Annotated in this window: 103 protein-coding genes, 5 tRNA genes, 1 other RNA gene, 1 pseudogene and 1 riboswitch (1 of these 111 running past the window's edge); of the genes and pseudogenes, 79 read left to right on the top strand and 31 right to left on the bottom strand. The window is 68.6% G+C overall.

Annotated features, from left to right (window positions below; all coding sequences use genetic code 11):
- Positions 1-224, bottom strand: a pseudogene (locus tag BCL67_RS09975) (IS110 family transposase); the annotation flags it as partial.
- Positions 225-455: 231 nt separating this feature from the next.
- Between BCL67_RS09975 and BCL67_RS09980 the strand changes: the two are divergent.
- A complete protein-coding gene (locus tag BCL67_RS09980) occupies positions 456-1,823 on the top strand; it encodes a CapA family protein (RefSeq protein WP_181255971.1) in 1,368 nt (455 codons plus the stop codon).
- Positions 1,824-1,984: 161 nt separating this feature from the next.
- On the opposite strand, the gene lexA is transcribed toward BCL67_RS09980, so the two are convergent.
- Positions 1,985-2,716: a transcriptional repressor LexA gene (gene lexA / locus BCL67_RS09985; protein WP_374955644.1), complete on the bottom strand. Its 732-nt coding sequence runs from the start codon at positions 2,714-2,716 to the stop codon at positions 1,985-1,987.
- A 303-nt stretch (positions 2,717-3,019) separates the two neighbouring features.
- Here lexA and BCL67_RS09990 point away from each other — a divergent pair, with 303 nt between their 5' ends.
- The 6 genes from BCL67_RS09990 (at position 3,020) to BCL67_RS10015 (ending at position 7,673) form a co-directional block, all read left to right on the top strand.
- Positions 3,020-3,385 (top strand): LysM peptidoglycan-binding domain-containing protein, encoded by a 366-nt coding sequence (locus BCL67_RS09990; RefSeq protein ID WP_106123305.1) that lies wholly within the window; start codon positions 3,020-3,022, stop codon positions 3,383-3,385.
- Between the two features lie 76 nt (positions 3,386-3,461).
- Positions 3,462-4,601 (top strand): histidinol-phosphate transaminase, encoded by a 1,140-nt coding sequence (locus BCL67_RS09995; RefSeq protein WP_106123306.1) that lies wholly within the window; start codon positions 3,462-3,464, stop codon positions 4,599-4,601.
- 38 nt (positions 4,602-4,639) lie between these two features.
- On the top strand, positions 4,640-5,257 hold the full coding sequence (hisB, locus tag BCL67_RS10000; protein WP_106123307.1) for an imidazoleglycerol-phosphate dehydratase HisB: 618 nt from the start codon (positions 4,640-4,642) through the stop codon (positions 5,255-5,257).
- Complete coding sequence (gene hisH, locus BCL67_RS10005) at positions 5,254-5,895, top strand: imidazole glycerol phosphate synthase subunit HisH (RefSeq protein WP_106123308.1); 642 nt, start codon at positions 5,254-5,256, stop codon at positions 5,893-5,895. Before hisB ends, hisH begins: the two co-directional genes overlap by 4 nt.
- Positions 5,896-6,012: 117 nt before the next feature.
- Positions 6,013-6,774: a bifunctional 1-(5-phosphoribosyl)-5-((5-phosphoribosylamino)methylideneamino)imidazole-4-carboxamide isomerase/phosphoribosylanthranilate isomerase PriA gene (gene priA, locus BCL67_RS10010; RefSeq protein ID WP_106123309.1), complete on the top strand. Its 762-nt coding sequence runs from the start codon at positions 6,013-6,015 to the stop codon at positions 6,772-6,774.
- A complete protein-coding gene (locus tag BCL67_RS10015) occupies positions 6,771-7,673 on the top strand; it encodes an SseB family protein (RefSeq protein ID WP_106123310.1) in 903 nt (300 codons plus the stop codon). Before priA ends, BCL67_RS10015 begins: the two co-directional genes overlap by 4 nt.
- Before the next feature lie 40 nt (positions 7,674-7,713).
- Here the strand turns inward: BCL67_RS10015 and BCL67_RS10020 are convergent, their stop codons facing one another.
- Positions 7,714-8,307 (bottom strand): MarR family winged helix-turn-helix transcriptional regulator, encoded by a 594-nt coding sequence (locus tag BCL67_RS10020; protein WP_258174949.1) that lies wholly within the window; start codon positions 8,305-8,307, stop codon positions 7,714-7,716.
- Positions 8,308-8,362: 55 nt separating this feature from the next.
- Entirely contained in the window at positions 8,363-9,025 is a 663-nt protein-coding gene (locus BCL67_RS10025) for a PepSY domain-containing protein (protein WP_106123311.1), read from the bottom strand.
- A gap of 141 nt (positions 9,026-9,166) precedes the next feature.
- On the opposite strand from BCL67_RS10025, the gene BCL67_RS10030 reads away from it, so the two are divergent.
- The 3 genes from BCL67_RS10030 to BCL67_RS15920 are packed head-to-tail and all read left to right on the top strand — an operon-like array spanning position 9,167 to position 10,982.
- On the top strand, positions 9,167-10,330 hold the full coding sequence (locus BCL67_RS10030; protein WP_146131131.1) for a sensor histidine kinase: 1,164 nt from the start codon (positions 9,167-9,169) through the stop codon (positions 10,328-10,330).
- Entirely contained in the window at positions 10,327-10,578 is a 252-nt protein-coding gene (locus BCL67_RS15915) for a response regulator (protein ID WP_308737997.1), read from the top strand. The genes BCL67_RS10030 and BCL67_RS15915 overlap by 4 nt, the downstream gene beginning before the upstream one ends.
- A 17-nt stretch (positions 10,579-10,595) precedes the next feature.
- Positions 10,596-10,982, top strand: a complete 387-nt coding sequence (locus tag BCL67_RS15920; RefSeq protein WP_308737998.1) for a response regulator transcription factor — start codon at positions 10,596-10,598, stop codon at positions 10,980-10,982.
- Positions 10,983-11,005: 23 nt separating this feature from the next.
- Here the strand turns inward: BCL67_RS15920 and BCL67_RS10040 are convergent, their stop codons facing one another.
- Positions 11,006-14,560 (bottom strand): FtsK/SpoIIIE domain-containing protein, encoded by a 3,555-nt coding sequence (locus BCL67_RS10040; RefSeq protein WP_181255972.1) that lies wholly within the window; start codon positions 14,558-14,560, stop codon positions 11,006-11,008.
- Between the two features lie 651 nt (positions 14,561-15,211).
- On the opposite strand from BCL67_RS10040, the gene BCL67_RS10045 reads away from it, so the two are divergent.
- From BCL67_RS10045 to smpB, 11 genes are all read left to right on the top strand, one after another.
- The gene (locus BCL67_RS10045) at positions 15,212-16,438 is read left to right on the top strand and encodes a CpaF family protein (protein WP_106123314.1); all 1,227 of its coding nucleotides are present in this window, start codon (positions 15,212-15,214) and stop codon (positions 16,436-16,438) included.
- Positions 16,435-17,295, top strand: coding sequence for a type II secretion system F family protein (locus tag BCL67_RS10050; protein ID WP_106123315.1), 861 nt, complete (start codon positions 16,435-16,437; stop codon positions 17,293-17,295). The genes BCL67_RS10045 and BCL67_RS10050 overlap by 4 nt, the downstream gene beginning before the upstream one ends.
- Entirely contained in the window at positions 17,292-18,236 is a 945-nt protein-coding gene (locus BCL67_RS10055; protein ID WP_106123316.1) for a type II secretion system F family protein, read from the top strand. Before BCL67_RS10050 ends, BCL67_RS10055 begins: the two co-directional genes overlap by 4 nt.
- Positions 18,237-18,292: 56 nt before the next feature.
- Positions 18,293-18,487 carry a hypothetical protein gene (locus BCL67_RS10060; protein ID WP_106123317.1) on the top strand — a complete coding sequence of 65 codons (195 nt, stop codon included), beginning with the start codon at positions 18,293-18,295 and terminating at the stop codon, positions 18,485-18,487.
- A 1-nt stretch (position 18,488) separates the two neighbouring features.
- The gene (locus tag BCL67_RS10065; protein ID WP_181255973.1) at positions 18,489-18,896 is read left to right on the top strand and encodes a TadE/TadG family type IV pilus assembly protein; all 408 of its coding nucleotides are present in this window, start codon (positions 18,489-18,491) and stop codon (positions 18,894-18,896) included.
- Positions 18,883-19,389 (top strand): hypothetical protein, encoded by a 507-nt coding sequence (locus tag BCL67_RS10070; protein ID WP_146131132.1) that lies wholly within the window; start codon positions 18,883-18,885, stop codon positions 19,387-19,389. Before BCL67_RS10065 ends, BCL67_RS10070 begins: the two co-directional genes overlap by 14 nt.
- Position 19,390: 1 nt before the next feature.
- Entirely contained in the window at positions 19,391-19,927 is a 537-nt protein-coding gene (locus tag BCL67_RS10075) for a pilus assembly protein TadG-related protein (RefSeq protein ID WP_181255974.1), read from the top strand.
- Between the two features lie 30 nt (positions 19,928-19,957).
- Complete coding sequence (prfB, locus tag BCL67_RS10080) at positions 19,958-21,073, top strand: peptide chain release factor 2 (protein ID WP_106123321.1); 1,116 nt, start codon at positions 19,958-19,960, stop codon at positions 21,071-21,073.
- Between the two features lie 3 nt (positions 21,074-21,076).
- Complete coding sequence (ftsE, locus tag BCL67_RS15640) at positions 21,077-23,215, top strand: cell division ATP-binding protein FtsE (RefSeq protein WP_106123322.1); 2,139 nt, start codon at positions 21,077-21,079, stop codon at positions 23,213-23,215.
- Complete coding sequence (ftsX, locus tag BCL67_RS10090; RefSeq protein ID WP_258174952.1) at positions 23,212-24,129, top strand: permease-like cell division protein FtsX; 918 nt, start codon at positions 23,212-23,214, stop codon at positions 24,127-24,129. The genes ftsE and ftsX overlap by 4 nt, the downstream gene beginning before the upstream one ends.
- A gap of 69 nt (positions 24,130-24,198) precedes the next feature.
- A complete protein-coding gene (gene smpB, locus BCL67_RS10095) occupies positions 24,199-24,702 on the top strand; it encodes an SsrA-binding protein SmpB (protein WP_106123323.1) in 504 nt (167 codons plus the stop codon).
- A 24-nt stretch (positions 24,703-24,726) separates the two neighbouring features.
- Here smpB and BCL67_RS15645 read toward each other — a convergent pair whose 3' ends face one another.
- Positions 24,727-25,116: a DUF6480 family protein gene (locus BCL67_RS15645; protein WP_219886487.1), complete on the bottom strand. Its 390-nt coding sequence runs from the start codon at positions 25,114-25,116 to the stop codon at positions 24,727-24,729.
- Between the two features lie 87 nt (positions 25,117-25,203).
- Positions 25,204-26,298 (bottom strand): aldo/keto reductase, encoded by a 1,095-nt coding sequence (locus BCL67_RS10105; RefSeq protein ID WP_106123324.1) that lies wholly within the window; start codon positions 26,296-26,298, stop codon positions 25,204-25,206.
- 112 nt (positions 26,299-26,410) lie between these two features.
- Here BCL67_RS10105 and BCL67_RS10110 point away from each other — a divergent pair, with 112 nt between their 5' ends.
- The 3 genes from BCL67_RS10110 (at position 26,411) to BCL67_RS15825 (ending at position 29,004) form a co-directional block, all read left to right on the top strand.
- Complete coding sequence (locus BCL67_RS10110) at positions 26,411-26,686, top strand: YrhK family protein (protein ID WP_106123325.1); 276 nt, start codon at positions 26,411-26,413, stop codon at positions 26,684-26,686.
- Between the two features lie 160 nt (positions 26,687-26,846).
- Positions 26,847-28,490, top strand: a complete 1,644-nt coding sequence (locus BCL67_RS10115) for a hypothetical protein (protein WP_258174953.1) — start codon at positions 26,847-26,849, stop codon at positions 28,488-28,490.
- On the top strand, positions 28,411-29,004 hold the full coding sequence (locus BCL67_RS15825; protein WP_258174955.1) for a hypothetical protein: 594 nt from the start codon (positions 28,411-28,413) through the stop codon (positions 29,002-29,004). The genes BCL67_RS10115 and BCL67_RS15825 overlap by 80 nt, the downstream gene beginning before the upstream one ends.
- 92 nt (positions 29,005-29,096) lie before the next feature.
- On the opposite strand, the gene ssrA is transcribed toward BCL67_RS15825, so the two are convergent.
- The 11 genes from ssrA to BCL67_RS10170 all read right to left on the bottom strand — a co-directional run bounded on the left by ssrA (position 29,097) and on the right by BCL67_RS10170 (position 38,379).
- Positions 29,097-29,469: a transfer-messenger RNA gene (gene ssrA / locus BCL67_RS10120) on the bottom strand.
- 66 nt (positions 29,470-29,535) lie between these two features.
- Entirely contained in the window at positions 29,536-29,952 is a 417-nt protein-coding gene (locus BCL67_RS10125; RefSeq protein WP_106123326.1) for a fluoride efflux transporter FluC, read from the bottom strand.
- A complete protein-coding gene (locus BCL67_RS10130; RefSeq protein ID WP_181255975.1) occupies positions 29,942-30,481 on the bottom strand; it encodes a fluoride efflux transporter FluC in 540 nt (179 codons plus the stop codon). Before BCL67_RS10130 ends, BCL67_RS10125 begins: the two co-directional genes overlap by 11 nt.
- A 30-nt stretch (positions 30,482-30,511) precedes the next feature.
- The gene (locus BCL67_RS10135; RefSeq protein ID WP_106123328.1) at positions 30,512-31,294 is read right to left on the bottom strand and encodes a metal-dependent transcriptional regulator; all 783 of its coding nucleotides are present in this window, start codon (positions 31,292-31,294) and stop codon (positions 30,512-30,514) included.
- A complete protein-coding gene (locus BCL67_RS10140) occupies positions 31,295-32,206 on the bottom strand; it encodes a metal ABC transporter permease (RefSeq protein ID WP_106123329.1) in 912 nt (303 codons plus the stop codon).
- Positions 32,207-32,297: 91 nt separating this feature from the next.
- Positions 32,298-33,128, bottom strand: a complete 831-nt coding sequence (locus tag BCL67_RS10145) for a metal ABC transporter ATP-binding protein (RefSeq protein WP_106123330.1) — start codon at positions 33,126-33,128, stop codon at positions 32,298-32,300.
- On the bottom strand, positions 33,125-34,117 hold the full coding sequence (locus BCL67_RS10150) for a metal ABC transporter solute-binding protein, Zn/Mn family (RefSeq protein ID WP_219886489.1): 993 nt from the start codon (positions 34,115-34,117) through the stop codon (positions 33,125-33,127). The genes BCL67_RS10145 and BCL67_RS10150 overlap by 4 nt, the downstream gene beginning before the upstream one ends.
- A gap of 167 nt (positions 34,118-34,284) precedes the next feature.
- Positions 34,285-35,097, bottom strand: coding sequence for a histidinol-phosphatase (gene hisN / locus BCL67_RS10155; RefSeq protein WP_106123331.1), 813 nt, complete (start codon positions 35,095-35,097; stop codon positions 34,285-34,287).
- A gap of 47 nt (positions 35,098-35,144) precedes the next feature.
- Positions 35,145-36,260, bottom strand: a complete 1,116-nt coding sequence (rsgA, locus tag BCL67_RS10160; protein WP_106123332.1) for a ribosome small subunit-dependent GTPase A — start codon at positions 36,258-36,260, stop codon at positions 35,145-35,147.
- On the bottom strand, positions 36,257-37,711 hold the full coding sequence (gene aroA / locus BCL67_RS10165) for a 3-phosphoshikimate 1-carboxyvinyltransferase (RefSeq protein WP_106123333.1): 1,455 nt from the start codon (positions 37,709-37,711) through the stop codon (positions 36,257-36,259). The genes rsgA and aroA overlap by 4 nt, the downstream gene beginning before the upstream one ends.
- 11 nt (positions 37,712-37,722) lie before the next feature.
- Positions 37,723-38,379 (bottom strand): DoxX family protein, encoded by a 657-nt coding sequence (locus tag BCL67_RS10170; RefSeq protein WP_106123334.1) that lies wholly within the window; start codon positions 38,377-38,379, stop codon positions 37,723-37,725.
- A gap of 189 nt (positions 38,380-38,568) precedes the next feature.
- On the opposite strand from BCL67_RS10170, the gene BCL67_RS10175 reads away from it, so the two are divergent.
- Together BCL67_RS10175 and rsrA are read left to right on the top strand one after the other, a co-directional pair.
- Positions 38,569-39,300 carry a sigma-70 family RNA polymerase sigma factor gene (locus BCL67_RS10175; protein ID WP_374955645.1) on the top strand — a complete coding sequence of 244 codons (732 nt, stop codon included), beginning with the start codon at positions 38,569-38,571 and terminating at the stop codon, positions 39,298-39,300.
- Positions 39,301-39,395: 95 nt separating this feature from the next.
- Positions 39,396-39,638 carry a mycothiol system anti-sigma-R factor gene (rsrA, locus tag BCL67_RS10180; RefSeq protein ID WP_374955646.1) on the top strand — a complete coding sequence of 81 codons (243 nt, stop codon included), beginning with the start codon at positions 39,396-39,398 and terminating at the stop codon, positions 39,636-39,638.
- Positions 39,639-39,752: 114 nt separating this feature from the next.
- Here the strand turns inward: rsrA and BCL67_RS15985 are convergent, their stop codons facing one another.
- Genes BCL67_RS15985 through BCL67_RS10190 form a run of 3 tightly spaced genes read right to left on the bottom strand, consistent with a single transcriptional unit; the run spans position 39,753 to position 44,443 of the window.
- Entirely contained in the window at positions 39,753-39,827 is a 75-nt protein-coding gene (locus tag BCL67_RS15985) for a 50S ribosomal protein bL37 (RefSeq protein WP_369699669.1), read from the bottom strand.
- Positions 39,828-39,858: 31 nt separating this feature from the next.
- Positions 39,859-40,518 carry a GDSL-type esterase/lipase family protein gene (locus tag BCL67_RS10185; RefSeq protein WP_106123337.1) on the bottom strand — a complete coding sequence of 220 codons (660 nt, stop codon included), beginning with the start codon at positions 40,516-40,518 and terminating at the stop codon, positions 39,859-39,861.
- A 4-nt stretch (positions 40,519-40,522) separates the two neighbouring features.
- Entirely contained in the window at positions 40,523-44,443 is a 3,921-nt protein-coding gene (locus tag BCL67_RS10190) for a multifunctional oxoglutarate decarboxylase/oxoglutarate dehydrogenase thiamine pyrophosphate-binding subunit/dihydrolipoyllysine-residue succinyltransferase subunit (RefSeq protein WP_106123338.1), read from the bottom strand.
- Positions 44,444-44,651: 208 nt separating this feature from the next.
- Here BCL67_RS10190 and BCL67_RS10195 point away from each other — a divergent pair, with 208 nt between their 5' ends.
- The 6 genes from BCL67_RS10195 (at position 44,652) to BCL67_RS10220 (ending at position 51,718) form a co-directional block, all read left to right on the top strand.
- Complete coding sequence (locus BCL67_RS10195) at positions 44,652-46,112, top strand: GMP reductase (RefSeq protein ID WP_106123339.1); 1,461 nt, start codon at positions 44,652-44,654, stop codon at positions 46,110-46,112.
- 108 nt (positions 46,113-46,220) lie between these two features.
- Positions 46,221-47,621 carry a hemolysin family protein gene (locus BCL67_RS10200; RefSeq protein WP_106123340.1) on the top strand — a complete coding sequence of 467 codons (1,401 nt, stop codon included), beginning with the start codon at positions 46,221-46,223 and terminating at the stop codon, positions 47,619-47,621.
- Entirely contained in the window at positions 47,618-48,697 is a 1,080-nt protein-coding gene (locus tag BCL67_RS10205; RefSeq protein ID WP_106123341.1) for a hemolysin family protein, read from the top strand. Before BCL67_RS10200 ends, BCL67_RS10205 begins: the two co-directional genes overlap by 4 nt.
- A 120-nt stretch (positions 48,698-48,817) precedes the next feature.
- Complete coding sequence (locus BCL67_RS10210) at positions 48,818-49,903, top strand: metal ABC transporter solute-binding protein, Zn/Mn family (protein WP_106123342.1); 1,086 nt, start codon at positions 48,818-48,820, stop codon at positions 49,901-49,903.
- A gap of 142 nt (positions 49,904-50,045) precedes the next feature.
- Complete coding sequence (locus tag BCL67_RS10215) at positions 50,046-50,837, top strand: metal ABC transporter ATP-binding protein (protein ID WP_106123343.1); 792 nt, start codon at positions 50,046-50,048, stop codon at positions 50,835-50,837.
- A complete protein-coding gene (locus tag BCL67_RS10220; protein ID WP_106123405.1) occupies positions 50,837-51,718 on the top strand; it encodes a metal ABC transporter permease in 882 nt (293 codons plus the stop codon). Before BCL67_RS10215 ends, BCL67_RS10220 begins: the two co-directional genes overlap by 1 nt.
- A 48-nt stretch (positions 51,719-51,766) precedes the next feature.
- Here the strand turns inward: BCL67_RS10220 and BCL67_RS10225 are convergent, their stop codons facing one another.
- The gene (locus tag BCL67_RS10225; protein ID WP_106123344.1) at positions 51,767-52,192 is read right to left on the bottom strand and encodes a Fur family transcriptional regulator; all 426 of its coding nucleotides are present in this window, start codon (positions 52,190-52,192) and stop codon (positions 51,767-51,769) included.
- Between the two features lie 38 nt (positions 52,193-52,230).
- Between BCL67_RS10225 and BCL67_RS10230 the strand changes: the two genes are divergently transcribed.
- Entirely contained in the window at positions 52,231-52,665 is a 435-nt protein-coding gene (locus BCL67_RS10230) for an HIT family protein (protein WP_106123345.1), read from the top strand.
- A gap of 48 nt (positions 52,666-52,713) precedes the next feature.
- On the opposite strand, the gene hrpA is transcribed toward BCL67_RS10230, so the two are convergent.
- A complete protein-coding gene (hrpA, locus tag BCL67_RS10235; RefSeq protein ID WP_106123346.1) occupies positions 52,714-56,943 on the bottom strand; it encodes an ATP-dependent RNA helicase HrpA in 4,230 nt (1,409 codons plus the stop codon).
- Between the two features lie 193 nt (positions 56,944-57,136).
- Between hrpA and BCL67_RS10240 the strand changes: the two genes are divergently transcribed.
- The 3 genes from BCL67_RS10240 (at position 57,137) to BCL67_RS10250 (ending at position 59,985) form a co-directional block, all read left to right on the top strand.
- A tRNA-Leu gene (locus BCL67_RS10240) sits at positions 57,137-57,220 on the top strand.
- A gap of 215 nt (positions 57,221-57,435) precedes the next feature.
- Positions 57,436-58,647, top strand: coding sequence for a sulfurtransferase (locus BCL67_RS10245; protein WP_106123347.1), 1,212 nt, complete (start codon positions 57,436-57,438; stop codon positions 58,645-58,647).
- A 96-nt stretch (positions 58,648-58,743) separates the two neighbouring features.
- Entirely contained in the window at positions 58,744-59,985 is a 1,242-nt protein-coding gene (locus BCL67_RS10250; protein WP_106123348.1) for a YeeE/YedE family protein, read from the top strand.
- A gap of 45 nt (positions 59,986-60,030) precedes the next feature.
- On the opposite strand, the gene BCL67_RS10255 is transcribed toward BCL67_RS10250, so the two are convergent.
- Positions 60,031-60,792, bottom strand: coding sequence for a lysophospholipid acyltransferase family protein (locus BCL67_RS10255; RefSeq protein ID WP_106123349.1), 762 nt, complete (start codon positions 60,790-60,792; stop codon positions 60,031-60,033).
- A gap of 71 nt (positions 60,793-60,863) precedes the next feature.
- Between BCL67_RS10255 and BCL67_RS10260 the strand changes: the two genes are divergently transcribed.
- The 4 genes from BCL67_RS10260 to BCL67_RS10275 all read left to right on the top strand — a co-directional run bounded on the left by BCL67_RS10260 (position 60,864) and on the right by BCL67_RS10275 (position 65,459).
- On the top strand, positions 60,864-61,604 hold the full coding sequence (locus tag BCL67_RS10260) for an alpha/beta hydrolase (RefSeq protein ID WP_181255976.1): 741 nt from the start codon (positions 60,864-60,866) through the stop codon (positions 61,602-61,604).
- Positions 61,601-61,966: a hypothetical protein gene (locus BCL67_RS10265; RefSeq protein ID WP_106123351.1), complete on the top strand. Its 366-nt coding sequence runs from the start codon at positions 61,601-61,603 to the stop codon at positions 61,964-61,966. The genes BCL67_RS10260 and BCL67_RS10265 overlap by 4 nt, the downstream gene beginning before the upstream one ends.
- Positions 61,967-62,062: 96 nt before the next feature.
- Positions 62,063-63,886, top strand: a complete 1,824-nt coding sequence (locus BCL67_RS10270; protein WP_106123352.1) for an AMP-dependent synthetase/ligase — start codon at positions 62,063-62,065, stop codon at positions 63,884-63,886.
- A gap of 202 nt (positions 63,887-64,088) precedes the next feature.
- Positions 64,089-65,459, top strand: coding sequence for a class II 3-deoxy-7-phosphoheptulonate synthase (locus tag BCL67_RS10275; RefSeq protein ID WP_106123353.1), 1,371 nt, complete (start codon positions 64,089-64,091; stop codon positions 65,457-65,459).
- A 22-nt stretch (positions 65,460-65,481) separates the two neighbouring features.
- On the opposite strand, the gene BCL67_RS15220 is transcribed toward BCL67_RS10275, so the two are convergent.
- Both BCL67_RS15220 and BCL67_RS10285 read right to left on the bottom strand, forming a co-directional pair.
- Positions 65,482-66,921, bottom strand: coding sequence for a protein kinase domain-containing protein (locus BCL67_RS15220; protein ID WP_258174957.1), 1,440 nt, complete (start codon positions 66,919-66,921; stop codon positions 65,482-65,484).
- Between the two features lie 55 nt (positions 66,922-66,976).
- Positions 66,977-68,065: a polyprenyl synthetase family protein gene (locus BCL67_RS10285; protein ID WP_181255977.1), complete on the bottom strand. Its 1,089-nt coding sequence runs from the start codon at positions 68,063-68,065 to the stop codon at positions 66,977-66,979.
- Positions 68,066-68,083: 18 nt separating this feature from the next.
- Between BCL67_RS10285 and dinB the strand changes: the two genes are divergently transcribed.
- From dinB to BCL67_RS10410, 25 genes are all read left to right on the top strand, one after another.
- The gene (dinB, locus tag BCL67_RS10290; RefSeq protein WP_106123355.1) at positions 68,084-69,277 is read left to right on the top strand and encodes a DNA polymerase IV; all 1,194 of its coding nucleotides are present in this window, start codon (positions 68,084-68,086) and stop codon (positions 69,275-69,277) included.
- Positions 69,278-69,419: 142 nt separating this feature from the next.
- Positions 69,420-69,827, top strand: a complete 408-nt coding sequence (locus BCL67_RS10295; RefSeq protein ID WP_106123356.1) for a DUF3040 domain-containing protein — start codon at positions 69,420-69,422, stop codon at positions 69,825-69,827.
- A 532-nt stretch (positions 69,828-70,359) separates the two neighbouring features.
- Positions 70,360-70,791, top strand: coding sequence for a division/cell wall cluster transcriptional repressor MraZ (gene mraZ, locus BCL67_RS10300; RefSeq protein WP_106123357.1), 432 nt, complete (start codon positions 70,360-70,362; stop codon positions 70,789-70,791).
- A gap of 196 nt (positions 70,792-70,987) precedes the next feature.
- Complete coding sequence (gene rsmH / locus BCL67_RS10305; protein WP_106123358.1) at positions 70,988-71,995, top strand: 16S rRNA (cytosine(1402)-N(4))-methyltransferase RsmH; 1,008 nt, start codon at positions 70,988-70,990, stop codon at positions 71,993-71,995.
- Positions 71,992-72,672 carry a hypothetical protein gene (locus BCL67_RS10310; RefSeq protein ID WP_106123359.1) on the top strand — a complete coding sequence of 227 codons (681 nt, stop codon included), beginning with the start codon at positions 71,992-71,994 and terminating at the stop codon, positions 72,670-72,672. Before rsmH ends, BCL67_RS10310 begins: the two co-directional genes overlap by 4 nt.
- A 27-nt stretch (positions 72,673-72,699) precedes the next feature.
- Positions 72,700-74,490: a peptidoglycan D,D-transpeptidase FtsI family protein gene (locus BCL67_RS10315; protein ID WP_106123360.1), complete on the top strand. Its 1,791-nt coding sequence runs from the start codon at positions 72,700-72,702 to the stop codon at positions 74,488-74,490.
- Entirely contained in the window at positions 74,487-76,259 is a 1,773-nt protein-coding gene (locus tag BCL67_RS10320; RefSeq protein WP_106123361.1) for a Mur ligase family protein, read from the top strand. The genes BCL67_RS10315 and BCL67_RS10320 overlap by 4 nt, the downstream gene beginning before the upstream one ends.
- Positions 76,256-77,752, top strand: a complete 1,497-nt coding sequence (locus tag BCL67_RS10325; protein WP_106123362.1) for a UDP-N-acetylmuramoyl-tripeptide--D-alanyl-D-alanine ligase — start codon at positions 76,256-76,258, stop codon at positions 77,750-77,752. The genes BCL67_RS10320 and BCL67_RS10325 overlap by 4 nt, the downstream gene beginning before the upstream one ends.
- The gene (mraY, locus tag BCL67_RS10330; RefSeq protein ID WP_106123363.1) at positions 77,749-78,852 is read left to right on the top strand and encodes a phospho-N-acetylmuramoyl-pentapeptide-transferase; all 1,104 of its coding nucleotides are present in this window, start codon (positions 77,749-77,751) and stop codon (positions 78,850-78,852) included. The genes BCL67_RS10325 and mraY overlap by 4 nt, the downstream gene beginning before the upstream one ends.
- Positions 78,834-80,387, top strand: coding sequence for a UDP-N-acetylmuramoyl-L-alanine--D-glutamate ligase (murD, locus tag BCL67_RS10335; RefSeq protein WP_106123364.1), 1,554 nt, complete (start codon positions 78,834-78,836; stop codon positions 80,385-80,387). The genes mraY and murD overlap by 19 nt, the downstream gene beginning before the upstream one ends.
- A gap of 42 nt (positions 80,388-80,429) precedes the next feature.
- Positions 80,430-81,926, top strand: a complete 1,497-nt coding sequence (gene ftsW / locus BCL67_RS10340; protein ID WP_106123365.1) for a putative lipid II flippase FtsW — start codon at positions 80,430-80,432, stop codon at positions 81,924-81,926.
- A gap of 55 nt (positions 81,927-81,981) precedes the next feature.
- Entirely contained in the window at positions 81,982-83,106 is a 1,125-nt protein-coding gene (gene murG, locus BCL67_RS10345; RefSeq protein ID WP_106123366.1) for an undecaprenyldiphospho-muramoylpentapeptide beta-N-acetylglucosaminyltransferase, read from the top strand.
- Between the two features lie 11 nt (positions 83,107-83,117).
- Complete coding sequence (gene murC / locus BCL67_RS10350; RefSeq protein ID WP_106123406.1) at positions 83,118-84,575, top strand: UDP-N-acetylmuramate--L-alanine ligase; 1,458 nt, start codon at positions 83,118-83,120, stop codon at positions 84,573-84,575.
- On the top strand, positions 84,572-85,441 hold the full coding sequence (locus tag BCL67_RS10355) for a cell division protein FtsQ/DivIB (RefSeq protein WP_106123367.1): 870 nt from the start codon (positions 84,572-84,574) through the stop codon (positions 85,439-85,441). Before murC ends, BCL67_RS10355 begins: the two co-directional genes overlap by 4 nt.
- 327 nt (positions 85,442-85,768) lie before the next feature.
- On the top strand, positions 85,769-87,019 hold the full coding sequence (ftsZ, locus tag BCL67_RS10360; protein ID WP_106123368.1) for a cell division protein FtsZ: 1,251 nt from the start codon (positions 85,769-85,771) through the stop codon (positions 87,017-87,019).
- Entirely contained in the window at positions 87,016-87,858 is an 843-nt protein-coding gene (locus BCL67_RS10365) for a polyphenol oxidase family protein (RefSeq protein ID WP_258174959.1), read from the top strand. The genes ftsZ and BCL67_RS10365 overlap by 4 nt, the downstream gene beginning before the upstream one ends.
- Before the next feature lie 9 nt (positions 87,859-87,867).
- A complete protein-coding gene (locus BCL67_RS10370) occupies positions 87,868-88,692 on the top strand; it encodes a YggS family pyridoxal phosphate-dependent enzyme (protein WP_106123369.1) in 825 nt (274 codons plus the stop codon).
- A gap of 48 nt (positions 88,693-88,740) precedes the next feature.
- Complete coding sequence (locus BCL67_RS10375) at positions 88,741-89,391, top strand: cell division protein SepF (protein WP_106123370.1); 651 nt, start codon at positions 88,741-88,743, stop codon at positions 89,389-89,391.
- A gap of 20 nt (positions 89,392-89,411) precedes the next feature.
- Positions 89,412-89,699 (top strand): YggT family protein, encoded by a 288-nt coding sequence (locus BCL67_RS10380; protein WP_106123371.1) that lies wholly within the window; start codon positions 89,412-89,414, stop codon positions 89,697-89,699.
- Positions 89,700-89,873: 174 nt separating this feature from the next.
- The gene (locus BCL67_RS10385; RefSeq protein ID WP_106123372.1) at positions 89,874-90,812 is read left to right on the top strand and encodes a DivIVA domain-containing protein; all 939 of its coding nucleotides are present in this window, start codon (positions 89,874-89,876) and stop codon (positions 90,810-90,812) included.
- 56 nt (positions 90,813-90,868) lie between these two features.
- Entirely contained in the window at positions 90,869-91,582 is a 714-nt protein-coding gene (locus BCL67_RS10390; RefSeq protein ID WP_106123373.1) for a signal peptidase II, read from the top strand.
- On the top strand, positions 91,579-92,529 hold the full coding sequence (locus BCL67_RS10395; protein ID WP_106123374.1) for an RluA family pseudouridine synthase: 951 nt from the start codon (positions 91,579-91,581) through the stop codon (positions 92,527-92,529). The genes BCL67_RS10390 and BCL67_RS10395 overlap by 4 nt, the downstream gene beginning before the upstream one ends.
- A gap of 2 nt (positions 92,530-92,531) precedes the next feature.
- On the top strand, positions 92,532-96,068 hold the full coding sequence (dnaE, locus tag BCL67_RS10400) for a DNA polymerase III subunit alpha (protein WP_106123375.1): 3,537 nt from the start codon (positions 92,532-92,534) through the stop codon (positions 96,066-96,068).
- Positions 96,069-96,173: 105 nt separating this feature from the next.
- Positions 96,174-96,677 (top strand): transcriptional regulator NrdR, encoded by a 504-nt coding sequence (gene nrdR / locus BCL67_RS10405; protein WP_106123376.1) that lies wholly within the window; start codon positions 96,174-96,176, stop codon positions 96,675-96,677.
- A 335-nt stretch (positions 96,678-97,012) separates the two neighbouring features.
- On the top strand, positions 97,013-100,069 hold the full coding sequence (locus BCL67_RS10410) for a helix-turn-helix transcriptional regulator (protein ID WP_106123377.1): 3,057 nt from the start codon (positions 97,013-97,015) through the stop codon (positions 100,067-100,069).
- A 113-nt stretch (positions 100,070-100,182) separates the two neighbouring features.
- On the opposite strand, the gene rpe is transcribed toward BCL67_RS10410, so the two are convergent.
- Genes rpe through BCL67_RS10435 form a run of 5 tightly spaced genes read right to left on the bottom strand, consistent with a single transcriptional unit; the run spans position 100,183 to position 105,271 of the window.
- Positions 100,183-100,836, bottom strand: coding sequence for a ribulose-phosphate 3-epimerase (gene rpe / locus BCL67_RS10415; RefSeq protein WP_106123378.1), 654 nt, complete (start codon positions 100,834-100,836; stop codon positions 100,183-100,185).
- A complete protein-coding gene (locus BCL67_RS10420; protein WP_106123379.1) occupies positions 100,833-102,551 on the bottom strand; it encodes an RsmB/NOP family class I SAM-dependent RNA methyltransferase in 1,719 nt (572 codons plus the stop codon). Before BCL67_RS10420 ends, rpe begins: the two co-directional genes overlap by 4 nt.
- A complete protein-coding gene (locus BCL67_RS10425; protein ID WP_106123380.1) occupies positions 102,548-103,753 on the bottom strand; it encodes a methionyl-tRNA formyltransferase in 1,206 nt (401 codons plus the stop codon). Before BCL67_RS10425 ends, BCL67_RS10420 begins: the two co-directional genes overlap by 4 nt.
- Positions 103,754-103,767: 14 nt before the next feature.
- A complete protein-coding gene (gene def, locus BCL67_RS10430) occupies positions 103,768-104,379 on the bottom strand; it encodes a peptide deformylase (protein WP_106123381.1) in 612 nt (203 codons plus the stop codon).
- Positions 104,380-104,392: 13 nt separating this feature from the next.
- Positions 104,393-105,271, bottom strand: coding sequence for a cytochrome (locus BCL67_RS10435; RefSeq protein ID WP_106123382.1), 879 nt, complete (start codon positions 105,269-105,271; stop codon positions 104,393-104,395).
- A 209-nt stretch (positions 105,272-105,480) separates the two neighbouring features.
- On the opposite strand from BCL67_RS10435, the gene BCL67_RS10440 reads away from it, so the two are divergent.
- The 14 genes from BCL67_RS10440 to BCL67_RS10505 form a co-directional block, all read left to right on the top strand.
- Positions 105,481-105,554: transfer RNA gene (locus BCL67_RS10440), tRNA-Gly, on the top strand.
- Between the two features lie 121 nt (positions 105,555-105,675).
- Positions 105,676-105,746 (top strand) — tRNA-Cys (locus tag BCL67_RS10445).
- Positions 105,747-105,855: 109 nt separating this feature from the next.
- Positions 105,856-105,927, top strand: a tRNA-Val gene (locus BCL67_RS10450).
- Between the two features lie 54 nt (positions 105,928-105,981).
- Positions 105,982-106,055: transfer RNA gene (locus BCL67_RS10455), tRNA-Gly, on the top strand.
- 168 nt (positions 106,056-106,223) lie between these two features.
- A riboswitch (FMN riboswitch) is annotated at positions 106,224-106,366 on the top strand.
- A 110-nt stretch (positions 106,367-106,476) separates the two neighbouring features.
- Positions 106,477-107,553, top strand: a complete 1,077-nt coding sequence (gene ribD, locus BCL67_RS10460; RefSeq protein ID WP_106123383.1) for a bifunctional diaminohydroxyphosphoribosylaminopyrimidine deaminase/5-amino-6-(5-phosphoribosylamino)uracil reductase RibD — start codon at positions 106,477-106,479, stop codon at positions 107,551-107,553.
- Positions 107,535-109,529 (top strand): 3,4-dihydroxy-2-butanone-4-phosphate synthase, encoded by a 1,995-nt coding sequence (ribB, locus tag BCL67_RS15925; protein ID WP_106123384.1) that lies wholly within the window; start codon positions 107,535-107,537, stop codon positions 109,527-109,529. Before ribD ends, ribB begins: the two co-directional genes overlap by 19 nt.
- Before the next feature lie 74 nt (positions 109,530-109,603).
- The gene (gene ribH, locus BCL67_RS10470) at positions 109,604-110,104 is read left to right on the top strand and encodes a 6,7-dimethyl-8-ribityllumazine synthase (RefSeq protein ID WP_106123385.1); all 501 of its coding nucleotides are present in this window, start codon (positions 109,604-109,606) and stop codon (positions 110,102-110,104) included.
- A 14-nt stretch (positions 110,105-110,118) separates the two neighbouring features.
- Positions 110,119-110,382 (top strand): phosphoribosyl-ATP diphosphatase, encoded by a 264-nt coding sequence (locus BCL67_RS10475; protein WP_106123386.1) that lies wholly within the window; start codon positions 110,119-110,121, stop codon positions 110,380-110,382.
- A gap of 59 nt (positions 110,383-110,441) precedes the next feature.
- Positions 110,442-111,293, top strand: a complete 852-nt coding sequence (gene hisG, locus BCL67_RS10480) for an ATP phosphoribosyltransferase (protein ID WP_106123387.1) — start codon at positions 110,442-110,444, stop codon at positions 111,291-111,293.
- A gap of 14 nt (positions 111,294-111,307) precedes the next feature.
- Entirely contained in the window at positions 111,308-112,072 is a 765-nt protein-coding gene (gene hisF, locus BCL67_RS10485) for an imidazole glycerol phosphate synthase subunit HisF (RefSeq protein ID WP_106123388.1), read from the top strand.
- 7 nt (positions 112,073-112,079) lie between these two features.
- Positions 112,080-112,493: a phosphoribosyl-AMP cyclohydrolase gene (gene hisI / locus BCL67_RS10490; protein WP_106123389.1), complete on the top strand. Its 414-nt coding sequence runs from the start codon at positions 112,080-112,082 to the stop codon at positions 112,491-112,493.
- Positions 112,486-114,111, top strand: coding sequence for an anthranilate synthase component I (trpE, locus tag BCL67_RS10495; protein ID WP_106123390.1), 1,626 nt, complete (start codon positions 112,486-112,488; stop codon positions 114,109-114,111). The genes hisI and trpE overlap by 8 nt, the downstream gene beginning before the upstream one ends.
- Positions 114,108-114,863 (top strand): Trp biosynthesis-associated membrane protein, encoded by a 756-nt coding sequence (locus tag BCL67_RS10500; RefSeq protein ID WP_106123391.1) that lies wholly within the window; start codon positions 114,108-114,110, stop codon positions 114,861-114,863. Before trpE ends, BCL67_RS10500 begins: the two co-directional genes overlap by 4 nt.
- A gap of 224 nt (positions 114,864-115,087) precedes the next feature.
- Positions 115,088-115,343: the 5' portion of an HGxxPAAW family protein gene (locus tag BCL67_RS10505; protein WP_106123392.1), read on the top strand. It continues 125 nt past the right edge of the window; 256 of the gene's 381 nt are visible here — the first part of the coding sequence; it begins with the start codon at positions 115,088-115,090; its stop codon lies off the right edge, out of view.

The raw sequence follows: 115,343 nt of genomic DNA on the forward strand, positions 1-115,343 counted from the left end.
CGGATCCCGGCATCGAGCAGTGTCCGGTAGAGGCCGAACCCGGTCGGGCCGGCCTCGTAGGCCACCGCCACCGGGCCCGGCAGGTCTTGGACCCAGGTGAGGATGTGCTCGGGTGATGGGGTCAGTCGTGATTGGAAGAGCTCTCCTGTGTCGCTGTCGATTGCTGCCGCGAAGACAGATCGTGCGTGCACATCGAGCCCAACACTCGTACGCTCGGTAAACACCGGGGCCTCCCACAAATGTCGGCAAGGCCGGGCAAGGGGCGTCTTGTCCGGTAATCCACGAATCTCTGTGAGTGGGGCCCCGGCCCGCAACCCCTCGCGGACCGCAAGGAGCTACTTCATACCGTCTAGCGCCACAGGCTGCTTCGTCATCTCGCTGCTCGCAGATCAATGCCGTCGGCAGGAGAATCAGTCAGACGCGCACTCTCAGGGTGCGCCAGGATCAACCTAGCGGTGGCCGCAGGAAGCGGACAGACCATGCCGGAGAGCAGACACGCCGGGCGCACCAGAGGTGCACGTTCCTTCTGGGTGTTCTCGGCCGTCCTCCTGCTGGCCGCCTGCGGATCAGGAGTCGGTGACGACGCTCCGGCTCAGCCGGCTTCTGGCACATTCGAGCCTGGCACCCCCGCGCCCGGCGCCGCCCAGCCCGACACCGCCCAGACCGACGCCAGTGACGAGAAGACTGACCGGGCAGACGCGGAAGAACCCCGGCCGACACAGTTCACCATCGCCGGCACCGGGAACCTGCTCATCCACGGTCCGGTCATCGACACGGCAGCGGCGCTGGCCGAGCCCGGGGATTACTCCTTCGCGCCCCTGATGGAAGGAGTCGGGGATCTCATCAGCGGCGCCGATCTCGCCCTGTGTGGGCTGGAGGTGCCGATCGCTCCGGAAGGCGTCGAGCCGAGCGGATATCCGGTGTTCGCTGCCCCGCGGGAGCTCGCCGGTGATCTCGCCTCCGTAGGCTTCGACGGCTGTTCCACTGCCAACAACCATTCCTTCGACCAGGGCACAGCCGGAGCGGAGCGCACGCTCGACGTCTTCGACGAGGCCGGCATGGGTCACGCGGGGACGGCACGCACCGAGGCGGAGGCCGACCGGCCCCAGCTCTACACGGTGGAACGCGGCGCACGAGAAGTGACCGTGGCTCACGTGGCCACCACGATGCTCCACAACCCCGACCACCGGCCGCAGGAGGATGAACTGTGGCGGGTTGCTGACGTCACCCCTCAGGAACTCACCGATCAGGCGACCCAGGCACGCGAAGACGGCGCCGACATCGTCGTCGCGTCGGTGCACTGGGGTGACGAGTATGTCGATGCGCCCACTGAAGAACAGCGCAAGTACGGGGAGCAGCTCGCCGCCGACGGCGAGATCGACGTGGTGTTCGGAAGCCACTCCCACACGCCTCAGCCGGTGGAGCACCTCGACGGCGGGCCGTCCGGCGAGGGCATGTGGGTGGTGTGGTCCATGGGCAACTTCCTCTCCAATCAGGACGAGGCCTGCTGCGTCGTCGAGACCGCAAGCGGAACCGTGGTCTACGCCACGGTGGAGGTCACAGAGCACGAGGCCCAAGTCACCGGCATGGACTGGCTGCCCGTCACCGTGGATCGCGGTCCCACGGACGAGGAGCTGCACCGGGGGATCTGGCCGCTGCGCGAGCTCGCCGAGGGCGACATTCCCGAACGTCCGGAACTCAGCGCGACGACCGTCGAAGACCGGTGGTCGCGGCTCCTGGACGTCATGACTGACCAGGACCTCCGGGAGCACCCGCCCACACCCACGGGCGAGGAGCCCACGGTGGTGCCGCGCGGGGACTAGGAGGCGGGTGAGACCGGGAGGGGTTCCTCAGGCCCGCACTCGGTGCTGACCCGTCCGTCCCCCAGAGGGTCAGCCTCCGCAGCCCTTCAGATCTGGCGGTCCAACAGATCTGGCAGTCCAACAGATCGGGCATCATTGACGCCTTGCCGAGCTCGTCCGGATCAGAGGCTGCGCAGCACCGTGACGACCTTGCCCATGATGGTGGACTCGTCGCCCAGGATCGGTTCGTACTGACGGTTCTGCGGCAGCAGCCAGACGTGTCCATCGCGGCGCTTGAGCGTCTTCACCGTGGCCTCGTCATCGAGCAGCGCGGCGACGATGTCACCGTTCTCCGCCGTGTTCTGCCGACGCACCACGACCCAGTCACCTTCGAAGATCCCGGCCTCGATCATCGAGTCACCACGGACCTGCAGCATGAACAGCTCGCCCTCGCCGGTGAGCTGCCGTGGCAGCGGCATGATGTCTTCGACCTGCTGGTCGGCCAGGATCGGTCCGCCCGCGGCGATCTGTCCCACGACGGGGATCTCCGAGATTCGACTGTCCGACTGCATGCGGTAGCCCTGCAGATCCACTACGGAGTCGCGGGCGGCAGCCTCAGCCTCCTGGGCCTGTTCGCTGAGCACCGGGGCACCCGCTGAGTCACGCAGCACCTCCATGGCGCGCGGCCGTCCGGGGACCCGCCTGAGGTAGCCGAGCTCCTGCAGACGCGCCAGCTGGTGGGTCACGGAGGACAGTGAGGCGAGACCGCAGGCGTCGCCGATCTCTCGCATGGACGGCGGATAGCTGCGCTCGGCCAGCGACTCCTGGATGACGTCGACGATCTGGCGCTGCCGATCAGTCAATCGCGGCGCTGCCGATGAGTCCTTGGTGTTCTGCGCCATTGCTGCCTCCATAGTTGTGCCGAGCATTCCGCGGTCTCGTGATGCTGCCTGCTGCCTGCTGCCTGCCGCCTGGGTGAGTCGGCGCCGGGCCGGTTCGAGGTGGGATCGGAACCGAATCTGCCCTGTGTCAGCATCCATGTCAGACCCTGCTGATGGACTGTTCACAGTGAGATTCGCTTCGAAGATCACTTCGAACTTGGCGCTCAGGTTACTCGAAATCGTAGAGAGATTCCATTGATTCTGCGGTGAGTCTGGTCAAGATTCGAAACTATGTGCTAGAAATAGTACACACGTTCGAATGAGAGGTTCTTCCCCATGAGTACTGCACAGCTTGCACTTGCACCTGTCGACTCCGCACCGGCTTCGGCAGTGCACCTCACTCGCCGCGGTCGCTTTCTCCTGCTGGGCCTTCCGGTGCTGGCAGTCCTGGCCATCGCACTCCTCGGAGCGCTGATGCTGGCCACCTCGCTGCTCAACCAGGCGCAGGCGTCATCCGGTGAGGTTCCCGGCGTGGACGCCCAGGTGGTCACCGTCGGTGCAGGGGACACCCTGTGGAGCGTGGCGGCGTCGGTGGACTCTGACGAGCACACTCAGGTGCTCATCGGTCAGATCGCTGAGCTCAACGATCTCAACGGCTCCGAGATCACGCCCGGCCAGGAGCTCTTCGTCCCGGTCGACTGAGTCGACCGAGCAGTCCCCTCCCGGCCGCAGAGCTTGGAGCCCGAGACGGCAGGTTCAGCCCGGCTAGAATGTCCCGGTGACTTCATCTCGCTCCCGGAACCTGTCCCGCCTGCCGCTGCGCGAAGAGCTCCAGGGTCAAGAGCCCTATGGAGCCCCGCAGCTGAGCGTGAAGGCGATGCTCAACGTCAACGAGACGACCTACGACGTCCCAGCAGATGTGGTCGACGCCATCGGCAAGGAAGTCCGCGCCGCAGCCGCCCAGCTCAATCGCTACCCGGACCGTGAATTCTCGGTCCTGCGCCGCAAGCTCGCCGGGTACCTGAACCGGGACCTCGCCTCCGAGGGTGAACCGGCGGTGCTGACCGCCGAGCACATCTGGGCTGCCAACGGCTCCAACGAGATCATGCAGCACATCCTGCAGGCCTTCGCCGGCCCGGGCCGTTCGGTGCTCTCCTTCCCTCCGACCTACTCCATGTACCCGCTCTACGCCCGGGGCACCTACAGCGAGTACATCGCCGGCACTCGCGCCGATGACTTCACGCAGACGCCCGAGGATGTCGCGGCGCAGATCCACGAGCACCACCCCAACGTGGTGATCCTGTGTTCCCCGAACAACCCCACCGGCACCGCACTCTCCCTGGAGACCGTGGAGGCGGCCTACGCCGCGGCCGAGGAATCCGACACCATGGTGGTGGTGGATGAGGCCTACGGCGAGTTCCGCCAGTCCGGGACAGGCTCGGCCCTGGCCCTGCTGCCCGGACGGGAGCGCCTGATCGTCTCGCGCACCATGAGCAAGGCGTTCGCGCTGGCCGGAGGCCGACTCGGCTACCTGGCCGCCGCCCCCGAGGTCACCGACGCCATGCGGCTGGTCCGGCTGCCCTATCACCTCTCCGCAGTGACCCAGGCGACCGCCGTCGCCGCCTTGGACCACTCGGCCACGCTGATGGCCAACGTGGAGCGGATCAAGGAGCAGCGCGACCGGATCGTGACCACCTTGGAGCAGCTGGGGCTGCGCCCGGCGCCCTCGGACGCGAACTTCGTGTTCTTCGGTGGACTCACCGATGAGAAGGCCGCCTGGCAGCACCTCCTGGAGGACGGCATCCTGATCCGTGACGTCGGCATCCCCGGGCACCTGCGAGTGACCGCGGGCACCGAGGAGGAGACCTCGGACTTCCTGGCCTCACTCAAGCGATTCATCACCAGGACCACCGCGTAGACTCAAGAGTTGGCGTACCCCACCACCAAGCAGGAGTTATGGGAGCAGAATTGATCTCCGGGCGCATCGCCCAGATGGAACGTGTCACCAGTGAGTCCAGCGTCAAGGTCCGGATGGACCTCGACGGGACCGGCACCTCGAACATCAGCACCGGTGTGCCCTTCTATGACCACATGCTCACCGCACTGTCCCGGCATTCGCTCATCGACCTCGACGTCGAAGCCTCCGGTGACACCCACATCGATGTGCACCACACAGTCGAGGACACCGCCATCGTCCTGGGCGAGGTGCTGCGGGTCGCGCTGGGGGACAAGCGCGGAATCCGCCGCTTCGGCAACGCCACCATCCCGCTGGACGAGGCGCTGGCCCAGGCCGTCGTGGATGTCTCCGGCCGGCCCTACCTGGTGCACTCCGGCGAGCCCGAGGGGCAGCAGTACCACCTCATCGGGGGACACTTCACCGGATCCATGACCCGGCACGTCTTCGAGGCGATCACCTACCACTCCGGGATCTGCCTGCACATGACGCTGCTCGGCGGCCGGGACCCGCACCACATCGCGGAGGCCCAGTTCAAGGCCTTCGCCCGCGCGCTGCGCGAGGCCGTGGAGTCTGACCCGCGCACCGATGAGATCCCCTCCACCAAGGGTGCCCTGTGACAGGCAAGCCCGACGTCGTCGTCCTGGACTACGGTTCCGGCAACATCCACTCCGCGGTCCGGGCGCTCGAGCGCGCCGGCGCGGACGTGACCCTGACCAAGGACACCGACGCCGTGCTCAACGCCTCCGGGCTGGTCGTGCCCGGTGTGGGGGCCTTCGCCGCCGTCATGTCGGCGCTGCGTGAGATCGACGGACCCCGCTGGATCGGACGCCGGATCGCCGGGTCGCGCCCGGTGCTGGGGATCTGCGTGGGCCACCAGGTGATGTTCGACCGCGGCGTCGAACACGGCATCCCCGCCGAGGGGCTGGGCGAGTGGCCCGGAGAGGTCACCGCGCTGCCCGAGGACGCCGTGGTCCCACACATGGGATGGAACACCGTGCGCCCGCCCGAGGACAGCGTGCTCTTCGACGGGCTCAAGGACGAACGGTTCTACTTCGTGCACTCCTACGCCGTGCAGTCCTGGGACTTCGACCAGTCCATCGAGTCGATGAACCCGCCCAAGGTCACCTGGAGCCACCACGGCACCGACTTCATCGCCGCAGTGGAGAACGGCCCGCTCTCCGCCACCCAGTTCCACCCGGAGAAGTCCGGGGACGCCGGGATGCAGCTGCTGCGCAACTGGATCCTGAGCCTCTGACCCTGAACTCCCCGCGGACCGGTGCTCCGCGCAGCCCGACCGCTTCGATGCACCTACCAGCCCGTGTCACCCCGCTGTCCAGACCCACCAGCCCTTCACCCAGCCGAAAGTAGATTCATGACTGAGCCCTCCGCGCCCACCGCCACCGTCCCCGCACTGGAGCTGCTGCCCGCCGTCGACGTGGCCGACGGCCAGGCCGTGCGACTGGTCCAGGGAGAGGCCGGGTCCGAGACCGGCTACGGCGACCCGCTGGAAGCCGCGCTGAACTGGCAGCAGCAGGGGGCCGAATGGATCCACCTGGTGGATCTCGACGCCGCCTTCGGCCGGGGCGACAACCGCGACATCATGGCCCGCGTGGTCAAGGAGCTCGGCGTGAAGATCGAGCTCTCCGGCGGAATCCGCGACGACGAGTCCCTGGACCGCGCCCTGGAGCTCGGCGCCACCCGGGTGAACCTCGGCACCGCGGCCCTGGAGGACCCGGAGTGGACCGCCCGCGCCATCGAACGCCACGGCGACGCGATCGCCGTCGGGCTGGACGTGCGCGGCGAGACCCTGGCCGCCCGCGGCTGGACCCGCGAAGGCGGGAACATCTGGGAGGTGCTGCAGCGCCTCGAAGATGCCGGCTGCCCCCGCTACGTGGTCACCGACGTCACCAAGGACGGGACCCTGCGCGGACCCAACACCGAGCTGCTCGCCCAGGTCTGTGCCAAGACCAGCAAGCCAGTGGTCGCCTCCGGCGGCATCTCCTCGCTGGAGGACGTCGCGGCACTGGCCAAGATGGTCTCCCTCGGCGTCGAGGGCGCCATCATGGGCAAGGCCCTCTACGCCGGGAAGTTCGAGTTCCCCGAGGCGCTGAAGGTGGCCGCAGCCTCCGCATGAGTCAGAACGCCGAATCCAGCAGGGACCTGCCCGGCCATATCGCGGCGCTGCTGCAGCGTGCGCCCCGGGATGCGCAGGGCCGGCCCGCGGACTCCGCCGGAGTGCCCTGGGCGGACCGCGACCTCTCCGGAGACGGCAACCCGCTGCACACCTTCGACGGCGACGACGGCCTCGCCACCGCCACGGTCAGTGCGGCCCGGGACCAGCTGCTCGCCGGGGAGCTGGACGAAGCAGGGTTCGTCGCGGCCCTGGCCGGACAGCGGCTCTTCGTCCCGGTGCTCGCCGAGCTGGCCGAGGAGGCCGACCCGGCCCCGGGCGGCGCGCCCGGTGAGCCGAGCGCCCCGGTGGGGGACAAGCAGGCGGACATCACCTTGATCAGCATCACCAGCCGCGACGGACGCCAGACCATGCCGGTGTTCACCTCCGTGGACGCGCTCACCGGCTGGCACGACAAGGCACGCCCCGTGGCGGCGGAGACCGAACGGATCATGCTCGCCGCCCTGGCCGAGGGCGCCGAACTTGCGGTCCTGGACCCCGGGGCGGAGCTGACCTTCGTGCTGCGCCGGCCCGCGGTGGAGGCCCTCGCGCAGGCCGCCCGGTGGGTGCCCTCGTATCAGGACCCCGAGCTGGCCGATGCGCTGGGCGGCATTCTGGACCTCTGCCCCGGCGTCGCACAGCTGCAGCTGCAGCCCGGCGACGGCGTCGGGACCCGGACGGCGGCCGGGCATGCGGTGCCCGGCGGCGGAAGCGGTCCGGAGCTCAGCGTCGGGGTCGTGCTGCTGCCCGGGGTCGATGAGGTCGATTCCCGGCTGGCGCTGGCCAGCGTGCAGGCCGCCCTGGGAGAGGTGCCGATGCTGCGCGAGCGCGCAGACTCGGTCCAGGTGAAGCTGGTCCGCTGAGCCGTCCCCGGGGATGCCCCGTGGCAGTCGTGAGAGTCGTTCAGGCCCGATCGGCCGCGGCGACGGTGTCCTTGATCTGCTCACAGATCTCCCGCAGCGTGTCCGCCTCGGCGTCGTCCAGGGCCGGGTGGAAGAGCTGTCGAATGTGTGTGCCGTGCAGCCGGGAGGCCTGTTCGAAGACCCGGTGCCCCTCCTCGGTGAGCTGCGCGGTCATGCCGCGCCGGTCCTCGGCGTCGGCGAAGCGATCGATCAGCCCACGCTTCTGCAGCGACTTGACCTGGTAGGAGAGTCGGGAGGGGGAGAAGACCATGCCCTCGGCCAGTTCGCCCATGCGCAGCTGGTGGTCCTCGGCCTCGGCCAGGAGCAGCATCAGGTTGTAGTCGCTCAGGCGCAGCCCGGTGCTGGAGTGCAGTCGCTTCTCCATGCGATCGCTGATGATCGCGGAGGTCTCGAAGAAGGATCGCCAGGCTCGCGCCTTGGGAGAGAAGCCGGTGAGGTCGTGACGGCCGCGCTGATCACTCATCGCGGCAGACTCGGTGGTTCCCTCGGCGATGTCGACACGGGCATCCTCGGGGGATGCCTGCGCCGCCGGCTCCGGGTGGCGCCCGGTGGTGTCACTGTGGCCCGCCGTCACGACGCCACCTCTTCTCTGCCCTAGACGACTGATGCTTCAATCAGTCCAGTCTATGTCAGCTGCCCGAGTTGACGACCTCTCCGTTCTCCACGTCCACATAGACCTCAGTGCCGTTGTCCAGCTCGAACTCCCAGGTCACCGCCCCGTTCTCGTCATCCAGATCAGCCTGTTCCGGGGTGCCGCCGCCCTCTTCGGACGCGGTGCGCAGCGCATCGGTGAACTCGACCTGCACAGCCTCGGCATTGCGCTGATCATCGGAGTCGATGTCGTCCTCCTGGGTGTTCATGATCTCGAAGCTCTCGCGGTCCACGTCGAGCTCCCACTCGGCGCCGCCGTCGAAGATCGTGAACTCGTAATAGCTGCCCTCGGTGTCGAAATCCAGGACGACGGCGTCCGGGTACTCATGCTCCACGGCGTCCACGGCCTGGTAGAGCGGGTCCTCATCGCTGGCTGCTGAATCGTCGGTCGCTGAGTCGTCGGATTCGGAGGCGTCAGCTTCCGGGGAGTCGGTGGCCTCCTCGGTGGGCCCGGCCTCGGTTGCGGCGTCGTCGGTGGTCTCCTCGGTGGGCTCCGCCTCGACGGTCTCGGTCACCGTCGCGGTGGGCTGGGCCTCGTCGTCGTCGGGGTCCAGCTCGTCGCTGGCGCAGGAGCTCAGGGCGAGCGCGGAGATGGCGGCCACGGAGAGCAGAGCCGAGGAGTTGTTCCAGCGAGAGTTCATGATCGGATCCTTCGTTCGGGGACTGCGGGGTCTTGACCTCCCATTGGTAGTCCTCCTACCTGCGTGAACCCTGGAAAGCCGGGCCAGGTCAGTGCGAGCGCGGGGGGCTGCGCGGAGAAGCCGCGTGGCTAGACTGGAAAGGTGCCTTTCACCTTTTGGCGCGGCATTCCTCTGGACCTCGCGGCTGCAGCTCTGGTCACCGTGGTCATGGTCATCGCCGCCCTGGAGTCAGGAGATCAGCCGGCTCGGCCGGTGGACGCCCCGGTGGTCGCGATCCTCATGGTCATCGGAGCCTGGACGGCCATGTCTCGTCGGGCCCCTCGGATCGCGCTGATCGGCGCCAGCGTCAGCTTCTTCGCGGCCCTGAGCGTCGGGGTGCCAGGCTTCTCTCCGGTGCTGGCCATCGGGGTGCCGGTGCTCATCGCGGCCTGGTCGGGCCATCTCTGGTGGGCGCTCGCGGTGGTGTCTCTGGTCGGTTTCACCAGCGTGCCCTACCGGCTGAGCGGGCCCGGGGCGGAGCCGTTGGGCCAGGTGGCGCTGAGCACACTCTTCGATGTCTGCCTGCTGGCCGTGCTGCTGCTGTTGGGCGAGGCGCTGCGCAGTCGACGGGCGGTCCGCCAGGAGGCTGCCCTGCGGCTGCTGCTGGCGGATCAGGAGCATCAGCGGGAGCTCACCGCGGAGCGGCTGCGCGCTGCCCGCGACCTGCACGACGTGCTGGCCCACACGGTGGCGGTGGTGGGAATCCAGGCCAGCGTCGCGGCGGAGACGATCGACAGCGACCCGGAGACCGCGAAGCAGGCCGTGGACCGGGTCCGCGCCGCCAGCCAAGAGGCCAGCGTGGACCTGCGCAGCACGATCGCGGTCCTGCGCGAGGACAGCCTCTGGTCTCCTCCGGAGGCCAGGCTCGGCGGGCACCAGCTCGCGGAGCTCGTCGACGCGGTCAGGGCCTCTGGGCTGCAGGTGTCATTCAGCGTTCATGGGGACCTCTCGACCATCCGGCCTTCGGTGGAGCTGGTGATCTACCGGATCGTGCAGGAATCTCTGACCAATGTGCTGCGCCATTCCACCGCGGAGCGCGTGGAGGTGGGACTGGACCTGCAGGCCGACGTGGTCAACGTGATGATCCGGGATCACGGGGTCCCCCGGGAATCCACCCCGGTGCGGCCCGACCGGCACGGCACGGGACTGCAGGGCATGGCCGAGCGGATCGGTGCGGCGGGTGGTCGGCTGGAGTATGGACCAGCCGGCGACGGCGAGCCCGGCTTCCGCGTCGAGGCCCGGCTCCCCACCGGAGGTCCCCGGTGACGCTGCGGATCCTGCTCGCCGATGACCAGGAGCTGGTCCGCACCGGGCTGCGCACCCTGTGCGAACGCGAGGGAGACAGCACCGTCATCGCGGAGGCGGCGGATGGACACCAGGCGGTGGCGCTGGCCCGGGCGCACCGGCCCGAGGTGGTGCTCATGGACCTGCGGTTGCCCGGAATGGACGGGATCACCGCCACCCGGCGGATCCTCGCCGAAGCTCGAGACGCGATAGCGCCAGCGGATTCCTGACCAAGGACGTGGACCCGGTGGACCTTCGCCAGGCCATCCGCACGGTCGCCTTGGGGGATGCCCTGCTGGCGCCGGAGGGGTCTCGGGCGCTGATCGAAGCCTTCATCACGCGCTCGCCGAAGGAACCCGATGCGCGGCGGCTGAAGGTGCTCACCCTCAGGGAGCGGGAGGTGCTGACGCTGGTGGGTCGAGGCCTGTCCAACATCGAGATCAGACGGCAGCTCTTCCTCAGTCCGGCCACGGTGAAGACCCATGTCAACCGGTCCATGGCTAAGCTCGGCGTCCGCGACCGGGCGCAGCTGGTGGTCATCGGCTACGAGTCGGGACTGGTCCGACCGGGGGAGGCGAGCGGGCCGGGGGAGGCGAGCGGGCCGGGGGAGACCTGGCCGAAGCGGTTCCCCTAGCAGTGGTGACGTGGCGTGGCTCATCAGGTCGATTCCTGATGCTTCCACCATTGGATGATCCGTAGGCCTTCAGGGCCGATCCAGACACCGCGACCCGGGGTGTGTCGCTGAAGCGGTGGAATCGGGAGTCCGAAGGCATCTCCCTGCGAGCGGCTCAGCGGACTGAGCAGGAAGTTCGCGCTGCTTCCGCGGACTCGATAGGACCAGGGAAGCCTGCTGAACACGTCCAGCTGAGGGGGCGCCGTTGCCAGCAGCTTGCCGCCAGACTCCAGCCATGCCTCGATGCTGCGGTGCTGGGCCGGGGTGCACCGCTCGGCGTCGTCGACGAGCAGCAGCCGGGGGGCTTCATCAGCACGGCTGCCTGATCCGCCCGCTGTGGCCAGATCCGCCAAAGTCACACACCGCCGTTGAGCGGCGACCACGCGCAGAGCATTGGTCTTCCCGGTCTGAGCGGCTCCAAGGATCAGCCCGGCCTGCCAGGAGCTGTCCTCGAGCCACGCCGGTGAGTAGGTGAACTGGTGCAGGCCGAGCGACAGCGCGGTGGAATCGGAATCGAGCACCGGCATCCCCACAGATGATGGCAGGGGGTTGACTCGGAGCATCGAGGGGCTCAGCGGTCGCCGATCGCTGTTCACTCTGGACGCGGCCTTCCGGTCCAAGACCTCTGTCACCAGGTGGACGCTCAGTCCGGGAGGGGGCTCGTCGGCGGAGACGAGGACTCCGCGGCCGGGCAGCAGGTCCGATGCACGCAGTTTCGGCCACAGGTAGCGGATCTCCTCAGACACCCCATACGGGAGATACACCTTGCAGGCGAGGCGGGAGCCGAGCTTTCCGAGGGCGAGCTCGCGGCCTCCTGCGATCACCGCGGTGTATCCGAACCCGGCGCCTTCATCGGTGAGAAGCCCGAGATCAGACTCGAGATCTCCGCCGCCGATCAGGCTGCCCGACCGTTGCCAGCGTGCGTGACCGGACATGACCAGCACCAGCGGGATGCGTTCCACGGATTGGGAGGTCCGACGTCGGGTCACCCGCTTATGGAGCTGACTGATCAGGTGCTGGGCCTCCTGCAGGTGCTCGGTGGTGACCCAGGACCCGATCCGGGGGTGGTGCCGGAACTTCTCCAGACAGTGATCACCATCCAACAGGTAGACGTGGACCTCCTTCGGGCAAGCCAGGAGCTGACGCAGCAACGACTGTAGCGCCGCGGTGCCCCCGGAGCCGGATTCACCGAGCATCGCGATGCCTGCGCCGTCATCCAGGTTCAATCGCAGGGGTCGCTGCGTCTGCCGGGCCGGGTCATCGATGAGGCCGAACCGGATCTCGGCGGTGCCCAGCGGCGCTCGAAGGATCTCCGGCAGCGGGGGACACAGCGGCGTGTGGGGTCGGCGGATGCGCGTGACCCGGAGATGCGCTTCCAACCCTTCGACCAGGGCCGGAGTGGAATCCCGCCACCCGATCGCCCGGGGTGCCCGGGCCCTTTCGGCGCGCGCCGTGAGCTTCTCCGAATGGTCCAGCAGCTGCACTGCCTGGAACGGTCGGGGTGCCTCTCCAGGGCGTCGGATGATTCCGCGTCCCGGCAGCTGCCGCGGGACACGGGCCGGCTCTGTGGTTCCCACCAGCTCGCGTGCCTCGTCTTCGCTGCGCAGACGTAGACAGATGATGGTGCCGATGTTCGCGCGGATGTCCGCTGTGACGACACCCTGGGGGCGCTGGGTGGTGAGGATCAGGTGCAGACCCAGGGATCTGCCAAGTGTCGCCAGCCGCATGAGCTCATCCATCGCTGCCGGCAACGACTGGGTGAAGATGCGGAACTCGTCGATGACCACGAGCAGGCGGGCCAGTGACTCGGTGGGGCGTGCTCTCCGAAAATCTGCATAGTCCGCGACACCGGATTCGAGGAACAGCCGTTCCCGCCGAGTGAGTTCAGATCGGAGGCCTTCCAACGTCCGATCGGACTGGGCCTGCGTGAGATCCGTGACCAGCCCCACCGTGTGTTCCAGCCGAGCCAGGTGCTGAAAGCTCGACCCGCCCTTGAAGTCGAAGAGCAGAAGGTTCAGCTCCCGGGGGTCATATCTCGCCGCCCACCCCAGGAGCATCGACTTCAACAGCTCGGACTTACCAGATCCCGTCGTTCCTGCCAGCAGGATATGAGGACCGTCTTCCACCAGGTCCAGCAGCTCGACGGCCGAGGAGCCCTGGCCAAGCAGAGTCTCCAGTCTCAGATGGGCGTCTCCGAGCATCAGCGGAGACGGCAGGGGTGCGGTGACAAGCATCGGGACACCAGTGTCGGTGCCTGACCCCGAGACGTGGCGAAGACCCAGTCGGAGGTGCTCGTGAAGGGTCTGCCGCGCCAATCCGTCGGGGACCAGTCCGGTCGCGACCCTGCGCGCAGCGCCTGACTCGATCCGGTGGAGTTCTCCGGCGTCGAGGTTCACCCGCCATCCGTCGGGCGTCGTTGGCGGTGTCTGCCATCTAGGCGGCACCGATGGTCCTGCCGAACTGTCAGCTCCAGCAGTGGAGATGACGTGCCAGCCGGCGCCGAGCGCAGCCCTGACCTGGACGGAGTCCAGCGGAACCGGACTGATCAGCACCGGTGCCGGCGTCGATGCTGAACCCGACGGCCGGGCACGCAGCGCGGTTTCCAGTCCCGACGGCGGCACCACGCTCACACGCCGATAGTCGCGCAGCTCCGTCAGGTCCATGAGATCGCGGAGCTCGCGCGCGCCTGCCCCGCCCACCGACTCGACTCCTGGTGTGAGCAGGACCTGGGGACCTGGGTCGACATGGTGTGTCAGCTGCGCAAGGATCCAGCGCAGGACGCTGAGCTGTTCCCGGGGCGGGCCCGAGAGCAGCGTATGTTCCGACCTGAGAAGCGTCCAGGCCGTGGCGGTGCGGACGAGGCGCTCTTCCAGAGCCTCGGGCTGTCCGGCGTCGCCCGGGCAGTCCAGTTCAGCTTCGATTCTCGCCTCACCCACCGTCACGACGACGCCGGCTGGCTCGCTGTGGTTGAGCGAGCTCCCCGGCCGTGCCTGGGCTCGCAGGGCCCTGGCGGCACGTCCCGGCGTGGGGAGCAGAGCCGTGCGCTGGTCGGCCCACTCGAGGGAGGCCGCGCGCACGGCTCGACGGAAGCGACGACGACGACGCCGCGCATCGATGAGCGTGAGCACAGCGAGTACTGCTGAGGCGGCGCTGAACAGCAGAAAGATCCACATGCCGGTCACGATCACCAGCACGATGCCGACCACCAGTGGAGCCAGGGATACCAGCAGCATCGTCCGGTAGCGCCCGGACGGCGGCTGTTCTGTGACCCCTACCGGGGGCAGGGGCCAGGTCCGGTGGGGACCAGGAGGAGGAGGCTCCTGGACCAGTTCCACGCGGGACCGGCCGAGGCCGACGGGGGTGTCGGCGCTCAGTGTGACAGCAGCTGCTCCTGGACGGGCAAGCTTCACCTGAGTCTTGCTGACCTGGATCGAGGCGTGTGAACGTTCCAGGAGGGGGTCATTGATCCGGATATCTGCCGTGCCTCGATGCCGAGTGCCCCGCCCCAGCACGTGGACACCGCGCGGGATCTTGACCATCCACCCAGAGTCAGGCCCCGCGCTGATGCAGAGTCGGACCGGTGGCGGGGCGGACGGGTGGGGCGAGGCTCTGAAGGTCAGAGGGTGCAGCACTATGACCATTCCGTGGTGAATGGAGGGGGAGTCGGCGGCATGGTCCGCCAGGGGTATGCGGTCCAAGACTGCGACCCAGCTCGGGACAGTCTCGGTCAAGGGCCTCACCCGGAGGGATGCCGCTGCGCTGACGGTGCGGATCCAGGATCCCAGCGCGTCATCGACTTGAGCCCCAGTGGGAGCGGCGGCACCGTCGAGGAGGATCCGGAGCTCGTGGCGGTGCACGCCTCCCGCTTCGATGCGCAGCTGATTCCAGAGGGTCTCAGGCATGGAGCCTGGCGCATGTACCAGCGTGCAGGAAAGAGCGGTAGGTGGTGCCGAGGTCACCTGTGTCCCTCCTGGTCGTCGTGGATCTGCAGAGTCTGCGACGCGTGCGCCCGCGTCGGTGCTGATCTGAGCCTAGATCTGGCGAAACGGCTGCCCGGCGACAGGTTCGTGGCTGTGGAGAACCTGTGATCATGGATTATTTTCCACAGGTTTTGAACAATCTATGGTCAGGAGCTATTCAGCTGGATATCGTGATCTCACCACACTGGAATCAGGGACGAGGCCGAGCCTGTGGATGCTTTGACGATCGTTGAAGATGAGGTGCGGGAACAGATCCGCCACCGCGGACTGGACCCTGCGGAGAACCCGCTGGGTGTTCGGGAGCTGGTCGAGGCAGCAGTCGTGGAATATGACCGCCGGTCGATGGTCACCGCTTTGCCGCTGATCGGTCCGGTGCAGCAGGCGGTCAAGCATGTCGTCGACGCCGTGGCCGGTTTCGGGGAGCTCCAGCCGTTCCTCGAGGACGAATCGGTCGAGGAGATATGGATCAATGGACCCAGCGCGATATTCGTGGCTCGCGCCGGCCGATCCGAGCTCACCTCCATCACGCTGAGTGAATCTCGCATCCGTGACCTCGTGGAAAGGATGCTCAAGAGTTCAGGGCGACGCCTTGACCTCTCCTCGCCGTTTGTCGATGCGTCGCTTCCCGATGGTTCCCGATTGCACGTGGTGATTCCCGACATCACCCGGCGCCACTGGGCGGTCAACATCCGCAAGTTCATCGCCCGCGCCCAGACGCTCGATGACCTGGTCCGTCGGGGATCCCTGAGCGCATCAGCGGCGGACTTTCTGGAGGCCTGCGTCGACAGCGGATTGAACATGCTGGTGTCCGGCGCGACCCAGTCCGGGAAGACGACACTGCTGAACTGCCTCGCTGCCGCCATCGGCCCCCGTGAGCGGGTCGTCACCGTGGAGGAGATCTTCGAGCTCCAGCTGCCGCTCCGCGATGTCGTGGGAATGCAGTGTCGACAGTCCAACCTCGAGGGGGAGGGTGAGATCCCGCTGCGCCGGCTGGTGAAGGAGGCGCTGCGGATGCGTCCTGATCGGCTGGTCGTCGGCGAGGTCCGCGAAGCCGAAAGCCTCGACATGCTCATCGCGCTGAACTCAGGTTTGCCGGGAATGGCCACCGTCCACGCCAACAGCGCCCAAGACGCCGTCACCAAGATCTGCACCCTGCCGCTGCTGGCCGGAGAGAACATCTCCAGAAGCTTCATCCTGCCGACTGTCGCCTCCTGCATCGATCTCGTCGTCCACTGCGTGCGCGAGCGTGACGGCAGCCGGCACGTCAGGCAGATCATGGCGGTCGGGAGCAGGGTCGAAGCTGACACCATTGAGACGACCCTGCTCTTCGACGCCACCGACGGTGAACTCGCGGTGACCGACTCCGCGGTCTTCGATCTGCCTAAGCTCGCACCGCAGCACCAGCGCCGTTTCGCCAGAACAGGGCTGCTCGGATGAGTCTGCTGCTTGGACTGGGAATCGGGTTCGGGCTGCTGCTGATCTACGCCTCCTTCTGGGAGCGCCCACCCCGAGCAGCGGGGCCCCGACGCGCGCGACGGGGGCGGGCCCGCAAGCTCCTCGATGAGGCTGGACACCCGAAAGTCCCGGTCACAGGGGTCCTCACCGCCATCATGATCTGCGCAGCTGCTGCGTTTCTGGTCGTCCTGGTGCTCACGGCGGCAATCCCGGTGGCCCTCTGCTTTGCCCTGTTCGCCGGCATGGTGCCGGTGTTGGCCCTGCGCTGGCAGGCGGGAAAGCGACGAGCGCTCCTGCGCAACATCTGGCCGGATGCCGTCGATCACCTGAGATCGGCGGTCAGGTCCGGGATGTCGCTGCCCGAAGGTCTGATGCAACTCGGCGTCTCTGGTCCGGAACCGCTGCGCGAACCCTTCGTGGAGTTCGGGAAGGACTATCGCGCGGGACAGACCCTGGGGGTCGCACTGGGAAGGCTGAAGCTGCGCCTGGCTGACCCCGTGGGGGATCGGATCGTGGCGGCCCTGATGATCACTCGCGAAGTGGGCGGCTCGGACCTGGGTCGCCTGCTCAGCACCTTGGCGGAGTTCCTGAGAGAGAACGCGAGGACGCGCAGCGAGCTGGAGGCGCGCCAATCGTGGACCGTCAACGCTGCGAAATTGGCGGTGGCAGCTCCCTGGATCGTGGTGCTGCTGCTCTCCCTGCAGCACGAGGCCGCCGAAGCCTACCGAGGTGCGACCGGCATGGCGGTCCTCGGCGCCGGCCTGATCGTGTCCCTCGTGTGTTATCGCCTCATGCTGCGCATCGGGGCTCTTCCTCGAGAAGTGCGGGTGCTCGCATGAACGAGGCGATCCTCGGCTGGGCGCTCATCTGTGGTCTGTTCCTGGGGTTTGGACTGGTCCTCGTCCTGCGCGCCCTTCCGATGAACAACCAACCCAGCTTCTCCGCCCGGGTGGCGCCATACCTGCGCTCCACGGACTCGCGCTTCGAACTGTCAGACCCTGGCTCGCAGCCAGCCCTTGGCCTGGGTGCCACGGCAAGGATCCTGGCCCCGGTGATCCAGCAGGCGGTACGCCAGCTTGATCGGTTCAGCCTCGACGCCGAGCAGCTTGATCAGCGGCTCGGGCAGGCGAATTCGCGGCTCAGTCCCAATGACTACCGCCTTCAGCAGCTGGGCCTCGGCGTCCTCGGTGCCCTGCTGGGAACCGTGCTGAGCCTGCTCGGGGTCTGGGCCGGCAGCGTCAACGGATTCTCGGCGACTGTCATCGTGCTTGGGCTGACAGCACTCGGTGTAGCTGGGCGCGACAATCTGCTGACCCGCCAGATCCGGCGGCGACAGGCGCGGATGCTCACGGAGTTCCCGACCATCGCAGAGATGATCGCGCTGGCGGTCAGCGCCGGGGAGAGCGCTCCGGGGGCATTCGCCCGTGTCGGCAGACTGGCGCGCGGAGAACTGGCGCACGAACTGACCCGGGTTCTGCACCAGACCCAAGCCGGGACCAGCTTCTCCACCGCCTTGAAGCAGATGTCGACTCGGGTCGGTTCTGCACCGATCTCCCGGTTCCTCGAAGGAATCATCGTCGCCATGGAACGTGGCACGCCGCTGGCCGAGGTCATGCACGCCCAGGCGCAGGACGTCCGTGAGCTCGCCCGACGCGACCTCATCGAGACGGCGGGCAGGAAAGAGATCGGGATGCTCGTGCCCCTGGTCTTCGGCGTGCTGCCGCTGACGGTGCTCTTCGCGATCTATCCGGGACTCTCGCTGCTGGAGATCGGCATCTGACCCACGCTCACCACCGACCACGCAGGATCACCGCACCATCGGACAAGGGAAACCACATGTCACACACTGAGGAACGATTCGACGAGGCGGCCCAGGCCGCAGACTGTCTGCACGAAGAGGAGCGCGGCGACGTGCCCGGCTGGGTGATGATCACCCTCATGAGTGCCGTGTTGGTGGCCGGGCTGCTCGCGATCGCGCAGCCAGCGCTGCAGGGACTGTTCAACGATGCCATCAGCCAGGTCTCACGCTGACTTGATTCCGCCCTCGGGAGTCTCACGGGTTCGTCGAGCGGCGGAGGATCGGGGCGCCGCCACGGCCGAATTCGCCATGGTCTCCGCGCTCCTGGTCCTGCTCAGCTTCGCGATCCTCCAGCTCACGCTGATGGTCCATGTGCGCAATACGCTCATCGACGCCGCCTCCACCGGAGCCCGCTTCGGGGTCCTCGAGGATCGCACCGCCAGCGACGGGGTCCAGCGCACCCAAGACCTGATCGAGTCCTCGATCTCCGCCCGGTACGCCCAGGGAGTGGGCTACGAGTACGTGCCCGAGCCGGAAGGTCAGACGCTGCGGATCACCGTCCAGGCCCAGGTCCCGGTGCTGGGCCTCTTCCCAGGAGTCGGCAGCCTCGAGGTGACGGGCAGCGCCTATGACTTCGACTGAGCGCCCCCTTCGACGCGTGGTCGGACGCCTCACCCCACGCTCGGACAGGCGACTGCGCCACTGGCTGACGCAGAGCCAGGATGAGTCCGGTTCCTCGCTCGTCGAGTTCATCATGCTCGCCGTGCTGCTCCTGATCCCCATCGTCTACTTCATTCTGGGCGTCGCCGCAGTGCAGGCCGCCGCCTACGCCAGCCTGGGCGCCTCCGACCAGGCCGCCCGGATGTATGTCCTGGGAGGGGAGGACCTCGGAGCGGGGGAACGGTCCGCACGAAGTCAGGCCGCGGCGTCGGCGGCGCTCGCTGACTTCGGGATCAGCACCGATCAGGCGCAGATCACCATGTCCTGCCCGTCGGGGGCATGTGAGGACGACGGCGACGTGGTCGCCTTCACCGTGGAGGTCCGGGTGCCGGTGCCGCTGATCCCGGACCTCGGCAGCTGGCGATCCACCCTGGTCACGGTCTCCTCCACCTCGGCCCAGGTCCAGGCAGGCTGACATGCCTACGAGACGCATCGGCCCGCCGCACTCTGCACCCCCGCCGCGACTCTCACCCCCGCCACGGCCACTGCGGCGCTCGCGGGACTCGGTCCGGGCCGCGATGCTCCGCCGACTCCATGCCCAGGACGCGGGCCAGACGAGCGTCCTGGTCCTGGGGATGCTGTTGGTGGTGCTGCTGCTCGTCGCCGTGATGGCCGGAGCCACCGCGGTGAACCTCGAGGCGCGCAAGCTGCTCTCTGCCGCCGATGGCGCCGCATCGGCCGCGGCGCAGGCGGCCGAACAAGGCGCCTCCGGCCCCACCCCGAGGGTCAGCAGCGACCAGGTGCGTGCCCAGGCGCAGAACTACCTGGCCGTCTCGGGAGCAGACGAGCGCTTCAGCGGCGTCGTCGTGTCCCGTGCCTGGGTCACCGACGCGGGGGAGACCGCGCACGTGGAGCTGGCCGCCGTCGTCGACCTGCCGGTGGTCTCAGCGATCCTTCCCGCCCGGGTTCCGATCAGCGTGGAGTCCCATGCCCGGGTGAGCCTCAACCGGTGAGGGCGCAGACGACGGTACTGTAGTCCTGTTATGGCAGAGACAGATTTCCCCACCGCACTTCGTGACCTGCGCAATACCCTGCGCCGCATCACGGAGGTCACCGACATCGAAAAGCTCAAGGCGCAGGTCGTCGAGCTCAGTGATATGGCCGTCGCGCCGGATCTCTGGGACGACCAGGCCAACGCCCAGAAGGTCACCTCCCAGCTCAGTCATCGGCAGACCGAGCTGGAGCGCCTGGAGCGGCTCGAGACCCGGATCGACGATGTCGAGATGATGGTCGAGATGGCCCGGGAGGAGGGTGACGACGAGGTCCTCGACGACGCCGTCCGCGAGGTCGCCTCGATCCACAAGGCGCTGGAGTCCCTGGAGATCACCACGCTGCTCTCCGGTGAGTACGACGAGTACGACGCCGTGATGACCATCCGCTCCGGCGCCGGCGGCGTGGACGCCGCCGACTTCGCCGAGATGCTGCTGCGCATGTACACCCGCTGGGCCGAGCGCCGCGGCTGGAACGTGAAGGTGCTCGACACCTCCTACGCCGAAGAGGCCGGGCTGAAGTCAGCCACCATCGAGATCAACGCGCCCTATGCCTTCGGCACGCTCTCGGTCGAGGCCGGCACCCACCGCCTGGTGCGGATCAGCCCCTTCGACAACCAGGGCCGCCGGCAGACCTCCTTCGCCGCCGTGGAGATCATCCCGCTGCTCGAAGGCACCGAGAGCATCGACATCGACGAGAACGACCTCAAGATCGACGTCTTCCGCTCCTCAGGACCCGGCGGACAGTCCGTGAACACCACCGACTCGGCCGTGCGCATCACCCACCTGCCCACCGGCACCGTGGTCTCGATGCAGAACGAGAAGTCCCAGATCCAGAACCGTGCCGCTGCGATGCGCGTGCTGCAGTCCCGGCTGCTGGTGCTGAAGAAGGCCGAGGAGTCCGCCGAGAAGAAGGCGCTCGCCGGAGACATCAAGGCCTCCTGGGGCGACCAGATCCGCTCCTACGTGCTGCACCCGTACCAGATGGTCAAGGACCTGCGCACCGAGCACGAGGTCGGGAACACCCAGTCCGTGCTCGACGGGGACATCGACGGCTTCATCGACACCGGTATCCGCTGGCGCAACGAGACCGCGGCCGAGGACGACTGATCCATGATCCGATTCGAACAGGTCACCCGTCGCTACGAGGCCGACGGGCGGCCGGCCCTCGATGACGTCACCGTGGAGTTCTACCGCGGAGACTTCGCGTTTCTGATCGGCGCCTCCGGCTCGGGCAAGTCCACCCTGCTGCGAATGATCCTGCGTGAGGGCCTGCCCCAGCGCGGGAAGGTCACCGTGGCCGGGCAGAACCTCGGGCTGATGCTCGACCGCCGCGTCCCGGACTTCCGGCGCAGCATCGGCATGGTCTTCCAGGACTTCCGCCTGCTGCCGGACAAGACCGTGTTCGACAACGTTGCCTTCGCGATGCGGGTGCTGGGCACCAAGCGCAGCGCCATCCGCAAGCGCGTCACCAAGGTCCTCGAGAAGGTCGACCTCGCCCACCTCGCCAAGCGCTACCCGCATGAGATCTCCGGCGGTGAGCAGCAGCGCGCCGCGATCGCGCGCGCCATCGTCAACGACCCGGCGATCCTGCTCGCCGATGAGCCCACCGGCAACCTGGACCCGCGCGCCTCTGCCGAGGTCATGAAGGTGCTGCGCTGGATCAACGCCTCCGGCACCACCGTCATCATGGCCACCCACGACCGCGCGATCGTCGACCAGGCCGACAGTCGCGTGGTGCAGCTGCATCGCGGACGCCTGGTCCGCGATGAGCCCCACGGCTTCTACGACGCACCCGAAGGCTCCGAGGCCTGGGACGTGCTCGCTCAGGAAGAGGGCGAATCAGGACTGCGCGCCCATGACCCGGCCCCGCTCAAGACCTGGATGCTCCCGGTCACCGGCGGCGCCGCCGGCGGGGTGTCCGGCAGCGACAGCTACGACGAAACCATCGATGACGAGGCTCACGACGACGAGACCCTTCATCGCGACCTGGATGACAGCTCCACCGCCGATGCGGGCACGGAGGGCCACCACACCTGGGAGCCCGACACGCAGGACCACCACTTCGTGGAGTCCCGGGATGAGTCCATCGACCACGTCGGTGACCACCCACAAGACCAGGTGATGGCCCCTGGCGAGGACCCCTCGGTCCTCGCCTATGACGAGGACCCTGTGCTCCGGGAGACCGCGCCGCTGGATTCCACCGAGGAGCTCGCCGCAATGGACCTAGAGGGTGACGCGGTCTTCGACGCGCCGTTCGAGGAGGGGTCCGAGCGTGAAGAGCCGATCTTCGACGAGCCCATCCAGGAGGAGCCCGAGCAGGAAGAGCTCCTCGGCGATCAGGAGTCCTACCTCGACGATGACGAAGTCGACGACGTCGATGATGCCGACGTCGATGAGGACGAACACGAGAACGACGCTGATCACGAGCAGACCGGTCTGCGGATCACCTGGCCCGATCATCTCCGCGAGGACGCGCACAGCCACGACGTGCCTGAACTTCATAGCGACTTCAACGGCACCGAGATGCCTGATCTTGAGCAGGACGGCTACACCGAGACCGAGGACGAATCGGCAGAGGCAGAGCAGATCGAGTTCCTGAGCGGTCACCCCACTGACGCCGATCTCCCGCTGACCGAACCGCAGCTGGAGGAGCCGGTGGCCGGCGAGATTGCGGCAGTGTCGCACGACGACGCCCCGTCGGCCCCTGAGCCCGCCGAAGCTGATCGACCCCAGCTCCAGCAGCCGGCGTCTCAGGTGTTCGCCGATGAACCCCTTGCTCCGGCGACGCCGCCGCCCGCGCGGCCCCGGCTGTCCTGGCTCGCCCATTCAAGCGACGCCGCCCCGGATCGGACCAGTGCAGAGCCGGCCGAGCAGTCGGCACCGTCGGTCCCGGCGTTCACGCTGGATCCGCCCACGCAGGAGCCGTTCTCACCCGGGTCTGCCCTCCGAGATATGACCGCCGAGCCCGGGAATGAACCGGAGCCGGAGTTTGAACCGGAACCCGAGCCCGAGGTCGAGCCAGTGGCCGCGTTCGAACCCGAACCCGAGCCCCGACCAGGGCTCGACCCGGCCGGTGACCCCCAGCTCGAATTCGAACCAGAACCCGAGCCCGATGAACCCCGCCCGGTGCCGAAGCCCATGTCGTCGGCCTCGCAGTCCACCTACACCGATGCGCGCAGGACCGCCGAACATCTCGGAATTCCCCGCTCGCGTCGATCCATCATGCGCCGTCTGAGGAGGGACAAGTGAACCGGCTCCTCTACATGCTCGGCGAGACGTTCAGCTCGTTGCGCCGCAACGTCGCCATGGTCGCCTCCGTCATCCTGGTCACCTTCATCTCGCTGACCTTCGTCGGCTCCGCCGCGCTGATGCAGACCCAGGTCAACCAGATGACCGACGACTTCTACGACCGCCTGGAGCTCTCGGTCTTCCTCTGCACCGAGAACTCGCCTCAGTCCGCCTGTCCCACCGGTGCGGTGAGCGCGGATCAGCGCGACTCGCTGGAACACACCCTGACCGATGGCGCGGCCAGCCAATACGTGGCCAGCTACCGCCATGAGACCCAGCAGGAAGCTCTCGACGATTTCCTGGAGACCCGCGGGGAGAACTCCCGGACCGCGTCGCTGACCGCCTCGGACATGCCGGAGTCCTACCGCGTGTTGCTCCATGAACCGGAGGAGTTCCCGGTGGTCACCGAGCTCTTCGGATCCGCCCCCGGGGTGGAATCCGTGGCAGACCAGCAAGAGGTGCTCGATCAGATCTTCGGGATCCTCAACGGCCTGACCATGGTGGCGCTGATCATCGCCGGAGTGATGATCGTGTGTGCGCTGCTGCTGGTGGCCACCACCATCAGGCTTTCCGCCTTCAGCCGACGCCGCGAGACCGGGATCATGCGCCTGGTCGGCGCCTCGAAGTCCATGATCCGGATGCCCTTCGTATTCGAAGGCGTGATCGCCGCGCTGATCGGAGGGCTGCTCGCCTGCGCCGCCACCTGGGTCGTCGCGGAGTTCGTGCTGGGCCAGTGGATGGCCCAGCAGGTCCCGAGCATCCACTTCATCGACTCCGCCCAGGCCTGGAGCATCATGCCCGGTCTGCTTGCGATCGCCGTGGTCCTGGCGATCATCGCCTCCTGGGTCACGGTACGCAGATACCTGCGTGTATGATCGAAGGTCGGCTCTTCTGGCCACTGCAGAAGAACGCCGAGATCAGCGATACAGCGCGGAGGTGACACGGTGGCGAAGAAGAAGGGCGCGAAGAAAGAGCGCGATCCCAACAACAGCATCGTGGCCACGAACCGGCGTGCGCGGCACGACTACCAGATCCTCGACAAGTACGAGGCAGGCCTGGTGCTCACCGGCACCGAGGTGAAGTCGCTGCGCGAAGGCACAGCCAACCTCACCGACGGATTCGCCGGTTTCTCCCCCGGGGGAGAGCTCTGGCTCGAGCAGGTCACGATCCCCGAGTACCTCAACGGCACCTGGACCAACCACTCGGCCCGCAGGAAGCGCAAGCTGCTGCTGCACAACAAAGAGCTGGTGAAGATCTCCCGCCAGATCGAAGACCCGGGCCTCACCATCGTCCCGATGTCGCTCTACTTCAAGGACGGCCGGGCCAAGGTCGAGATCGGCATCGCCCGCGGCAAGCGGGAGTTCGACAAGCGGCAGACCCTCAGGGAGAACCAGGACAACCGCGAGGCCCAGCGCGCCATGCGCTACCGGAACCTGCGGTCATCCTGATACTCGGGTGCTGAAGCGCCCCGCTCAGTCGAGCAGCCCGGCGATGTAGCCGACGAAGATCAGCAGCACCACCACGACGATCGCGATGATCGCCACCGTCATGACCAGGTTGCCCCTGGGAGGCTTTGTCGGCGAAGCCTGCTTCGGCGAGGCCGTGGCGGAGTTCGAATCCGGTGGGGTGTCGCCCGGCTGCACGCCGCCGCCAGCCTCAAGACCCGGAGTGTCATTCGGTTCTGGATCCAGACCCGGGTTGCGTGCATCCTCATCACGGTGATGCTCGCCGTGGGTATGCTGATTCCCACCGTCCCGCTGGTGCGGAGGCGTGTCCAGCGGCTGGCCGCCGTTCACGCCGCTCGCGCCGTGGTCCGGGGTGGGCCGCTGCGCATCTTCTGGCTTGTTCTGCTCGGTGGTCATCTGACACCTCAATCTGTTGTGGTCATCTGTCTTCACCTTAGTCAGACCACCATCGGGTCCTGTCCGCGCGAGCTGGACGTCAGCTGACTACTCGCCGATCTTCTCCGCGATCTCCCGCTTGGTGGTCGCCATGATGGATTCATCCGCGCCGCTCATCCGTTCACTCGCCATATCTGCCTGGTGCCAGAACGGGTAGGCGAGGGATGGCCGGCCGGCGTCGTCGATCGCCTGGGTGTCTTCCGCGTCCAGTGAGACCTCGAAGGTGCCCAGCAGATCGTTCCACTGCTCCAGGCTGCGCGCACCCACGGCGAGGTTGGTCACTCCGGGGCGCTCCAGCAGCCAGGCCAGCACCACCTGCGGGATCGTGGCGTTGTTGCGCTGGGCGACCTCATCGAGGACGTCGACGACGCCGTAGAGCCGCTCCCAATCCGCGACGCGCAGCTCGGAGCCGTCGCCGTCGGCCATGCGGGCGCCGGATTCTGGGTGCTGGTCCCTGCGGAACTTGCCGGTGAGCAGGCCCATGCCCAGGGGGCTCCAGGACTGGGTGCCGATGCCCTGATCGATGCCGGCGGGGATCATCTCGTATTCGGCCTCGCGGGAGTACGGCGAGTAGTGGATCTGCTGCACCACCGGCTTGATGAACCCGTTGACCTCGCAGACCTTCATCGCCTTCATCAGCTGCCAGCCCGTGTAGTTCGAGACGCCGTAGTACCGGATCTTGCCTGACCGGACCAGACCGTCCATGGTCTGCAGCGTCTCTTCCAGCGGGGTCTCACCGTCCCAGTGGTGCAGGTAGAACAGGTCGAGGTGGTCGCGGCCGATCCGGTGCAGGGACTTGTCCACCTCGTTGAGCAGGTGCCAGCGGGACGCACCGCCGTCGTTGGGACCGTCGCCGACCACCATCCGGGCCTTCGTGGTGACCAGCAGCTCGTCATAGCGGCCGCTGCGTGCCAGGGTCTCACCCAGCACCTCCTCGGAGACCCCGCCCGAGTAGAGGTTGGCGGTGTCGATCAGGTTGATCCCGGCTTCGAGGCACCGATCCAGCAGTACCGCGGCATCGTCGGGACCGAGGGTGCCCATATGTCCGCCGTCGGCGCCGCCGAAGGGCAGCGTGCCCAGGGCGAGCGGGGAGACCCGCAGGCCGCAGGTGGGGGAGAGGGGACGGTAGAAGGGGAGGCTCATAAGGCTCCTTCGCAGAGACGACGGGACGTCTCGGATACTACTCCGACTCCTGATGCGCCGGCTGAGCCGGGAATCGCCCGCGGCGCCGTGCCCCGGCGACTACTCTGGCCGCATGACTGACTCTGATCTGGTGCTGCATCTCGGCCGCGAGGAGCTGGTGATCCGGCGTCGCTACGAGACCCTGAGCATCGCCAACGACTTCCTGATCGCACTGACCTTCACGGTCGGCAGCGTGTTCTTCTTCTCGGAGTCCACGATGACCGCCGGCACCTGGCTGTTCCTGGCTGGGAGCCTGCTGCTGATGGTCCGCCCCACGATCAGGCTGATCCGGCGGGTCCACCTGGTGCGAGTGGGCGGCCCGGCGGCGGAGTCGGCCCGGGACTTCTGAGCGCAGACGCGTCCCTGGACGCCCTTCGAGGATTCCGTGGCGGGAGGCGGTACAGCCCGGGCATCACGCCATGCCAAGGGAGTCTGCAGAGGTCGTGGCAAACGCGAGCGTCGCTGGATAGCTTGGAGCACAGTCCTCGGCCAGCGGAAAGGTTCGACATGTGCCCCAGACCCCCACGGGTGATCCCAGCATGAGCATCGACCGGCGCGCCCTGGTGGCCCGGCACGCCATTCGTCGGAGCGCGATCGAGCCCGGGTCTCCGATCCAGCTGGGCAACGGCGAGCTCGGCCTGAGCGTGGACGGCACCGGACTGCAGACCTTCCCGGAGCTGCACCCGCACCCCGGTCGCGATCCGGAGCACCCGGGCAGCCTGCTCGGCACCCAGACCCAGTGGGGCTGGCATACGACGCCGCTCGACCCTCGACCGAGCATCGGCTCCGCCACGCGCCGCTTCGCCACCGCGCGCGGCTCGGTGCCCTACGTCGACCTCTCCACCGAGACCTTCGGCGAGGGTCCCGAGTCCGGCACCGAAGCGGAGCTCTGGCTGCGGGAGAATCCACACCGGCTGATGCTGGGCTGGATCGGACTGGCGCCGTCCTCAGTGGGCGGCAGCGAGCTGTCCGCCGACGATCTCCAGCCCATCAGCCAAGAGCTTGATCTCTGGACCGGCATCGCCGAGTCCAGATTCACCCTGCTCGGGTTCGCGTTCACGGTGCGAACCGCGGTGCACCCCGCTCGCGACGTCCTTGGCATCTCCATCGCCACCGATTCGCCGCATGCGCCAGCGCTGCGGCTGCGCTTTCCCTACGGCAGCGGGGCGTGGGGCAATGCGGCGTCCTGGCAGGACGAGCGTCACAGCACCACCGTGCACGACCGGGAGGGGTCGGTGGTGATCTCCCGCAGCCTGGATGAGTCCGACTACTCCGTGAGTCTGGGCAGTGACCAGCCGCTGCGCGCGGAGCAGCAGACGGTCCACGACGTGGTCATCTCAACTCAGCCGCTCCCCGGCGGGCAGCCCTGGGAGATCTCTGTGAGCTTCCGTCCCGGTCCGGCCTCCCGCAGCGACGCGGGACCGGCGGTGACCCCCGACCAGGTCTTCGAGGCGTCCGCTCGGTGGTGGGAGCAGCACTGGACCGGTGGCGGCGTCGTCGATCTCAGCGGCAGCACGGACCTGCGAGCCCCCGAGCTGGAGCGCCGAATCGTGCTCTCGCAGTACCTGACCGCGATCAACTGCTCGGGCAGCACCCCGCCGCAGGAGACCGGACTGATGATCAACTCCTGGCGCGGGAAGTTTCACCTGGAGATGCACTGGTGGCACGCCGCCCACTTCCCGGTCTGGGGCAGACCCGCGCTGCTGCAGCGCAGCCCCGACTGGTATCACCAGGTGCTGCCGGAGGCGCAGCCTCGACTGGTATCACCAGGTGCTGCCGGAGGCGCAGCGCACGGCCGCGGCCCAGGGCGTCACCGGGGCCCGCTGGCCCAAACAGGTGGGACCGGCGGGGGAGGAGACGCCCAGCGACATCGGTCCGTTCCTGCTCTGGCAGCAGCCCCACCTGATCTACTTCGCGGAGCTGCTGCGGCGCAGCGTCGGGATGGAACAGGCGGAACAGTACGCCGAGCTCGTCTTCGAGACGGCCGAGTTCATGGCGACGCACCCGAACGACGACGACGGCGTGGCCAGCCTCGGCGCCCCGCTCCTGCCGGCCCAGGAATGCTACGGCGATGTGAAGGCAGAGCTGAGCGATCCGACCTTCGAACTGGCCTACTGGCACTGGGCTCTGGACACCGCGATCCGCTGGCGTGAACTGCTGGGTCGTGAACCGGCCCCGCACTGGGAGCAGACCAGAGATGAGCTGCGACGGCCCGAGGTGCGCGAGGGCATCTACCCGGCGATCCGGCACCCGGTCCTTGACCGGCGCACCGACCACCCCTCGGTGCTGGGCGCCCTCGGCGTGGTGCCGCGGACCCCCTTGATCCGCCCCGAGATCATGGAGGCGACCCTGTTGGACATCCTCCAGAACTGGGACTGGCGGAGCACCTGGGGCTGGGACTGCCCGATGATCGCGATGACCGCCGCCAGGCTGGGCAGACCCGATCTGGCAGTGGATGCGCTGCTGATGCCGACGCCGAAGAACAGCTATCTCTCCAACGGGCACAACTGGCAGAACGAGGGTCTTCCGCTGTACCTGCCGGGCAACGGCGGTCTGCTGATCGCGGTCGCACTCATGGCCGCGGGCTGGGACGGCTCGAAGGATGCGCCCGGCTTCTCCGGAGGCTTCACCGTGCGGCACGAGGGCCTGAACCGGCTTCCCGCCTGACTGGGTCTCGCGACCCGGTTTCGCGCCGGATCCGGCTCAGGCCCGTCCCCGGGCACAAAAAAGCCCGAGCAGGCTGAGCCTGCTCGGGCGATCTGTGGAGACGGCGGGAATCGAACCCGCGTCCGATCTGGATTCACATGGGCTTCTCCGGGTGCAGTCTGCTAGTAGATTTTCTCGGCCCCAGCCGTCACGCAGACAGGCGGCTGACGGGCCCAGTCGTGTGAATTGTCGACCCAACTCCCCACGACGAGGAGTTGGAACCAGTGGCTATCTAGCTGATGCCAGGATCTGGGTCGATAGCAGACCCAGGCTGACAGACTCGCGTCGCTGCTTAGGCAGCGAGGGCGAAGTCAGTGCGCTTAGTTTCGGCACTTATTGTTTTGCAGAGGGGTATTTACGAGGTCACTCTGCATCCTCGACCCGCTTCACCATGATCAACTCAGATCGTCGAAACCGATCGTCCCCATATTGTGTTGTCAACGGGGCCTGCTCAGCCCCAGCCCACTCACCAGTTGCTGACGAGCGGACTTTTCAGTATAGACCCGACATCCGAGACAGTGCAATGCCCAGCGCGGCGGCCGCGAAGCCCAGGCCTACGTGGGTGACCCAGATGCCTGCGGCCCGCAGCTGTCGGCCCGCCATCCAGGTCTGCGCCACCCGCACCGAGACCGTGGCGAAGGTGCTCAGCGCGCCGAGCACCCCGATCGAGAGGATCGTGGAGCCCGTCCCGGAGAACAGGGCTGCGAACACCCCGGACCCGGCGTCCGCCCCGGTCTCGGCGAGCCAGGTGAGCTCCCCGAAGAGGTACCCCAGCACCAGGCAGCCCAGCACATTGGCCAGCAGGATCCCGGCGCGCAGATAGCGATCAAGCAGGAAGCGCAGCACCGCGCCGAGGGCGCCGCCCAGGGCTACGCCCAGCACGACGATCATACTGATCTCAGGATCCATGGTGCCCCTCGCTGCTCACGCCGAGATCGGCCGACTCGGCGCCGATCTGACCGAAGAGCGCCCGGCTGATGGTCAGCCCGGCGGCTGCCGCGGCGGTGGAGCCCAGGACGCTGAGGAACAGATAGGTCAGCATCTCCATCGCGCCGGGGCTGACGTAGGTCACTGCCGCGAGCCCGTCGTAGGCGGATCCCGGCATCGAGGGCATCACGGCGAGGATCACCGCGGAGAAGGTCGTATAGGAGGCCAGCAGTCCGGTGCCGAAGGTGGGCACCACCCAGTCCGGGGTGCTGGCCCGAGCGCGCGCGGCTCCGATCAGCAGGCCCAGCATCCCGGAGCCGCTGAGGTTGATCGCCATGGTGGTCCAGGGGAACTTCATACCCTGTTCGGGGATCAGCTCGCCGATGACCAGTCGCAGCAGCGCGCCGCCGGCCCCAGCGAGGGCCACCAGCAGGATCAGCACCAACAGCGAGGTCGGCGGCCGCTTGGGGCGCGGGCGCCTGCTGGTGGCAGGTGATTCGGTGGATGACACCAGTACAGGATACGTCCGCGCGCGGCGGCCTCAGCGGACCACGCTCACGCGCATGGCGTGGGCCACCTCATGGGCAAGCCTGATGCTGGTTTCCGCCGGAGCCTCGGCCGCCTCTCCCGGGCCGGCTCCGTCGCCGGTCTGCCCGCTGGCCTGCCCAGCGTTCTGCGCGGCTGGAGTCAGTGGAGTCAGGACGACGGCGCCGCCCTCGGTGGCTTCGACGGTGACCTGCGCACCGATGGGCACCCGGTGGGCGTCGAGGGCGGAGAGCGCATCGGGGACGGCGTCGTCGACCTGTTCCAGGCGGACCTTCATCGCGGCCGGGACCCGGCAGAGGAGCTGGGTCTCGGGGTAGTCGAGCTGCAGGTCCGGCCCCGGGATCGGGTCCCCGTGCGGGTCCACCCGCGGATGACCGAGCCGCACGTCGAGGCGTTCCACGAAGGTCTTCGAGACCGCATGCTCCAGACGCTCAGCCTCCTCATGGACCTCGCCCCAGCCGTAGCCCAGCTCGCGCACCAGCCAGGTCTCGATCAGCCGGTGTCGACGCACCATGGCCAGGGCGAGCTGACGTCCGGCCCCGGTCAGCGCGATCGGCGCGTAGGGCCGGTGCTCGACGAGACCCAGATCCGCCATCTTGCGCATCATCAGCGACACCGAGGGGTTCGAGACGCCGAGGGTCTTGGCCAGCGCGGAGGCGGTCACCGAGGCGCCGTCCCATTCGGCGAGGCCGTAGATGGTCTTGGCGTAGTCCTCCACCGACGTGGTGGCGGCATCGATCGCGGTGGATCGGCCCTGAGCCGAGGTGCGGGGAGTCATCTAGGCGGGATCCTTCACGTCGAGGAGCGTATCGATCGGGCGGGTCGGGGCGGCGTGCTCCCCGGCGGAACGCTGACGCCGCTGGCGCAGCCGCGGGACCATGCCCTTCACCGGGGCGAACAGGTAGGCCAGGGCGAACTGACCTGACTGTGCCAGCACGATCGAGCCGCCGGTGGAGATGTCCAGCCAGTAGCTGGCATAGACACCGATCAGCGCCGAGGCTGCGGCGCTGCACGCGGCGACGGCGAGCATCGGCCCGAAGCGGCGGCACAGCAGCAGCGCGGTGGCACCGGGCACCACCAGCATAGCGACCACCAGCAGGATCCCCAGCGTCTGCAGCGAGGTCACGGTGGTCAGCGCGAGCAGCGCCAGCAGCAGGATCGACAGCGCCCCGGTGGAGAGCCCGATGGTGTGGGCGTGGATCTTGTCGAAGGCCAGCAGCACGAAGCTGCGGCGGAGCGCCAGCAGCACCGCCACGGTGGCCAGTCCCATGCCGGCGGTCTGCAGCAGGTCCTGCTGCGAGATGCCCAGCACATTGCCGAAGAGGATATGGGTCAGGTGCGTCTCGCTGGGGGTCCGGGAGACCAGGACCAGGCCCAGCGCGAAGAGCGAGGTGAACACCACCCCGATCGAGGTGTCATGTTTGAGCGTCGACCCGCCGCTGATCCCGCCGATCAGCAGCACCGCGAGCATCCCGAAGACGAAGGCGCCCAGCGCCATCGGCAGGCCGAAGATGTGCGCCAGCACGATCCCGGGCAGGATCGAGTGCGCCACGGCCTCGCCCATCAGCGACCAGCCCATCAGCACCAGCCAGCAGGAGAGCAGCGCGCAGACCACAGAGGAGATGATCGCCGCGGCCAGGGCGTGCTGCATGAAGGGGAATTCCATCGGCTGGACCAGCAGCTCCCACATCAGCGTGCCCCCTTCGTCAGTGCTTCATCCGTCGGCTGGTCGCGCCGTTGTTCGTCGCGCAGCGGTTCGTCCTGCAGCGGTTCCCCGCGCATCAGGTCGTCTCACGCAGCACGGCGCCGAAGCTGCGGCCGAGCTGCTCCTCGGTGAGCACCTCGCTGGGCAGTCCAGCGGCGAGCACCCGCTGGTGCAGCAGGACGACCTCGTCGGCGAGGTCCTCCACTCCGGCGAGGTGGTGGGTGGAGATCAGCACGGTGGTGCCCGAGGTGTCACGCAGCGCCTTGAGCACCGAGCTGATCAGCTCCTCCGAGCCGCGATCCACTCCGGCGAAGGGCTCGTCGAGCAGCATCAGCGGAGCCTGCTGAGCGATCGCCCGGGCCAGGAACGCGCGCTTGCGCTGACCTCCGGAGAGCTCACCGATCCCACGCCGGCGCAGCTCGCTGAGACCGACCTGATCCAGGGCTTCGTCGCAGGCCAGTCGGTCCGAGGGCCGGGCGCGCTTGGTGAGGCCCATATGTCCGTAGCGCCCCATCATGACCACCTGTTCCACGCTGACCGGGAAGCTGGTGTCGACCTGCTCGTGCTGGGGCACATAGCTGACCTGGTTGCGGCGTCGCGCCCTGGAGGGGTCCATCCCGAAGAGCCGCACCGTCCCGGCCGTGGGCCGGTGCAGTCCCAGCAGCGCCTTGAACAGGGTGGACTTCCCGGAGCCGTTGGCGCCGAGCAGCGCGCAGATGCGCCCCGCGCCCACGGTGATGCTGACCTCGTCCAGCGCCCGGACGCCGGGATAGCCGGCGCTGAGCCGCTCGACGACGACGGCGGCACCTGGTGTGGCGCCGCTGCCGACACCTGTGTCGGCGCTCGTCTCAGAACCGGCCCGGGGAGTCGTGTCGGGGTGTGTGTGGGGGCTCGTCTCGGTGCTCAACGTTGGGCTCCTTCGATGATCAGGTCCAGGTCATGTTCCAGGAGCTCGAGGTAGCTCGGGGCCGGCCCGTCGGCCTCGGTGATCGAATCCACGTGCAGCGGCTCACTCAGGGTGGCGCCGGTGGTCTCCGCGACCTGCTGCTGGGCTCCGTCGTTGACGGTGGATTCGCAGAAGATCGTTGGCACCTGGTGCTCCTGGACGTAGCGGATCTGCGCCTCCACCTGCTGCGGACTGCCCTCATTCTCGGCGTTGAGCGGCCAGAGGTAGTGCTCGCCGAGGTTCAGGTCCTCGGCCAGATAGCTGAAGGCGCCCTCGCAGGTCACCAGGTGGATCTCACCGTCCTCCTGCAGCGGTGCCAGGCGCTCCTCGGCCCGGTCCCAGATCGCTTGGATCTCCCCGCGGTAGCTGTCCGCGTTCTCGGCGAACTGCGCGGAGTCCTCGGGGGAGAGCTCGCTCAGGGCCGCCTCGATGTTGTCCACATAGATCATGGCCTGGGCCGGCGACATCCAGGCATGCGGGTTGACCGGCAGGTCCTCGTCGTCTGCTGCCTCAGCCTCAGCTGCGGAGTCTGCAGGGTCCGCAGCCGCACCCGGGGAATCCTCGGGCAGCCGGGTGACCGGCAGGGTCTCCACCGACTCGGAGAGCATCAGCACCTCCACCGAGGAGTGGCTGAGGAACTGCTCGTACCAGGCCTCCAGGCCGAGCCCGTTGAAGAAGATCACGTCTGCCGCTGCCGCGTCGCGGAGATCGCCGGGCGTGGGGGAGTACTCGTGGACCTCGGCGCCGGGCGGGGTGATGGACCTGGTGTCGACGAGGTCTCCGCCCACGGCGCGGGTCATATCCGCGAGCACCGAGAAGCTGGTCAGCACCACCGGCCGCTGGTCCTCTGGGGCTCCGTCGGGTTCACCGGAGTTCGCCGCGGCACAGCCGCTCAGCGCCAGCGCACCGAGCATCCCGGTGGCGAGGGTGAAGGACCGGGTGTGGCTCATGCCCACAGTATAATTTAGGCACACCTAAAACTGCAAGCGGGGCCGGACTGAGCGCCTGACCGGGCTCAGTGCCTCAGATGGCTCGGTCCCTCAGATGGCTCGGTGCCGCAGGTGAATCAGAGTCCGGTACGACTCGGGGCCTCCGCCGGATGAGAGCCCGAGCGGACTCAGAACGGGGCGGGGCGGTCGGCGGCGAGGGCGCCCAGGGCGGCGTCGTGGAGCAGGCCGTTGGTGGCCAGCCCGTTGGTCCCGGTGCATCCGGGCTCCCCGTCCAGGGAGGTGAAGATGCCGCCGGCCTCGCGGATGATCGGCACCAGCGCCGCCATGTCGTGCAGGCTCAGCTCCGGCTCGGCGGCCATGTCGACCTGACCCTCGGCGACCATGCAGTAGGACCAGAAGTCGCCGAAGGCGCGGGTCCGCCAGACGGTCTCGGTGAGCTCCAGGAAGTTCTGGCTGCGCCCGATCTTCCGCCATCCGGCGAGCGAGGAGTAGGAGAGGAAGGCGTCCTCGAGGCGAGGCACCTTGGAGACCTGGAGCCGCTTGGCCGAGGCCAGGGCCTTGCCGGTGTAGGCTCCGCCGTCCTTCGCGGCCCACCAGCGTCGACCCAGGGCGGGGGCGCTGACCAGCCCGACCACCGGTTCGCCCTCGTCGACCAGGGCGATCAGCGTGGCCCAGGCAGGCACTCCGCGGATGAAGTTCTTGGTCCCGTCGATCGGGTCGATGATCCACTGGCGCGGACCGGACCCGGTGGAGCCGAACTCCTCGCCCAGAATCGCGTCGCGGCCGCGCGCCCGGCTGAGCTGACCGCGGATGAGCTCCTCGGCCTGACGATCGGCCTCGGTGACCGGGGTCAGATCGGGTTTGGTCTCGACCTCGAAGTCCATGGAGGAGAAGAAGGACATCGTCTTCGCATCCACGGAATCGGCGATCATATGCGCCAGGCGCAGGTCATCGGTGTAGGCGCTGGTGCTGAGGCTCATAGCGCCACGCTAGCAATCACTGAGCGGCAGGACCCGCATTCACGCGCTTACGCGCCGAGCCGCTTCTCTTCCGGGCCGTCCTCGGTGCCCGCCATGGACCGGATCAGTCCGCGCAGCGAGGCCAGCCGGGCGGCGCCGTGGTCACCGGCGTGCCCGTCCGCCACCCACGCGTCCAGGGCGCAGCCGCCCTCGGGGGAGATGTGCGCGCACCCCGGTTCGCACGCCGCGGAGCCCTCGACCAGGTCGGAGAAGGCGCCGAGCACGTCGTCGGGGGCGACGTGGGCCAGGCCGAAGGTGCGCACGCCCGGGGTGTCGATGATCCAGGAGCTGCGCGCCGTGGCCACATCCAGGGAGTTGGTGGGCTCCAGGTTCAGGGCGACGGCGGAGGAGGAGGTGTGCCGCCCGCGCCCGGTGACTGCGTTGACCCCGCTGGTGGCGCGGTCCGCGCCGGTCAGCGCGTTGACCATGGTGGACTTGCCCACCCCGGAGTGCCCGATCATGGCGGTGACCCGTTCGGTCAGCGATACGCGCAGCGCGACGACGGCGGCGTCGTCGAGCGTGGGGGTGCCGGAGGCGGTGCCTGCCGCCTGCTGGGAGACGACGGTCTGCAGGTCCAGCTCGGCGTAGTGGCTGATCAGCCCGGCAGGATCGGTCGGGTCCTCGACCAGGTCGGCCTTGGTGACCAGCAGGATCGGGGTGATGCCGGCGTCGTAGGCGGCGACCAGGGCGCGGTCGATGAACCCGGTGCGCGGGGCCGGATCTGCGGCCGCCACGACGATCAGCAGCTGGTCGGCGTTGGCGACGATCACCCGCTCGGCGTCGTCGGTGTCCTCGGCGCTGCGGCGCAGCAGCGTGGTGCGCTCCTGGATCCGGATCAGCCGGGCCAGCGAGCCCTCGTCGCCGGTGGTGTCGCCGACCAGTCCCACGATGTCACCGGGGACCACCGGGGTGCGGCGCATCGCGCGGGCGCGCACCGCTGAGATGATACGCTCACCGCCGTCGGGGTCCTCCAGGCGCACCGTGTAGCGTCCGCGGTCCACGGTCACGACCCGGCCCAGCTCGGCGTCGGCGTAGTCCGGGGACTCCTTGGTCCGGGGGCGGGTGCCCTTCTTGTTCGGGCGCACCCGCACGTGGGACTCGTCCCAGTCGGCCCAGCGGTTCATCCGTGCCGCCCCGGCAGGGAGGTCTCGGCCAGGAGCCCGGCCCAGAGCTTCGGGAAGTCGGGCATGGTCTTGGCGGTGCAGGCGATGTCTTCGACCTCGATGTCATCGACCACCAGGCCCAGCACCGCGCCGAAGGTGGCCATCCGGTGATCGGCGTAGCTGCGCACCAGTCCGCCGTGGGTGACCGGGGCGGTGACCTTGAAGCCATCCTCGGTCTCCTCCGCCGAGCCGCCGAGCCGGCGGATCTCGGCCACGAGCGCGGCGATCCGGTCGGTCTCGTGGCCGCGCAGATGCCCCACCGAGGTGAACAGGGTGGGTTCCTGGCACAGCGCGGCGAGGGCCGCCACGGTGGGGGTCAGCTCGGCAGTGCCGTCCACGGTGCCCGGGGTGCGCAGCGTGGTGCCGCGCACGCGCAGCGTCACGGTGGTCGGGGTCTCGGGCTCCTCGTCGACCTGCGCGCCGAAGGCTGGGAGCAGGTCGGTCCAGCGGCGCCCGATCTGGGTGGAGGCGATCGGCCAGCCACGCATCGTCACCTCTCCGCCGGTGACGACGGCGGCGCAGAGGAAGGGGCCGGCGTTGGAGAGGTCGGGCTCCACGCGGACGTTGAAGGCAGGGATGCCTCCGGGTTCCACGCGCCAGGTGTGCTTCGCCGGGGTGCTGACCTTCACGCCGACCTGCGCGAGCACCTGGAGGGTCATCTCCACGTGTTCCAGCGAGGGGACCGATTCGCCGATGTGACGCAGCGTGAGGCCGCGCGGCATCCGGGCCGCGGTGAGCAGCAGACCGGAGACGAACTGGGAGGAGGCCGAGGCGTCGATGGTGATCTCTTCGCCGGTGATGCCCTCCGGGGCATGCACGGTGAAGGGAAGGTGGCCCTCGCCGCCAGGTGCGGGGGCGCCGGGGCCGGTGATCTCGACGCCGAGGTCGCGCAGTCCGTGCTGGACCGCACCCATCGGGCGCACGCGGGCCTCAGGGTCGCCGTCGAAGTGGACCCGGGCTCCGGTCAGTGCGGCCACCGCGGGCATGAAGCGCATCACGGTGCCGGCAAGTCCGCAGTCGATGCTCAGCTCGGCGCCGGCATCCGAGGCGCGGGAAGCCTGGGAACTGCGCTCAGCCGCGGGGCTGTGCTCGGCATCGGAAGCGGCGCCGCCGGAGAGCGCCGGAAGCGGGGAGATCCGCACGGCGGAGACCCCGGAGTCCTCCCAGTCCTGAAGATGTTCCACGGTGCTGCCCAGCACCGTCAGCGCGTCGAGCATCAGCCGGGAGTCGCGGGACTGCAGCGGATTGATGACCACCGAGGGGCCATCGGCCAGGGCGGCCAGCAGCAGATACCGGTTGGTCAGGGACTTGGATCCGGGAACGGTGACCTCTGCGCGCAGAGGTGCCCCCGCCCGTGGCGCAGGCCACGGCTGCGGGGGCACCGATGCAGCGGGTGTAGATGTAGTGCTCACGTCGCTAGGTTCTAAGCTCCGACCTTCTTCTTGGCGGACTTGATGCCCTTGTCGGCTCCCTTGGACGCGTTGGTGATCGCCTTCAGGGCGTCCTTCTCGGCGCGCTGGAAGTTCTTCTTGGCGTTCTTCTCGAAGCTGCGGATCTTCTTGGTCGCGTCGCCGCCGACCCCATCGGCCCACTTGAAGGTCTTGTCGCCGAACTTGGCGCCCTTCTTGCGGGTGGTCTTCGCCAGGTGCTCGGCGCGCCAGGACAGCGAGGGCTTGCCGTCGAGATCCACCATGGCCAGGGTCAGGCCGCCGAGGATCGAGGCGTTCTTCAGCAGGGTGCTGCGCTGTGCAGTGACATCGGCGTCGTTCTCGACCTCTGCGTTGCGGTACTCGGCGTAGCTGTTGAACTTGTGCACGCCGGCCAGCATCAGCGCCGAGGCGCGCGGGAAGCGGCCCACGGCCAGTGCGACGCCGGCGACGACCTCCACCCCGCCCAGGACCTGGGTGGTGAGCTTGGCGTTGGAGACCAGGGGCTCAGCCTGGGGGAGAAGGGAGCCGATCTCCTCGAGGGTGGACTCGATCCTCGCCGAGGCCTCATCGGTGTTGCGCAGGCGGTCGACACCGCTGGCGATGAAGCTCGCGCCCAGCAGTGGGCGGGCGAATTTACGAAGCAGAGACATAGTGTCCTCCTGTAGGAGTGTGGCGCTGAAGCATCGTTCAAGGTCCAATCTACCCAATCAGGGCTGTCACGGGAATCGGCGGGCCTCACGGGCGGTCGGGGGGGGGGAATCAGCCGGCGCCGAGCGGCACCGGCACGCAGATGCGGCGTTCCCAGGAATGCACAGCGCGGCGTCGTCGTTGTCCCAGGTATGACCACACCGACTCTCACCCCAAGACGCGTCCGCGCCCCTGCGCGTGACGTCCGACGAACGGTGTGCGCGGTGCGAGTAGACTCATCAGTGATGGAAAAGCCCGCAGCCACCGGCACAGATGCAGATTCGAGCAGCGTCGTCGTCGCCGAAGAGACAGAACAACAGCGTCGCGTGCGTTTCGAGAGCGAGGCTCTCCAGTACGTGGACCAGCTGTACTCCGCCGCCATGCGGATGACGCGCAATCCCCAAGATGCTGAGGACCTGGTGCAGGAGGCCTACACCAAGGCGTACTCCGCGTTCCACCAGTACAAGCCGGGCACGAATCTCAAGGCCTGGCTCTACCGCATCCTCACCAACACCTACATCAACATCTACCGGAAGAAGCAGCGCCAGCCGCTGCAGGCCAACACGGACACCGTGGAGGACTGGCAGATGGCCCAGGCCGCGGAGCACACCTCTTCAGGTCTGCGCTCGGCCGAGGCAGAGGCGCTGGATCACCTGCCCGACTCCGACGTCAAGGACGCGCTTCAGCAGATCCCCGAGGAGTTCCGCCTGGCGGTCTACTTCTCCGACGTCGAAGGATTCGCCTATAAAGAGGTCGCCGAGATCATGAACATCCCGATCGGCACGGTGATGTCCCGACTCCACCGCGGCAGGAAGCTGCTGCGCGAACTCCTCAGTGACTACGCCCGCGAACGTGGCTTCAAGAAGCAGGAGGCCAAACGATGAACGATTCTGAACAGAGCCAGACCACCGAGGTCAGCCCCGGCAAGTGGCTCGACGAGAACTGCAAGGACGGGGACTGCACCGAGCAGCAGACCCGCATGGAGCGGATCTACGAATACGCCGACGGCGCGCTGAGCCGGGAGGACATCGGTGAGGTCGAGGCCCACCTGCATGCCTGCCCGGAGTGCGCCAACGACTACGACCTCGAGTGCATCATCCGCACCGTGGTCCGCCGCTCCTGCGCGGAACGCGCCCCGGAGACGCTGAAGGTCACCATCCTGGAGCGGATCAGCCAGATCCGCGTCGAGGCTGGACACCAGCAGGACGACGACCAGCGCTGAGCTGACACCAGGTACGACAGAACCCCCTGCAGAGATTCTCTGCAGGGGGTTCTGTGTTTCTGCGCTGCCGCTTCGAGAAGCGTCCACCGCAGCAAGAGCCTTAGATCACTGAGATCAGGAGTTGGGGCGCTTGCCGTGGTTGGCGTTCTTCTTGCGACGAGCGCTGCGCTTGCGTCCACGCTTGCTCATGATGAACTCCTTTCGTCGGCTGGAGATAATTCTAGGCCACGGGCTCCTGCAGCCCTAACCACGGATACCACCCGCGGTGCAGCACCAGCCAGGCGATCAGGCCGTAGCCTGCCTGTCCGGGCAGACCCCCGTTCGCAGCGAGGTCGCTGCGCCACTGTTCGTGGCTGACCAGCGGCGCGTACGCGTCCACGTAGACATGTGACCGGCGTGAGGCCACATCCCGGTAGGCGGCGTTGAGCTCCGAGATCCGCTGGTTGCGCTCCGCGTCGAGGGTCGGCACCGGCCCGAGGACCAGGCACCGGATGCCCTCCTGGGAGGCCCGGTCCAGGATGTTCGCGAGGTTCAGCCGGGAACGGGCCGAGGAGGTGGCGCTGTAGAGGTCGGTGTCATTGAGCGCGATGACCAGATGACGTTCCGGCGTGCTGCCGTCGGTCGTGGCCGCGGAGAACCGGGCCACCGCCTCGTCCTGCCACCGCTCGGAGAGCGCCTCGGTGCCCTCACCGGGCATGGCGAGGGCATAGTGCTCAAGGGTGAGTCCGTCGATCGGGGTCTTGGAGAGCACCCGACCGAACCACCCGAGAGCTCGGGGGTCACCGACGCCGCTGAGCAGCTCGTCGCCCAGGGCGACGAGGCGCACGTGGCGCCGATGACCGGAGGCTGCGGCTCTGAGATCCTGAGTGGAGTGTTCCATCAGCTCACAGGTCCAGGTGCGGGAAGGCCTTGCTCAGCAGGCCCTCCAGCTCCTTGGCGTGACGCTTGGCCTGTCCCACCGAGGTGGCGGCAGACTCAGCGCGGGAGACCAGCTTCAGCTCCTGCTTGAGCAGCGGACGCAGGTTCATCCCGAGGAACGGCCACGGACCCTGGTTGATCGGCTCGTCCTGGGCGTAGACGACCTCCTCAGCCGAGGAGTAGCGGTCCAGCTCGGCCTGCAGCTCTTCGACGGGCATCGGGTAGAGCTGCTCGAGCCGCACGATCGCGGTGGTCTCGTCCTTGTGCTTGTTCCGGGTGGCGATCAGGTCGTAGTAGAGCCGTCCGGAGACGATCAGGACCCGCTTGACCTTCGCGGCGTCGACATCGCGGTCCGGGATGACCTCCTGGAAGGTCCCGGTGGTGAAGTCCTCCACCGAGTTCGCCGCTGCCTTGAGCCGGAGCAGCTGCTTCGGGGAGAAGACGATCAGCGGGCGACGCGGACGCGCCACTGCCTGACGGCGCAGCAGGTGGAAGTAGTTCGCGCCCGAGGAGGGCAGGACCACGGTCATGTTGTCCTCAGCGCAGAGCTGCAGGAAGCGCTCCGGACGGCCTGACGAATGATCCGGTCCCTGACCCTCATAGCCGTGCGGGAGCAGCATGACCACCGAGGAGTTCTGGCCCCACTTCTGCTGGGCGGTCGCGATGAACTCGTCGATGATGATCTGGGCGCCGTTGACGAAGTCGCCGAACTGAGCCTCCCAGAGCACCAGCGCGTTCGGGTTCTCCACCGAGTAGCCGTATTCGAAGCCCAGTGCGCCGTATTCGGAGAGCAGCGAGTCATAGATGAAGAACCGGGCCTGATCCTCGGTCAGGTTCTTCAGCGGGTACCACTCGTCGCCGTTGACCCGGTCGTGGAAGACCGCGTGGCGCTGCACGAAGGTGCCGCGGCGCGAGTCCTGACCGGCCAGGCGGACCTCGGTGCCCTCCATGAGCAGCGAGCCGAAGGCCGCGACCTCCGCGAAGCCCCAGTCGATGCCGCCTTCGCGGGCCATCTTGGCCCGCTTCTCCAGCAGCGACTTCAGCTTCGGGTGCGGGGTGAAGCTCTCCGGGATGTTGGTGTGCACCTCACCGATGTGCGCCAGGGCGTCCTCGGTGATCTTGGTGTCGGTGCCTTCCCGATCCGGCATGGTGGTCTCGTCCTCTGAGGCCGTCGGGGCCATGCCCCGGGTGCCGGAGGCTTCGGGGTCGGCGGTCGAGATCGGCTGCGTCTGGGCGGCGTGGGTCTCGGTGAAGACCCGCTCCAGCCGCTGACGGAAGTCGCGCAGCGCCTGATCGGCCTCTTCCTGGGTGATGTCGCCACGTCCGACCAGCGCCTCGGTGTAGAGCCGGCGCGTGGTCCGCTTGGCCTCGACCAGGTTGTACATCTTGGGCTGGGTCATCGAGGGATCGTCACCCTCGTTGTGACCGCGTCGGCGGTAGCAGACCAGGTCGATCACGACATCCTTGTTGAACCGCTGGCGGTACCGGAAGGACAGCTGCGCCACCCGGGCCACCGACTCCGGATCATCGGCGTTGACGTGGAAGATCGGCGCCTGGATGGCCTTGGCCATATCCGTGGAGTAGGTCATGGACCGGGCGGCCGAGGGCGCGGTGGTGAAGCCGACCTGGTTGTTCACGACCACGTGCACGGTGCCGCCGGTGCGGTAGCCGCGCAGCTGGGACATGTTCAGCGTCTCCGCGACCACGCCCTGACCGGCGAACGCCGCATCGCCGTGGACCAGCAGCGGCATCACGGAGAAGGAGTTCAGCGCGTCGGCGCCCTGGTTGATCCGATCCTGCTTGGCGCGCACCACACCCTCGAGGACGGGGTTGACCGCCTCCAGGTGCGAGGGGTTCGCCGCGAGGTACACGCTGGTCGAGTTGCCGCGGTCGGAGGTGAACGAGCCGCGGGTGCCCAGGTGGTACTTCACGTCCCCCGAGCCGGTGCCGGCCTCGCGGCCCTCGAACTCGCGGAAGACCTGTGCGTGGGTCTTGCCGGCGATGTTGGTGAGCACGTTGATGCGTCCGCGGTGGGCCATGCCGATCGCGACCTCGTCGAGGCCCTCGTCGGCCGCCTCGGAGAGGATCGTGTCCAGCAGCGGGATCAGCGATTCGCCGCCCTCCAGCGAGAAGCGCTTCTGACCGACGAACTTGGTCTGCAGGAAGGTCTCGAACGCCTCCGCGGCGTTGAGCCGGCCCAGGATCCGGAACTGCTCATCCCGGGTGGGCTTCTCATAGGGGTGCTCGATCTCGTCCTGGAACCACTGGCGTTCCTCGGGGGACTGGATGTGCATGTACTCCACGCCGGTGCTGCGGCAGTAGGTGTCGCGCAGCACGCCGAGGATGTTGCGCAGCGGCAGCATCGACTTGCCGCCGAAGCCTCCGGTGGGCCATTCCCGATCCAGGTCCCAGAGGGTCAGCCCGTGGGTCTCGATGTCGAGGTCCGGGTGGCTGCGCATCTGGTACTCCAGCGGGTCCACCGAGGCCATCAGGTGACCGCGCACCCGGTAGGAGTGGATCAGCTGCTGGATCCGGGCGACCTTGTTGATCTGGTCCTCCGGGTTGACCTGGATGTCCGCGGACCAGTGGATCGGCTCATACGGGATCCGGAGCGCCTCGAAGATCTCCTCGTAGAACCCGTGCTTGCCGAGCAGGTACTCGTGGATGGTCTTGAGGAACTCGCCGGACCCGGCGCCCTGGATGACGCGGTGGTCATAGGTCGAGGTCAGTGTGATGACCTTCGAGACCGCCAGGTTGTTCAGCGTCTTCTCCGAGGCGCCCTGAAACTCGGCGGGGTACTCCAGCGCGCCCACACCGACGATCACGGCCTGGCCCTTGGAGAGCCGCGGCACCGAGTGCACGGTGCCGATGCCGCCGGGGTTGGTCAGCGAGACGGTGGTCCCGGCGTAGTCCCCGGGGGTGAGCTTGTTGTCCCGGGCGCGCTTGACGACGTCGTCGTAGGCGGCCCAGAACTCGGTGAAGCTCATCTCCTCGGCGGCCTTCATGTTCGGCACCACCAGCGCGCGGGTGCCGTCGGGCCGGGGCATGTCGATGGCCAGGCCGAAGTTCACATGGGCCGGGTGCACCGCCACCGGCTTGTTGTCCTGCACGTCATAGGTGACGTTCATCGACGGGTGCTGGCGCAGCGCCTTGAGCAGGGCGTAGCCGATCACGTGGGTGAAGGAGACCTTGCCGCCGCGGGTCCGCTTGAGGTGATTGTTGATCACGGTGCGGTTGTCGATGAGCAGCTTGGCGGGAACCGCACGCACCGTGGTGGCGGTGGGCACCGTCAGCGAGGCATCCATGTTCGCCGCGATGGCCTTGGAGATGCCCTTCAGCGGCACCACCTTGTCCTCCTTGGCCTCCTTCTTCTCCGACTCGGCCTTCGCGGCAGAGGGCTCGGAGGGGATCGGAGTGCCGGAGGAGCCCTCGGACTTCTTCGTCGTCGGATTCCGCGGGGCCACCGGCTTGCTGCCGGAGCGGCCCTTCTCACCGGCAGGCTTCTGCGACTGCGAGGGCTCGGCAGGGGTGGCGGTGGCCGGCGTGGTCTCGCTGGTGGAGGCGCGCTGGTTCTCCGCACTGGGGCTGGAGTCCGCTGACGGCTTCGGCGCGGACTTGGGCGCAGGCTTCGCGGCACCGTTGCTGCCGGATCCGGCGTCCTTGCCGGATGAGGACTTCGGCGCCGCAGGGGTGGACGCCGTCGGTGCGGGGGCCGAAGATGTGCCGGACGGTCGGTTACCACCGTCGCCCTCGAGCTGGCGGAAGATCTCAGCCCACTTCCGATCCACCGAATCCGGATCGTCCTTGAACTTGTCGTATATGTCGGCGACCAACCATTCGTTTCCCGGGAATTCCTCGGCAAGACGGCTGGACGTTAGCTCTGGCACTGTGGATACGCCTCTTCCATTGTGTTGTGTAGTTATCCGGCACAGCTTCGTGCACGTGGATCTTCACCTCGTCCAAGCATAGTGACTATATGCACCGTGCCGCCACCAGCCACGGTATCGTGTCAGGGGCCGCTTCCTCAGCGGCTACACCGCAGGACTGACCTGGCGGTGCGCATCATCACCAGCACTACGAAGGGCGCGGATCCCCGTGAGATTCCTGAACGAACCGATCACCGATCTGACCTACTCCGACGTGTTCCTCGTGCCTTCGCGATCCCACACCCAGTCCCGGATGAGCGTTGACCTCTCCGCGGAGGATCCCACCGGGTCCACCATTCCGGTGGTCGCCGCGAACATGACCGCCGTCACGGGACGTCGCATGGTCGAGACCATGGCCCGCCGCGGCGGCCTGGGCGTGCTGCCCCAGGACGTGCCGCTGGAGGTCATCCGCGAGGTCACCGACTGGGTCAAGTCCTGTCACCCGGTGCTGGAGACCGCCCTGAAGGTCCAGCCCAACGACACCATGCTCGATGTGCTGCACCTGCTGGACAAGCGCAACCACGACGCCGTCTGCGTGGTCGACGAGGATCTGCGCCTGGCCGGCGTGGTCACCGCCAGCGACGGACTCGGCGTCGACCGGTTCTCCTCGGTGGCCTCGGTGATGCGGATGCCCCCGCTGCGCTTCACCGCCGAGGAGGTGCTCACCGACGCCGGCCTGGAGCAGGCCTTCATCGCGATGGACGCCGCCGGCGCCGAGTACGCCCCGGTCACCACCTCCGACGGCACGCTCGCCGGGGTGCTCACCCCGCGCGGCGCGCTGCGCTCCACGCTCTACCGGCCCAACCTCGACGCGGCGTCCCGGCTGAAGGTGGCCGCAGCTGTGGGCATCAACGGCGATGTCGCCGGCAAGACCGAGGCGCTGCTCGGCGCCGGAGTCGACGTGCTCGTGGTCGACACCGCCCACGGGCACCAGCAGAAGATGTTCGAAGCCCTCGCCGCGGTGCGGGCCGCCGTGGAGTCCTCCGGACTGCAGATCCCGATCGTGGCCGGCAACGTGGTCACCGCCGAGGGCGTGCGCGAGCTCATCGAGGGCGGCGCCGACATCGCGAAGGTCGGCGTCGGACCGGGCGCGATGTGCACCACCCGGATGATGACAGCCGTGGGCCGCCCGCAGTTCTCCGCGGTGCTCGAATGCGCCGCGGCCGCCCGGGAGATGGGCAAGCACGTCTGGGCCGACGGGGGAGTGCGCTATCCGCGCGACATCGCCCTGGCCCTGGCCGCGGGCGCCTCCCAGGTGATGGTCGGGTCCTGGTTCGCCGGGACCTACGAGTCCCCGGGAGACATGCTCACCGGCGTCGACGGTCGGCGCTATAAGGAGAGCTTCGGAATGGCCTCTTCGCGCGCCGTGCAGAACCGCACCGCCGCCGAGAGCGCCTTCGCCCGGGCCCGGAAGTCGATCTTCGAGGAGGGCATCTCCACCTCGCAGATGTACCTGGACCCGGCGAAGCCCGGCGTCGAGGACCTGCTGGACTCCATCACGGCCGGGGTGCGGTCCGCGATGACCTATGCCGGCGCCGACTCGCTGCACGAGTTCCGCCAGCGCGCCGTCGCCGGAGTCCAGTCTGCCGCCGGATACGAGGAGGGCAAGCCGCTTTCCGGTTCCTGGTGAACCAGCGGTAAGCTCTGTGATCTCATGGAGTATCGACAACCCGGCCACGGCCCCCACCTCATCCCCGGTCCACCTGCGCAGATCCCGGACTCGGGGTGGCTGCGCTAAGTGGAACTGATCCTGCTCGGCCTGGGATTCCTGCTCATCCTGGGCACCGGGTTCTTCGTCGCCGTCGAGTTCTCGCTGGTCGCGCTGGACCAGCCCACCGTCCAGCATGCGATCGATCGCGGGGACAAGTCCGCTCCCGCGGTGATGCGCTGCCTGAAGTCGCTCTCCACCCAGCTCTCCTCGTGCCAGCTGGGCATCACCCTGACCACTCTGCTCACCGGCTACGTGGCCGAGCCCGCGCTGGGCGCGCTGCTGGCAGGCCCGCTCGAGGCCCTCGGCGTGCCCGATCAGGCGCTCTCCGCGGTCTCGATCACCCTGGCCCTGATCATCGCGACCATGGTCACGATGATCATCGGCGAGCTGGTGCCGAAGAACCTCGCGATCGCCGAGGCGTTCCGCGTGGGCCGGGTGCTGGCGAAGCCGCAGCTGGTCTTCACCGCGGTGTTCCGGCCGCTGATCGTCGTGCTCAACGGCTTCTCCAACAAGGTCCTCCACCGCTTCGGCCTGGAGGTCAAGGAGGAGCTCTCCGGAGCCCGCACCCCCGAGGAGCTCTCCTCGATGGTCCGCCGCTCCGCCATGCTGGGCACCCTCGATGAGAGCACCGCGACCTTCCTGGACCGCACGCTGCGCTTCTCCGACCAGACCGCGGCCGATGTGATGACCCCGCGTCCGCGGATGGCCAGCATCGACGCCGACTCCTCGCTGGACACGCTCATCGATCTGGCCCGGCAGACCGGGTTCTCCCGGTTCCCGGTCCTGGGCGAGAGCGTCGACGACGTCCGCGGCGTCACCCACGTGAAGAAGGCCGTGGCCGTGCCCCGCGAGAAGCGCCAGGGCCTGGTCGCGGCCACCGTGATGTCCGAGATCACGCGGGTGCCCGAGACCATCCACCTCGACGCGCTGCTCCCGGTGCTGCGCGAGGCCTCGCTTCAGGTGGCCATCGTCGAGGACGAATATGGCGGCACCTCCGGGGTGGTCACCCTGGAGGACCTGATCGAGGAGATCGTCGGCGAGGTCGCCGATGAGCATGACCGGATCGCCCCCGGGGTGCTGCAGAGCGCCTCCGGCGACTGGATCTTCCCCGGTCTGCTGCGCCCGGACGAGATCAACGCCCAGATCCTGGAGCTCTCCATCCCGGAGCATCCGGCCTACGAGACCGTGGCGGGCTTCATGCTGCTCACCCTGGGCCGGGTGGCCGGCCTGGGTGACGCCGTCGAGGTCGACGGCGGCAGGCTCGCCGTCGTCGGGGTCGAGGGCCGTCGGATCGACCGGCTCTGCTTCACCCCGGATCCCAGAGCCCGCGACGCCGCGCTGCAGCATGCCGCGGCCCGGGCCGAGAAGCTGGCCGAGGACCGTGCGGACCATGTCCGCTACGCCCGCGAAAGGGGTGAACGACGATGAACCCCGACCTGATGGGCATCATCTGGCTGGTGATCCTGCTCGCGGCCAACGCCTTCTTCGTCGGCGGCGAGTTCGCGGTGATGAGCGCCCGGCGCAGCCAGATCGAGCCGAAGGCCGAGGCCGGGTCTGCCCGCGCCAAGACCGCGCTCTACGCGATGGAGCACGTCTCGCAGATGCTGGCCATCGCGCAGCTGGGCATCACCGTGTGCTCGCTGCTGATCCTGATGGTCTCCGAGCCAGCGATCCACCACCTGCTCACCGACCCGCTGACCTCCTTCGGGCTGAGCTACACCGCCGCCAGCGTGATCGCCTTCATCATCGCCCTGGCGCTGGTTTCCTTCCTGCACGTCACCGTCGGAGAGATGGTCCCCAAGAACGCCGCCGTCTCCGTGGCCGACCGTGCGGTGCTGCTGCTCGCTCCGCCGATGGTCTTCCTCTATCGGCTCCTGATGCCGCTGATCTGGGCGCTGAACCTCACCGCGAACCTGGTGCTGCGCGCCTTCGGGGTCACCCCGCGCGACGAGGTGGTCTCCACCTTCACCCTGGAGGAGATGGAGTCCATCGTGGCGGAGTCCAAGCGCGGCGGCACGGTGCGCGACGACGCCGGAATCATCGCCGGGGCGATGCAGTTCAGCGACTACACCGCCGCGGAGGTGATGATCCCGGTCGATGAGGTGATCACCCTGCCGGTGGACGTGACCCCGCGCAAGGTGGAGAAGGCCGTCGGGCGCACCGGGTTCTCCCGCTTCGTCACCACCGACGACCAGGACGTCTACACCGGCTACGTGCACCTCAAGGACGTGATGAGCCTGCCCGCTGCCGCGTCCTCCGCGCCGATCCCGGTCACCGTGGTCCGCTCGCTGGGCAATATGGCGCTCACCGATGAGATCGAAGCCTGCCTGGGGCAGATGCAGCGCACCGGCTCCCACCTGGCCCGCGTGATCGACGCCGAGGGCGTCACCCGCGGCATCCTGTTCCTCGAAGACGTGCTGGAGGTGCTCGTCGGAGAGATCCACGACGCGACCCAGTCCTGGGACTCGCGCCGCCGGCACACCGTCGCCGCCGAAGAGGGCTGAACCGGTCCAGCCGGGCCGAACCTCGACCTAGTTGAGATTTGTTCTCAACTAGGTCTGGCCGTACGCTGGTCCCAGCTGCCCATGCCCTCCGCGGCGTCCCCCCACTAGAAAGTACGACCCATGCCTGCCTCCCGTCTGCTTCCCTCCGCCGCCCTCCTGGGCGCCACGACCCTGCTGCTCAGTGCCTGCACCGGCTCCGCAGGCTCGACCGACGACGACGGCGGCTCGGCAGCGGCGGGCGGCACACTGACCGTGGTCACCTCCACCGACGTCTACGCCGACCTGGCCCAGCAGATCCTCGGCGACACCGCCGAGGTCACCGCGCTGGTGGACAACCCCGCGGCGGACCCGCACTCCTATGAGGCCACCCCGCAGGACCGGCTCACCGTCGACGGCGCGGACGTGATCCTCGCCAACGGCGGCGGATACGACCCCTTCCTGACCCGACTGGCCGCCACCTCCGAGAAGGAGGACGCGGTCTACCAGCTCATCGAGGGCGAGAACGCGCACGCCGAGCACGACGGCGACGAGGACCATGCCGAAGATGAGCACGCCGACGACGACGCGCATGCCGAGGACGCGCACGCTGACCACGCCGAAGATGAGGATGCCGAGGACGCGCACGCTGACGAGGAGCATGGGGACGCGCACGAAGGCCACGACCACTCCGGAGACTTCGTCAACGAGCACATCTGGTACGACCTCGCCGCGATGAGCGACTTCGCCCAGGACTTCAGCGCCCATATGGGCGAGGTGTCCCCGGACAACGCCGAGCTCTACCAGGACAACGCCGCGGCCCTGGCCGCAGAGATCGATGCCCTGGATGAGCGCAACCGCGCCATCGATGCCGAAGGCATGAGCTTCCTGGCCACCGAGGCCGTCTCGCAGTTCCTGCTCACCGACGCCGGCTTCGAGGACGCCACGGACCAGCAGTTCCTGGCCGCCGTCGAACACGGCGACGACGTCTCGGCCCGGCTCTACCAGCAGGCGCTGAGCGCCGCGGCCGATGAGGAGATCGATCTGCTCTCCTACAACCCGCAGACCGAGACCAACCAGTCCGCTCAGATCCGCGAGGCCGCCGAGGCTGCCGACGTCGCCGTCCTGGACTTCAACGAGACGATTCCCCAGGAGCACGGCTCCTACCTGGAATGGATGGACGCCAACATCACCGCCGTGGAGACCATGGTCGAGGAGTCGCGTGGCTGAGTCAGCGTCAGCCACGCCACCGGCCCCTGAGTCAGCGTCGCCGGAGTCCGCATCACCTGGTTCATCGCCCGCCGCTCCGTCGGCCACCGGTTCGCGGGCCACCGGTTCGCGGGCGGCCGGGTCTTCTCCCGCCGCGCCGCTGGTGACGCTGCGCGACGCCGGCGTGGGATTCAGCGGACGCACCCTCTGGGAGGGACTCGACCTGGACCTTGCGCCGGGGGAGTTCCTCGCCGTGCTGGGCCCCAACGGCGCCGGAAAGTCGACCTTCCTCAAGGTGCTGCTGGGACTGACCAAGCTCAGCTCCGGGTCGGCCGAGATCGCCGGCGCCCCGGTGCGCCGCGGCAGCAGCCGGGTCGGCTACATCCCGCAGCAGCAGACCATGCCCGAAGAGACCCCGATGCGCGCCCGCGACATGGTCGCTCTGGGCCTGGACGGGCACCGCTTCGGCATCCGCCTGCACCACCGGGCGCTGCGCCGCCGGGTCGATGAGCTCCTCGAGGCCGTCGGGGCCACCGCCTACGCCAACATGCCGGTGGGGCTGCTCTCCGGCGGCGAGCAGCAGCGACTGCGCGCCGCGCAGGCGCTGGCCTCGAACCCCGCCGTGCTGCTGTGCGACGAGCCGCTGCACTCGCTGGACCTCCATCATCAGCAGGCCGTCACCGAGCTCATCCGCCGCCAGGCCGTGGAGCGCGGCTCCGCCGTGGTCTTCGTGACCCACGAGATCAACCCGGTGATCGAACACGTCGATCGGGTGCTCTACTTCGCCCGCGGCCAGTACCGGATCGGCACCACCGCCGAGGTGATGCGCTCCGAGGTGCTCTCGGAGCTCTACGGCTCATCCGTGGACGTCATCGAGCACAAGGGCCGGCTGCTGGTCATGTCCGCCCACGACGAGGGCGGCCACTGCCACCCCGAGGAGCTGACGCTGCCATGATGGAGACGCTGACCAGCTCATTCACCACCGAAGGCTACTGGGAGCTGTTCTCCCTGGTTCGAAACTCGGTGATCACCGCCGGGGTGCTGGGCCTGATGGGCGGCCTGATCGGAGTCTTCATCATGCTCCGCCGGACCGCTCTGGTGGTCCACGGCATCGCCGAGATCTCCTTCGCCGGCGCGGCGCTGGCGCTGCTGATCGGCGTCGACGTGGTCGCCGGATCCGCGCTGGGCGCCGTCGCGGCCTCGGTGCTGATCGGGGTGCTCAGCCTCAAGGACCGCGACACCTCCGCGGTGACCGGGGTGCTGATGCCCTTCGGCCTCGGCCTGGGCATCCTCTTCCTCTCGCTCTACCAGGGGCGCAGCGCGAACAAGTTCGGGCTGCTCACCGGACAGATCGTCGGGGTGGACGACGTCCAGACCCAGACCCTGGTGACCGGTGCGATGGTGATCAGCATCGTGCTGCTGCTGATCTGGCGCCCGCTGATGTTCGCCTCGGTGGATCCGCAGCTCGCCCGGGCCCGCGGGGTCCACGTCAACCTGCTCTCGATGGTCTTCATGGTGCTGCTGGGCATCGCCGTCGCGATGTCGGTCCAGGTGGTGGGGGCGCTGCTGGTGCTCGCGCTGCTGGTGGTGCCGGCGGCGGCTGCGCTGAAGGTCACCGTGCGGCCCTATCTCGCGGTCCTGCTCTCGATGCTCTTCGCGCTGATCTCCTCGGTGGGCGGGATCATGCTCGCGATCACCGGCACCGTGCCGATCAGCCCCTACATCACCACGATCTCCTTCGTGATCTACGTGATCTGCGTGCTGCTGGGGCGCGGCGGCCGCAACCGTCGACGCCGATCCGCCGCCGTGCTGACCTCCTGGCCGCTGACCGCCTGACCCGGTGACCGCCGGAGCGCTCGACTCGACCTTCTGACCGCCCGAGCCTCAGCTGCGGGCGATGGCGGCGCAGCTGGCGCAGAGTCCGAAGATCTCCAGCGTGTGCCGGACCTCGGTGAAGTCATGCTGGTTCGCGAGCGTGGTCGCCCAGTCCTCGATGGCCGGGGCCTCGAACTCCACCGTGAGGCCGCAGGAGCGGCAGACCAGGTGATGGTGGTGCTCCTCGCGCTCACAGAGCCGGAAGATCGCTTCGCCGTCATCGGGGCGCAGCACGTCGACCAGGCCCTCCTCCTGGTGGGACTGCAGCACCCGGTACACCGTGGCCAGTGAGACCTTCTCGCCGCGACCGTCGAGGATCTTGTGCAGATCCTGGGCGCTGACGAAGTCATCCAGGGAGTGCAGCGCGGCCCAGACGGCGCGCTTCTGACGCGTGGATCGACCGCGCGCCGGAGGGGTGGAGGTTGTCTCGTTCATGCTCGCTCCAGACTAGCAGTCACCCTTAGAGTGGGAGCATGAGCACAGTCTTCAGCAAGATCATCGCCGGTGAGATCCCAGGTCGCTTCGTGTGGCAGGACGAGACCTGCGTCGGGTTCCTCTCCATCGCCCCGCTGGCCTACGGCCACACCCTGGTGGTGCCGCGTCAGGAGCTCGACAAGTGGACCGACGCCGAGGGCCAGCTCATGGCGCATCTGTTCCATGTGGCCCATCGCATCGGCAAGGCCCAGGTGGAGGCCTTCGGCTCCGAGCGGGCGGGGCTGAGCATCGCCGGGTTCGAGGTGCCCCACCTGCACCTGCACGTCTGGCCCTCGAACTCGATGGCCGATCACAGCTTCGCCCAGGCCGACGACGACCCGGACCAGTCCCGGATGGACGAGTCCGCGGAGAAGCTCCGGGTCGCGCTGCGCCTGATGGGCGACGCCGAGCACGTCCCGGCCGAGCAGGACTGACTCCGGTCCAGTTCGCTTCTCCGGGGCACCGCCCTCGGGACGATTCCGCTATCGGCGTGCGGTCTTGATCGCGCGGCGGATCCGCTTGACCGAGACCGTCTGCGCGGTCCCGAGCTGCTGGGCGAAGAGGTTCACCCGGAACTCCTCGATCATCCATTTCACGGCTGCCAGCTCTGCGGGCACCGGCAGCTGGGCCGGCACCGCCTCCAGGGCGGCGTCGTACTCGTCCTCCAGCTCCTGCACCGCCGCCATGTCCTGGGCGTCCCGGGTCAGACCCTGTCCTGACTCCAGCCGGTCCAGCCGGGTCTTGATCGCCTGCAGGTAGCGCGGCATATGCTGCAGCTGCGCCTGACCCGTGGCTGTGACGAAGCCCGGATAGACCAGCTGCTGAAGCTGGGCGGTCATATCGCTGCGCGCGGCCTTCAGCGCCGAGGAGCTGACCCGCTCCAGCCGGGCGCCGAGCTCGGTGGAGAGGCTGAGGATCTGCGCCAGCACGTCCGTGAGCCGCAGCACCGTCTCGATCAGCTCGGCCCGGCAGTGCCGCGCGATCGTCTCGAACTCGGCCGCGCCGAACGGCAGCTCCGCGGGCACCAGATGCGCCAGTGCCGCCATGGTCGCATCGGAGACCAGCGATTCCACGGTCCCATGCGGTGACTGGCTGAACGCCAGCCGCTCCCGGTTGCTCAGATGATCCAGCACATACCGCTGCGGGGAGGGCAGCACCTCCCGCAGCAGCGCGACGACGCCGGCCCGGTGCACCCTCGCCTGTTCCGCGGCCGAGTCCTGGATCGAGTAGGAGACCCCGTCGGCGCCGCCGGCCGGGACCAGCGCGGGATAGCCGGTGATCTGGCGTCCCGCGACCACCGTGGTGATCTCGCGCGGCAGATCCCCGAAGGTCCAGGTCCGCTGCCGCTGCTTGCCCGCGGGTGCCGAGACTGTGGACGCAGGTGCCTTCTGCTGCTTCCCGCGGCCGTTCCGGGCGCCCGCGCCCTGCGGGGACCGCGAACCGCTCTGAGCGGGCCCCGTCGCGCGTGCCGGCTGCGGCGTCGGCTTCCCGCCCTTCGAGCTCGGCTCCTCGGAGAGGCTGCGCCCGATGGCCTCGCGGTTCTCCGCGGAGAACCGGATCTGCAGCTCCCGCAGGTCGAAGCCGCTGTCCAGGACCCGACCCCGCTCACTGATCACCGCGAAGGTGAACCGCAGGTGCTCCGGCAGCGCACTGGTGTCGAAGACCTGCGGGTCGACCACATGGCCCTTGAGCTGCCGCAGCACTGCGGCCAGCGACGCGGTCAGCGAGTCCACGCCCGGGGTGTAGTCCTGCTCCAACAGGGTCCGGGCCTTCTCCGCGACGTCGGGGGCCGGAACGAAGTTCTTCCGCACCGGCTTGGGCATGTTGCGGATCAGCGCGGTGATCAGCTCGGTGCGCAGCCCGGGGATCAGCCAGTCAAAGCGTTCAGGCTGGAGCTGGTTGAGGAACACCACCGGGATCCGGACCGTGACGCCGTCGGCCGCGGCGCTGGGAGAGGAGCCGCTCTCGGCGGTGTACCGGGTGGGGTTGAACTCGTACTGCAGCTCGAGGTTCAGGCCGTCGTGGTCGAAATGCTCCGGATAGGAGTCGATGTCGAGCTCTTCGGCGGCCTGGGCCATGAGCTCGACGTCGGTGAGGTCCAGCAGCTCCGGGGTCTCCAGGCGCTGGGTCTTCCACCAGGAGTCGAAGTGCCGCTGCGAAACGATGTTCGCCGGGACCCGCGCGTCGAAGAAGCTGAACAGCTCCTCGTCGGAGGCGCGCAGATCCTTGCGTCGGGTGCGGTTCTCCAGCTCGTCGAGCTCCGCGAAGCGCTCCCGGTTGCGCCGGTCGAAGTGGTGCCGGGTGGACCATTCGCCGTCGACCAGAGCGCGCTGGATGAACAGCTCCCGGCTGTACTCGGGGTCGACCTTGGAGTAGAGGACCTGCCGGTCGGCGATCACCGGAACCCCGAAGAGCGTGACCTTCTCGGTGGCCACCACGGCGCCCTGCCGGGCGGACCAGCGCGGCTCCGAATGGCTGGTCTTCACCAGGTGCGGGGCGAGCTCCTCGACCCAGGCCGGGTCGATCTTCGCCACCGAGCGCGCCCAGAGCCGGGAGGTCTCCACCAGCTCGCTGGCCATCACCCAGTCGTGGTTCTTCTTGAACAGGTGCGAGCCGGGGAAGACCGCGAAGCGGGTGCCGCGGGCGCCCTGATAGTCCCGGGTGCGAGGGTTGTAGAGGCCCACGTGGCTGAGCAGCCCGGAGAGCAGCGACTGGTGGATCTGGTCGTGCTTGGCCGCAGGGTCCACCGCGGGCAGCTTCTTGCCCCGTCGTCCCCCGGAGCCGGCACGCCGGCCCGGGCCCTTGCCGCTGAACTCCACCTGCTCGGCGATCTCGGTGAGCTGGCTGACCAGCTCCTGCCATTCGCGCACTCGCAGGTAGTTCAGGTGCTCGCGGTGGCAGAGCTTCCTGAACTGGTTGCCGGAGAGCTCGGTCTGCTTGTCCTGGAGGTAGCGCCAGAGGTTCAGCAGTGCGGAGAAGTCGGAGTTCTCATCCTTGAACCGGGAGTGCAGCTCATCGGCCTGTGCCCGCTTCTCCGCGGGCCGCTCCCGCGGATCCTGGATGGAGAGGGCGGCGGTGAGCACGGTGACCTCGGGCAGGCAGTCGCGGCGGGCGGCCTCGACCATCATCCGGGCCATGCGCGGGTCGACCGGCAGCTGGGAGAGCATGCGTCCCACCGGGGTCACCGAACTGGTGCCCGAACCCTTTCGACCCTGCTGACCCTCCTGGCCCTTCTGCGGGGACTCGGCCTTGAGGCTGAGCGCGCCGAGCTCGGTGAGCAGCCGGACGGCGTCGTTGACCGCCTTGGAGTCGGGCTTCTGCACGAAGGGGAAGTCCAGCAGCTCCTCGGGGCTGCGGGTGATGCCCATGGAGGACATCTGCAGCAGCACCGAGGCCAGGGAGGTGCGCAGGATCTCGGGGTCGGTGAAGGCTGGGCGGGAGTCGAAGTCCTCCTGGGAGTACAGCCGGATCGCGATGCCGTCGCTGGTGCGCCCGGACCGTCCGGAGCGCTGGTTGGCGCTGGCCTGGGAGATGGCTTCGATGGGCAGCCGTTGGACCTTGGTGCGGGTGGAGTAGCGCGAGATCCTGGCGGTGCCGGTGTCGATCACGTACTTGATCCCGGGCACGGTCAGCGAGGTCTCGGCCACGTTGGTGGCCAGCACGATCCGACGTCGGCCGCCGGGGGAGAAGACCCGCTTCTGCTCGGCCATGGAGAGCCGGCCGAAGAGCGGCAGGATCTCCGAGCCGCGCAGCCGCCGGTCACCGGAGACGGTCTCGGTCAGCGCCTCCGCGGCGTCACGGATCTCGCGCTCGCCGGGGAAGAAGATCAGCATGTCGCCGTCGGGCTCACCGGCGAGCTCGAGGACGGCGTCGCTGACCGCGTCGAGGAGGTCTCGCTCCTCATCCGCGGCGCTGCTCGGCGCAGGGGTCTTCGCGCCGGGACGTGAGGCCGGGGAGCCGCCCCCGCGGGGTCCGGGGCTGCGGGAGCCCCCGTCCTCGGTCTCCCCGAAGTGCTCGGACTCGTCGAAGTCCTCGAGCTCCGCCTCCGGGTTCACCGGGCGGTACCGGATCTCCACCGGATAGGTCCGTCCGGAGACCTCGATGATCGGCACGTCCGAGGTCTCCCGGGTCCAGGTCTCCGGGTCCTGGCTGAAGTGCCGGGCGAAGCGCTCCGGATCGATCGTGGCGGAGGTGACGATGACCTTCAGGTCAGGCCGGGTGGGGAGCAGTCGACGCAGGTAGCCCAGGATCACGTCGATGTTGAGGCTCCGCTCATGGGCCTCGTCGATGATGATCGCTGAGTAGCGCTTCAGCGCCGGGTCCCGCTGGATCTCGGCGAGCAGGATGCCGTCGGTCATGAGCTTCACCGCGGTGGAGCCCGAGACCTCGGCGTTGAACCTGACCTGGTAGCCGATGTCGCGACCCACCGAGGTGCCGAGCTCCTCGGCGAGCCGCTCGGCCACGGTCCGGGCCGCGAGCCTGCGCGGCTGGGTGTGACCGATCATGCCCTGGTTGTGCAGCCCCAGCTCCAGGACCATCTTCGGCAGCTGGGTGGTCTTGCCGGAGCCGGTCTCGCCGGCGACGACGATGACCTGGTGATCGGTGAGGGCCTTGAGGATGCGTTCGCGCTCGCCGCTGACGGGAAGCGCGGCGGGATAGGCGAGATCTTGCGCGGACCAGGTCTCGCGACGGGCTGTTCTGGGCTCAGACATAACCCTCCAATACTAGGGTTGATGCGGTGAACTGGGGTCACCGGGTGCAGGCAAGGCCAGACCGGGCTCTGGGGGATCCCGGCGCGGGCCCACGATTAGGCATCCGGTCCGGAATATGGGTAATATGTTTCTCGCTGCCGGGGAGCGATCGCCGGTTGCGAGACAGGCCCGAAAGGGCCTGAACAACAGGTATGCGCGAGTGGCGGAATAGGTAGACGCGCTGGCTTCAGGTGCCAGTGCCTTCACGGGCGTGGGGGTTCAAGTCCCCCCTCGCGCACAGAGTATTCAAGCAGCACAGCGGGCCCCGCTTCGGATGATCACGATCATCGGAGGCGGGGCTCTTCTGCGTCCTGGCGCGATCCGCCGACGGTCGCATCCCGCACAGGGACCCGATGCCCATGTGTCCAAATATGAACGCGCAGTTGTACATAATTGAAGATATTGCCGCATAGTGGTGTCACGCACACTGACTCCACGATGAGAGGCGCACCGATGAGCACCGATGAGAGCACCGCCGGGGCCGGAGCCCCGACGCCCAGGAAATCCGCGGGCAGGACCGCGATCGCCGTGGTCGCCGCGGCGGCCCTCGCCGGCACGGCTGGCTTCGTGGTGGCCAACTCCACCGGCGACGATGCGGGGTCGACCACCGCAGGATCCGACACTGCAGGATCCGACAGCGCAGAATCAGGCGGCACTGGCTCGGGGGACACGGCCACCACGGTCGTCGCGGCGGACATCCCCGGGGAGCACCGCGGCTTCGACGAGGTCCACACGGAAGAGCCGCTGGCCACCACCGACTGGCTGGCCGAGCGTCTGGAGGAGGGGGAGCTCCACGAGCAGGGGATCGTGCTGCTCGACGTCTCGGAGAACCTGCCCAGCTCGGAGCTCACCCCCTACGCCGAGGCGCATATTCCGCAGGCGCAGTATGTGGAGTGGTCCGAGGAGTTCACCGCGCCCAACACGCGGGAGTTCATCTCCGCGGAGGAGTTCACCGAGCTCGCCCAGTCCCTGGGCATCGGTGAAGATTCGACCGTGGTCCTCTACGGGGACAACAACAACTGGTTCGCCGCCTACGCTTCCTGGGTGTTCAATCTCTACGGCGTCGAAGACGTGGTGCTGCTCGACGGAGGCCTGCACAAATGGGAGCTCTATGACGAGCGGGAACTGGTGGAAGAGGTCCCCTCGGTGCCGGCCGGGAACTTCGAGGCCAAGCCGCAGAACCACGACCTCCGCGCGTTCCAGCCCGAGGTGCTGGAGATCGCAGAGCAGAACACCGAGGCCGACGGAGACGCCGTCGCGGCGGTCAACCTGGTCGATATCCGCTCAGCCGAAGAGCACGACGGCGAGGTCGGCGTCGACCCGGACATCTTCCAGGGCGAGGGCGCCGCAGTCTGGGGGCACATCCCGGGGTCGGTCAACGTCACCTGGACCCAGATCGTGGACGAGGAGACCGGTGAGTTCCTCCCCGCCGAGGAGATCCGCAGCATCTACGAGGAGGCCGGGGTGGACTTCGATGATCCGATCATCGCCTACTGCCGGATCGGAGAGCGCGCCTCGCACACCTGGTACGCGCTGAGCCAGATCCTCGGCGAGGAGGTCAAGGTCTATGACGGCTCCTGGTCTGAATGGGGCAACAGCGTCGGCGTCCCGGTGGCGAACAACTCCGGAGAGCGGGCAGGACTCTGGGGCCAGTCCGGAGACTGAGCTGTTCCCGTTCCACCCGGATCGCTGACCGAAGACCGTTGAGGGAGCCGGGCCCGCGGCAGCGGGCCCGGCTCCTGTGTGCAGGAGAGGACCCTCATGACCGTGCAAGTCAGAGCAGATCGAGAGCTGGGATGGACCCGGGCGGACACCGTGCGCACCGTGATCGCGGTCGCCGTGGCGGCGGTGCTGCTGGGGCTCGCGGGGTACCTCTCCGCGACCGACGGCGAGGGGCTCGGCGGATCCAATGCGGCCCTGATGCTGCTCATCGGGGCGGGTCTGGGCATCCTGTTCGAGCGTGGCCGGTACTGCTTCTTCTGCGTGTTCCGGGACCTCTTCGAGAAGCGGGATAGCAGGGGGATGTACGCGATCCTGGTCTCCATCGGGGTCGGCACGATCGGCTACGCGGTGATCTTCTCGACCCGGATTCCGACGCCCACCGCAGACAACGTCCCCACGGACGCGCACATCGCGCCGGTCTCACTGGCGCTGGTCATCGCCGGACTGGCCTTCGGGCTGGGCATGGTGATCTCCGGCGGATGCATCGCCGGGCATCTGTACCGCCTCCCAGAGGGGCACCTGCGCTCGATCCCCGCGCTGGCCGGCGTCGTCCTGGGCTTCGGGCTCGGCTTCCTGAGCTGGGACGCCATGTACTCGGGGTTCATCCTCGGCGCCCCCGCGACCTGGCTGGCGGCGGGCAACGGGTATGTGCTCGCGGTGCTGCTGCAGCTCGGGGTGCTGGTGGGTCTGGGGGTGTTGCTGCTGCGCTGGAACCCTCCGGTCCAGGGCCGGGGGGACCGGGTCGTGGACGCCGCCGAAGTCCGGCGGCTGGTGTTCTTCAAACGCTGGCCGGCGCTGTTCACCGGCGCCGCCGTGGGAATCCTGGCGATCCTGGCCTACTACAAGGACCAGCCGCTGGGGGTCACCCAGCAGATCTCGTCGATGACCCGGACCGGCATGACCGAGGCCGGCTGGATGGACGGCTTCATGCCGGGGCTCGATGAGCGGCTCGCCGGGTGTGTGGCCATGGTGGTCGACACCATCACCACCAACGGATGGCTGATCGTGGGGATCGTGCTGGCCTCCCTGGCGGTCGCCCTGCCGGGGCGGCGGGTGCGTGTCGAGAAGACCACCGCGTTCAATTCGCTGACCGCGCTCGGGGGAGGGGTGCTCCTGGGCTGGGGTGCGATGATCGGGCTGGGCTGCACCATCGGAGTGCTGCTCTCGGGGACGCAGGCTCTGGCGCTCTCCGGATGGGTGTTCGGCGCGGCGATCGTCGTCGCAGCCGGACTCGGATTCCGCTTCGGTCTGCACCGCAAGGCTGCCCCCGGGGTGTTCTGAGCCGCACCGGCCCGAGCGCCTGCCCCGGCGCCGAGGCGGGTCCGCCTAGTCGGTCTCCGGATCCTCGGTGCGGCGTCCGCTGTGGTGCCGAAGCGCCTTCCGGGCCGCCTTGGCCTCAGACTTCTCCGCCTCCAGCTGGCGTTTCACGTCCGAGGCGTAGACGTCCACGTACTCCTGCCCGGAGAGCCGCATGATCCGATACATGATCTCGTCGGCGACCGCCCGCTGGGCGAAACGGTCATCGGCATTGGCGTAGTAGGACTCGAAGGTCATCGGCTCACCGACGATCATCCCGACCCGGCCCAGCCGGGGGATGTTCTTCCCGATCGGCTGCACCTTGTCGGTGCCGATCAGCGCGATCGGGATCACCGGGGCCTGGGTGTTCAGGGCCAGCCGCGCGATGCCGAGCTTGCCGCGATAGAGCCGACCGTCGGGGCTGCGGGTGCCTTCCGGGTAGATGCCCAGCACCCCTCCATCACGCAGCGCCTGCTCTCCGGCGTTGAGCGAATGCTGGCTCGCCTTCCCGCCGGAGCGGTCCATCGGGATCTGCCCGGAGAGGTCGAAGAACTTCCGCATCACCCACCCGGAGGCGCCCTGCCTGCTCCAGTAGTCGTCCTTCGCCATGAAGTGCACCTGCCGGGGCACATTCACCGGCATGAACACCGAATCGGAGAAGGACAGGTGGTTCGAGGCGAGGATCGCGGGACCCTCGCTGGGAATGTTGTGCAGACCGCGGACCCAGGGGCGGAACACCGTGTTGACCACCGGGGCCACGACGAAGTTCTTGGCGACGCTATAGAACGACACGGTGTGAGGGGGTCCTTTCAGGGGGCTGAGCTTCGTGACCACTGTAGAGGCAATACAGTAGAGGAATGGACATGTCCGGCTTCGGAGTTTCGGTCTTTCACGGATTCACCTCCACGCCCGCCTCGATGCGCGCGCTCGCCGATGCCCTTCAGGGCGCCGGCTTCACGGTGGATCTGCCGCTGCTGCCCGGTCACGGTACAAGCTGGGAACAGCTGGCCACGACTTCGCGAAGCGAGATCATGCGGGCCGCGCTGGCCAGCTATGACCGGCTCGCCGCTCGCTGCCCCCGAGTGGCCACCGTGGGGCTCTCCATGGGGGGATCGCTGGCGCTGCATGTGGCTGCCCATCGGCGGGTGGAGGCGGTCTCGGTGATCAATCCCGGACTCCGGCTGGCCCCGCTGACCGGTCCCAAAGCCTGGGCCATGGGCCGGATCCGTCCCTCGGTGGCCAGCATCGCCGGGGACATCGCCAAGCCCGACGTGGTGGAGGAGGCCTACGCGCAGACTCCGCTGCGCGCCGTCGTGGAGCTGGATCGGCTCTTCGCGCAGGTCCGCCGCGAGCTCCCCGAGCTGGCCCGCCGGCGGACCCCGGTGCTGTTCTTCCGCTCATCGGTGGACAACGTCCTGCCGCCGTCCTCGGCCGAGACGCTGTCTCGGCTGCTCCGCGCGGACCAGCTCGAGACCGTCGAGCTCACCCGCAGCCAGCACGTGGCGACGCTGGACCACGAGGCGGAGACCATCCACGAGCAGCTGATCAGTTTTCTGCACCGACGGCACCTCGCCGCCGAGACCCTTGAGAGGATGGCGCCATGAGCACCTATCGCGACGATGAACCCAGCAGAGTCTTCGGCCGAGAGGGGCGTTCGCGACCACTTCCCGGCCCCGGACAGGGGCCCCGGGATCACAGCGTGGACGACTCCGTGCTGGAAGACATCGATGACTTCGAGCCCCCGAACCCGAAGAACCCGCTGGCCGGCGCGAAGCCAGCCGTGGTGCTCGGTGCGGTGCTGAGCATCGGCGCGATCCTGGCGCTGATCATCGTGCCCTTCCTCCCGCTGAACACCCCCAGCTGGACCGTGCCGGCGCTGATCGGAGTGGTGCTCGCGGGTCTGGTCATCCTGTTCCTGCAGATGCCGCGCAACCGCTCAGGATCCGGGGACGGCGCACAGGTCTGAGCGGTCCGCCGACAAAGACACGAAACATCCAGCTACCGTTGAGTAACGGGCTGTGAGACCATGATGTGAGATGGCACACATGATGGAGGAGTCCCCGTGAAGGAAATCGCAACACCGCCCGCAGTAGAGGTCCCGGCCGAGCTGAACATCACTGACCTGCTGGAACGGCAGTTCACGTCAGATCCGAAGAACATCCTCTTCGGTCGCCAGCTGAGCCCCGGCCAGTGGACCGACGTCAGCACCGCCGAGTTCCGCGACCAGGTGATCGCCCTGGCGAAGGGGATCATCGGCTCCGGCATCGAGGTCGGTGACCGGGTCGCGATCATGGCCCCCACCCGGTACGAGTGGACGCTGCTGGACTTCGCGATCTTCTATGCCGGTGCTGTCACAGTGCCGGTCTACGAGACCTCCTCGCCCTCCCAGGTGGCCTGGATCATCGAAGACGCCGGCGTGAAGCTGCTCGTCGCCGAGACCCCGGCGCACCAGAAGATCGTCGAGCGCGCCGTCGCCCAGGAGAAGCTGACCGGGCTCGGCAACGTCTACACGATCGAGGGCTCCGGGCTGGATCAGCTGCGCGCCAAGGGCGCTGACGTGACCGAGGATCAGGTCATGGCCCGCCGCGGGGTCGCCGTGGGCGCTGACCTCGCCACGATCATCTACACCTCGGGGACCACCGGGCGGCCCAAGGGCTGCGAGCTGACCCACGCCAACTTCACCGAGCTCTCGCTCCAGGCCCTGGGCTCCTCACTGGGCTCCGTGGTCAACAAGGACGCCTCCACGGTGATGTTCATCCCGCTGGCCCACGTGTTCGCACGCTTCATCTCGGTGCTCGCCGTGGCCGGCGGCTCCCGGGTCGGACACACCTCCGACATCAAGGAGCTGGTGGATGACCTGGGCACCTTCAAGCCGACCTTCCTGCTCGCGGTCCCGCGTGTCTTCGAGAAGATCTACAACGCGGCGATGATGAAGGCCGAGTCCGACGGCAAGGGAGCGATCTTCCAGAAGGCCGCGGACACCGCCATCGAATGGTCCCGCGCCAAGCAGAACGGCAAGGTGCCCTTCACCCTGGGACTCAAGCACACCGTCTTCGACAAGCTCGTCTACTCCAAGCTGCGCGCTCGGATGGGCGGGCAGGTCGCCCACGCGGTCTCCGGCGGATCTCCGCTGGGGGAGCGGCTGGGCCACTTCTTCTACGGCGTGGGCGTGCAGATCCTGGAGGGCTACGGCCTCACCGAGACCACGGCGCCGCTGACCGTGAACACCCCGGCGCTGAGCAAGATCGGCACCGTCGGAGCCCCGCTTCCCGGGTGTGCAGTGAAGATCGCCGAGGACGGTGAGATCCTGGGCCGCGGGGTCTGCGTCTTCCGCGGCTACCACAACCGGCCCGAGCTGAACCAGGAGATCTTCACCGACACCGGCTGGTTCCGCACCGGCGACGTCGGCACCCTGGACTCCGACGGCTGCCTCACCATCACCGGTCGCAAGAAGGAGATCCTGGTCACCGCCGCCGGCAAGAACGTCTCCCCGGCCCAGCTCGAGGACCTGATGCGCTCCGACGCGATCGTCTCCCAGGCCGTGGTGGTCGGGGACAACCGTCCCTTCGTGGCCGCGCTGATCACCCTGGACGAAGAGACCCTGCCGCAGTGGCTCGAGCGCAAGGGACTTGATCCCAAGACCCCGGTCGCCGACCTGGTCCAGCACGAGACGATCATCGCCCATGTGCAGTCGGTGGTGGACCGGGCCAACGAGTCCGTCTCCCGCGCCGAATCGATCCGTGACTTCCGGCTGATGCACACCGACTTCACCATCGAGTCCGGCCACCTCACCCCGTCCATGAAGATCAAGCGTCCCGTGGTGATGAAGGACTTCGCCGACGAGGTCGAGGCGCTCTACACCGAGGCCGCGGCCAAGAAGGGCTGATCCGCGCACGCCGCACCCCTGCGCGTGCCCGCCAGCGCTGACCCGACGATCCCAGCAGAACCCCGGAGCCCGGGGGCGCACGCCGCCCCCGGGCTCCTTTCGTCCGCATAATGGACTGCTGATTCGGCATTAGGCGCGCCCGCGCGCGGCGGACTACCCTGAGTGGGTGACTACCACGCCAGAGCCCAGATCCGAAGCCCCTTTGACCGCTCCCGGAGAGATCCTCCACGTCGGAGCAGCGGACTATCCGGGGCTCGACGAGTGGCGTTCGCTGCCGCTGAGCCAGCAGCCGGACTGGCGCGGCCACGAAGACTTCGACTCCGCCTATGCAGAGCTCTCCGCGCACCCGCCGCTGGTCTTCGCCGGCGAGGTCGACAAGCTCAAGCGCCGGCTGGCCAAGGTGGCCAACGGCGAGGCCTTCCTGCTCCAGGGCGGCGACTGCGCCGAGACCTTCGACGGCGTGACCGCCGACCGGATCAGCGCGAAGATCAAGACGATCCTGCAGATGGCGGTCGTGCTCACCTATGGTGCCTCGCTGCCGGTGGTCAAGATGGGCCGCATGGCAGGTCAGTACGCCAAGCCGCGCTCCTCCGATGTGGAGACCCGCGACGGCGTCACCCTGCCGACCTTCCGCGGCGAGATCGTCAACGGCTTCGAGTTCACCGAGGAGTCCCGCATCCCGGACCCGAAGCGGATGGTCGCGGCATATCACAAGTCGGCCGCCACGCTGAACCTGATCCGCGCCTTCACCGAGGGCGGCTTCGCCGACCTGCGCGCGGTGCAGCAGTGGAACAAGGGCTTCATGGAGAACCCCGCCCACGCCCGCTACGAGCAGCTCGCCGGCGAGATCGACCGCGCCGTGCGCTTCATGGAGGCCTGTGGCGCAGACTTCGAGGGGCTCAAGCGCACCGAGTTCTACGCCGCCCACGAGGCGCTGCTGCTCGACTACGAACGCGCCCTGACCCGCATCGACTCGCGCACCGGCAAGCCCTACGTGACCAGCGGCCATTTCGTGTGGATCGGCGAACGCACCCGCGAGCTCGACGGCGCCCACATGGACTACCTCTCCCGGGTGGAGAACCCGATCGGGGTCAAGCTGGGCCCCACCACCACCCCGGAGACCGTCCTGGAGATCATCAAGAAGCTCGACCCCGAGCGTGAACCGGGACGACTGACCTTCATCGTGCGGATGGGCGCCTCCAACGTCCGGGAGAAGCTCCCGCCGCTGGTGGCCGCCGTGCGAGATTCCGGCGCCAAGGTCGTCTGGGTCACCGATCCGATGCACGGCAACACCATCACCGCCGACAACGGCTACAAGACCCGTCGCTTCGACGACATCCTCGAAGAGGTCCGCGGCTTCTTCGAGGTCCACCGCTCCCTGGGCACGTACCCGGGCGGGCTGCATGTGGAGATGACCGGCGACGACGTCGCAGAATGCCTCGGCGGCTCCGACGTGGTCGATGAGTCGGCCTTCGACCAGCGCTACGAGTCCCTGGTGGACCCGCGGCTGAACCACAAGCAGTCCCTGGAGCTGGCGTTCCTGGTGGCGGAGTCGCTCACTCAGGTGAAGTAGCCGCCAGCGGCGGCGCTGGTCCTCAGCCTCCGAGGCTGGGGATCAGCGCGTCGCTCGTGCCGATCCACCCGGCCAGCAGCACCAGCAGCGCGCCGCCGATCATGATGGCGGCGATCATCAGCCAGACCCGGGTGGCGTTGGCGCGCTCCAGCTCGACCGTGGGGCGCTGACGCTCCCGCTTCTCCGTGCGGACCCGCTCCACCGGTCGACGGGCGCCGACCGCGGGCTGGATCCCGGTCACCGGGTCCGCGACGCTGAGCCGGGGCGGACGCGGATGCAGGCCGCTGATGGGCACCTGGGTGACCAGCTGGCGATCCTCCTCGGCCAGGCTCGAGGGACGCTCATAGGCGGCGTCACGATGCTCCGCCTGCAGGTGGGTGGTCCGCGCATTGCCCAGGGCCGCTTCGATGTCCTCATCCCACGGCTCAGCGACGCGGGTCTGCGGATCGTCGGGGTGCGCCTCGGTGTCCAGGAAGGCCTCGCTGGAGTCCCCGGGCAGCATGGTGGTCGATCGCTGGCCCGGGCTCGTGGAACTCTGCGCGGAGTCCCGTCCGGAGGCACCCACGGCGGGGATCGCTCGGGTCGCAGCCGTGGTGAGCGCGCCGTCGAAGTCGAGCTCGGCGTCGCTGAGCAGGCCGCGGGCCTCACGCAGCATCTTGAGCAGCTCGTCGGCGTTCTTCGGCCGAAGCGCCACCTCGGGTCGGGTGGCGATGCTGACCAGGTCATCCAGCTCGGCGGCCAGCCCGCTGACCTGCGCGGAGGGCACCGGGACGGTGGAGTTCACGTGCTGGTAGGCCACCCGCACCGGGGAGTCCCCGGTGAAGGGCTGGACCCCGGTGAGCATCTCGTAGAGCAGGATGCCGATGGCGTAGATGTCGGAGCGCTCATCCGCGCTCTCACCGGAGAGCAGCTCCGGGGAGATGTAGGCGACGGTGCCCATCAGGGTGGAGGTTCCGGAGTGGTGGGTCGCCGCGCGGGCCAGCCCCAGATCCGCAAGCTTGATCCGCCCGTCGTGGGAGACCAGCACGTTCTCCGGCTTGATGTCGCGATGGACCAGGCCGGCGCGGTGCGCCGCGGCGAGACCCTGCAGGATCGAGTCCATGTAGGTCAGTGCCAGCCGAGGCGTCATCGCCCCATGCTTGAGCAGCGTGCGCAGCGTGGCTCCAGGGACGTACTCCATCACCAGGTAGGCGGTTTCGCGTGACTGACCCTGATCGAGCACCTGGACCACGTTGGGGTGGGCGATCAGCGCGGAGTTCCGCGCCTCCTGCTCGAACCGGTCCACGACCTTGCGGTCCTCGGCCATATGTGGAAACAGCACCTTCAGTGCCACCTCGCGGCCGAGACGATGGTCCTGGGCGCGGTAGACCGTGGACATGCCGCCGCGCGCGATGCGCTCCTCGATCACATAGCGGTCATCGATCCTGGATCCGATCCACGGGTCAGTCTGTTCTTGGCTCACCGCTTCAGGGTATCGAACCTGCCCAGCCCAGGGAGCCCCCGGCGCGACGTCGGAGTCAGACCGTGCGCAGCACCAGGTGGCCGCGCAGCTGGTCGAACTCCTCGAGGACCTCCGCGGAGACGCCGAGGTCGATCAGGTCCTGGGTACAGGCGACGCTGTCCTCGGTGAGGGCCTCGATGCTGCGCTCCACCTCGGCCAGGGCGCCTGATTCCACGAGGATGGCGCGGGCCCGCTCCACCTGTGTCTCGCTCAGCCCTGGATCGCCCAGCATCTGAGCCAGCTCACGGGAAGCGGTCGCGGAGGATCGGAACAGTCCGTAGGCGATCAGCTCGGTGCGCTTGCCCTCACGCAGATCGTCGCCGACCGGTTTGCCGGTGGTCTCCGGGTCACCGAAGACACCCAGGAGATCGTCACGCAGCTGGAAGGCCTCCCCGACAGGCAGCGCCGCGGCGGCGAAGGCGCGGCACAGCTCGTCGGAGCCGCCGGCCAGCGCGGCGCCGAGGACCACCGGGTACTCGGTGGAGTACTTCGCCGCCTTATAGCGCAGCACCCCACGGGCGCGGTGCACCGCCTCGGCCTCGGTCTCGGCAGGGATGCGCACCTCCTCCAGCACGTCGAGGTACTGCCCGGTGATCACCTCGGTGTGCATCCGGTGGAAGGTTCGTGCGGCGAGCGGGCTGCTGGTCAGCCCATCCTGCATGGCGGTGCACTGGGCATGGAAGAAGGCCTCCGAGGCCCAGGCCAGGGAGAGGTCCCCGGAGAGGATCGCCCCGGAGGTGCCGAAGTGGCTGCGATCGCCGCTGAAGCTGGATTCCCGGTGAAGCTGCTCGAAGCGGATATGCGCGCTGGGCAGGCCGCGGCGCGTCGCGGAGCGATCGATCACGTCATCGTGGACCAGGGCCGCCGCCTGGAAGAGCTCCAGCGCCACCCCCAGGTCGACGACGGCGTCGCCGCGTCCGGAAGCGGCCTGCCAGCCGAGACGGGCCAGCGCCGGGCGCATCTTCTTGCCGCCCCGGGTCAGCGACATCAGCGCCGTCACCAGCGGGACGGCGTGCTCGGAGACTGCATTGACCTCTGCGTGGCGATCCTGGAGGAAGCCGGCGCACCTCGCGTTGACCTCGCTGATGAATTCTTCGCGCTTCATGGCGGATAGCCTATCGGTATGGCACCGTCCCCACCCGCTGATTCGCGCGTGCTCGCTCATGTGGATATGGACGCCTATTACGTGGAGGTCGAGCTGCTCACCCAGCCCGAGCTGCGCGGGCGCAAGATCATCGTCGCCCAGGACTCCGGGCGCTCCGTGGTGCTCTCGGCGTCCTATGAGGCCCGCGCCGACGGGGTGCGCTCGGCGATGCCGCTGGCCCGGGCGCGGCAGATGAGTCCCGACGCCGTCGTCGTCTCGCCGCATATGGAGGTCTACCGCGAGCTGTCCCGGCGCATCATGGCCTACTTCGACACGATCACCGACGCGGTGGAGCAGCTGAGTGTGGACGAGGCCTTCCTGGACCTCACCGGGTCTCTGCGCCGGCTCGGCGGGCCCGCTGAGATCGGACAGAAGATCCGCCGCGAGATCCGTGAGGAGTTCGACCTTCCCGCCACGGTCGGGATCGCCGATCGGAAGTTCATCGCCAAGATCGCCTCCACCCGAGCGAAGCCCGACGGGCTGCTCCTGGTTCCGCCGCACCGCCGGCTGGAGTTCCTGCACTCGCTGCCGGTCACCGCGATGTGGGGCGTCGGGGGCAAGACCGCCGAGTCGCTGAAGGCCTTCGGGATCACCACGGTGCTTCAGCTCGCCGAGACGCCGGAGCCGGCGCTGCGCCGACGATTCGGGGTCACCGGCACCGCGCTGCACCGATTGGCCTGGGGAGAGGACGCCCGCGACGTCCAGCCGCACCGCATCGAGAAGTCCATCGGGGCCGAGGAGACCTTCGCCGTGGACGTCGACGATGAGGCGGTGCTGCGCGCCGAGCTGCTGCGGCTCAGCCACCGGGTCGCCGCCCGGCTGCGCGAGTCAGGGGTCTCCGCCGAGGGGATCAGCTTGAAGCTGCGATACAGCGACTTCGAGACGCTGACCCGGTCCTCCACGCTCTCCCATCCCACCCACTCTGCGCTGGCCATCTACTCGCGGCTGCTGGCGCTTCTGGAGCGGCTGGGGGAGCGGCCGCAGCCGGTCCGGCTCATCGGAGTCCGAGCTGAACGGCTCGTCGATGAAGGCGGCTCGCTCCAGCTCAGCTTCGATCGCACCGAGACGAACTGGCTCGACGCCGAGAGCGCGCTCGACGCCATCGCGAAGAAGTTTCCGCAGGTCCAGACGGCCCCGGCCTCGCTGCTTCGGGCCCGCAAGGAGGAACCCTGACTGGAGGGACCCTGAGAGTCAGCCTATAGATCACCGGTGCGAAGACTTCGGGCTAGGTCTGGGCTGGCGAAACGGCTAGACTATAGACCCAGGCGTATCTGTATCGTCCACACGCCACACGACGACCGCGAGGAGCTTCACGATGCCACTGTCGGAGCGTGAACAGCGCATGCTCAAGCAGCTGGAAGAACAGCTGCAGTCGGAGGATCCGAGCTTCGCAAGCTCCATGCAGGACTCCCCGGCTGGAAAGCTCAATGTGCGCAATATTGTGCTCGGCGCCCTGGTCGCGGTCCTCGGCATCGTCGTGCTCCTGCTCGGCATCTACAACCAGTGGATCATCGTCGGCGTGATCGGCTTTCTGATCATGGGCGCAGGCGTGTACTACGCCACCACCGGAGGCACCTCCGGGAACTCCCGCGGCAACGGTTCCGGCGGGAATGGAGGCGGCGGAGGCGGCGGCGGCGGACCCCGCAGCTCCACCCCGAGCCCCTCCGGAACCTTCATGACCGGACTCGAGCAGCGCTGGGAAGAACGACGCCGCCAGGACTGACCTGCTCGGCTTCACTCAGCTTCGAAAGGCCCCTCTCCGGAGGGGCCTTTTTCGTGCCCTCTCGCGGTGCACGCAGGAGGCCCCCAGATCCCACCGCCGGGCTGCTGCACACCCCACCACCGGGCCGCTCCACTGCGCTCCACCGCGACGCCCCACACTGCCCCACTCGGTCGCTCCACCTTCCTCCACCCAGCCTCCCCGCTGTCCGCCACTCTGCTGGCCCCATGAATTCCTGCACGCCCAGATGCCCGAGAATCCGGGCTTTTTCGGCCCGCCGCCCGGCCTATTCCGGAGTCTGGCCGGTCTGCTCCACGTGCCGTGGACCCGCCCCCGCTGGGATGGCCCTCCACCCGGCCCCACGGGAAGTTCAGCATCATCACCGCAGGTCAGAGGCCTGGGGTTGCAGCTCCGAGGCGACTTTCGGTCGCGTGGAGGCAAAGTTTGGTTGCAAGTGGGGGGAAGTGGGGTAAAGTGGAGCTCGGTAGAGGGAGAAGGAATGATTCTCCTCAACAAGTGAGGTGGTGAGTGTCCTTTGTTCCTGGGCACATACACGCCTCGCATGGATGAGAAGGCTCGCCTGATCCTTCCCGCGAAGTATCGCGAGGAACTGGCCAACGGTCTGGTCCTCACCCGCGGGCAGGAACGCTGCATCTACGTGTTCAGCACAGAAGAGTTCAAGAATGTGCACCAGCAGATGCGGCAGGCTCCTCTGACCTCACGCCAGGCACGCGACTACATCCGCGTATTCCTCTCCGGAGCCTCTGACGAGATTCCGGACAAGCAGGGCAGGATCACGGTCCCCGCCGCGCTGAGGGAGTACGCCGGACTGGATCGCGACGTCACAGTCATCGGAGCGGGAGACCGTGCCGAGATCTGGGACACCGCTGCCTGGAACGAGTACCTGGAGGCGAAGGAGTCGGAGTTCTCATCCACCGATGGGGAAGCCATTCCTGGTCTCTTCTGAGCACCGAGGGCGTTCGATTCCGACACGGATAGAACAATGCACGACAAGTGAAGACGGTTCGAACACTTCAAGGGATCCTTGGGTGAGTTCTTCCGCCGCCCGGCCGCATTCCTGACTTATCTTCCCCGATGTCAGGCAGCAGGCCGGAGCGGAGGAGGAGCTGGTCCAAGGATCCTTCTTTATCAGCGGAGGCAGTATGGCGCAACGAGAGACAGCGGACCGGCACGTGCCGGTGATGCGAGATCGCTGCATCAGACTGCTGTCCCTCGGAGTCGAGAACGTCCGCGCCGCCGGTCACCGGCCCGTGGTCATCGACGCCACGTTGGGCATGGGGGGCCACGCCGAAGCCATGCTCGCCGCCGACGCCGAGGTGCTCGTGCTCGGCCTCGACCGGGACCCCCAGGCTCACGCCCTCGCGGCGGAGCGCCTCTCCTCCTACGGCGACCGCTTTCGCGGCATCCACACGGTCTATGACCGGGTGGACGAGGTCGCCGTGGAGGAGCTGGAGCCCGATCAGCGCGTCGCCGGAGTGCTGCTCGACCTCGGCGTCTCCTCCCTGCAGCTCGACGAGGCCTCCCGCGGCTTCGCCTACTCCTATGACGCCCCGCTGGACATGCGCATGGACGCCTCGGCGGATTCCCCCGACGAGTCCGTGGCCGAGCTGCTGGCCCGCATCGAGGTGGGAGAGCTGAGCCGGATCCTCCGCGAGTACGGCGAAGAACGCTTCGCCGGACGCATCGCGCGTTCCATCGTGTCTCGACGCGAGAGCCAGCCGTTCACCAGCACCGCAGACCTCGCAGCGGTCGTGGACCGGGCAGTACCGGCGGCGTCGAAGCGCACCGGCGGGCACCCCGCCAAGCGCACCTTCCAGGCGCTGCGCATCGCGGTCAACGAGGAGCTCGAAGTGCTGCGGCGGACCATCCCGAACGCGCTGGACGCCGTGGCGCCGGGCGGTCGGATCGTCGCGATGAGCTACCACTCGCTCGAAGACCGGATCGTGAAGCAGGCATTCGCCGCGCGCACCAAGTCCTCAGCGCCCAAGGGCCTGCCGGTGGAGCTCGAAGAGCACAAGCCGACGTTCAAGTCCCTCACCCGCGGCGCCGAGCTGCCCGATGAGGCCGAGATCGCCGAGAACCCCCGCGCAGCATCAGCGAAGCTGCGTGCAGTGGAGAAGCTGACTGACTCCAGGAGAACCACCGCATGAGCGCAGAACCACAGCCCATCGCCCCGGCCAGCCGTGGGTCCCTGGCGCGCAGCCTCTCCTTCCCCACCCGCACCGACGACGCGACCTCGCCTGAGCGTTCGATGAGCCCGATGCTCCGGGCGCTGCCGAAGCTCCGGCAGCGCCAGAAGGGCCTCATCGCCGGGATCATCGCGGTGCTCGCCGTCGCGCTGACCATCGTGCTGGCGGTCAACATCCACGTCGCGAACTCGCAGTACACCGTCGTGGAGCTGCAGAACGAATACCGGGTGCTGTCACAGTCGAACCAGGCGCTGACCGAAGAGGTCCAGCACCTGGAGTCGCCCCAGGCGCTCTCCAGCGCCGCCGTCGGCCTGGGCATGGTCATGCCGGCCGAGGCCGGGGCCCTGGACCTCGCCGACGGCGAGGTCACCGGGGCAGCCGAGCCGGCTGACAGCGGCGACCGTCCCTCCAGCTTCGTCGCGGCACCGCCAGCCCCCGGCGGCGACGCCGCCGCACCGCTGAACGTCTCCGAGACCGTCACCGGCGCGCCCTCAGGGATTCTCGGCGGGGGCGCGTTGAACACGCTCATCGAGGCACCCAGCGGGCAGAATGAGGACCAGACATCCGCAGGGACGCAAGACCAGTTCAGCCCCACTGAACTCAACGGCGGGACCATTCCGGCGCCCTCATTCGACTGATCGACCTGTTGGGAGAACGCTGACGCCATGGCAGCCGCTCAGAAGAAACGCGCAGAACGGGTCCTCTCGTTCCGGATGCGCATCGGACTCACCATGATCCTGGTCATGCTGCTCCTGCTCGGAGGACGCCTCTTCCACGTGCAGGGCCTCGACCCCGCCGGCCACGCGCAGGCGGCCGTCTCCGAACGGCTGCGCAGCGTCCCGCTGCCGGCGCACCGCGGGGACATCCTCGACGCCGAAGGTCGGGTGCTCGCCACCTCCGTGGACCGCTACGACATCGTGGCCGACCAACAGGTCGTCGATGACTTCGTCCGGCTGGACGAGACGACCGGGCTGCGCGAAGAGGTGCCCGTGCAGACCGGCATCGCCGAGCTCAGCGAGATCGTGGACCTGGACACCGAGGAGCTCACCGACCTCATCATCGGCGACAGCCGCTACTCGGTGGTCACCCGCTCCCTGACGCCGGAGCAGAGCCAGCAGGTCCTCGACCTCGAGATCCCGGGGCTCTACGCCGAACCGGTCTCCGAGCGCAGCTACCCCTCCGGATCCGTGGCCGGCTCGATCATCGGCTTCATGGGCGCCGACGGCCCGCTCGAAGGCATCGAGGCAGCGCAGGACGAGGCGCTGAGCGGCAGCGACGGCGAACGCATCTTCGAGGTCGGCGGCGACGGAGTCCGGATCCCGATCGCCACGTTCGAGGAGCTCCCCGCCGAGGACGGCCAGGACGTCCGACTCACCATCGACCAGGACCTGCAGTGGTTCGCCCAGGAAGCGATCGCGAAGAAGGCCAACCAGTACAACGCCGCCTGGGGCAACGCCACCGTGGTGGACATGAGCAGCGGTGAGATCCTCGCCATGGCCGACTCCGAGACCGTGGATCCGGCGTCGCCGGGGGAGACCGAGGAGCTCTTCCGCCGGCCGCTCGCCCTGACCCAGGACTTCGAGCCAGGCTCCACGGGCAAGGCCATCACCTTCGCGATGGCGCTGGAAGAGGGAACCCTGAACCCCACCGACGGATTCACCGTGGACAACCGCTACGAGGTGGACGGTCAGACCATCAGCGACGCCACCCGCCATCCCACCCTGGACATGACGGCCGCCGGCATCTTCGCCCGCTCCTACAACACCGGCACCGTGATGATCGGTGGGGAGATCCCCGAGGAGACCCGCTATGACTACATGCGCCGGGTCGGCCTGGGCGAGCCGCTCAACATCGGACTCGGCACCGAGGCCAACTCGGTGCTGCGTCCCCCGGAAGAATGGGATGCCCGTCAGCACCTGACCACCCAGTTCGGGCAGGGCTACACCACCTCGGTGCTGCACAACCTGCAGGCCTTCCAGACCATGACCAACGGCGGGGTCGACGTCCCGCTGCGCCTGGTCGACGCCTACATCGACGCCGACGGCACCGAACACCCGGTGGAGTCCGAGCCGGGCGAGCGGATCTTCTCCGAGGAGACCTCCGAGGAGATGCTCCGGATGTTCGAAGGCGTGGTGGACTACGGCACCGGCACGGAGGCCGCCGTCTCCGGGTACCGCGTGGGCGGCAAGTCCGGCATCGCCGAGGCGGCCGGGGCCAGCGGCGGGTTCGACGGCCACACCCAGTCCTTCATCGGCATGGCGCCGCTGGAAGACCCGAAGTACCTGGTCGCGGTGACCGTGCACCGGCCGCAGGGCTACTGGCGCGACTGGGAAGTCACCGACACGTTCCGTGAGATCATGTCCTACGTGCTTAGCAGTTATGACGAGGCGCCCACAGGGGCGGAGAGCGAGGCCTACGACGGCTTCGAAGGCGAGAACCAGGATCAGCCCTGGTGAGCGCGGCAGCATCAGGACTGAGCGTCGCAGCGCAGGACCGGGTCTTCCGGCCGGAGGGCGTCATCGGCGCCACGGTGGAGGCACTGGTCGCTGAGCTGGCCAGCACCGGATACGACCCGCTGGTCACCCCCGTGGGGCGCACCGCCGGAGAAATCCGGCTCACCGGCGCCGCGATGGACCCGAAGGCCGTCGGCCACGGCGACCTGTTCGTCGCGATCTCCGGCGCACGTGCCCACGGGGCTGACTACGTGATGACCGCCCTGGACGCCGGCGCGGCAGCGGTCCTCACCGACGTGGCCGGTGCCGAGAAGGTCCGCGAACGTGTGGGCTACCGCATCCCGGTCATCGAGGTGAGCCGCGTGCGTGAAGCGGCTGGCCCCTCGGCCGCGTTGATCTACGGCAACACCGCCACCTCCGGGCCGGCCCTGTTCGGGGTCACCGGCACCAACGGCAAGACCACCACCACCTACTTCCTGCGCTCCCTGCTGGACACGCTGCTGCGCCCGCACCAGCGCGCCACCGGGATGATCGGGACCATCGAGATCGCCTCCGGCGACGCCACGATCCCCTCGAAGATGACTACGCCGGAGGCCGTGCAGCTGCACAGCCTGATGGCGCTCTTCCGCGAGGCCGACGTCGCCGCCGCCGCGATGGAGGTCTCCTCCCACGCCATCTCCTATGAGCGCACCTCCGGGCTGTTCTACGCCGTCGCCGGGTTCACCAACCTGACCCAGGACCACCTGGACCTGCACGGCTCGATGGAGGAGTACTTCGCGGCCAAGGCCGCGCTGTTCGCCCGCCGTCGCACCCGCAGCAGCGTGGTCATCGTCGATGACCCCTGGGGATGGCGGATGGCCGAGGTCGCGACCGGCCACGTCGTCACCCTCGCCACCGCCGAGACGCCCGACCCGGCTGCTGACTGGAGCGTCACCGACGTCGCCCCGCATCTGCTCGGCAGCGCCTTCACGCTGCGCAACCGCCACACCGGGGAGAGCATCCGCTCCCGCACCGGGCTGCCCGGCCGGTTCAACGTGGCCAACGCGGCCCTGGCTGCCGTGATGGTGCTCACCGCCGACGAGTCCACTGCGCTCGGCGTCAGCCGCGAGGAGATCATCGCGGCGCTGGAGCAGGCAGACCCCTTCACGATCAGCGTCCCGGGCCGGATGCAGGTCATCGGCACCGCCCCCGCCGCGATCGTCGACTTCGCCCACAACCCCGACGCCATGATCCGCACCCTCGAGGCCGCCGCGAGCACCTCCACGGGCAAGACCATCCTGGTCATCGGAGCCGCGGGGGAGCGGGACAGCGCCAAGCGCCCCGCGATGGGCGCGATCGCCGTGCGCATGGCCGATCATGTGATCATCAGCGACGACGACCCCCACGGTGAGGACCCCGCGCAGATCCGCGCAGGCCTCCTGGAGGGAGCACGCGAGGCCCTGGCCGCCGAGGACCTGGACACCACGCTGGAGGAGATCTCGCCACGACTGGACGCGATCTCCCGCGCCGTCGAGGTCGCCGAGCCCGAGGACACCATCATCCTCGCCGGACGCGGACACGAGGTCCACCAGGACTTCGCCGGGACCAAGCATCCGATCGACGACCGGGTGGAGCTTGCCCGCGCGCTGCGGCGGCGCGGATTCCCCACCGCCGACGATGCGCCACAGACCGACCCGGATCCACAGACCGACCTGGATCCACAGACCGACCCGGCTCCGAACACACCGGACCATCACAGACTTTCCACAGCAGAAGGAGGCGACAAGTCATGATCGAACTTTCAGCCGCCCAGATCGCCGAGATCACCTCAGGGACGCTTCGCGGCCTCCCTGACCCGGCCGCCGTGCGGGTGCACCACGCCGACACCGACTCCCGCAGCATGGCCGCAGGCTCGCTGTTCATCGCCAAGCCGGGGGAGACCACCGACGGACACCGCTTCATCGACGCCGCCCTGGCCTCCGGGGCCACCCTGGTCCTCGCCGAGCGCGAGACCCAGGACCCGACCGGCGCGCCGCACCCCAGCGTGATCGTGACCGATGTGGTCACCGCGATGGGACAGCTCGCCGCGACGATCCTGGACCGGGTGCGCGCCCACTCGGCCACCACGGTCATCGGCATCACCGGATCGGCCGGCAAGACCACCACCAAGGATCTGCTGAAGTCGATCCTCGAGCCCGAGGGACCCACCGTGGCGCCGCAGGGCTCCTACAACGGCGAGGTCGGCGTGCCGCTGACCATCTTCACCGCGGAGCTGGACACCCGGTTCGTCGTCGTGGAGATGGGCGCCGACGCCCCCGGCAACATCCGGGACCTCGCGCAGATGGTCCGCCCCGACATCGGCGCGGTGCTGATGGTCGGCTCCGCGCACGCCGGGAAGTTCGGCGGCGCGGACAAGATCGCCGCCGTGAAGGCCGAGCTGGTCGAGGCGATCGGCGCCGCCGGCGCCATCGTGCTCAACCGCGACGACGCGCAGGTCGCCGCCATGGCCCCGCTGGCCTCCGCCCCGATCACCTGGTTCAGCGAAGACACCGGCCAGGAGTCTGCCCAGGACACGTCCCGGACTGCGGGGCAGGACGCCGTCGAGCCGGCTCAGGTCCGCGCGGTGGACCTGAGCCTCGACGCGGCCGGACACCCGAACTTCACCCTGCGCTTCACCGAGACCGGGGAAGACTTCCCCGTGGCCTCCGGGCTCACCGGAGCCCACCACGTCTCCAACATCCTCGCCGCGGCAGGCTGCGCGCTGCGCGCCGGCGTGGCTCCCGCCGCCATCGCGCAGCGGCTCGACGGGCTCGGCCCGGCCAGCCGCTGGCGGATGGAGCGCACCGAACGGGCCGACGGGGTCACGCTGATCAACGACGCCTACAACGCCAACCCCGAGTCGATGCGTGAGGCGCTGCGCACCCTGGCCATGCTCACCCGGCCCGGACAGGGCCGCGCCCCCCGCCGGTCAGTCGCGGTGCTCGGCGCGATGCTCGAGCTCGGCGACGTCTCCATCCCCAAGCACACCCAGCTGGGGGAGACCGTCGTGCGGCTGAACATCGACAAGACCCTGGTGGTGGGCGATCTGGCCTACCCGCTCTACCGCGGCGCCATCGCCGAGGGCAGCTGGGGCTCCGAGGTGCACTGGGTCGCCACGGTCGAGGAGGCCGAGGCCTACCTCGACCAGGAGCTCGCTCCCGGGGACATCGTGCTGTTCAAATCCTCCAACAGCGCAGGGCTTAGACTCCTGGGTGACAAGATCGCCGCAAAGGGAGGGGCCCTGTGATCGCTGTAGTCATCGGTGCCGTCTTCGGCCTGGGACTCACCCTCGTCGGGACGCCGTTGTTCATCCGCTTCCTGGTGAAGCGAGGCTACGGACAGTTCATCCGAGACGACGGCCCCACCACCCACCACGTGAAGCGCGGCACGCCCACCATGGGCGGAGCGGTCATCATGATGGCCGTCGTCGCCGCGTATCTGCTCACCCACCTGCTGCTGTTCTTCACCGGCGACACCGGCGGTCCGACCGCCTCCGGGCTGCTCCTGCTGCTGCTGATGGTCGGGATGGGGCTCGTCGGCTTCGCCGACGACTTCGCGAAGATCAGCAAGAAGCAGTCGCTGGGGCTGACCCCCTGGCGCAAGATCGCCGGGCTTCTCGGCGTCGGGGTGCTCTTCTCCGTGCTGGCGCTGAACTTCCCGGACTCCGACGGGGTCACCCCCGCGTCGACGAGCATCTCCTTCGTCCGCGAGACCGTGCTGGACCTCGCCTTCGCCGGCCCGGTCATCGGCATGATCCTCTTCGTGATCTGGGCGAACCTGATCGTCACCGCGACCACCAACGGCGTGAACCTCACCGACGGCCTCGACGGGCTCGCCACCGCGGCCACCGCGATGGTCACCGCGGCCTATACGATCATCTCGATCTGGCAGTTCAACCAGGCCTGCGGCAGCCCCAGCGCCGTGGAGAGCGTCTGCTACCAGGTGCGCGACCCGATGGACATGGCCATGATCGCCGCGATCATCACCGGCGCGCTGATCGGCTTCCTGTGGTGGAACACCTCCCCGGCGAAGATCTTCATGGGCGACACCGGCTCGCTCGCCCTCGGCGGCGCGCTGGCCGGCTTCGCGATCCTGACCCACACCCAGCTGCTCTTCGTGATCCTCGGCGGCCTCTTCGTGCTGATCACCCTCTCGGTGATCATCCAGGTCGGCTACTTCAAGTTCTCCGGCGGCAAGCGCGTGTTCCTGATGGCGCCGCTGCAGCACCACTTCGAGCTCAAGGGCTGGGCCGAGGTCACCGTGGTGGTGCGATTCTGGATCATCGGCGCCCTCGCCGTGGGCATCGGCCTCGCGCTCTTCTACGGTGAATGGGTGATCTTCCAGTGAGCGACCGGCAGCCACAGATCCGGCCCGAGCTGCGCGGCTGGGACGCCCCCTGGAGCGGACTGCGCGCCGTGGTCACCGGGCTCGGCGTCTCCGGATTCGCCGCCGCAGACACCTTGGCCGAGCTGGGCGCGCGCGTCGTCGTCGTCGACGGCTCCGACGGACGCAAGAAGCGCCGCGACGCCGACACGCTGCGGCTGGTCGGGGTCAGCGAGATCCTGCTCGGCGAGGAGCATCTCGCCGAGCTGCCCCTGGTCGAGGGCGAGCCCGCTGAGATCGTGGTGACCTCCCCGGGCTGGCGGCCCGACTCGGCGCTGATCCATCAGGCCCGCGCCGCAGGCATCCCGGTCCTCTCCGAGGTGGAGCTGGCCTGGCGGCTGGGTCCCCGCCCGGGTGCCAAGACGCCAAAATGGCTCGTGGTCACCGGCACCAACGGCAAGACCACCACCGTCACCCTGCTGGAGTCGATGCTGATCCACGACGGCCAGCGCGCCATCGCCTGCGGCAACATCGGAGTGCCGGTGCTCGACGCGATCCGCGACCCAGAAGGCTATGACGCCCTGGCCGTGGAGCTCTCCAGCTTCCAGCTCGAATACACCGAGCTGCTCTCCCCGCTGGCCTCGGCGGTGCTCAACCTCGCCGAAGACCACGTCGACTGGCACGGCAGCTTCGCCGAGTACCGCGCCGCGAAGGCCAAGATCTACGAGAACACCGAGCTGGCCTGCATCTACAACGCCGACCAGCAGGTCACCGAGGACATGGTCGCCGAGGCCGACGTGCAGGAGGGCTGCCGCGCCATCGGCTTCACCACCGGCGCCCCGGGACTGTCGATGCTCGGCGTGGTCGACGACCTGCTGGTGGACCGGGCCTTCCTGGACAATCGGGCGCACCAGGCGCTGGAGCTGGCCGGGCTGGAAGACTTCGGCCCGCTGGCTCCACAGCATCTGGTCGCCAACACGCTCGCCGCCGCCGCCCTGGCGCGCGCCGCCGGCGCCGCACCGGAGGCGATCCGGGCCGCCGTGCAGGGCTATGAGGCCGGGGACCACCGCATCCAGCCGGTGGCCAAGGCCGACGACGTGCTCTGGATCAACGACTCCAAGGCCACGAACCCGCACGCCGCCGCCGCCTCGCTGCGCAGCTTCACCGATGTCATCTGGATCGCCGGGGGACTGCCCAAGGGGGTGGTCTACGACGAGCTCATCCAGGAGATCGCTCCGCGGCTGCGTCAGGTCATCCTCATCGGCACAGACTCCTCCCAGCTGAGGTCCAGCCTCGAGCGACACGCGCCGGGAGTCCCGGTGATCGGTGGACAGCTGAGGGACGATGAGAGTCGCAGCGAGATGGAAGCGTCGCTGGCGGGTGAGGACGGGGTGCGCGCGATGCGGACCGCCGTGGCCGAGGCCGCCAAGGTGCTTGCTCCGCACCACACGGTGCTGATGGCCCCGGCCGCCGCCTCGATGGATCAGTTCGCCTCCTACGCCGCCCGCGGCGAGGCATTCATCGAAGCAGTGGCGGAGCTGATGACCGACAGATCGTAGAGGTGGAGCCCCGGAAGGGGAACCCACCAGGAGGAGGACTGGATGGACAAGCGGAGACCACGCGTCCCAGCCTCCCCCGAACAGCGCAGGCCCCGGCTGCACGCCGTGGAGGATCCGCAGGAGCCGAGCTCCCAGGAGCCCTCCGCGGCGCCGAGCTCCGCCAGAGCTCCCCGAGAGACCCCGGTGAAGACCTCGCAGAAGGCCTCACAGGCGACGCCGGCGAAGACCTCGCTGGACCCCACCGACGACGGCGCGGCCGGACGTCGGTGGAAGGCCCAGCGCGAGGATCTGCGCAAGGACCGGGTCCAGCGCTTCTGGCACTTCGTCGAAGAGGGCAACCCGTACACCACCTTCTGGCTGCTGCTGGGCTCCGCACTGGCACTGACCATCTTCGGACTCGTGATGGTGCTCTCCGCCACCGCGGTCGAAGCAGTGGGCACCCCGGACGGCGCCTACGGCGTGTTCAGGCGCCAGCTGATGTGGGCCGGGATCGGTCTGGCCGGGATGTTCGCGGTCGCGTTCATGCCGCGCGGCTGGCTCAAGAACCTCGCCTGGCCCGCCATGGTGATCGCCGTCATCGGACTCGCCCTGGTGCTCACCCCGCTCGGGTACGAGGTCCAGGGCAACCGGAACTGGATCCAGATCGGGCCCGTCAACGGCCAGCCCTCGGAGCTGGCCAAGCTCGCACTGTGCCTCTGGACCGGCCTGGTGCTGGCTCGCAAGGGCAACAAGGTGCGCCAGCTTCAGCACACCATCGTGCCGGTCCTGATGCCCGGCGCCGCCCTGGTCTTCGCGTTCATCATGTGGGGCCGCGACCTCGGCACCGCGCTGATCTTCGGCTTCTTCCTGGCCGCGATGCTCTTCGTCTCCGGCACCAAGGCGCGGTATTTCATCGTCGCGGGCACCACCGGCATCATCGGCGCCGTGGTGCTGGCCCTGATGAGCCCCAACCGCACCGTCCGGATCCAGGCCTGGCTCGGGCTCAACGACGCCTGCAGCCTCCCGCAGGACTTCTGCTACCAGTCCGAGCAGGGTCTCTACGCGCTGGCCTCCGGCGGGTTCTGGGGCGTCGGGCTGGGACAGTCGCGCCAGAAGTGGAACTACATCCCCGAGGCGGAGAACGACTTCATCTTCACCATCCTGGGGGAGGAGCTCGGCCTGCTCGGCGCGCTGACCGTGCTGCTGCTCTTCGCGACCCTGGCGCTGGGCATGTTCCGGGTGGCATCGCGCTCCACGGAGCGGTGGGTCAAGATCACCACCGTGGGCATCATGGCCTGGGTCATCGGGCAGACCTTCATCAACCTCGCGATGGTCACCGGGCTGCTCCCGGTGATCGGGGTCCCGCTGCCGTTCATCTCCGCCGGCGGCTCCGCACTGACCTCCAACCTGGTCGCCGTCGGCGTGGTGCTGAACTTCGCACAGACCCAGCGGATCGAGGCGCGCAAGCCCACCGGCGGCCGCTCCGGTAAGTCCGCCGGCCGGACCAGGAAGGGCCAGGCCGCCGGGGTGACCTCCCGCCGGAAACCTGCAACAGTATGAGACGCGCACCTACGGCCGCACCGGCCCCCACCAGCTTCAGGAGTATGAGACACAGATGAGCACACCCTCCGTGGTCCTCGCAGGCGGGGGCACCGCCGGTCACGTCAGTCCGATGCTGGCCGTGGCCCGCGCCCTCGATCGAGTCCTCCCCGAGATCCACCAGTCCGTCATCGGCACCGCCGCCGGACTCGAGACCCGGCTGGTGCCGGAGGCCGGGTACCGGCTGCACACCATCGAGAAGGTCCCGATGCCGCGGCGGCCCTCCCGGGACATGTTGCGCTTCCCGTCCCGCTTCGGCCAGGCCGTGCGCGACGCCGCCGAGATCCTCCGCGCCGAGCAGGCCGATGTGGTCCTGGGCGTCGGCGGATACGTGTGCACCCCCGTCTACGTGGCCGCACGCCGGCTGGGCATCCCCGTGGTCATCCACGAGGCCAACGCACGCCCCGGCCTGGCGAACAAGCTGGGCCACCGCTTCGCCAAGTTCACCGGCGTCGCCTTCGAAGGCACGCCGCTGAAGGGCTCGAAGTGGGTGGGCATGCCGATGGCCCGAGAGATCTCCCAGCTTGACCGATCCCAGCGGCGCGCCGAGGCCCGCGAGGCGCTCGGGCTCGACCCGGAGAAGGTCACCCTGGTCATCACCGGCGGCTCCTCCGGCGCGCTCTCGCTGAACCAGGCGATCAAGGCCGCGCTGGCCGACCTGCTCGGTACCGGAGCCCAGGTGCTGCATCTCACCGGTCGGGACAAGGCGCTCACCGGCGAGCACGGCGGGCTGCTGACCGACCCCGGCTACCACCAGCGGGAGTACCTCGACGGCATGGAGCTGGCCTACGCCGCCGCCGACCTGATCATCGCGCGCGCCGGTGCCGCCACCGTCAGCGAGATCGCCGCGGTCGGCCTGCCCGCGATCTTCGTGCCGCTGCCGGTGGGCAACGGCGAGCAGGATCTCAACGCCCGCGAACTGGTCGCCGCCGGCGGCGCGCTGCTGGTCAAGGACGAGCACTTCAACAAGGCCTGGATCCGGCGGAACATCCTTCCGCTGCTCGAGGACCCGCAGCTGCTGGCCACCATGGAGCGGCAGTCAGCCACCCGTGGGATCACCGACGCCGATGACCGCATGGCCCGAGCCACCCTCGCCGCCGCAGGCCACCCGATCGAGACATCCGAAAAGAAGAAGAAGTGACCCTGCCTTCGATGAACCCCTCCGCACCCGACGCATCCGCTGCCACCACCGCTGACCCCACCACCGCTGACACTGCCGCAGGCCCGGGCGTGAACGGGCTCGGGCACGTCCACTTCCTGGGACTCGGCGGGGTGGGCGTCTCCGCCGTCGCCCGCCTGATGGCCGCCGACGGCGTCCCGATCTCCGGCACCGACGCCAAGGAGCTCCCGGTCCTGGAGGAGTTCCGCCGAGCCGGCGCCGCCGTGCAGGTCGGCTACCGGGCGGAGAACCTGGCCGCGGCAGAGGACCAGCTCGGCCACCCGATCACCGCGGTGATCGCCTCCTCCATCGCCGCCGCCGGCAACCCCGAATACGATGAGGCCGTGCGCCGCGGACTGCCGGTGCTGCACCGCTCCCAGGGCCTGGCCGCGCTGATGCGCACCCGTCGTGCCGTCGCCGTGGCGGGCACCCACGGCAAGACCACCACCTCCTCGATGGCCACCGTGCTGCTGGAGCAGGCAGGACTCTCACCGACCTTCGCCGTGGGCGCCAACGTCGCAGGACTCGGCGTCAACGCCGCGGCAGGCACCGGAGAATGGTTCATCGCCGAAGCCGACGAGTCCGACGGATCGCTGCTGAACTACGCCCCAGAGGTCGGCGTGGTCACCAACGTCGAGGCCGACCACCTGGATCACTACGGCACCGCCGAGGCGGTGGAGCAGGTCTTCGTGGACTTCACCGAACGCATCACCGACGGCGGCGCGCTGATCATCTGCGCCGACGACGCCGGCGCCCGCGCGCTGCTCGCCAAGGTCGCGGAGCCGCTGCGCGCCCGCGGTGTGGACATCATCAGCTACGGCACCCGCGAGGACGCCGACCTGCGGCTGAGCAGCGTCACCCCCGCAGGCGGCACCGTGAGCGCCGGACCTGAGCAGGCCGAGCTGCGACTCACCGTGCCCGGGGTGCACAACCAGCTCAACGCGCTGGCCGCGATCGCGGTCGGCCGGCGGGCCGGGCTCTCGCTGCGCACCAGCACCGAGGCCGTCTCCCAGTTCCAAGGCACCTCGCGCCGCTTCGAGCTGCGCGGCGAGGTCTCCGGCGTCCGGGTCTACGACGACTACGCCCATCACCCCACCGAGGTCGCCGCTGTGCTCCAGGCCGCCCGCGCCTCGCTCGCCACGGAGCAGGGCCAGGTCCACGTGATCTTCCAGCCGCACCTGTTCAGCCGCACCGCCGCCTTCGCCGCGGACTTCGGCACCGCGCTGACCGCCGCCGACACCGTGGCCGTGCTGGAGATCTATCCCGCGCGGGAGGAGCCCATCGAGGGCGTCACCGCGGCGCTGCTGGGCCACCCGGTGCGCAGCATCACCGAGGCCGTGGACGCCGTGGCCTCCGCCGCCCGCCCCGGGGACCTGATCATGACCCTCGGCGCCGGAGACGTCACCGCCCTGGGCGAGCACATCCTCACCGCGCTGACGGAGCGCCGATGAAGCTGCGGTTTCCCCGCCGCGCCACCGATCGCGCCACCGATCCGGACGGGTCCGCCGAGCAGACCCGCGACAGCGACTCGTTCGGCGAGGAGGACGAGGACGAGTTCGGGTTCTCCGACGAGTCCCCGCTGGACTTCCCCGAGCCCGCCGCCGTCACCCGGCGGCGACGCCGACGCCGCCGGATCCTGACGCTGCTGATCAGCATCGCGGTGCTTCTCGGCGTGGTGGCGACCCTGTACTTCTCCCCGCTGCTGGTCGTGCGCGCCATCGCCGTCCAGGACAACGAGCTGCTCACCGACGAGCGCGCCCAGGAGCTGCTCGGGCCGCTGCACGGCACGCCGCTGGCCCAGGTCAGCCAGCGCGACGTCGAGAACCTGCTCGAGGACGAACACGCGGTCGATGAGGTCATCGTCGCCGCCCGGCTGCCCGAGGGGCTGGAGATCCTGGTGATCGAACATCCTCCGGTGGCAGAGGTCCACGTCGGCGAGGAGATCCTGTTCTACAGCCAAGAGGGCGAGCTGATCAGGACCTTCGACGAGTCCCAGCGTTCGGACGCGGAGGGTTACGCCACCCCGGTGATCTCCGCGGAGGCGGCGCTGGAGAACGAATCGGTCTTCCGCACCATCGTCTCGGTGCTGGGCCAGCTGCCCGAGGGCGCCCGGGAGTCGCTGGACTCGGCCACCGCTGAGTCGCGGGACTCCGTGCAGCTCGAGCTGCAGGACGGACGCACCGTGGTCTGGGGCAACGACGAGCGCGGCGAGGAGAAGGCGGCGGTGCTCGAAGCGATCCTCGGCTCCCCGGCGGCCGAGTTCGACGGCGTCGAGGTGCTCGACATCTCAACTCCGAGCGCGCCGGTGACGCGCTAGGCGCGTGTGGCGCGTAGGCTTATGACCGAAAAGAACATCAGACAGGGGATGCCCTCGGGGATCCTCTCAGGTTCAAGTAAAGCTTGAACCTTGCTGTTGGTTCGCAGGCAACAGAAGAATGTCTCAGGTACGGAGGCTCCCGTCCGCTAAAGAGCCGCTGCGACGTCACGGGCTGCCGCCCATGATCGGACCGATGTACCCGCGAATGACATCGGCACGATCAGGTGGCCCGAGACGGGTGAAGACAGTGAGGAGTCGCGCTGCGGCTTCTGCGGCGACGGGGGTCTCCGTACATTTGAGACCAGAGACGAGCAAGGGACACACAACGTGGCATCACCGAACAACTACCTGGCCGTGATCAAGGTCGTCGGCATCGGTGGCGGCGGCGTCAACGCCGTCAACCGCATGATCGACGTCGGTCTCCGTGGCGTGGAATTCATCGCCATCAACACTGACGCGCAGGCGCTGCTGATGAGCGACGCCGACGTGAAGCTCGACGTCGGCCGTGAGCTGACCCGTGGACTGGGAGCCGGTGCCAATCCTGAGGTCGGCCGCCAGGCCGCCGAGGACCACTCCGAGGAGATCGAAGAGGTCATCCGCGGCGCAGACATGGTCTTCGTCACCGCAGGCGAGGGCGGCGGCACCGGAACCGGCGGCGCCCCCGTGGTCGCTCGGATCGCCCGCTCACTCGGTGCGCTGACCATCGGCGTGGTCACCCGCCCGTTCACCTTCGAAGGTCGCCGGCGCGCCGGCTCGGCCGAAGAGGGCATCGAGCAGCTCCGCGACGAGGTCGACACGCTCATCGTGATCCCCAACGACCGGCTGCTCTCGATCTCCGACAAGAACGTCTCGGTCCTCGACGCCTTCCGCTCAGCGGACCAGGTGCTGCTCTCCGGCGTGCAGGGCATCACCGACCTGATCACCACACCGGGCCTGATCAACCTCGACTTCGCCGACGTGAAGTCGGTCATGCAGGGTGCCGGCTCCGCGCTGATGGGCATCGGCTCGGCGAACGGTGAAGACCGTGCGGTCAAGGCCGCCGAGCTCGCCATCGCCTCGCCGCTGCTGGAAGCCTCCATCGACGGCGCCCACGGCGTCCTGCTCTCCATCCAGGGCGGCTCCGATCTCGGACTCTTCGAGATCAACGAGGCCGCCCGACTGGTCCAGGAGGTCGCTCACCCCGAGGCCAACATCATCTTCGGCGCCGTCATCGACGACGCCCTCGGTGACGAGGCGCGGGTCACCGTGATCGCCGCCGGCTTCGACCAGGTCGACGCCACCTCCCGCCCCGCGCAGCCGCTGCAGAACCAGCAGGCGCCTGCTCGCAGCGTCGGCTCCGCAGCACCGGCCGCACGCACCGCTCCGCCGGTGCCGGGGACCGTGCCCGGCACGATCCCCGTGGGCGGATACGGCGCGGCGCGCCACGCCGGCTCCCAGGACACCGCTCCCCAGCAGCGCTTCGACCAGTCGCGTCGTCGCCATGAGAACGAGGAGCAGCAGGACATCCCGGACATCGTCGAATCGGACTACACCGGCGGTCGCAACGACGACCTCGATGTGCCCGACTTCCTGAAGTGACCGAGGCCCCCAGCAACACGGGGGCCAGCACGGCCGTGTCCCCGTCACCGTTCTGGTGGCGGGGACAGGCCGGGGACACCGTGCAGCTGGGCTTCACCTCCGTGGCGGCCGGCAACCTCGCCCGCCACGTCGGATCCCAGCCCGAGGTGTCCCAGAACCGCCGACGTCTCGAGACCCACATGGGCGTCCCGGAGGGCTCCCTGCGCTTTCTGCACCAGGTCCACTCCGCAGACGTCCTCGAGGCCGAGGCCGCGGCGCCTGCTGAGACCACGCACCCCGCCGAGCCGGACTCCGCCGATCCGCCCACCGCCGACGCCTGGGTCTGCGCCGATGGATCCGTGCCCCTGGCGATCATGGTCGCCGACTGCCTCCCGGTCCTGCTCCACGGCCGACGCGCAGACGACGACCCCGCCGGCCGAGTCCCGGTGACCGCCGCCGCCCATGCCGGGCGCCCAGGGCTGCTCGCCGGCATCCTGGAGAACACCGTCTCCGCGATGCAGGCCCACGGGGCCACCTCGATCACCGCCTGGATCGGACCCGGAGCCTGCGGCGACTGCTACGAGATCCCGGCCGAGATGGTCGCCGAGATCGCTTCCGGACGCCCCGCCATCGCCTCGACCACCAGCTGGGGCACCAGTGCGCTGAACCTGCGCGCCGAGGCCCACAGCATCCTTGCCCGCCAGGGCGTGACCGTCGCCGAGCTCTCCGGCTGCACGATCGAGGACGACTCGCTCTTCTCCCACCGCCGCGCCCCGGGCGACGGGCGCTTCGCCGGAGTCATCTGGACGCCCCCGGCCCCCGCCCGAGCCGAACTCCGCCCAGACCGCCAGGCTCGATAGGCTTTCCCCGTGCAGACCAGCCCCGAACCAGCAAGCCCAGAACCAGCAAGCCCTGAATCAGCCCGCCCAGGCCCGACCGACACCGGCGAGGCAGCGCAGGACCCGCGCAGCCAGGAGCTGGCGGCCAACCTCGCCGCGGTCCACGACCGGATCGACCGGGCCATGGCCGCCGTCGGACGCCAGGATCGGCCTCAGCTGATCGTGGTCACCAAGTTCTTTCCCGCCGCCGACGTGGTCCGGCTGCACCGGCTGGGCGTCCGCGACGTCGGCGAGAACCGCGACCAGGAGGCAGCCGCGAAGGCCGCCGAGGTCGCCGCGATCCTGGGATCGGGTGCTGGGGCCGTCGCCGAGGACGTGCTGCACTGGCACTTCATCGGCCAGCTGCAGTCCAACAAGGCCCGATCTGTCATCGGCTACGCCGACCACCTGCACTCCGTGGACCGCAGCTCCCTGCTCAAGGCGCTGGTCAAGGCCGCCCCGGAGCCGGGGGAGCGACCACTGACCTGCCTGATCCAGGTGGACCTGCGTGATCCGGTGCCGTCCGACGGCAGGGGAGGGGCCGATCCCGCCGCGATCGCCGATCTGGCGGCGCGCATCGCCGACGCCCCAGGACTGACGCTCGGGGGCCTCATGGCGGTCGCGCCCCTGGAGGCGCCCGCAGCGCCCGCGTTCCGCCGGCTCGCGGAGCTCTCCGCGCAGCTGCGCCAGACGCACCCGCAGGCGGTCATGATCTCCGCGGGAATGAGCGGGGACCTGGAGGAAGCCGTGGCCCACGGTGCGACACACCTGCGGGTTGGCCGAGATGTCCTGGGTGAGCGTCCGCTTCAGCGATAGTCTCGAGATCGCGCAGTGACAATTCAAACTTCCCCCAGGAGAACCCTCATGGCCGGTGCCTTCAAGAAGACCATGATCTACCTCGGCCTCGCCGACGGAGACGACTACAGCGAGGACAGCTTCTCCAAGGAGCCCTCTTCCCCGACCCGCAGCACCCAGGGCTCGCAGGCGGAGCCCAGCTCGATGAGCCGCAGCTCCTCGACCGCGGCCGCAGTCCGTGAGACGCCGGCGCCCACCAGCGCCACCTCCTCCACGCGGGGAAGCGAGGTCGTCGCCCTCGGCGTCGATCACGCAGATGACACCTCACACACAGGCCAGTACAACAGCTCCAGCCTTGCCGTGGACCCGGACTACCGTGCCCCGGTCACCCCGATCAAGCGAGCCCCCTCATCCCGGGATGAAAGTTCACCGATGCGAAAAATCACCACCGTCCACCCGCGCTCCTACAACGACGCCAAGGTCATCGGGGAGTCCTTCCGGGACAGCATCCCGGTCATCATGAACGTCACCGACATGGGTGAGGCCGAGGCCAAGCGACTCGTGGACTTCTCCGCCGGCCTGGTCTTCGGCATGGGCGGATCCATCGAGCGCGTCACCAACAAGGTGTTCCTGCTGACCCCGAAGAACATCGAGGTGCTGGCTGAAGAGCGCGCCGCCGCGGAGACTCCGTCCTCGGCCCAGTTCTTCAACCAGAGCTGAACGAAGTACGCTTCTAAGCTGTGGATCTCTTAACCGCGCCCCTGTACCTGTTGCTGACCATCTACCAGTTCGCGCTGGTGGTCCGCATCGTCTTCGACCTCACCCAGCAGTACGCTCGCAGCTGGCGACCCAAGGGCCTGCCGCTCATGATCGCCGTCGGGGTGTATTCCATCACCGACCCGCCGATCCGATGGATCCAGCGCAAGGTGCCGCCGCTGAACCTGGGCGGCGTCTCCCTGGACATGGGCTTCCTGCTGGTGTTCCTGGTCGTGGTCATCGCCAAGATGGTGCTGCGCGGATTCGCGTGATCCTCACCCCGCGCGTGACTTCGGGCCCAGCACTGCGCCGCTGGACGGACCCGAAAGCGTGAAAGCCGGACTTGAAGGTTGAAGTCGAAGACGAAGAAACGCAATGGGTATCCTGATCGATGACCCAAAGACCAGCTTCACAGCTTCCCCAGCCACTCGATGAGGTGACACCGCATGGCCCTGACCCCCGACGATCTCCTGAACAAGGAATTCCCCGAGACCAAGTTCCGTCCCGGTTACGACAAGGACGAGGTCGATGACTTCCTTGATGAGGTGGTCGTCGAATGGCGGCGCCTGACTCAGGAGAACGAGGAACTCACTGCCAGGGTGGCAGCCCTGGAAGAGCAGCTCGAGGAGCACCCTGCGAACCTGGAGCCCGATGAGCTCAAGGACGCGGGCCTCTCCGGCTACGCAGGCACGACCTCCACGATGACCGGCTCCATCGACCGGATCACCGAGGACCACGAGCTCAGCGCGGATCCCTCCGTCACCGCGCACCCCGAGTACGCGCTCGGCACCCGGCCCGCACAGGAGCGGCCGGCCGCTGAGGGCTCCGCGAGCGACCAGGCCACCTCGGCCACCGGCGTGCTCGCGATGGCTCAGAAGCTGCATGACCAGTACGTCTCCGAGGGCGAACAGACCCGCGCGGCCTACATCGCCGAGGGTGAGGCGAAGCGCCACGAGTACGTCACCGAGGGTGAGCAGACGCGCAGCGACTACATCGCCGAAGGTGAACAGACCCGGGACGCCTACATCGCCGAAGGCGAGAGCACCCGCAGCGCCTACATCCTCGAAGGTGAGACCCGCCGCGACGAGCTGGTCAGCACCGCCGAGGCCACGCACGCCCAGCTGCTCGCCGAGGCCGAGCGCCGCCGCAACGAGATCGTCACCGAGGCCGAGACCCGCGCCGAGAACATGATCGAAGAGGCGGAGCTGACCTCCACCCGCACGCTGAACGCGCTGGAACGCAAGAAGGCTGACCTCGAGTCCAAGGTCGGTGAGCTGACCGGCTTCGAGCGTGACTATCGCGCCCGGCTCAGGGACTACATCGAGGGGCAGCTGGCAGACCTCAACAGCCGCGGTTCCATCGAGAAGGAAGCCACCGGGAGCTGAGTCTCCCGGCCAGACTCCGAGCAGCCAGGGTGACACCTGGCCTGTAGAATCCAACGGTGTCGAAACAGCTCTCAGAAGACCATCAGCGGTCCACGCGAAACCCGTCCCGCCGAACTGCACTCATCGTGGCAGCGGCCCTGGCGGTGTTCGCCTGGGCCGCTGATCAGTTAACCAAGGTCTGGGTCGAGACCACCATGACCCTCGGGGAGCAGACCGAGGTGCTGCCCCCGGTGCTCTACTGGCGGTACCACCTGAATCCCGGCGCCGCGTTCTCCATGGGCACCGACTACACCTGGATCTTCACACTGATCATGATCGTGGTGCTCGGCTACGTCGGCTTCAAGAGCCGGGAACTCGGCGGCTCCTGGCTCTGGACCCTGGGCCTGGGCGGGCTCGCCGGCGGCGTCGCCGGCAATCTCACCGACCGGATCTTCCGTGACCCGTCGATGAACGGAGAAGGGATCAGCACCTTCGGACAGGGTCACGTCGTCGACTTCATCGCGGTCCCGAACTTCGCGATCTTCAACATCGCCGATTCCTTCATCGTCTGCTCCATCATCGGGATCTGCACCATGATGCTGTTCGGTCTGAACCTCGACGGCACCCGAGAGACGAACGAGACGCCCGCCGCGGCTGAACCTGAAGCCGCAGGACCTGAGACTGCAGTACCTGAGGCCGCAGGACCTGAGACCGCCGAATCCAAGACCGTGAACCCAACGACAGTGAAGCCCAAGACCGCGAACACCGACGCTGCGGAGACCGACACATGAGCACCCGACAGATCGCAGTGCCCACCGAGCTCGACGGCGGCCGCGCCGACGCCGTGCTGGCCACCCTCTTCGAGGTCTCCCGCATGGAGACCACCCAGTGGCTCAAGGAAGGATTGGTCACCTGGGCGCAGGACCGCACCCAGGGCCGCTCCGCCGGGCGCGCGGTGAAGAAGTCCGACCGTCTGCAGGCTGGAACCGAGCTCGCCGTCGTCGTGCCCGAGAAGCAGGACCCGCTCCAGGTGAGGATCGAAGCCGTGGAAGATATGACCGTGCTGCACCAGGACGACGAGATCGTGGTGGTGGACAAGCCCGTGGGCGTGGCCGCGCATCCCTCCCCGGGCTGGACCGGCCCCACCGTGATCGGCGGGCTGCTCGCCGCCGGAGTGGAGATCTCCACCTCCGGAGCCCAGGAGCGCCGCGGGATCGTGCACCGGCTCGACGTCGGCACCTCGGGTGTGATGGTGGTGGCCAAGACCGAGCACGCCTACACCGTGCTCAAGGACGCCTTCCGCCAGCGCACCACGCATAAGAGCTATCACGCTCTGGTCCAGGGCCTGCCCGACCCGGTGGACGGCACCATCGACGCCCCCATCGGCCGGCACCCCGGCCACGACTGGCGCTTCGCGGTGCTCGACGGCGGCCGCGAGTCGCGCACCCACTACCGGCTGAAGCACGCCTACGGCCGGGCCAGCCTCGTCGACGTCACCCTGGAGACCGGCCGGACCCACCAGATCCGGGTCCACTTCTCCGCGCTGGGCCACCCCTGCGCCGGAGACCTCACCTACGGCGCCGACCCGCAGCTCGCCGCCGACCTCGGCCTGACCCGGCAGTGGCTTCACGCGATGGAGCTCGGCTTCCACCACCCCAGCGACGGAGAATGGGTCAGCTACCGCACCGACTACCCTGCGGACCTCGCGCAGGCCCTCGAGATCCTGGAGAACGGCTGAGCATGGCAACCACCGGTGACTTCGTCCACCTGCACAACCACACCGAGTACTCGATGCTCGACGGCGCCGCCAAGATCGGCGAGCTCTTCGAGCAGACCCAGAACCTGGGCATGCCCGCCGTGGCCACCACCGACCATGGATTCCTCTTCGGCGCCTACGAGTTCTGGAAGACCGCGCAGAACTACGACGTGAAGCCGATCATCGGGCTCGAGGCCTATCTCTCACCCGGCACGCACCGCTCCGACCGCACCCGGGTGAAGTGGGGCGACGGGGTCATCGGGGAGAAGGACGTCTCCGGCGGCGGCGCCTACACGCACATGACCATGTGGGCCGAGAACACCACCGGGATGCACAACCTGTTCCGGATGGGCTCTAAGGCCTCCCTGGAGGGCTACTTCTACAAGCCGCGCATGGACCGGGAGCTGCTGCAGACCTACGGCAAGGGCATCATCGCCACCACCGGCTGCCCCTCGGGGGAGATCCAGACCCGGCTGCACCTGGGCCAGTACGAGGAGGCGAAGAAGGCCGCGGCGGAGTACCAGGACCTCTTCGGCCGGGAGAACTTCTACTGCGAGCTGATGGACCACGGCCTCGACATCGAGCGCAAGGTCAAGGCGGACCTGATCAAGCTCGCCCGCGAGCTGAACATGCCGATGGTCGCCACCAACGACCTGCACTACACCCACCAGCACGACCACAAGGCCCACGGCGCGCTGCTCTGCGTCCAGTCGAACTCCACCCTCGATGACCCGAACCGGTTCAAGTTCGGCTCCGAGGAGTTCTACCTCAAGTCCGCCGCCGAGATGCGCGACCTCTTCCGCGACTTCCCCGACGCCTGCGACAACACCCTGGCCATCGCCGAGCGCTGCCAGGTGGAGTTCAACGAGGCGGCCTCCTACATGCCTCGCTTCCCGGTCCCCGAGGGAGAGTCCGAGGAGTCCTGGTTCATCCAGGAGGTCGAGAAGGGGCTGCACTACCGGTTCCCGAACGGGATCCCCGACGAGGTCCGCAAGCAGGCCGAGTACGAGATCGGCGTCATCACCCAGATGGGCTTCCCGGGCTACTTCCTGGTCGTGGCCGACTTCATCACCTGGGCCAAGGAGCAGGGCATCCGAGTCGGTCCGGGCCGCGGCTCCGGTCCCGGCTCGATGGTCGCCTTCGCGATGCGCATCACCGACCTCAACCCGCTGCAGCACGGGCTGATCTTCGAGCGGTTCCTCAACCCCGACCGCGTCTCCATGCCCGACTTCGACGTCGACTTCGATGACCGTCGTCGCTCCGAGGTCATCCAGTACGTGGTCAACAAGTACGGCGACGAGCGCGTGGCCATGATCGTGACCTACGGCACGATCAAGTCCAAGCAGGCGCTGAAGGACTCCGCCCGGGTCATGGGAGAGCCCTTCGCCACCGGTGACCAGCTCACCAAGAAGATGCCGCCGGACGCCATGGGCAAGCCGATGCCGCTGGGAGACATCTACGACAAGAAGTCGTCCCGGTACTCCGAGGCCGCCGAGATGCGCGAGTTCGTCGACGCCGACCCGCGGATGACCGAGATCTTCAACCTCGCCTCGGGCCTGGAGGGGCTCAAGCGCCAGTGGGGCGTGCACGCGGCGGGCGTGATCATGTCCAGCGACCCGCTGATCGACATCATCCCGATCATGAAGCGCGAGCAGGACGGCGCGATCATCACGCAGTTCGACTACCCGATCTGCGAGAACCTCGGCCTGATCAAGATGGACTTCCTGGGTCTGCGCAACCTCACGATCATCTCCGACTGCCTGGAGAACATCGAGCTCAACAAGGGCGTCGTGATCGACCTGGAGAACCTCGAGCTCACCGACCGGGCCGCCTATGACCTGCTCGCCCGCGGCGACACCCTGGGCGTCTTCCAGCTCGACGGCGGCGGCATGCGTTCGCTGCTGCGGCTGATGCGCCCCGACAACTTCGAAGACATCTCCGCCGCCCTGGCGCTCTACCGCCCTGGACCGATGGGTGCGAACTCGCACACCAACTATGCGCTGCGCAAGAACGGGCACCAGGAGGCCACCCCGATCCACCCGGAGCTCGAAGAGCCGCTGCGGGAGATCCTGGGCACCACCCACGGGCTGATCGTGTACCAGGAGCAGGTCATGGCCATCGCGCAGAAGGTCGCCGGGTACTCCCTGGGCCAGGCCGACATCCTGCGCCGCGCGATGGGCAAGAAGAAGAAGTCCGAGCTGGACAAGCAGTACGTGAACTTCTCCGGCGGCATGGAGGCCCACGGCTACTCCGCGGCGGCGATCAAGGCGCTCTGGGACGTCCTGCTCCCGTTCTCCGACTACGCCTTCAACAAGGCGCACACCGCCGCCTACGGGCTCATCGCGTACTGGACCGCCTACCTCAAGGCCAACTACCCGGCCGAGTACCTGGCGGCGCTGCTCACCTCGGTGGGTGAGAACCGCGACAAGCTCGCGCTCTACCTCTCCGAGTGCCGACGCATGGGGGTCACCGTGACCTCCCCGAGCATCAACGAGTCCGCGCTGACCTTCACCCCGGTCGGTGACGACAAGATCCGCTTCGGCATGGGCGCTGTGCGCAACGTGGGCTCCAACGTGGTCGCCGGTATGGTCGCCGCACGCGAGGAGAAGGGCTCCTACGAGACCTTCGCCGACTTCCTCAAGAAGGTCCCGATGCAGGTGTGCAACAAGCGCACCATCGAGTCACTGATCAAGGCCGGCGGCTTCGACGAGCTCGGGCACACCCGCCGGGCGCTGGTGACGATCCACGAGCAGGCCATCGACCAGGCGATCTCCGAGAAGAAGGGCTCGCAGGCCTATGAGACCGACCTCTTCGGCAGCGCGAACATGGAGCTCGGGGACTCGCTCTCGGTCAGCGTGCCTGACCTGCCGGAGTGGGAGAAGATGGACAAGCTCTCCTTCGAGCGCGAGATGCTCGGCCTCTACGTCTCCGACCACCCGCTCCAAGGCCTCGAGCGGGTCCTGGCCCACCACGCGGACCGCTCGATCTCCTCGGTGATGGGGGAGGACGGCCCGGCCGACGGCGCCGGCATCACCATCGCCGGAATGATCACCTCGCTGCAGCGCCGGGTGGCGAAGTCCTCCGGGAACCCCTATGCACGGGCCGAGATCGAGGACATGGCCGGCACGATCGAGGTGATGTTCTTCGGCAAGACCTATCAGGCGGTCTCGATGATCCTGGCCGAGGACCTGGTGGTCTCGGTGAAGGGTCAGATAGACCGGCGCGAGGATGGCAGCGTCACGCTCAAGGCGATGGACGTGGTCGTGCCGGAGATCAATGAGGACGGCAACGCCGGACCCGTCGTCGTCTCGGTCTCCTCCCAGCGCGCCTCGGAGCACCTGGTCATGGAGCTCGGCCGGACGCTGCGCGCGCACCGCGGGACCTCCGACGTGCACGTGCGGCTGCTCTCCGGTGACAAGATCGAACTGATGCGACTGGGCCACGAATACCAGGTCAGCCCCTCACCGGCGCTCTTCGGCGACCTCAAGGTGCTGCTGGGGCCAGGCTGCCTGGAGCTCTGAGCGGCGGCCGGGCCCCCTCCCATGCACCGGAGGGGAGCCCGGAAGCCACAACATCTTGTGGTCGAAGATTTGAAGCGCACTATATGTGGTGGGTAGACTTGTCCCATGTACTGCCCCTATTGCCGCCATGACTCCTCCCGAGTCGTCGACTCCCGCATGCTTGACGACGGTTCGGGCATCCGCCGACGTCGACAGTGCCCGCAGTGCTCCAAGCGCTTCACCACGATGGAGACCACCAGCCTCAACGTGATCAAGCGCTCCGGCGCGGCCGAGCCCTTCGACCGGTCGAAGGTGATCAACGGGGTGCGCAAGGCGTGCCAGGGGCGGCCGGTCTCCAACGATGACCTGGCGGTGCTGGCCCAGGAGGTCGAGGAGAACATCCGCGCGGCCGGCAACGCCGAGGTGGACGCCAATGACGTGGGACTGGCGATCCTCGGGCCGCTGCGTCGTCTCGACGTGGTCGCCTATATGCGCTTCGCCTCGGTGTATCGCGGCTTCGAGTCGCTGCAGGACTTTGAGAACGCGATCGAGGAGCTGCGCCGCGAGGAGCTCCACGGACCTTCAAGTTCAGGTGCAACCGTGGTCCAGCCCAGATTCGGGTTCCGTTAGACTCATAGATGTACCGGTGGTGCTCTCTTCTGGGGAAGGTTGAGAGCGCCACCGGTTTTCTCATTCCCAGAAGCGTTCCGGTCATGCCGTGAGATGCAAGGATCACAGCAGGGCCGGAAGCTGACTGGCCCGGACGCACTGATGGTCCGGAGAGAACCCCCTGAACTTTCTCTCCGGACCACCTGCGCCTCCGTGGAGGCCCTCCCATTACACGCCCCCAGAACTGCCAGGACGCGCAGATCCCGCGAAACCACGTAGTTCGACCGAAAAACCCAGTAGAAGATACGGGCCGGTATAGTTCCGAACATCTGTTCCCTCGATGATAGGAGCCCACGGTGCACCGCAGTGACCCGTTCGTGGGCCGGCGCGAGGAGCTCGCGCTGATCCGTCAGGCGGCCGAGCGAGCCCGGCGCGGCAAGGCCCAGTTCGTGGTCATCGAAGGGTTCACCGGAACCGGAAAGACCCGGCTGCTGCACCAGGCGATGGCGTCCTTCCCGGAGTGGGACGAGCGCACGATCCTGCTCGACGATTCCTTGACCGACCACGAGGGATCCGCCATCCAGCACCTGCTCGGCGCTGGTCCTGCCGAGCTTGAAGGCCTGCTGGCCACCGGATTCGACGCCGCGCGGCGCCTGCAGCGGCCCTACCTGATGAGCGTGAAGAACCTCCACCTGGTCGACAAGTTCTCCGCCGACGCGCTGTGGCGGGCACTGAGCATCTTCCAGGACGGCCCGGTGCTCACGGTGCTGAGCACGCAGGGGTCGGCGCGCCCGGAGGTCCAGCGGCTCATCCGGCTGGCCCAGGCGAGCCCCCGGGGTTCCTATATCGCCTTGCAGCCGCTGCCGCTGCGGGAGGTCCGTGAGCTGCTGCAGGCACACTCCCAGCTGCCCGTCGCAGAGTCGGTCGCGGCGCAGGTGCTGCGCGAGACCGACGGCTATCCGGGACTGGTGGAGCAGGTGGGGCGCTGGCTGCGGCGGGTTCCTGCCGGAGGGCGCAGCATCGACCAGGCACTGGCCGCCACGGTGCGGTCTGCAGACTACAGCGGGATGCACCGGGATGTGCTGACCCAGATGGCCGGTCTCCATGACGCCGACCGTCGGGCCGTGGCGCTGCTGGCCGTCGCCGACACCTCGCTGAGCCGGAGTCAGCTCGAGACCGCGCTCGGGGCCGCCGTGGATCCCGCCGCTCTGCTGAGCACCGCGCTGCTCGACTGGGAGGAGCTCACCGGCGGCTATGCGGTGCCGCGCCGCTCGCTGAGCCGGGCGGTGCTCAGCGGCACCTCCGAGGAGGACCAGGCCCAGCTGCTGCTGGCGGTCTCCTCCGTGCTCCAGGGCGAGGACTCGGTGCGTCACCTGGCCGAAGCGATCCGACGCGACCCCTCGGTGGGCGACGCCGGCGAGGTCATCGGGCAGCTGCGCTGCTACGCGCTCCACGCCGCCCGGCGCCATGACTTCGTGGAGGCCTTCGACCTTGCCATGGCCGCCGTCTCGATGGCCCTCGACGACGTGGAGTCACTGAGGCTGCTCGGCGCGCTCGCCGTGCAGACCCACCGGATCTCGGCGCTGCTGGCCCTGGAGGCCTCAATTCGGGCGATGCCGGAGTCGACCTGCCGCTCCGGCATCCTGGCGCTGATGCTGCTCGAACAGTCGGACCTCGACGGGGCGCTCCAGGAGCTGGAATCGGTCACCCCACAGCCCGATCGCGGACTGCCCATCTATGCCGAAGCCGTCATCGAGGCCAACGCCCGGCTCTACGCCCTGGGGCGGCGCAGTCGCGGCGCCGCACTGGCCGGCCAGACCTCCGCCGGGCTGGCCGCCGCCCTGGGCAGTCCGGACGCCCAGGACCTCCTCGGGGACATCTTCACGCCCGGTCAGCTGCATGGGATGGATGCGATGAACCACCTGTGGCGGGAGATCTCCGCGGTGGACCCCAGCGACGCCCACGCCATGATCGACCGGATCTCGGCCGCCCTGATGTCCCTGCGCGGCCGGTCCGGGGTCGAACGCTACGAAGGGTCCATGTATGCGTTGCGCGGCGCGCTGTACCGGCAGGTCGGGGAGAAGGGCCGCGCCTACCAGGATCTGAGCGCCGCCGCCGCCCGCGACGGCACCAGCAGCTATGTCATGTACGCCCGCTCCCAGCTGGCCCTGCTGCTGTTCAGCGCGGCGTACTGGGACGAGGCGGAGCAGATGGCCGATCGCGCCGCGGGGGAGGCGCTGGCCCGCGGTGAGAACGCCGTCTCCCATGTCGCCTATGCGGTCTCGGCCGTGGTGCCGGCCGCCCGCGGCGAGGTGGAGAAGGTCCGAGCCCGGCTGGAGGTGCTGCGGGAGAGCCATTTCGCGACGGGGCCCCTGATCACCGGGACCATCGACTGGGTGGAGGCCTGCCTGGCGGCGTCGCAGTCTGATTACCGCGGGGTCGCCCGGAACCTGTTGAGCATGCGCAACGATGGCACCGCATGGTGGGCGATGGAGCCCCAGGCGGTGAGCATGCTCGCCCGGGCGCTGCACGTCAGCGGATGGGCCGCGATGCTGCCGGCGCTGCTGCGCAGCGTCGAGGACGACGCCGCCGGATTGGACTTCCAGCGCTCCCTGACCGCGCCGTATCTGCGCGGCTTCGAACGCTGGGGCGCCGACGCGCCGCGCGAGGCGATGGAGAGCTTCCTGGTGACGCTGCGCGGCTATGACGCGGCGAAATCGATCCGCCCCACCCAGCTGCCCGGGGAGGGAGGCGGATTCCGGATCTTCCGCGCGATGCTCAGCATGGACATCGCGACCCTGACCGCGGCCTACCCGCAGGAGCTGGCCCGGTATCGGGCCACGGCTCTGGAGCTCGCCGTGTGGGCGGCTTCGGTGCTGCAGTCCTGCGACGCCGATGCGCAGCTGGAACGGTCCAACCAGCTGATGGAGACGCTGCGCCCGAGGATCCAGTCCGAGGAGGTCCGCGGCGTCGGCGCGGCAGAAGCAGGTCCGGTCGGCCCGAGCGCCCTCTGGTCGGGCGCCTCAGGTCCCGGTGCCGCCAGACGTGAGGCCGCGACGGCGGACTCCGGAGCAGGCTCGGCCGCACCGCGGGAGGCAGGGTCCGGCGGGGGATCGGCAGTCGCGACGTCGCCGGCAGGCTCCAGAACCTCGGAACACGTCGTCGGATGGGTTCTCAAGGATGCCTCGGCGACGCCTCAGCGAGTGCTCAGCCTGCGTGCCGAAGACGCGCTCAGCGGCCTCTCGAAACGCGAGCGGCAGGTCTCGATGCTGGTCTCCGAGGGACGGACCAACCGCGAGGTCGCCGAGCAGCTGGTGCTCTCGGTGCGCACCGTGGAGTACCACGTGGCCAATGCCATGGCGAAGCTGAAGATCCGCTCTCGCCGAGAGCTGCGCGGCCTCGTCGGCAGCTGAACACCGGAGCTGAGCCCTGGAGCTGATTACCGGAGCTGAGAATCGACACCGAACACCATCGGCGTCCGGCGTGAGGATCGGTCCGGCCCGTCTGGGATTCCCCGCCCGGCGGGTCAGCTGGCCAGGCGGCGCAGCTCGGCGATCGCTGAGGCGGCGTCGTCGGCGGAGTAGACCGCTGATCCGGCGACGAAGGTGTCGGCGCCGGCCTCGGCGGCCCGCTGGATCGTCTCGGTGCTGATCCCGCCGTCGACCTGCAGCGCAATGCTTCCGCCCAGGTCGTCCACGGCCTGGCGGGCGCGGCGGATCTTGGGCAGGATCAGGTCCAGGAAGCTCTGCCCGCCGAACCCGGGCTCCACAGTCATCAGCAGCAGCATGTCCAGCTCGCCGAGCATGTCCAGGTACGGCTCGATCCCGGTGGCAGGCTTCAGCGCCATCGCCGAACGGCTGCCCTGAGCACGCAGCTCGCGGGCGAGCCGGATCGGGGCCTGCGCCGCCTCGGCGTGGAAGGTCACGGATTCACAGCCGAGCTCCGCGTACCGCGGCGCCCAGGTGTCGGGATCCTCGATCATCAGGTGGATGTCCATGGGCAGCTCGGTGGCCGCGCGCAGAGACTTCACCACGGGCAGCCCGATGGTCAGGTTCGGCACGAAGTGGTTGTCCATCACATCGACGTGCACCGCGTCGGCGGAGCTGATCCGGGTCAGCTCGCTCGCGAGATTGGCGAAGTCGGCGTTGAGGATGCTGGGGTGGATGCGCGGGCTGATCATCCGGCGATCCTACCGTCGGGGTTCTCGCCGGCGGATTCCTCAGCCGCCGCAGGGGTCGGCAGCGGGCGCTGCAGCAGCGCGAAGAACATGGCGTCGGTGCCGTGCACATGGGGCCAGAGCTGCACGCACCGGGCGGCGGTCTCCGTGGTGGCGGTCGCGGCGGTCTCGCGCAGCAGCGCCGCTCCAGCGTCCTCGGCGGCGGCGCGCATCGGTTCATGGGCGTCGAGCAGCACCAGCTCGGGGTGGCGGCGGAGCAGGTCATCGACCTGGATCACCGTCTCGGCCATATGCGGGGAGCAGGTCACGTAGGCCAGCAGGCCTCCGGGGGCGAGCACGCCGACGGCGGTGTCGAGGAGCTCCTGCTGGAGCGCGGTGAGGCTGGAGAGGTCTCCCGGGGTGCGCCGCCAGCGGGCCTCGGGCCGGCGTCGCAGGGCGCCGAGACCGGTGCAGGGGGCGTCGACCAGGATGCGGTGGAAGCCGGACTCTGTCGAGTCCTCCGCGATGGTCCGGCCGTCGCCGGTGCGCACCGTCCAGGCGTTCGGGTCCACGGCCTCCAGGGCCTTGGTCACCAGCTTGGCTCGGTGGGCAGCGGGCTCGTTGGCCAGCACCGAGGCGCCGCGCTGGGCGGCCAGGGCGGCCAGCAGCGCGGCCTTGCCTCCGGGGCCCGCGCAGAGGTCGAGCCAGCGCTCGGCAGCGCCTGACTGACCCGCAGTGTCTGGTTGGCCGGCGGTGCCTGGTTGACCGGCAGTGCCGGAAGCTTCCGTGGTGCCTGACTGATCCGGGAGCTCGGCGGCGGCCAGGGCGCGGGTGACCCACTGCGAACCGATGTCCTGGACGCGCAGCTGGCCTTCCCGGGTGCCGGGCAGCCGGGCGACATCTCCGCCGCGGAAGATCGCAGCCCCGGTCAGCGCGGTGGACGCCACGGCGCCGGCCTCCTGCGCGCTGCGCAGCCGGTGTCCTGGCGCCGGTCCGGTCCCGGGAAGTTCGACCAGGTGGACCTCCGGGGCGGCATTGTCCGCGCGCAGCAGCGCCTCGAGCTCGGTGCCGCGGCCGTGCAGGCGCAGCGACTGGCGCATCGCGCGCACCACCCAGGCCGGATGGGCGTAGGACAGGGCGAGCGCGTCGTCGCCGCTGAGCTGGCGGTCATCGGCGAGCTTCTCGGTCCATTCGCTCAGCGTCCTGGCGCTGACCTTGCGCAGCACCGCGTTGACCAGTCCGCTGGGTCCGGCACCGATCTCGGCACGCACCAGCGCGACGGTCTCGTCCACGGCGGCGTGGGTCTCGACTCGCATGTTCAGCAGCTGATGCGCCCCGAGGCGCAGCGCGTCCAGGACCGGGGCGTCGAGTTCGCTCAGCGGGCGGTCCACGCAGGCGCTCAAGATCGCGTCGTAGGTGCCGGTGCTGCGCAGGGTGCCGTAGGTCAGTTCGGTGGCGAAGCCGGCGTCGCGCTTGTCCAGACGTTTGCGGCTGATCTCCGCGGGCAGGGTCAGGTTGGCGTAGGCGTCGTCCCGGCTGACCGCGCGCAGCACGGTGAACGCGGTGAGCCGCGCAGGATCGGCGCGGCGCTTGCGCTGGGCGGGGGCCGCGGCGCTGAAGCCGCGGGCGGCCTGGCCCTTGCCCGGCCCGGTGGCTCCCTTTCCGCCGCGGTTGCGCTCGCGACCCTTCTCATTCCGTCGGCTGGGCGGCTGTGCTGCATCTCGGCCGCTGTGGCTCATCGGGTGCGCTCTTCCATGGGGGTCGTCGACATCGGGGAGGTCGGGAGGTTCGTGGTGGTCGGGGAGCCGGCAGCGGCCGTGGGTGAGGTTTCGGCGTGCTCAGGCAGGATCTGGTCCGGCCGCTCCTGCTCGTCGCCGCCCAGCAGCACCTGGCCGTGGAGGCCGCGGTACCAGTCGATGGCGTTGAGCATCTGCTTGCCCGAGGGCTGGACGCTGGTGAGCACCAGGTCGACGCCGTCTCCGGCGCGGAAGCCGATCACCGGGTCGGCGCCGGGCTGTTCCGGGTCGAGCTGGCGCACCTCACCGACGAGCACCTCACCGGTCGGCGGCGCCGCGTCCGCGGGACTCGCCTGGCTCGAGGCGGGATCAGCCGGGGCCGCCTCGGGGCGGTAGAGCCGGGCGACGCCGAGCTTGATCCGGTGCTCCCCGTTCAGCGTCCAGGCGCCGGGCTCAGGGATGGTCGCGTTGATCCGGTTGACCAGTTCGGCGGCCGGACGGCGCGGGTCGATGAAGGCGTCGTCGCCGGTGAGCTTGGGCGCGTAGCCGGGCTCACCGACCTGCTCCTGCGGCACCGAGGTGCCGGCCAGCAGATCGGGCAGCAGCACCATGAGCAGCGAGGCGCCGAGGACCGTGAGCTCCTCCAGGACCGTGCCGGCCGAGGTGGCTTCAGCGATCTCGTAGTGGCAGCTGCCATGGATCGGTCCGGTGTCCATCCCGCGCTCGAGCTGGAACACGGTGGCGGCGGTCTCGGTCTGCCCGGCGAGCATGGCGTGCGGCACCGGGGCCGCGCCGCGATGCAGCGGGAGCGCGGAGTAGTGCAGGTTCACCCAGCCCCGGGCGGGAGCCTCGAGGGCGGCAGCCGGCAGCAGGGCGCCATAGGCGACGACGACGCCGAGCGTGGCCTCGACCGCGGTGAGCTCGGCGGTGACCTCGGCATCCACGGTGTCGGCCTTGATCACCGGGATCCCGGCGTCCTCGGCGACCTGCGCCACCGCGGAGGGGGTCAGCTTGCGTCGTCGTCCGACCGGGGCGTCGGGGCGGGTGAGCACCGCGGCCACCTCGGCTCCCGAGCGCAGCAGCGTCCGCAGCGCGGTGGCGGCGATCTCCGGGGTGCCGGCGAAGATGATCCGACCCGGGCCGGGGGTGGTGCCGCGGGTCTCGGCGCGGGCGGCGGCCAGAGTGTCTTCGGTGAACTGCTGCATGGTCGGGGGGCCTTTCAGGAGGCGAAGAAGCTGCTGTGGCTGGTCTTGCGGGAGCCGAGAGTCTGATCGATGGCCTGACCGTACTCGCGGGAGCGCAGCGCGCGGGCGGCGGCGACCTTGTCCTCACCGGTGAGTCGGTCCACGAAGAGCCGTCCGTCGAGATGGTCCACCTCATGCTGGAAGCACGCGGCCAAGAGTCCGGTGGCTTCGCGACGGACCGGGGAGCCGTCTGGATCCGAACCGGTCAGCAGCACCCGTTGCGCGCGCACCACCGGAGCGTAGATGTCCGCAACGGAGAGACAGCCCTCGCGGAGCAGGTTCTCGCCCTCGGCGGGGCCCTGCTCGGGCTCGCGCGCGGTGAAGCTGCGCTCGCCGAGCAGGCTCAGCTCCGGGTTGATCACGGCCCCGCGCTCGCCGGCGACGTCAAAGGTGAAGATTCTGCGGCTCACCCCGATCTGCGGGGCGGCGAGTCCGATGCCGGCGACGGCGTCCATGGTCTCGAACATGTCAGCGATGAGCTCAGCGGTGCTGCGGTCCACTGCGGCACCGGCCCCTGTGGCCGCCACGGTGGTCGCAGGAGTGCGCAGCACCGGGTCGCCGATCATGCGGATGCTCAGGACAGTCATGGGAGACATTCTGTCATTGTTCAGGCTCTGGCTCTGGCCTGGTGGGGGCGGGCAGCGGCGGCGGCGCGATCGGGCGCAGAGCGGTGCCGGCGGCCGCCGCGGATCTGCTGTGCTCCCAGACCTGACGCAGCGCCCAGAACTTGTGCCAGTGCGATTTCAGGACCGCCGGATTCGCCTGGTTCGGCACCACCTCCGCCTCGGAGACTGCCACCGCCAGCAGGATCGGGTCCTCGCCGTAGGGCCAGGGCTTCCACTCTCCGGACCGGGCGTCGACCAGCATCTCCTCGGCCTGCATCCCGGCCACCAGCTGCATCACCACGGAGTCGCTCAGCGGCTTGGCCCGGCCGTCCCGGCTCAGTCCCTTGGTCTTGAAGTCGATGATGCAGGTGCGCCCCCCGATATCAGCCACCAGATCCAGCGTGCCGGCGTATCCGAGCGTGTGGTTCCACACCGTCACCTCGGCAGCGAGCGGCGTCACCCCGTAGAGCTGCCACCATTCATCGAAACGGTCGGCGAAGCTGGTCTCCCGGTGTTCGGCGAGTGCCTCGCGAGCCGCACCGGCTCCATGGGTGACGCCCAGGGCCTCGAGCGCGACCTGCTCGGCATATTCATGGACCCGGTCCCCGCGAGCGGCTGCGGCGTCCCGGAACCGCTCCGCGGCCGAGGATGCCTGGCGCGCGAGCCGTTTGAGCTCTGCGGGGGAGCCGACGGCGCTGGCAAGCCGCTGGTCACCGGCGAGCTCCGCGCTGGCCATATGACCGGCCCAGCCGGTCAGGTCCTTGTGCTCCTGCGAGATCACGGTGGTGATCGAGGGCACCTCAGGCCTGCCGCCGAGGGAACGGGAGTACATGCGGCCGTGGTCTGTGGCGTGCGCGAGGCTTGGCTGTGTCATCGCCTCCAGTCTGCCACCTGCCTCGGACACGGCCGCAGGTCCGCCACGAAACGCGCCCGTCGGCACTCGAGGCCCTTCCTGTGGACCGCTGACCCGGCCGCCGGCCCCGCAGGACGGGGGATCGGCGACCCGATTGGACGAGCGGCGGAGACCTGCGCTATCGTTTCAAGTCGTTGAAACGCCGCGAAAAACTGCGGCTGGACAGCACTGCGGATGTAGCTCAGCTGGCTAGAGCATCACCTTGCCATGGTGAGGGTCGCGAGTTCGAATCTCGTCATCCGCTCGCAGGAAAAAGCACGTGAGTATGAGAGGATTCATTGCGGATCCTCTTCGAAGTGTCAGGGCCTGACCAGGCCTTACCACTGAACGTCGACCGAAGACTCGTCAGGTCGGAAGTTGACTGCGGTGGGGTGGCCGAGTGGCGAGGCAGCGGCCTGCAAAGCCGTTAACGCGGGTTCGATTCCCGTCCCCACCTCGCAGGTGCGTCCGGTTCGCCGGGCGAAATGACATAGGGTTGAGAACGAGCACAACAGAACAAGCAGCACAGAGCAACACGCCACGGTGGTTGGAGACACCACACACTGGCGCGATTAGCGCAGCGGTAGCGCGCTTCCCTGACACGGAAGAGGTCACTGGTTCGATCCCAGTATCGCGCACTGAGTGCAGGAAATGCGGCCATCCTTTGGGACGGCACGGCATCCTGAACTCATGCGGATGTAGCTCAGCTGGCTAGAGCACCACCTTGCCATGGTGGGGGTCGCGAGTTCGAATCTCGTCATCCGCTCAGATGGGCCGCCCGGCAGGCGGCAGATGAAGAGGGCTCGAGACCACCAGGTCTCGGGCCCTCTTCGCGTCTCATGCCCCGTGACGTCGTCTCACGTGAAGCAACGTTTCACCCTCAGCGCGATCGAGCCCACCCACACCGCGCATGTGGCACACTTGGTGCTACACATTTCGTGCTCCGGGATCGGCGAAAGTCCGAACCGGCGGTCATAGTCCGCGACCCGAGTTCCGCCCAGTCCGCTGGGCAGGTCTCGGTTGAATCGGTGAAATTCCGATACCGACAGTCACAGTCTGGATGGGAGAAGCACGAGAGCCTCTGTGGCCGTCTTCGCGAACCCGCGGGCCGACCGCCTGGGCTCGACCGACGTCACCGCGGCGTCGGCCTCCCCGGAGTGCGTCGACACGCTGGGAAGGACGATGCGGTGCCAGACGAAGCGGTCATGCGCCAGGCCCTCGACGCCGCCATCCGCGGCGTCCGCGGAGCGAATCCGCTGGTCGGCGCGATCCTGGTCTCTGCCGCAGGGGAGGTGCTGAGCACCGGCCACCACCGCGGAGCCGGGACCTTCCATGCCGAGCGTGACGCGCTGGAATCCTTCGCCCGCGAGCATCCCGCCGGAGCGGACCTCGGCTCCGCCACCCTGTACTCCACTCTTGAGCCCTGCCGCCACCAGGGCCGCCAGCCCGCCTGCACCCGGCTGATCATCGACGCCGGTGTGGGACGTGTGGTCCACGGCGCGTCGGACCCCTCGAGCAACGGCGGGGGGGCCGACGTGCTGCGGCGCGCCGGCGTCGACGTCGTCTCCGGGGTGCTGGCCCAGCAGTGTGAGGCGCTGAACCACCGCTGGGTCGCCGCCGCGGTGCAGGCGCGCCCCTTCGTCACCGCTCATCTCGCGCAGACTCTGGACGGGCGGATCGCCGCCCCCGACGGCACCAGCCAGTGGATCACCTCCAAGGCGTCCCGCGACCACACCCACATGGTGCGCAGCCGGACAGACGCGATCCTGGTCGGCACCAACACCGTGGCCGTGGATGACCCCCGGCTCACCGCGCGCACCCCGACCGGCGAGCTCACCCTGCGCCAGCCGCTGCGCGTGGTCATGGGGATGACGCCCGTGCGGCCTGCGCAGAAGCTGACCCAGGGACTGCCCGAAGGTGACGGCTGGCTCCACCTGCGCACCCGTGACCCGCTGGCCGCGCTGCAGGAGCTGGCGCAGACCACCCATGGCGGCTACCCGATCAAACACGTCCTGGTCGAGGGCGGTCAGAGCGTGCTCTCGGCCTTCTTCGCCGCCGATCTCGTCGACGAGGTCTTCGCCTACCATGCGCCGCTGCTGCTCGGAGCTGGTCGAAGCAGCGTCGGCGACATCGGTGTGAGAACCCTGAGTGAGGCGCCCCGCTTTGCTCTTGACCCCGCTGACAGCGGGCCGGTGCAGATCATGGACCCCGATGTCTGTGTGCACCTGCAGCCGAAAGGAGACACATGTTCACCGGAATCGTGACTGGTTTGGGAGAGGTCCTTGCACGGCGGTTCGACCCCGCCAAGGGTGTGGAGCGGCTGAGCTTCTCAGCCCCGGGACACACCGCGGGACTGGGTCTCGGCGGCTCGATCGCCGTCAACGGTGTCTGTGTCTCCGCGGTGGCCATCGAGGACGATCAGATCAGCGTGGAGCTGATCCAGGAGACCCTCTCGCGCACCACCCTGGGGCAGCTCCAGGTGGGGGACCCGCTGAACCTCGAACGCTGCCTGCCCTCCGGCGCGCGACTGGACGGGCACGTGGTCCAGGGACACGTCGACGGCCTGGCCCAGCTGATCCTCGCCGACCCCCAGGACGGACGGCATCGCTTCCTGATCAGCCAGGACCTCGCGCCGTACATCGCGGAGAAGGGCTCCATCGCGATCAACGGGGTCTCGCTGACCGTCTCCGCGGTCTCCGCGCCGGGATCCAGCGACCCCTTCTTCGAGGTGGGACTGATCCCGACCACGCTGGCCGACACCACCCTGGGCAGCACCGGCATCGGGGCGCAGGTCAACGTCGAGGTCGACGTGCTGGCGAAGTATGCCCGCCGGATGCTCCAGTTCGACCAGCACCTCGCCGACGCCGATGCCTCCGTCCCCGACACCGCCGCCGAACGCCAGCCGGAGGCTGTGCCGGCGATCCCGCAGCCGGAGACCCCGGCTCCGGTGCTGGACCGGATCGACGTCGCGCTCAACGAGCTCGCCGCGGGCCGACCGGTGATCGTCGTCGATGACGCCGATCGGGAGAACGAGGGCGACATCATCTTCCCGGCCGCCATGGCCACGCCCGAGCTGATGGCGCTGACCATCCGCTACACCTCCGGGGTGCTGTGCGTCCCGATGACCCCGGAGCGCGCCGAGCACCTGGGGCTGCCACCGATGGTGACCGAGAACGAGGACCCCAAGGGCACCGCGTACACGATCAGCTGCGACGCGACCAGCGGAGTCAGCACCGGGATCAGCGCCGCAGATCGGGCAAAGACCGCGAACGTGCTGGCCGACCCGGCGAGCACCGCCGCGGACCTCAGCCGCCCGGGCCACCTCTTCCCGCTGATCGCGGATCCGTCAGGAGTGCTCGGACGCGACGGCCACACCGAGGCCGCCGTGGACCTCTGCCGGCTCGCCGGGCTCCCCGAGGTCGGCGTGATCGCCGAGCTGACCCACGACGACGGTCGGATGATGCGCCTGCCCGCGCTCCGTGAGTTCGCCGACGAGCACCAGTACGCGCTGATCTCGATCGCGGACCTGATCGTCTACCGCGGCGGCACCCCCAGGCCGGGCACCGCGATGGACGCGGTGGCTGCGAGCTGGGAGGCCCCCCACGACGAGATCTCCAAGCTGGTCACCCCCGGCCCGGTGGTCACCCTGCCCACCGACCACGGGGTCTTCGCCGCCCAGGTCTGGACCGAGCACGCCACCGGGCATGAGCACATGCTGATCTCCGCGCTCTCCCAGGCGCCCGGCGAAGGCCGGGAGAGTGCCGATCGGCCGCTGATCCGGATGCACTCCGAGTGCGTCACCGGCGACGTGCTGGGCTCGCGACGCTGCGACTGCGGCACCCAGCTGGCCTCCGCCCTGGAGTCCATCCAGCGCGACGGCGGACACCTGCTGTATCTGCGCGGCCACGAGGGGCGCGGGATCGGCCTGGCCAACAAGATGCGGGCCTATAAGCTCCAGGAGCAGGGTGCAGACACCGTGGAGGCCAACGAGATGCTGGGCCTGGCCGCGGAGCTGCGCGACTTCTCCGGCGCCGCCGCGATCCTCTACGCCTCGGGCATCCGGAAGCTGATGCTGATGACCAACAACCCGCTGAAGGTGCAGACCCTGCGCGACGCCGGGCTCGACGTCGAGCTGGTGCCCTCCACCGGAGTGGTCCATGAGACCAACCGCCGGTACCTGGAGACCAAGCGCGACCGGATGAACCACACCCTGGACCACCTCCAGCTCCACGAACAGTGATCCCCTGAGAGCGATCCACTGAACGTTATCCCCATGACACCCACAGCGCCGACCACCACAGCAGAGGAGCCCGCATGAGCGGCACCGGAACACCCCAGATCGATTCTGAAGAACTTGCCGCGCTGCGCACCGCCGCCGCCGAGCTGAACCTGCGCGTCGCCGTCGTGGCCTCGCGCTGGCACGAGGTCGTCATGGACGGGCTGATCAGTGGTTCGCACCGCTTCTGCGCCGAGATCGGCCTCGAGGACGTCACCGTGATCCGGGCGCCGGGCTCCTTCGAGCTGCCGGTGCTCGCCTCCCACGCCGCGAAGAGCTTCGACGTCGTCGTCGCCCTCGGTGTGGTGATCCGCGGCGGCACCCCGCATTTCGACTACGTCTGCACCGCCGCCACCGACGGACTGAGCCAGGTGGCGCTGAGCACCGGGACCCCCGTGGGCTTCGGCCTGCTCACCTGCGACGACGAGGCGCAGGCGCTGGACCGCGCCGGCCTGCAGGGCTCCAAGGAGGACAAGGGCTTCGAGGCGGCGCACGCCGCCGTGGCCGCAGCCGTGGAGATCGCCGCGCTGAACCGGTGAGATACCCTGGAGCGGTGAAAACCTTCGATCAGCTCTACGCCGAACTTGCCCAGAAGGCCGAGACCCGTCCGGAGGGCTCCGGCACCGTCGCAGCCCTCGACGCCGGGGTCCATCAGATCGGCAAGAAGGTCGTCGAGGAGGCCGCCGAGGTCTGGATGGCGGCCGAATACCAGAGCGACGAAGAGACCGCCGAGGAGATCTCCCAGCTGCTCTACCATCTGCAGGTCATGATGATCGCCAAGGGCATCGCTCCCGAGGACGTCTACAAGTACCTCTGAACCTCCCGGGCGAGTTCACCGACACCGCCATCACCTGCACACGAAAAGACGAGATCCCTATGCTGCGCATTGCTGTTCCGAACAAGGGTGCCCTCTCCGAGGCCGCCATGGAGATGCTCTCCGAGGCTGGCTACGTCCAGCGCCGCGACCGGCGCGAACTGGTCATGCTCGATGAGGAGAACGGGGTGGAGTTCTTCTACCTGCGCCCCCGCGACATCGCCGTCTACGTCGGCGCCGGCACCCTCGACGTCGGGCTGACCGGTCGCGACCTCTTCCAGGACGCCCGGGTCGACCACGGCGCCGAGGAGGTCCTGGGGCTGGGCTTCGGCAAGTCCACCTTCCGCCTGGCCGGACCTAAGGGGCGCTTCAGCAGCGCCGCCGACCTCGCCGGCACCCGGGTGGCCACCAGCTATGACGGCCTGCTGGCCCACTGGTTCGAGAACCAGGGCGTCCCCGACGTCGAGGTCGTCCACCTCGACGGCGCGGTGGAGACCGCCGTGCGGCTCGGCGTGGCCGATGCCATCGCTGACGTCGTGGAGACCGGCAACACGCTCAAGGCCGCCGGGATGGAGACCTTCGGCGAGCCGATCATGCAGTCCGAGGCGATCCTGATCTCCGGCCGCGGCCAGCACCCCGAGGGCCTGGACCGGCTCATCCGCCGACTGCAGGGCGTCCTCGTGGCCGCGCAGTACGTGATGATGGACTACGACGTGCACCGGGACCTGCTCCCGGCCGCCGCCGCGATCACCCCGGGCCTGGAATCACCGACCATCTCTCCGCTCGCAGATGAGAACTGGGTGGCCGTGCGCTCCATGGTGCCGGCGAAGAAGACCAACCAGCTGATGGACGAGCTCTACGAGCTCGGTGCCCGCGCGATCCTGGTCTCCTCCATCCACGCCTGCCGAATCTGAGCAGAGGACGGTCGATGACACTTTCAGTCCGAGTCATCCCCTGTCTCGACGTCGACGCCGGTCGCGTGGTCAAGGGGGTCAACTTCGAGAACCTCCGCGACGCCGGGGACCCGGTGGAGCTGGCGCACCGCTATAACCGTGCCGGAGCCGATGAGCTGACCTTCCTCGACGTCACCGCCTCCTCGGCCGACCGGGAGACCACCTACGACGTGGTGACCCGCACCGCCGAAGAGGTCTTCATCCCGCTGACCGTCGGCGGCGGGATCCGCTCACCGAAGGACGTGGACCGGCTGCTGCGCACCGGGGCCGACAAGGTCTCGATCAACACCGCCGCGGTCTCCCGCCCCGAGGTGATCAACGAGATCGTCGGCCGGTTCGGCAACCAGGTCCTGGTGCTCTCCCTCGACGCCCGGCGCAGCGAGGCCACCGAGTCCGGGTTCGAGGTCACCACCCACGGCGGCCGCACCGGCACCGGGATCGACGCGCTGGCCTGGTGCCGCGACGCCGCTGACCGCGGAGTGGGGGAGATCCTGCTGAACTCCATCGACGCCGACGGCACCCGCGACGGCTTCGACACCGAGATGATCTCTGCGGTCCGCGCGGTCACCCGGGTCCCGCTGATCGCCTCCGGCGGCGCCGGAGTCCCGGCGCACTTCCCGCCCGCCATCGCGGCCGGCGCCGACGCGGTGCTGGCCGCCTCGATGTTCCACTTCGGGCCCGATGACATGATCGCCCAGGTCAAAGACGCCATTCGATCCGCCGGATACCCGGTGAGATGAGGTCCGCATGAGCAGCAGCGAAGAAACCGAGACGGCAGAGACCCCCGAGCCGTCGACCCCCGAGCCGTCGAGCCCTGAGTCGGAGCAGCCCGGGTCGGTGTTCGAGGCCGTGCGCTTCAACGCCGACGGGCTCGTGCCGGTGATCACCCAGGACGCCGAGACCTCCGAGGTGCTGATGCTGGCCTGGATGAACGCCGAGGCGCTGGGCATCACCCTGGCCACCCGTCAGGGCGTGTACTTCTCCCGCTCCCGCCAGGAGCTCTGGCGCAAGGGCGCGACCTCCGGCAACGTCCAGCATGTGGTCTCCCTCGCGCTGGACTGCGACGGCGACACCGTGCTGATGCGGGTGCAGCAGTCCGGACCCGCCTGCCACACCGGCACCACCACCTGCTTCACCGGACGGGAGATCACCGATGCATGACCTCGGCACCGTGGTCCCCGGAGCGGAGGAGTTCCTCGAGCTGGCCCAGGACCACCGGGTGATCCCGGTGACCATGACGCTGCTCACCGACTCGCACACCCCGCTGAGCATCTACCGGGCGCTGGCCACCGACGACGCCGGAGCGGCCCGCCCGGGCACCTTCCTGATGGAGTCCGCCGCCCCCGGCGCCGCCTGGTCCCGGCACTCCTTCATCGGGGTGAGCTCCTCCGCCACGCTCAGCGCGGTCGACGGCGCCGCGCACTGGATCGGGGAGCCCCCGGTCGGCACCCCGCGCGAGGGCACCACCGCCGAGGTGCTGCGCAAGACCCTGGAGTTCCTCGCCGGGACCGCCACACCAGGCCCCGCCACAGACGCTGAACCGGCCCCCGCTGCGCGCGCGACCCCGGGCCGGCCCTTCATCGAGGAGCTGCCGCACCTGACCTCCGGCCTGGTCGGCTACGCCGGCTGGGACGTCATCCGGCACTGGGAGAAGCTGCCCCATCCGCCGACCGATGACCTCCACGTCCCGGAGATGGCGATGAACCTGGTCTCGGACCTGGCGGTGCATGACAACCGCGACGGCACCGTCACCCTGGTCGCCAACGCGATCAACTTCGACGGCCAGGACACCGGAGCCGAGCGCGCCTACACCGACGCCGTCGCCCGGCTGCACCAGATGAGCGCCAAGCTCGCCGAGCCCGTCGCCCCGGTGGTCTCCACCGCGCAGCCGGACTGGGGCGCGGCGGTGAAGCAGGACCTCACCGACCGGGTCGTCCACGCCTGGGACCAGGACGAATACCTCGCGACCCTGGGCAAGGCCAAGCAGGCCATCATCGACGGTGAGGTCTTCCAGATCGTGGTCTCCCGCCGGTTCGAGGTCGAGACCGACGTCGACGCCCTCGCCGTCTACCGGATGCTGCGGCTGCTGAACCCCAGCCCCTACATGTACCTGATGCACTTCGAGACCCCCGACGGCGAGCCCTACCAGCTCGTGGGAGCCTCTCCGGAGGCGCTGGTCACCGTGGAGGACACCACCGTGATCACCCACCCGATCGCCGGCACCCGCCCCCGCGGGGAGACCCCGAAGCAGGACGCCGAGCTCGCCGAGGACCTGCTGGCAGACCAGAAGGAGCGCGCCGAGCACATCATGCTGGTGGACCTGGCGCGCAACGACCTGGCCAAGGTCTGCGTCCCGGGCTCGGTCCAGGTCACCCGGTTCATGGCGGTGGAGCGGTTCAGCCACGTGATGCACCTGACCAGCCACGTCCAGGGTGAGCTCGCCCCCGAGCACAGCGCCTATGACGTGCTCTCGGCGACCTTCCCGGCCGGCACGCTCTCCGGGGCGCCGAAGCCGCGCGCGCTGCAGCTGCTCGACGCCTGGGAGCCCACCCGGCGCGGCATCTACGGGGGAGTGGTCGGCTACTTCGACCTCTCCGGACGGATGGACGCCGCCATCGCGATCCGCTCCGCCCTGCTCAAGAACGGCCGCGCCTACGTCCAGGCCGGCGGCGGGATCGTCGCGGACTCCGACGACGACGCCGAACGTCTGGAGACCGTGAACAAAGCCGCGGCGCCGCTGCGCGCGGTGCTGGCCGCCGATCGTCTGGAGCACACATGAGTGAGACCACCCCTGCCCCGCAGAACCCCGAGCCGCACCGTTCCAGGGCGCAGGGTCGCGCGACCTCGCGCCTGAGCGGGATCATGACGCGCCGCAACGTGGTGCTGATGTCCCTGCTCGGCGGCGCGCTGCTGCTGATCTCCTCCACGATGACCTGGGTCACCGCCTACGGCCTGGGATCCACCTCCTCGGTCCAGGAGGTGGCCATGACGGGCGCGGAGCTGGTGGAGACCGTCACAGCGATGGGTCTCGTCGGGCTCGCCGCCGGCGTGGCCGTGACCATCGCGAGGCGGCTGGGCCGCGTCGTCATCGGTTCGGTGCTCTTCGGCGCCGCCATCATCGCGCTGCTCGCCATCCGCTCGGTCCTGGCCGATCCGGCAAGCGTCGCCTCCACGGCGCTGGGTGAGATCACCGGCACCACCGCCGCAGCCCAGCGCTATGAGCTGAGCATGGCAGTCTGGCTGGGCTTCGCGGGTGCGCTGCTGCTGCTGATCGCCTCCCTGGGACTCCTGCTGGTCTCCTACCGCTGGCCGGACCGCCGGTCCCGCAAATACCAGGTCAACACGGCTGAAGATGCTTCCGAAGCACCGGGCGAGGGTGCCGGGCCGGACGCCGGACAGCCCGGATCCCAGCAGAGACCCGGGACGAACCGCAGCGCCCGCGGCACCAGGGCCAGCGGGACCGAGCCTGACGAGTTCGACCTCTGGGACGGGCTCTCCGACGGCGATGACCCCACCGACCCGCGCCGCTGACGCCCCGCGGGCCAGCTCCCGACGTCCGCGGGCCAGCTCCCGACGTCCGCGCGGCCCAGCTGCTGGGGTCCGGCGGCTGAAGCGTCGGGCTGCCGGAAGACCTGAGCCGCTGCGACTCGGGAGGTTTCGCTCCGCGGCGTCACCGACCACGGGGTCAGGCCATACGTGGCAGAATGGTGCCCAGATTTGAATGAGCACCGCCGCACGTTCTAGAGAGGACCAGAATGGCCAACACCACTGCTCTGCGCGACACCGAGCCAGCCCCCGGCGAGAAGATCGATGACGAGTACATCCATCACGATCACATCGGCCACGGCTCCACTCCCGCGGCCTGGGCGCTCAGCCTCACCATCATCGTCGGCTCGATCATCGCCGGCCTGGGCATGGTCCTGCAGATCTGGATCCTGGTCTGGATCTCGATCCTCTTCATCCCGCTCGCCCTCACTCTCGGTGTGGTGCTCAAGGCCAAGGGCTATGGCG

Source organism: Nesterenkonia sandarakina (assembly GCF_003003175.1).
GTDB classification, from domain to species: Bacteria; Actinomycetota; Actinomycetes; order Actinomycetales; family Micrococcaceae; genus Nesterenkonia; species Nesterenkonia sandarakina_A.

Coding starts and splice junctions, on each gene's coding strand:
- BCL67_RS10185 (WP_106123337.1), bottom strand. CDS start 40,518: ATGGAACACTCCACTCAGGATCTCAGAGCCGCAGCCTCCGGTCATCGG.
- ftsW (WP_106123365.1), top strand. CDS start 80,430: ATGGACAAGCGGAGACCACGCGTCCCAGCCTCCCCCGAACAGCGCAGG.
- dnaE (WP_106123375.1), top strand. CDS start 92,532: ATGGCAACCACCGGTGACTTCGTCCACCTGCACAACCACACCGAGTAC.
- nrdR (WP_106123376.1), top strand. CDS start 96,174: ATGTACTGCCCCTATTGCCGCCATGACTCCTCCCGAGTCGTCGACTCC.
- rsgA (WP_106123332.1), bottom strand. CDS start 36,260: ATGAACCGCTGGGCCGACTGGGACGAGTCCCACGTGCGGGTGCGCCCG.
- BCL67_RS10375 (WP_106123370.1), top strand. CDS start 88,741: ATGGCCGGTGCCTTCAAGAAGACCATGATCTACCTCGGCCTCGCCGAC.
- BCL67_RS10260 (WP_181255976.1), top strand. CDS start 60,864: ATGTCCGGCTTCGGAGTTTCGGTCTTTCACGGATTCACCTCCACGCCC.
- priA (WP_106123309.1), top strand. CDS start 6,013: ATGACTGAGCCCTCCGCGCCCACCGCCACCGTCCCCGCACTGGAGCTG.
- BCL67_RS10150 (WP_219886489.1), bottom strand. CDS start 34,117: ATGAGCCACACCCGGTCCTTCACCCTCGCCACCGGGATGCTCGGTGCG.
- BCL67_RS15645 (WP_219886487.1), bottom strand. CDS start 25,116: ATGACCACCGAGCAGAACAAGCCAGAAGATGCGCAGCGGCCCACCCCG.
- hisI (WP_106123389.1), top strand. CDS start 112,080: ATGAGCAGCAGCGAAGAAACCGAGACGGCAGAGACCCCCGAGCCGTCG.
- BCL67_RS10285 (WP_181255977.1), bottom strand. CDS start 68,065: ATGAAGCGCGAAGAATTCATCAGCGAGGTCAACGCGAGGTGCGCCGGC.
- hisG (WP_106123387.1), top strand. CDS start 110,442: ATGCTGCGCATTGCTGTTCCGAACAAGGGTGCCCTCTCCGAGGCCGCC.
- BCL67_RS10125 (WP_106123326.1), bottom strand. CDS start 29,952: ATGGATCCTGAGATCAGTATGATCGTCGTGCTGGGCGTAGCCCTGGGC.
- BCL67_RS10420 (WP_106123379.1), bottom strand. CDS start 102,551: ATGAGCCACAGCGGCCGAGATGCAGCACAGCCGCCCAGCCGACGGAAT.
- BCL67_RS10025 (WP_106123311.1), bottom strand. CDS start 9,025: ATGAACTCTCGCTGGAACAACTCCTCGGCTCTGCTCTCCGTGGCCGCC.
- BCL67_RS10075 (WP_181255974.1), top strand. CDS start 19,391: ATGCCTACGAGACGCATCGGCCCGCCGCACTCTGCACCCCCGCCGCGA.
- murC (WP_106123406.1), top strand. CDS start 83,118: ATGAACCCCTCCGCACCCGACGCATCCGCTGCCACCACCGCTGACCCC.
- rpe (WP_106123378.1), bottom strand. CDS start 100,836: ATGATCAGCCCGCGCATCCACCCCAGCATCCTCAACGCCGACTTCGCC.
- dinB (WP_106123355.1), top strand. CDS start 68,084: ATGGCACCGTCCCCACCCGCTGATTCGCGCGTGCTCGCTCATGTGGAT.
- BCL67_RS10220 (WP_106123405.1), top strand. CDS start 50,837: ATGGAGACGCTGACCAGCTCATTCACCACCGAAGGCTACTGGGAGCTG.
- BCL67_RS10205 (WP_106123341.1), top strand. CDS start 47,618: ATGAACCCCGACCTGATGGGCATCATCTGGCTGGTGATCCTGCTCGCG.
- BCL67_RS10500 (WP_106123391.1), top strand. CDS start 114,108: ATGAGTGAGACCACCCCTGCCCCGCAGAACCCCGAGCCGCACCGTTCC.
- def (WP_106123381.1), bottom strand. CDS start 104,379: ATGACTGTCCTGAGCATCCGCATGATCGGCGACCCGGTGCTGCGCACT.
- BCL67_RS10110 (WP_106123325.1), top strand. CDS start 26,411: ATGACTGACTCTGATCTGGTGCTGCATCTCGGCCGCGAGGAGCTGGTG.
- BCL67_RS10015 (WP_106123310.1), top strand. CDS start 6,771: ATGAGTCAGAACGCCGAATCCAGCAGGGACCTGCCCGGCCATATCGCG.
- BCL67_RS10230 (WP_106123345.1), top strand. CDS start 52,231: ATGAGCACAGTCTTCAGCAAGATCATCGCCGGTGAGATCCCAGGTCGC.
- BCL67_RS10245 (WP_106123347.1), top strand. CDS start 57,436: ATGAGCACCGATGAGAGCACCGCCGGGGCCGGAGCCCCGACGCCCAGG.
- BCL67_RS10050 (WP_106123315.1), top strand. CDS start 16,435: ATGAGTCTGCTGCTTGGACTGGGAATCGGGTTCGGGCTGCTGCTGATC.
- hrpA (WP_106123346.1), bottom strand. CDS start 56,943: ATGTCTGAGCCCAGAACAGCCCGTCGCGAGACCTGGTCCGCGCAAGAT.
- hisF (WP_106123388.1), top strand. CDS start 111,308: ATGACACTTTCAGTCCGAGTCATCCCCTGTCTCGACGTCGACGCCGGT.
- BCL67_RS10310 (WP_106123359.1), top strand. CDS start 71,992: ATGAGCGCAGAACCACAGCCCATCGCCCCGGCCAGCCGTGGGTCCCTG.
- murG (WP_106123366.1), top strand. CDS start 81,982: ATGAGCACACCCTCCGTGGTCCTCGCAGGCGGGGGCACCGCCGGTCAC.
- ribB (WP_106123384.1), top strand. CDS start 107,535: ATGTTCACCGGAATCGTGACTGGTTTGGGAGAGGTCCTTGCACGGCGG.
- murD (WP_106123364.1), top strand. CDS start 78,834: ATGGGTGATCTTCCAGTGAGCGACCGGCAGCCACAGATCCGGCCCGAG.
- hisB (WP_106123307.1), top strand. CDS start 4,640: ATGGGAGCAGAATTGATCTCCGGGCGCATCGCCCAGATGGAACGTGTC.
- BCL67_RS10385 (WP_106123372.1), top strand. CDS start 89,874: ATGGCCCTGACCCCCGACGATCTCCTGAACAAGGAATTCCCCGAGACC.
- BCL67_RS10425 (WP_106123380.1), bottom strand. CDS start 103,753: ATGCAGCAGTTCACCGAAGACACTCTGGCCGCCGCCCGCGCCGAGACC.
- BCL67_RS10265 (WP_106123351.1), top strand. CDS start 61,601: ATGAGCACCTATCGCGACGATGAACCCAGCAGAGTCTTCGGCCGAGAG.
- trpE (WP_106123390.1), top strand. CDS start 112,486: ATGCATGACCTCGGCACCGTGGTCCCCGGAGCGGAGGAGTTCCTCGAG.
- BCL67_RS10140 (WP_106123329.1), bottom strand. CDS start 32,206: ATGTGGGAGCTGCTGGTCCAGCCGATGGAATTCCCCTTCATGCAGCAC.
- ribH (WP_106123385.1), top strand. CDS start 109,604: ATGAGCGGCACCGGAACACCCCAGATCGATTCTGAAGAACTTGCCGCG.
- BCL67_RS10210 (WP_106123342.1), top strand. CDS start 48,818: ATGCCTGCCTCCCGTCTGCTTCCCTCCGCCGCCCTCCTGGGCGCCACG.
- BCL67_RS10070 (WP_146131132.1), top strand. CDS start 18,883: ATGACTTCGACTGAGCGCCCCCTTCGACGCGTGGTCGGACGCCTCACC.
- BCL67_RS10250 (WP_106123348.1), top strand. CDS start 58,744: ATGACCGTGCAAGTCAGAGCAGATCGAGAGCTGGGATGGACCCGGGCG.
- BCL67_RS10435 (WP_106123382.1), bottom strand. CDS start 105,271: ATGACACAGCCAAGCCTCGCGCACGCCACAGACCACGGCCGCATGTAC.
- lexA (WP_374955644.1), bottom strand. CDS start 2,716: ATGGAGGCAGCAATGGCGCAGAACACCAAGGACTCATCGGCAGCGCCG.
- BCL67_RS10055 (WP_106123316.1), top strand. CDS start 17,292: ATGAACGAGGCGATCCTCGGCTGGGCGCTCATCTGTGGTCTGTTCCTG.
- ftsE (WP_106123322.1), top strand. CDS start 21,077: ATGATCCGATTCGAACAGGTCACCCGTCGCTACGAGGCCGACGGGCGG.
- rsmH (WP_106123358.1), top strand. CDS start 70,988: ATGGCGCAACGAGAGACAGCGGACCGGCACGTGCCGGTGATGCGAGAT.
- BCL67_RS10170 (WP_106123334.1), bottom strand. CDS start 38,379: ATGTCTCTGCTTCGTAAATTCGCCCGCCCACTGCTGGGCGCGAGCTTC.
- BCL67_RS10225 (WP_106123344.1), bottom strand. CDS start 52,192: ATGAACGAGACAACCTCCACCCCTCCGGCGCGCGGTCGATCCACGCGT.
- BCL67_RS10295 (WP_106123356.1), top strand. CDS start 69,420: ATGCCACTGTCGGAGCGTGAACAGCGCATGCTCAAGCAGCTGGAAGAA.
- hisN (WP_106123331.1), bottom strand. CDS start 35,097: ATGAGCCTCAGCACCAGCGCCTACACCGATGACCTGCGCCTGGCGCAT.
- rsrA (WP_374955646.1), top strand. CDS start 39,396: ATGGAGCGGATCTACGAATACGCCGACGGCGCGCTGAGCCGGGAGGAC.
- BCL67_RS10325 (WP_106123362.1), top strand. CDS start 76,256: ATGATCGAACTTTCAGCCGCCCAGATCGCCGAGATCACCTCAGGGACG.
- BCL67_RS10175 (WP_374955645.1), top strand. CDS start 38,569: ATGACCACACCGACTCTCACCCCAAGACGCGTCCGCGCCCCTGCGCGT.
- BCL67_RS10040 (WP_181255972.1), bottom strand. CDS start 14,560: ATGGTCAAGATCCCGCGCGGTGTCCACGTGCTGGGGCGGGGCACTCGG.
- BCL67_RS10135 (WP_106123328.1), bottom strand. CDS start 31,294: ATGACTCCCCGCACCTCGGCTCAGGGCCGATCCACCGCGATCGATGCC.
- BCL67_RS09990 (WP_106123305.1), top strand. CDS start 3,020: ATGAGTACTGCACAGCTTGCACTTGCACCTGTCGACTCCGCACCGGCT.
- BCL67_RS10060 (WP_106123317.1), top strand. CDS start 18,293: ATGTCACACACTGAGGAACGATTCGACGAGGCGGCCCAGGCCGCAGAC.
- BCL67_RS10355 (WP_106123367.1), top strand. CDS start 84,572: ATGAAGCTGCGGTTTCCCCGCCGCGCCACCGATCGCGCCACCGATCCG.
- BCL67_RS10315 (WP_106123360.1), top strand. CDS start 72,700: ATGGCAGCCGCTCAGAAGAAACGCGCAGAACGGGTCCTCTCGTTCCGG.
- BCL67_RS10105 (WP_106123324.1), bottom strand. CDS start 26,298: ATGAGCCTCCCCTTCTACCGTCCCCTCTCCCCCACCTGCGGCCTGCGG.
- prfB (WP_106123321.1), top strand. CDS start 19,958: ATGGCAGAGACAGATTTCCCCACCGCACTTCGTGACCTGCGCAATACC.
- BCL67_RS10395 (WP_106123374.1), top strand. CDS start 91,579: ATGAGCACCCGACAGATCGCAGTGCCCACCGAGCTCGACGGCGGCCGC.